Annotated in this window: 101 protein-coding genes (1 of these 101 only partly in view); 39 read left to right on the top strand and 62 right to left on the bottom strand. The window is 42.7% G+C overall.

The window, feature by feature from the left end; translation table 11 throughout:
- The 8 genes from E0E36_RS15880 to E0E36_RS15845 form a co-directional block, all read right to left on the bottom strand.
- Nucleotides 1-711 carry the 5' portion of a hypothetical protein gene (locus E0E36_RS15880; protein ID WP_130856770.1) on the bottom strand. 918 nt of this gene lie to the left of the window's left edge, so only the first 711 of its 1,629 coding nucleotides appear in the window; the start codon lies at nucleotides 709-711; its stop codon lies beyond the left edge, outside the window.
- A gap of 12 nt (nucleotides 712-723) precedes the next feature.
- Nucleotides 724-2,091, bottom strand: coding sequence for a DoxX family protein (locus E0E36_RS15875; protein WP_130856769.1), 1,368 nt, complete (start codon nucleotides 2,089-2,091; stop codon nucleotides 724-726).
- Nucleotides 2,092-2,104: 13 nt separating this feature from the next.
- Nucleotides 2,105-3,439 carry a RagB/SusD family nutrient uptake outer membrane protein gene (locus E0E36_RS15870; RefSeq protein WP_242627243.1) on the bottom strand — a complete coding sequence of 445 codons (1,335 nt, stop codon included), beginning with the start codon at nucleotides 3,437-3,439 and terminating at the stop codon, nucleotides 2,105-2,107.
- Between the two features lie 11 nt (nucleotides 3,440-3,450).
- Complete coding sequence (locus tag E0E36_RS15865) at nucleotides 3,451-6,504, bottom strand: SusC/RagA family TonB-linked outer membrane protein (RefSeq protein WP_130856767.1); 3,054 nt, start codon at nucleotides 6,502-6,504, stop codon at nucleotides 3,451-3,453.
- A 266-nt stretch (nucleotides 6,505-6,770) separates the two neighbouring features.
- Nucleotides 6,771-8,204, bottom strand: a complete 1,434-nt coding sequence (locus tag E0E36_RS15860; protein WP_130856766.1) for a phytoene desaturase family protein — start codon at nucleotides 8,202-8,204, stop codon at nucleotides 6,771-6,773.
- 286 nt (nucleotides 8,205-8,490) lie between these two features.
- Nucleotides 8,491-9,531 (bottom strand): succinylglutamate desuccinylase/aspartoacylase family protein, encoded by a 1,041-nt coding sequence (locus E0E36_RS15855; protein ID WP_130856765.1) that lies wholly within the window; start codon nucleotides 9,529-9,531, stop codon nucleotides 8,491-8,493.
- A gap of 82 nt (nucleotides 9,532-9,613) precedes the next feature.
- A complete protein-coding gene (locus tag E0E36_RS15850; protein WP_130856764.1) occupies nucleotides 9,614-10,885 on the bottom strand; it encodes an adenylosuccinate synthase in 1,272 nt (423 codons plus the stop codon).
- 82 nt (nucleotides 10,886-10,967) lie between these two features.
- Nucleotides 10,968-11,537, bottom strand: coding sequence for a Crp/Fnr family transcriptional regulator (locus tag E0E36_RS15845; protein ID WP_130856763.1), 570 nt, complete (start codon nucleotides 11,535-11,537; stop codon nucleotides 10,968-10,970).
- Between the two features lie 331 nt (nucleotides 11,538-11,868).
- Here E0E36_RS15845 and E0E36_RS15840 point away from each other — a divergent pair, with 331 nt between their 5' ends.
- Nucleotides 11,869-12,114, top strand: a complete 246-nt coding sequence (locus tag E0E36_RS15840; RefSeq protein WP_130856762.1) for a hypothetical protein — start codon at nucleotides 11,869-11,871, stop codon at nucleotides 12,112-12,114.
- Between the two features lie 32 nt (nucleotides 12,115-12,146).
- Here the strand turns inward: E0E36_RS15840 and E0E36_RS15835 are convergent, their stop codons facing one another.
- Nucleotides 12,147-12,374 carry a hypothetical protein gene (locus tag E0E36_RS15835; RefSeq protein WP_013667944.1) on the bottom strand — a complete coding sequence of 76 codons (228 nt, stop codon included), beginning with the start codon at nucleotides 12,372-12,374 and terminating at the stop codon, nucleotides 12,147-12,149.
- Nucleotides 12,375-12,467: 93 nt separating this feature from the next.
- Here E0E36_RS15835 and E0E36_RS15830 point away from each other — a divergent pair, with 93 nt between their 5' ends.
- A complete protein-coding gene (locus tag E0E36_RS15830; protein WP_130856761.1) occupies nucleotides 12,468-12,752 on the top strand; it encodes a hypothetical protein in 285 nt (94 codons plus the stop codon).
- A gap of 113 nt (nucleotides 12,753-12,865) precedes the next feature.
- A complete protein-coding gene (locus tag E0E36_RS15825; protein ID WP_130856760.1) occupies nucleotides 12,866-13,258 on the top strand; it encodes a response regulator in 393 nt (130 codons plus the stop codon).
- 19 nt (nucleotides 13,259-13,277) lie between these two features.
- Here E0E36_RS15825 and E0E36_RS15820 read toward each other — a convergent pair whose 3' ends face one another.
- The 5 genes from E0E36_RS15820 to E0E36_RS15800 form a co-directional block, all read right to left on the bottom strand.
- The gene (locus E0E36_RS15820; protein WP_130856759.1) at nucleotides 13,278-13,997 is read right to left on the bottom strand and encodes a metallophosphoesterase family protein; all 720 of its coding nucleotides are present in this window, start codon (nucleotides 13,995-13,997) and stop codon (nucleotides 13,278-13,280) included.
- 242 nt (nucleotides 13,998-14,239) lie between these two features.
- Nucleotides 14,240-15,001 carry a phosphate ABC transporter ATP-binding protein PstB gene (pstB, locus tag E0E36_RS15815; RefSeq protein ID WP_130856758.1) on the bottom strand — a complete coding sequence of 254 codons (762 nt, stop codon included), beginning with the start codon at nucleotides 14,999-15,001 and terminating at the stop codon, nucleotides 14,240-14,242.
- The gene (gene pstA, locus E0E36_RS15810; protein WP_013667949.1) at nucleotides 14,991-15,836 is read right to left on the bottom strand and encodes a phosphate ABC transporter permease PstA; all 846 of its coding nucleotides are present in this window, start codon (nucleotides 15,834-15,836) and stop codon (nucleotides 14,991-14,993) included. Before pstA ends, pstB begins: the two co-directional genes overlap by 11 nt.
- Before the next feature lie 2 nt (nucleotides 15,837-15,838).
- Nucleotides 15,839-16,729 (bottom strand): phosphate ABC transporter permease subunit PstC, encoded by an 891-nt coding sequence (gene pstC, locus E0E36_RS15805; RefSeq protein ID WP_013667950.1) that lies wholly within the window; start codon nucleotides 16,727-16,729, stop codon nucleotides 15,839-15,841.
- Nucleotides 16,730-16,740: 11 nt separating this feature from the next.
- On the bottom strand, nucleotides 16,741-17,568 hold the full coding sequence (locus E0E36_RS15800) for a substrate-binding domain-containing protein (protein ID WP_013667951.1): 828 nt from the start codon (nucleotides 17,566-17,568) through the stop codon (nucleotides 16,741-16,743).
- A 293-nt stretch (nucleotides 17,569-17,861) separates the two neighbouring features.
- Here E0E36_RS15800 and E0E36_RS15795 point away from each other — a divergent pair, with 293 nt between their 5' ends.
- The 3 genes from E0E36_RS15795 (at nucleotide 17,862) to E0E36_RS15785 (ending at nucleotide 20,632) form a co-directional block, all read left to right on the top strand.
- A complete protein-coding gene (locus E0E36_RS15795; RefSeq protein ID WP_130856757.1) occupies nucleotides 17,862-18,395 on the top strand; it encodes a hypothetical protein in 534 nt (177 codons plus the stop codon).
- A gap of 178 nt (nucleotides 18,396-18,573) precedes the next feature.
- Nucleotides 18,574-19,254 (top strand): hypothetical protein, encoded by a 681-nt coding sequence (locus E0E36_RS15790; protein WP_130856756.1) that lies wholly within the window; start codon nucleotides 18,574-18,576, stop codon nucleotides 19,252-19,254.
- The gene (locus tag E0E36_RS15785; protein WP_130856755.1) at nucleotides 19,229-20,632 is read left to right on the top strand and encodes a hypothetical protein; all 1,404 of its coding nucleotides are present in this window, start codon (nucleotides 19,229-19,231) and stop codon (nucleotides 20,630-20,632) included. The genes E0E36_RS15790 and E0E36_RS15785 overlap by 26 nt, the downstream gene beginning before the upstream one ends.
- A 3-nt stretch (nucleotides 20,633-20,635) precedes the next feature.
- Here the strand turns inward: E0E36_RS15785 and E0E36_RS15780 are convergent, their stop codons facing one another.
- The 10 genes from E0E36_RS15780 to E0E36_RS15735 form a co-directional block, all read right to left on the bottom strand.
- Nucleotides 20,636-23,455 carry an SdrD B-like domain-containing protein gene (locus tag E0E36_RS15780; RefSeq protein ID WP_130856754.1) on the bottom strand — a complete coding sequence of 940 codons (2,820 nt, stop codon included), beginning with the start codon at nucleotides 23,453-23,455 and terminating at the stop codon, nucleotides 20,636-20,638.
- Between the two features lie 88 nt (nucleotides 23,456-23,543).
- Nucleotides 23,544-24,149 carry a LuxR C-terminal-related transcriptional regulator gene (locus E0E36_RS15775; protein ID WP_130856753.1) on the bottom strand — a complete coding sequence of 202 codons (606 nt, stop codon included), beginning with the start codon at nucleotides 24,147-24,149 and terminating at the stop codon, nucleotides 23,544-23,546.
- Between the two features lie 168 nt (nucleotides 24,150-24,317).
- Nucleotides 24,318-24,674, bottom strand: coding sequence for a response regulator (locus E0E36_RS15770; RefSeq protein WP_130856752.1), 357 nt, complete (start codon nucleotides 24,672-24,674; stop codon nucleotides 24,318-24,320).
- A gap of 50 nt (nucleotides 24,675-24,724) precedes the next feature.
- A complete protein-coding gene (locus E0E36_RS15765) occupies nucleotides 24,725-26,287 on the bottom strand; it encodes a PAS domain-containing sensor histidine kinase (protein ID WP_130856751.1) in 1,563 nt (520 codons plus the stop codon).
- A gap of 130 nt (nucleotides 26,288-26,417) precedes the next feature.
- Nucleotides 26,418-27,107: a LuxR C-terminal-related transcriptional regulator gene (locus E0E36_RS15760; protein ID WP_130856750.1), complete on the bottom strand. Its 690-nt coding sequence runs from the start codon at nucleotides 27,105-27,107 to the stop codon at nucleotides 26,418-26,420.
- A gap of 120 nt (nucleotides 27,108-27,227) precedes the next feature.
- Nucleotides 27,228-27,695, bottom strand: coding sequence for a hypothetical protein (locus tag E0E36_RS15755; RefSeq protein WP_130856749.1), 468 nt, complete (start codon nucleotides 27,693-27,695; stop codon nucleotides 27,228-27,230).
- A 374-nt stretch (nucleotides 27,696-28,069) separates the two neighbouring features.
- On the bottom strand, nucleotides 28,070-28,342 hold the full coding sequence (locus tag E0E36_RS15750; RefSeq protein ID WP_130856748.1) for a hypothetical protein: 273 nt from the start codon (nucleotides 28,340-28,342) through the stop codon (nucleotides 28,070-28,072).
- 117 nt (nucleotides 28,343-28,459) lie between these two features.
- A complete protein-coding gene (locus E0E36_RS28385) occupies nucleotides 28,460-28,672 on the bottom strand; it encodes a tyrosine-protein phosphatase (protein WP_165447007.1) in 213 nt (70 codons plus the stop codon).
- Nucleotides 28,659-28,880, bottom strand: coding sequence for a hypothetical protein (locus tag E0E36_RS15740; protein WP_130856746.1), 222 nt, complete (start codon nucleotides 28,878-28,880; stop codon nucleotides 28,659-28,661). Before E0E36_RS15740 ends, E0E36_RS28385 begins: the two co-directional genes overlap by 14 nt.
- 14 nt (nucleotides 28,881-28,894) lie before the next feature.
- Complete coding sequence (locus tag E0E36_RS15735) at nucleotides 28,895-29,929, bottom strand: hypothetical protein (protein ID WP_130856745.1); 1,035 nt, start codon at nucleotides 29,927-29,929, stop codon at nucleotides 28,895-28,897.
- A gap of 304 nt (nucleotides 29,930-30,233) precedes the next feature.
- Here E0E36_RS15735 and E0E36_RS15730 point away from each other — a divergent pair, with 304 nt between their 5' ends.
- Nucleotides 30,234-31,316, top strand: a complete 1,083-nt coding sequence (locus E0E36_RS15730; protein ID WP_130856744.1) for a sensor histidine kinase — start codon at nucleotides 30,234-30,236, stop codon at nucleotides 31,314-31,316.
- Nucleotides 31,313-32,041, top strand: coding sequence for a LytR/AlgR family response regulator transcription factor (locus tag E0E36_RS15725; RefSeq protein ID WP_130856743.1), 729 nt, complete (start codon nucleotides 31,313-31,315; stop codon nucleotides 32,039-32,041). Before E0E36_RS15730 ends, E0E36_RS15725 begins: the two co-directional genes overlap by 4 nt.
- 107 nt (nucleotides 32,042-32,148) lie before the next feature.
- Here the strand turns inward: E0E36_RS15725 and E0E36_RS15720 are convergent, their stop codons facing one another.
- From E0E36_RS15720 to E0E36_RS15705, 4 genes are all read right to left on the bottom strand, one after another.
- Nucleotides 32,149-32,748, bottom strand: coding sequence for an FMN-dependent NADH-azoreductase (locus E0E36_RS15720; RefSeq protein ID WP_130856742.1), 600 nt, complete (start codon nucleotides 32,746-32,748; stop codon nucleotides 32,149-32,151).
- Between the two features lie 240 nt (nucleotides 32,749-32,988).
- Complete coding sequence (locus E0E36_RS15715; RefSeq protein ID WP_130856741.1) at nucleotides 32,989-34,821, bottom strand: RagB/SusD family nutrient uptake outer membrane protein; 1,833 nt, start codon at nucleotides 34,819-34,821, stop codon at nucleotides 32,989-32,991.
- Between the two features lie 11 nt (nucleotides 34,822-34,832).
- Nucleotides 34,833-38,144 carry a SusC/RagA family TonB-linked outer membrane protein gene (locus tag E0E36_RS15710; RefSeq protein WP_130856740.1) on the bottom strand — a complete coding sequence of 1,104 codons (3,312 nt, stop codon included), beginning with the start codon at nucleotides 38,142-38,144 and terminating at the stop codon, nucleotides 34,833-34,835.
- 243 nt (nucleotides 38,145-38,387) lie between these two features.
- Complete coding sequence (locus E0E36_RS15705; protein WP_130856739.1) at nucleotides 38,388-38,981, bottom strand: TetR family transcriptional regulator; 594 nt, start codon at nucleotides 38,979-38,981, stop codon at nucleotides 38,388-38,390.
- Between the two features lie 330 nt (nucleotides 38,982-39,311).
- Between E0E36_RS15705 and E0E36_RS15700 the strand changes: the two genes are divergently transcribed.
- Together E0E36_RS15700 and E0E36_RS15695 are read left to right on the top strand one after the other, a co-directional pair.
- On the top strand, nucleotides 39,312-40,538 hold the full coding sequence (locus E0E36_RS15700; protein ID WP_130856738.1) for an alkaline phosphatase family protein: 1,227 nt from the start codon (nucleotides 39,312-39,314) through the stop codon (nucleotides 40,536-40,538).
- A gap of 151 nt (nucleotides 40,539-40,689) precedes the next feature.
- A complete protein-coding gene (locus E0E36_RS15695) occupies nucleotides 40,690-41,211 on the top strand; it encodes a GNAT family N-acetyltransferase (protein WP_013667966.1) in 522 nt (173 codons plus the stop codon).
- 197 nt (nucleotides 41,212-41,408) lie between these two features.
- Here the strand turns inward: E0E36_RS15695 and E0E36_RS15690 are convergent, their stop codons facing one another.
- Nucleotides 41,409-41,978 (bottom strand): DUF417 family protein, encoded by a 570-nt coding sequence (locus E0E36_RS15690; protein ID WP_130856737.1) that lies wholly within the window; start codon nucleotides 41,976-41,978, stop codon nucleotides 41,409-41,411.
- A 74-nt stretch (nucleotides 41,979-42,052) separates the two neighbouring features.
- Nucleotides 42,053-42,865, bottom strand: coding sequence for a helix-turn-helix domain-containing protein (locus tag E0E36_RS15685; protein WP_130856736.1), 813 nt, complete (start codon nucleotides 42,863-42,865; stop codon nucleotides 42,053-42,055).
- Between the two features lie 376 nt (nucleotides 42,866-43,241).
- Here E0E36_RS15685 and E0E36_RS15680 point away from each other — a divergent pair, with 376 nt between their 5' ends.
- The 9 genes from E0E36_RS15680 to E0E36_RS15640 all read left to right on the top strand — a co-directional run bounded on the left by E0E36_RS15680 (nucleotide 43,242) and on the right by E0E36_RS15640 (nucleotide 54,794).
- Complete coding sequence (locus E0E36_RS15680; RefSeq protein ID WP_130856735.1) at nucleotides 43,242-43,712, top strand: (2Fe-2S)-binding protein; 471 nt, start codon at nucleotides 43,242-43,244, stop codon at nucleotides 43,710-43,712.
- 13 nt (nucleotides 43,713-43,725) lie between these two features.
- Complete coding sequence (locus E0E36_RS15675; protein ID WP_130856734.1) at nucleotides 43,726-44,349, top strand: cytochrome c family protein; 624 nt, start codon at nucleotides 43,726-43,728, stop codon at nucleotides 44,347-44,349.
- Between the two features lie 28 nt (nucleotides 44,350-44,377).
- Complete coding sequence (locus E0E36_RS15670; RefSeq protein ID WP_130856733.1) at nucleotides 44,378-46,588, top strand: xanthine dehydrogenase family protein molybdopterin-binding subunit; 2,211 nt, start codon at nucleotides 44,378-44,380, stop codon at nucleotides 46,586-46,588.
- Nucleotides 46,589-46,761: 173 nt separating this feature from the next.
- Nucleotides 46,762-47,157: a hypothetical protein gene (locus tag E0E36_RS15665; protein WP_130856732.1), complete on the top strand. Its 396-nt coding sequence runs from the start codon at nucleotides 46,762-46,764 to the stop codon at nucleotides 47,155-47,157.
- Between the two features lie 115 nt (nucleotides 47,158-47,272).
- The gene (locus tag E0E36_RS15660; protein WP_130856731.1) at nucleotides 47,273-47,839 is read left to right on the top strand and encodes a TlpA family protein disulfide reductase; all 567 of its coding nucleotides are present in this window, start codon (nucleotides 47,273-47,275) and stop codon (nucleotides 47,837-47,839) included.
- A gap of 29 nt (nucleotides 47,840-47,868) precedes the next feature.
- The gene (locus tag E0E36_RS15655) at nucleotides 47,869-48,495 is read left to right on the top strand and encodes a TlpA family protein disulfide reductase (protein ID WP_130856730.1); all 627 of its coding nucleotides are present in this window, start codon (nucleotides 47,869-47,871) and stop codon (nucleotides 48,493-48,495) included.
- A gap of 212 nt (nucleotides 48,496-48,707) precedes the next feature.
- Nucleotides 48,708-51,785 carry a SusC/RagA family TonB-linked outer membrane protein gene (locus E0E36_RS15650; RefSeq protein WP_130856729.1) on the top strand — a complete coding sequence of 1,026 codons (3,078 nt, stop codon included), beginning with the start codon at nucleotides 48,708-48,710 and terminating at the stop codon, nucleotides 51,783-51,785.
- Nucleotides 51,786-51,819: 34 nt separating this feature from the next.
- Nucleotides 51,820-53,328, top strand: a complete 1,509-nt coding sequence (locus E0E36_RS15645) for a RagB/SusD family nutrient uptake outer membrane protein (RefSeq protein ID WP_242627241.1) — start codon at nucleotides 51,820-51,822, stop codon at nucleotides 53,326-53,328.
- A gap of 50 nt (nucleotides 53,329-53,378) precedes the next feature.
- Complete coding sequence (locus tag E0E36_RS15640; RefSeq protein ID WP_130856727.1) at nucleotides 53,379-54,794, top strand: arylsulfatase; 1,416 nt, start codon at nucleotides 53,379-53,381, stop codon at nucleotides 54,792-54,794.
- Nucleotides 54,795-54,903: 109 nt separating this feature from the next.
- Here the strand turns inward: E0E36_RS15640 and E0E36_RS15635 are convergent, their stop codons facing one another.
- The gene (locus E0E36_RS15635) at nucleotides 54,904-55,140 is read right to left on the bottom strand and encodes a hypothetical protein (RefSeq protein ID WP_130856726.1); all 237 of its coding nucleotides are present in this window, start codon (nucleotides 55,138-55,140) and stop codon (nucleotides 54,904-54,906) included.
- A gap of 191 nt (nucleotides 55,141-55,331) precedes the next feature.
- On the opposite strand from E0E36_RS15635, the gene E0E36_RS15630 reads away from it, so the two are divergent.
- From E0E36_RS15630 to E0E36_RS15620, 3 genes are all read left to right on the top strand, one after another.
- Nucleotides 55,332-56,234, top strand: coding sequence for a helix-turn-helix domain-containing protein (locus E0E36_RS15630; protein ID WP_130856725.1), 903 nt, complete (start codon nucleotides 55,332-55,334; stop codon nucleotides 56,232-56,234).
- A 64-nt stretch (nucleotides 56,235-56,298) separates the two neighbouring features.
- Nucleotides 56,299-57,147 carry an oxidoreductase gene (locus tag E0E36_RS15625; protein WP_130856724.1) on the top strand — a complete coding sequence of 283 codons (849 nt, stop codon included), beginning with the start codon at nucleotides 56,299-56,301 and terminating at the stop codon, nucleotides 57,145-57,147.
- Between the two features lie 359 nt (nucleotides 57,148-57,506).
- A complete protein-coding gene (locus E0E36_RS15620) occupies nucleotides 57,507-58,118 on the top strand; it encodes a hypothetical protein (RefSeq protein ID WP_165447006.1) in 612 nt (203 codons plus the stop codon).
- Here E0E36_RS15620 and E0E36_RS15615 read toward each other — a convergent pair.
- Both E0E36_RS15615 and E0E36_RS15610 read right to left on the bottom strand, forming a co-directional pair.
- Nucleotides 58,110-59,630 (bottom strand): GH3 family acyl-acid amido synthetase, encoded by a 1,521-nt coding sequence (locus E0E36_RS15615; RefSeq protein WP_130856723.1) that lies wholly within the window; start codon nucleotides 59,628-59,630, stop codon nucleotides 58,110-58,112. The genes E0E36_RS15620 and E0E36_RS15615 overlap by 9 nt on opposite strands.
- Before the next feature lie 80 nt (nucleotides 59,631-59,710).
- Nucleotides 59,711-60,712 carry an aldo/keto reductase gene (locus E0E36_RS15610; RefSeq protein WP_130856722.1) on the bottom strand — a complete coding sequence of 334 codons (1,002 nt, stop codon included), beginning with the start codon at nucleotides 60,710-60,712 and terminating at the stop codon, nucleotides 59,711-59,713.
- Between the two features lie 253 nt (nucleotides 60,713-60,965).
- Between E0E36_RS15610 and E0E36_RS15605 the strand changes: the two genes are divergently transcribed.
- Both E0E36_RS15605 and E0E36_RS15600 read left to right on the top strand, forming a co-directional pair.
- Entirely contained in the window at nucleotides 60,966-63,317 is a 2,352-nt protein-coding gene (locus E0E36_RS15605) for an ABC transporter permease (protein WP_130856721.1), read from the top strand.
- A gap of 331 nt (nucleotides 63,318-63,648) precedes the next feature.
- Nucleotides 63,649-64,092, top strand: coding sequence for an SRPBCC family protein (locus tag E0E36_RS15600; RefSeq protein WP_130856720.1), 444 nt, complete (start codon nucleotides 63,649-63,651; stop codon nucleotides 64,090-64,092).
- Nucleotides 64,093-64,246: 154 nt separating this feature from the next.
- Here the strand turns inward: E0E36_RS15600 and E0E36_RS15595 are convergent, their stop codons facing one another.
- The 7 genes from E0E36_RS15595 to E0E36_RS15565 form a co-directional block, all read right to left on the bottom strand.
- Entirely contained in the window at nucleotides 64,247-64,465 is a 219-nt protein-coding gene (locus E0E36_RS15595) for a heavy-metal-associated domain-containing protein (RefSeq protein ID WP_130856719.1), read from the bottom strand.
- Nucleotides 64,466-64,723: 258 nt separating this feature from the next.
- Entirely contained in the window at nucleotides 64,724-65,287 is a 564-nt protein-coding gene (locus E0E36_RS15590; protein WP_130856718.1) for a helix-turn-helix domain-containing protein, read from the bottom strand.
- 348 nt (nucleotides 65,288-65,635) lie between these two features.
- The gene (gene arsB, locus E0E36_RS15585; protein ID WP_130856717.1) at nucleotides 65,636-66,694 is read right to left on the bottom strand and encodes an ACR3 family arsenite efflux transporter; all 1,059 of its coding nucleotides are present in this window, start codon (nucleotides 66,692-66,694) and stop codon (nucleotides 65,636-65,638) included.
- Nucleotides 66,681-67,118 carry an arsenate reductase ArsC gene (locus tag E0E36_RS15580; RefSeq protein ID WP_130856716.1) on the bottom strand — a complete coding sequence of 146 codons (438 nt, stop codon included), beginning with the start codon at nucleotides 67,116-67,118 and terminating at the stop codon, nucleotides 66,681-66,683. Before E0E36_RS15580 ends, arsB begins: the two co-directional genes overlap by 14 nt.
- Nucleotides 67,119-67,135: 17 nt before the next feature.
- The gene (locus E0E36_RS15575; RefSeq protein WP_130856715.1) at nucleotides 67,136-67,627 is read right to left on the bottom strand and encodes a GNAT family N-acetyltransferase; all 492 of its coding nucleotides are present in this window, start codon (nucleotides 67,625-67,627) and stop codon (nucleotides 67,136-67,138) included.
- Between the two features lie 13 nt (nucleotides 67,628-67,640).
- Nucleotides 67,641-68,204, bottom strand: a complete 564-nt coding sequence (locus tag E0E36_RS15570; protein WP_130856714.1) for a DUF6428 family protein — start codon at nucleotides 68,202-68,204, stop codon at nucleotides 67,641-67,643.
- 37 nt (nucleotides 68,205-68,241) lie between these two features.
- Nucleotides 68,242-68,571, bottom strand: coding sequence for an ArsR/SmtB family transcription factor (locus tag E0E36_RS15565; protein ID WP_013667996.1), 330 nt, complete (start codon nucleotides 68,569-68,571; stop codon nucleotides 68,242-68,244).
- 125 nt (nucleotides 68,572-68,696) lie between these two features.
- Here E0E36_RS15565 and E0E36_RS28380 point away from each other — a divergent pair, with 125 nt between their 5' ends.
- Together E0E36_RS28380 and E0E36_RS15560 are read left to right on the top strand one after the other, a co-directional pair.
- Complete coding sequence (locus E0E36_RS28380; protein ID WP_377477543.1) at nucleotides 68,697-68,879, top strand: hypothetical protein; 183 nt, start codon at nucleotides 68,697-68,699, stop codon at nucleotides 68,877-68,879.
- A gap of 1,884 nt (nucleotides 68,880-70,763) precedes the next feature.
- Nucleotides 70,764-71,768: a terpene synthase family protein gene (locus E0E36_RS15560; RefSeq protein ID WP_130856713.1), complete on the top strand. Its 1,005-nt coding sequence runs from the start codon at nucleotides 70,764-70,766 to the stop codon at nucleotides 71,766-71,768.
- Nucleotides 71,769-71,934: 166 nt separating this feature from the next.
- Here the strand turns inward: E0E36_RS15560 and E0E36_RS15555 are convergent, their stop codons facing one another.
- From E0E36_RS15555 to E0E36_RS15535, 5 genes are all read right to left on the bottom strand, one after another.
- Nucleotides 71,935-73,578, bottom strand: a complete 1,644-nt coding sequence (locus tag E0E36_RS15555; RefSeq protein WP_130856712.1) for a glycoside hydrolase family 32 protein — start codon at nucleotides 73,576-73,578, stop codon at nucleotides 71,935-71,937.
- Nucleotides 73,579-73,662: 84 nt separating this feature from the next.
- Nucleotides 73,663-75,234: a glycoside hydrolase family 172 protein gene (locus E0E36_RS15550; RefSeq protein ID WP_130856711.1), complete on the bottom strand. Its 1,572-nt coding sequence runs from the start codon at nucleotides 75,232-75,234 to the stop codon at nucleotides 73,663-73,665.
- An 85-nt stretch (nucleotides 75,235-75,319) separates the two neighbouring features.
- Nucleotides 75,320-77,041, bottom strand: coding sequence for a RagB/SusD family nutrient uptake outer membrane protein (locus tag E0E36_RS15545; RefSeq protein WP_130856710.1), 1,722 nt, complete (start codon nucleotides 77,039-77,041; stop codon nucleotides 75,320-75,322).
- 39 nt (nucleotides 77,042-77,080) lie between these two features.
- A complete protein-coding gene (locus tag E0E36_RS15540; protein ID WP_130856709.1) occupies nucleotides 77,081-80,203 on the bottom strand; it encodes a SusC/RagA family TonB-linked outer membrane protein in 3,123 nt (1,040 codons plus the stop codon).
- 53 nt (nucleotides 80,204-80,256) lie between these two features.
- Nucleotides 80,257-81,594: a sugar porter family MFS transporter gene (locus E0E36_RS15535; RefSeq protein WP_130856708.1), complete on the bottom strand. Its 1,338-nt coding sequence runs from the start codon at nucleotides 81,592-81,594 to the stop codon at nucleotides 80,257-80,259.
- A 317-nt stretch (nucleotides 81,595-81,911) separates the two neighbouring features.
- Between E0E36_RS15535 and E0E36_RS15530 the strand changes: the two genes are divergently transcribed.
- A complete protein-coding gene (locus E0E36_RS15530) occupies nucleotides 81,912-84,680 on the top strand; it encodes a substrate-binding domain-containing protein (RefSeq protein WP_130856707.1) in 2,769 nt (922 codons plus the stop codon).
- 12 nt (nucleotides 84,681-84,692) lie between these two features.
- On the opposite strand, the gene E0E36_RS15525 is transcribed toward E0E36_RS15530, so the two are convergent.
- The 3 genes from E0E36_RS15525 to vapB form a co-directional block, all read right to left on the bottom strand.
- On the bottom strand, nucleotides 84,693-85,601 hold the full coding sequence (locus tag E0E36_RS15525; protein WP_130856706.1) for a carbohydrate kinase family protein: 909 nt from the start codon (nucleotides 85,599-85,601) through the stop codon (nucleotides 84,693-84,695).
- 503 nt (nucleotides 85,602-86,104) lie between these two features.
- The gene (locus E0E36_RS15520) at nucleotides 86,105-86,314 is read right to left on the bottom strand and encodes a type II toxin-antitoxin system VapC family toxin (protein WP_130856705.1); all 210 of its coding nucleotides are present in this window, start codon (nucleotides 86,312-86,314) and stop codon (nucleotides 86,105-86,107) included.
- Nucleotides 86,314-86,517, bottom strand: coding sequence for a type II toxin-antitoxin system VapB family antitoxin (gene vapB / locus E0E36_RS15515; protein ID WP_130856704.1), 204 nt, complete (start codon nucleotides 86,515-86,517; stop codon nucleotides 86,314-86,316). Before vapB ends, E0E36_RS15520 begins: the two co-directional genes overlap by 1 nt.
- Before the next feature lie 392 nt (nucleotides 86,518-86,909).
- Between vapB and E0E36_RS15510 the strand changes: the two genes are divergently transcribed.
- The 3 genes from E0E36_RS15510 (at nucleotide 86,910) to E0E36_RS15500 (ending at nucleotide 90,426) form a co-directional block, all read left to right on the top strand.
- Entirely contained in the window at nucleotides 86,910-88,142 is a 1,233-nt protein-coding gene (locus tag E0E36_RS15510) for a thioredoxin family protein (protein ID WP_130856703.1), read from the top strand.
- A gap of 409 nt (nucleotides 88,143-88,551) precedes the next feature.
- Nucleotides 88,552-89,427 carry an SDR family oxidoreductase gene (locus tag E0E36_RS15505; protein WP_130856702.1) on the top strand — a complete coding sequence of 292 codons (876 nt, stop codon included), beginning with the start codon at nucleotides 88,552-88,554 and terminating at the stop codon, nucleotides 89,425-89,427.
- A 72-nt stretch (nucleotides 89,428-89,499) separates the two neighbouring features.
- Nucleotides 89,500-90,426, top strand: coding sequence for a helix-turn-helix domain-containing protein (locus tag E0E36_RS15500; RefSeq protein ID WP_130856701.1), 927 nt, complete (start codon nucleotides 89,500-89,502; stop codon nucleotides 90,424-90,426).
- 175 nt (nucleotides 90,427-90,601) lie between these two features.
- Here the strand turns inward: E0E36_RS15500 and E0E36_RS15495 are convergent, their stop codons facing one another.
- From E0E36_RS15495 to E0E36_RS15470, 6 genes are all read right to left on the bottom strand, one after another.
- Nucleotides 90,602-91,924 carry a sugar porter family MFS transporter gene (locus E0E36_RS15495; protein WP_130856700.1) on the bottom strand — a complete coding sequence of 441 codons (1,323 nt, stop codon included), beginning with the start codon at nucleotides 91,922-91,924 and terminating at the stop codon, nucleotides 90,602-90,604.
- Nucleotides 91,925-91,935: 11 nt separating this feature from the next.
- Entirely contained in the window at nucleotides 91,936-92,799 is an 864-nt protein-coding gene (locus tag E0E36_RS15490) for an ROK family protein (protein ID WP_130856699.1), read from the bottom strand.
- 37 nt (nucleotides 92,800-92,836) lie between these two features.
- Nucleotides 92,837-93,994: a glycoside hydrolase family 130 protein gene (locus E0E36_RS15485; RefSeq protein WP_130856698.1), complete on the bottom strand. Its 1,158-nt coding sequence runs from the start codon at nucleotides 93,992-93,994 to the stop codon at nucleotides 92,837-92,839.
- Between the two features lie 38 nt (nucleotides 93,995-94,032).
- A complete protein-coding gene (locus E0E36_RS15480; RefSeq protein ID WP_130856697.1) occupies nucleotides 94,033-95,514 on the bottom strand; it encodes a RagB/SusD family nutrient uptake outer membrane protein in 1,482 nt (493 codons plus the stop codon).
- A 96-nt stretch (nucleotides 95,515-95,610) separates the two neighbouring features.
- Nucleotides 95,611-98,727 (bottom strand): SusC/RagA family TonB-linked outer membrane protein, encoded by a 3,117-nt coding sequence (locus E0E36_RS15475; protein WP_130856696.1) that lies wholly within the window; start codon nucleotides 98,725-98,727, stop codon nucleotides 95,611-95,613.
- A gap of 142 nt (nucleotides 98,728-98,869) precedes the next feature.
- Nucleotides 98,870-99,907 carry a LacI family DNA-binding transcriptional regulator gene (locus tag E0E36_RS15470; protein WP_130856695.1) on the bottom strand — a complete coding sequence of 346 codons (1,038 nt, stop codon included), beginning with the start codon at nucleotides 99,905-99,907 and terminating at the stop codon, nucleotides 98,870-98,872.
- Nucleotides 99,908-100,122: 215 nt separating this feature from the next.
- On the opposite strand from E0E36_RS15470, the gene E0E36_RS15465 reads away from it, so the two are divergent.
- The 4 genes from E0E36_RS15465 to E0E36_RS28375 all read left to right on the top strand — a co-directional run bounded on the left by E0E36_RS15465 (nucleotide 100,123) and on the right by E0E36_RS28375 (nucleotide 103,182).
- Entirely contained in the window at nucleotides 100,123-101,415 is a 1,293-nt protein-coding gene (locus tag E0E36_RS15465; RefSeq protein WP_130856694.1) for a sensor histidine kinase, read from the top strand.
- Between the two features lie 148 nt (nucleotides 101,416-101,563).
- Nucleotides 101,564-102,412: a transporter gene (locus E0E36_RS15460; protein ID WP_165447005.1), complete on the top strand. Its 849-nt coding sequence runs from the start codon at nucleotides 101,564-101,566 to the stop codon at nucleotides 102,410-102,412.
- 333 nt (nucleotides 102,413-102,745) lie between these two features.
- Complete coding sequence (locus E0E36_RS15455; RefSeq protein WP_130856692.1) at nucleotides 102,746-102,961, top strand: hypothetical protein; 216 nt, start codon at nucleotides 102,746-102,748, stop codon at nucleotides 102,959-102,961.
- Complete coding sequence (locus tag E0E36_RS28375; RefSeq protein ID WP_207303773.1) at nucleotides 102,955-103,182, top strand: type II toxin-antitoxin system RelE/ParE family toxin; 228 nt, start codon at nucleotides 102,955-102,957, stop codon at nucleotides 103,180-103,182. The genes E0E36_RS15455 and E0E36_RS28375 overlap by 7 nt, the downstream gene beginning before the upstream one ends.
- Nucleotides 103,183-103,558: 376 nt before the next feature.
- Here the strand turns inward: E0E36_RS28375 and pdxR are convergent, their stop codons facing one another.
- A complete protein-coding gene (gene pdxR / locus E0E36_RS15445; RefSeq protein WP_130856691.1) occupies nucleotides 103,559-105,085 on the bottom strand; it encodes a MocR-like pyridoxine biosynthesis transcription factor PdxR in 1,527 nt (508 codons plus the stop codon).
- 105 nt (nucleotides 105,086-105,190) lie between these two features.
- On the opposite strand from pdxR, the gene E0E36_RS15440 reads away from it, so the two are divergent.
- From E0E36_RS15440 to E0E36_RS27945, 4 genes are all read left to right on the top strand, one after another.
- Nucleotides 105,191-105,808 carry a nitroreductase family protein gene (locus E0E36_RS15440; protein WP_130856690.1) on the top strand — a complete coding sequence of 206 codons (618 nt, stop codon included), beginning with the start codon at nucleotides 105,191-105,193 and terminating at the stop codon, nucleotides 105,806-105,808.
- Nucleotides 105,809-105,838: 30 nt separating this feature from the next.
- The gene (locus E0E36_RS15435; RefSeq protein WP_130856689.1) at nucleotides 105,839-106,384 is read left to right on the top strand and encodes a carboxymuconolactone decarboxylase family protein; all 546 of its coding nucleotides are present in this window, start codon (nucleotides 105,839-105,841) and stop codon (nucleotides 106,382-106,384) included.
- 89 nt (nucleotides 106,385-106,473) lie between these two features.
- On the top strand, nucleotides 106,474-107,199 hold the full coding sequence (locus tag E0E36_RS15430; protein WP_207303772.1) for an NADP-dependent oxidoreductase: 726 nt from the start codon (nucleotides 106,474-106,476) through the stop codon (nucleotides 107,197-107,199).
- A complete protein-coding gene (locus E0E36_RS27945; protein WP_207303771.1) occupies nucleotides 107,187-107,411 on the top strand; it encodes a hypothetical protein in 225 nt (74 codons plus the stop codon). Before E0E36_RS15430 ends, E0E36_RS27945 begins: the two co-directional genes overlap by 13 nt.
- Before the next feature lie 483 nt (nucleotides 107,412-107,894).
- On the opposite strand, the gene E0E36_RS15425 is transcribed toward E0E36_RS27945, so the two are convergent.
- The 6 genes from E0E36_RS15425 to E0E36_RS27800 form a co-directional block, all read right to left on the bottom strand.
- The gene (locus tag E0E36_RS15425; RefSeq protein WP_130856688.1) at nucleotides 107,895-108,848 is read right to left on the bottom strand and encodes an SDR family oxidoreductase; all 954 of its coding nucleotides are present in this window, start codon (nucleotides 108,846-108,848) and stop codon (nucleotides 107,895-107,897) included.
- 108 nt (nucleotides 108,849-108,956) lie between these two features.
- On the bottom strand, nucleotides 108,957-109,757 hold the full coding sequence (locus E0E36_RS15420; protein ID WP_130856687.1) for a helix-turn-helix domain-containing protein: 801 nt from the start codon (nucleotides 109,755-109,757) through the stop codon (nucleotides 108,957-108,959).
- Nucleotides 109,758-109,782: 25 nt separating this feature from the next.
- Entirely contained in the window at nucleotides 109,783-110,694 is a 912-nt protein-coding gene (locus E0E36_RS15415; protein WP_130856686.1) for an oxidoreductase, read from the bottom strand.
- Nucleotides 110,695-111,042: 348 nt separating this feature from the next.
- Nucleotides 111,043-111,513, bottom strand: coding sequence for an SRPBCC family protein (locus E0E36_RS15410; RefSeq protein ID WP_130856685.1), 471 nt, complete (start codon nucleotides 111,511-111,513; stop codon nucleotides 111,043-111,045).
- Nucleotides 111,514-111,515: 2 nt separating this feature from the next.
- Complete coding sequence (locus tag E0E36_RS15405) at nucleotides 111,516-111,836, bottom strand: ArsR/SmtB family transcription factor (RefSeq protein ID WP_130856684.1); 321 nt, start codon at nucleotides 111,834-111,836, stop codon at nucleotides 111,516-111,518.
- Between the two features lie 224 nt (nucleotides 111,837-112,060).
- Nucleotides 112,061-112,198, bottom strand: coding sequence for a hypothetical protein (locus E0E36_RS27800; RefSeq protein WP_165447004.1), 138 nt, complete (start codon nucleotides 112,196-112,198; stop codon nucleotides 112,061-112,063).
- Between the two features lie 541 nt (nucleotides 112,199-112,739).
- Between E0E36_RS27800 and E0E36_RS15400 the strand changes: the two genes are divergently transcribed.
- Complete coding sequence (locus E0E36_RS15400; RefSeq protein ID WP_130856683.1) at nucleotides 112,740-113,828, top strand: serine hydrolase domain-containing protein; 1,089 nt, start codon at nucleotides 112,740-112,742, stop codon at nucleotides 113,826-113,828.
- Nucleotides 113,829-113,856: 28 nt separating this feature from the next.
- Here E0E36_RS15400 and E0E36_RS15395 read toward each other — a convergent pair whose 3' ends face one another.
- A complete protein-coding gene (locus E0E36_RS15395) occupies nucleotides 113,857-114,357 on the bottom strand; it encodes a GNAT family N-acetyltransferase (RefSeq protein ID WP_242627239.1) in 501 nt (166 codons plus the stop codon).
- Between the last annotated feature and the right edge of the window lie 986 nt (nucleotides 114,358-115,343).

The raw sequence follows: 115,343 nt of genomic DNA, 5'->3' as shown, positions 1-115,343 counted from the left end.
ATAAGAAGCATAAATATGCACACCTCCGTCATAAGCAAAATTTACAAAAGTAATGCTACCTAGTGCACCGACCAGCAGGGCTGCTCCGTAAAAAGTTGTTTTTCTAAAAAACAACAAACTACCGGCCAACAATTCTACAATACCTGCAAACACCTGATACCAGGGTACAATACCGATAGATAACCAGTAGATTTTTTGTGGCGTCAAATCACCAAAATTTGTATTCAACAAGCCTTCTGACGGATAAGGCATTTGAACCGGGAGCACTTTTGTGAAGGCAAAACCGATGATACCGATTCCGGCGCGATAACGAGCAACGACCATTAACCAGTAATACAATTTACGATAATCCCTTGCCTTTTTGTCAACTGCGCTCCATAATAGCGCACCAATTAAGGAAAACAACAATACGATAATCCAGTCATTATAGCCATACCACTCGGGAAGCCACTTAGTTAACATAGGGAAAGAAGGTTGAAACCGCGCAATGTCATATAAATCACGATAGTGGAGACTCGTCCAATCAATTGCAAATAGATCTGTATACCAACGGATATTCCAAGGAATAGACATGAGAACAAAAAACAAAAACAGCAATCGGAAACCGAACTTCTGCCCCTTGTTCCAAACATGGCCACTAGGGCTCACTGCATTTTGGACAGCTTCTTCTGAAATCGAAGAATGAATAGGTGAAACAATTGATGAATCCATGGCTTATAAAATTTATAATATGAGTTGGCTGCGTCTGCCCACTTTCTTCGCTTCCTTTAATAGGTATTTCTTATCTATTTTGCGCAAGTGTATATCGATCACTTTTTGAGCAGCATCCTTTCCAATCAACCGGATGGTGCTATCCGAAAGGAAGATCGTTGAAAAAGAAAATTTCGTCAATTCGTTATGGTTTTGTAGGGCATTCAGGGTAAGTCCTCCTCCATCGTTTTTTTCACAACGATAGTAGCGCCTAGCACCATTACCGGCAAATTCATAGGCCTTAGCTTCGTCATTGCGATGTATTACTTCGACGTTATGTGTATCGGGTTTCAGTCCAACTGCCGTTTGTATACTAAGGGTTGGCCATTTTTCCACAACCACATTTCGCCAACGTAAACTGCTTTTGCTGACATACGGAAGTTCCTTTCCATCGTATACAAAAGAACTTACATCATAAAAGCCTTCCCTTAATAAACCGGAACGGGAAGAAAATTGATAGCCCCCCATTCGATATTGCGTATAAGCTCGTTGCCCATAGAGTACGACAAAAAACAATAAAAAGCCGAGTTTTAACACCATTCTTCCAATAGAACCGTAATTTGTTACATATTCGGGTTTGAATCGGGCGGGTACTGCAGCGCGTTCAAGCGTGAGTAACGTATACAGACGAGGCGCATCATAAGCCAGCAAAACAAGGGCAAATTGAATGAGGTATAAGCTATATGTTGCCTCTCCCCCTTCATAAGCCAAATTGGAAAGAAACACATTTCCTGTAAAGCTAAGGATAATGAAAGTTGCGATGAATACAGTTTTTCGATATAATAAGAGCAGTCCGGCTAGGATTTCCACAAAGCCCAAAAAACTTTCAAAAGAGGGGGCTACACCCAAACTAAGCGAAAAAATTTTCCAGGCTGACAGATCACCATAAGGGGTATTCAAATCACTCAGTGTTGGTGGAGGAGATTGCAAAGGAAATAGTTTTAAATAGCCGTAAGCAATGACACCCAAAGCCAGGCGATAACGTAAAATTACGCGAAGAAAATAGTACCAGCGATCATACGCGCGTGGCGTACCACGATCAAAACCACTCCACGCTAGCGTACCAATAAGCGCAATCAATGCTAAAATTGACCAATCAGCAAAGGTATTCAAACCCCAATAATCGCCTGCCATATAAGAAGATAACAGTTGGGGCGTATACCGACTTATATTGAACAGATCGGTTAAAGTTGGGTGAAACCAATCGATTTTGAAAATATTTGCCCAATACTTCCAATCTAACGGTAAAGCTTGAAGTAGTAAATAGATCAAAAAGAAACGAAAAATAATCTTTTCAAAGCTACTCCAGTACGATGGTTTCTCAGTAGTTGAATTTGCCATACTATATCTTATTTTAATATCCCGGATTTTGTTCTAGCGCGCTGTCTACTAAAATCTGTTCGGCTGGCAAGGGCATCAATAAACGATTAGTATCACTGATATTAAGCACGGTCTGTGCCCTACCTGTTCGTACCAAATCAAACCATCTATGGGCTTCCAAACCAAACTCTAACCGTCGCTCATTTTCAATAGCCAGTAAAAGCTCATTTTGCGTACCCACAGCCGTTTGCGGTACACCGGCACGGTTCCGTATTGCATTTAAATCACGAACTGCTTCTTCCAGTTTTCCGAGCTGTGCATTAGCTTCCGCGCGGATTAAGTACAATTCAGCTATCCTAATGACATAGGTGGGATCGGTGGCAGGGCTACGGTAATAAAGATTACCATACCATCTGTTCTGATTGTCTTTCGCCACAAGCGCACTGCGCGAACCACCTATTGTTGGATCGTTCACTAAATTCACGAACGTGTTATTCGGCGCCCATTGACGTGTCCCTCCATTTTGTTGTGGCTGCCATTGCCCACGATGGGGATTCACCTCATTGGCATTGTAAAAAATTTCAAAGACCGACTCACGGGTTCCAGTCACTCCGTCCGCAAAAAAGGAATAATAGGGATTTAATAAGCTATAATTAGCTTGATCGTCGATTAAGAGGCTAGCATAGTCTGCTGCCTGTTGCCAATTTTCCCGATAAAGAAAATAACGAGCTTTCAAGGCCCGTACCGTTTTCTTTGTAGCCTGGAATCGGTTGGTAGTCTCCTGCAGTAATTCCTCTGCTCGATTCAGATCAGCCAGAACCAGATTATAAGTCTCCTCTATTGAACTACGTGCAATACCCACGTTGTCGGTAGGACCGGCCGTAGGTTCAGTAATCAATGGAACACCACCCCAAGTACGAGCCAAGTCGAAATAGGCAAGCGCCCGAATAAAGTAAGCTTCGCCGGCAATTCGCTTTCGTACATCTTCACTGATAACGTTGGCTGCCAACTCATTTACGTTTTTAATTACTTGATTTGCTCTGTTGACGGCTACATAAATTTCCTTCCAGGTATTCGTGATTGTTGCGTTCTCTGCATTCACTTGATGGTTTATAAATTCCTGCACCTGCGATTGCGAACCTGTCCACTGAATATTATCTCCGGATAGATAAGCAATTGACTGGAAGTCGACACTGTAATAAGTTCGCAATGCACTATACACACCATTCAAAGCGGCATTTGCAGAAGTTTCGTCTACAATAATATTTTCGCCTGAAATAGAAGCCTTTGGTTCAACATCTAAAAATTTACTGCAGGAAACCATAGCCATGATAAAGGCAACAAAAGTTGTATTTTTTAATGTCGTCATGAAAAAATCCATTAAAGCGCTAAATTAATCCCCAGTTGAAAGCTCCTTGGTTGCGGAGGTGTTCCCAAGTCAATACCCTGCTCATTTGGATCGCTGCTAGCAGCAGCTTCCGGATCCAAACCGCTGTACTTAGTCCAGGTAAACAAATTATTCCCTTGCAAATAGAAGCGTAAACGATCCAAATGCCAGCGATCTGTTACATGCTTCGGCAAGGTATAACCGATAGTAAGCGACCGCAAACGTAGGTATGAACCATCTTCCAACCACCTGCTGCCACCATCTTTGTAGTTATTCACATTTACACCATCCGATCGGGGCACATCCGTTATATCACCGGGCTGCTGCCATCTGTCTAAGTTGGAGGCAAAGATGACCCGAGCTGCGTCACGCGCGCCCCCCGCTTCCCCGAAAAATCGATTATGGTTATAGATCTCATTGCCGTAAGAGAATACGAAGAAGATATTTGCGTCGAAACCTTTAAAGGTGAAATTGTTGGTTAGGCCGCCATAAAAATCCGGCCAAATACTGCCCATAATTTTCCGATCAGCTACTGTAATCCTACCATCTTCATTTACGTCCTCATAAACCACATCCCCTGTTTGCGGATCTACATATAATTGATTATAAACCCAAAAGGAATATAGTGGGTGCCCTTCTTGAAAAAGGATGAGATCACGGCTACCGTAGTTTAAGGGATTCTCCAGCTTTTCTATTTTATTTACGTTTCGCGCAATATTAAAGGAACTTTGCCAGGAGAAATCCGTTTTTCGGATATTCCGACTGACCAATGCCAGCTCCAGTCCCTTGTTACTGATTTCCGCAGCGTTACTCGTATAACTGTCATAACCGGTTGTGGCTGCTAGCGTAACCGGAAGTAAACCATCTTTCGTATATTTACGATACCAATTGAACGAGATGTCCAGTGCCTGTTTGAACAAGGTTGCATCCAGTCCAATATTCAATTGGTCGGTCCGTTCCCAGCGGAGCTCGCTGTTTGCTAATTGCTCAGGTGCGATCCCTGGAATCCCTTGATAAGAAGAGCCGATGCCCGACCAAAGTCTGCGCGCTGCAAAAGCACCGATACCGTTCTGATTTCCGGTGCTACCATAACTTGCACGAATTTTGAGGTCATCTAAATAAGCGAGGTTCTTTAAGAAATTCTCACGTTTGATACGCCAGGCTGCACCTACCGCAGGAAAATAGCCCCACAGGTCAGCAGACCCGAAACGCGAAGAGCCGTCGGCACGCAGAGAAAAATCGATCAAATATTTATCGTCAAAAGCATAATCGATTCGACCAAAAAAAGAAGCCAGGTTGTATTTCTCCCAATCTTGACTGCTTGTAGTGGTTGCAGCTGAAGAGATCAATTTAAAGTCGTTACTGGCAAACCCCCTGCCTGTTGCCGATGTGCGCTTAAGGGTTGAACCTTGTAAAGTATTACCTACCAATATACCGAAATCATGCCTTTGATTGACTTTTTTTCGATAGGTTATGGTTTGTTCATTGATCCACGTGGTAGACTGTCCGATAGCCGAGGTGGCTAAACCGTTCGGACTACCTGCAATAAGTAAGTTGTTCCAATATTCGCTTTCATCGTAATTGTTATAATCCAAGCTGAAAGTTGAACGGAATTTTAAGTCGGACGACAGCTGAATATCTGCATACAAATTTCCGATATAACGCAAACTGGTGCTGTGTACATCATAATTTTCCAATAATAGCGTCAGGTTGTCAAATCCAGCTCTGCCAACCAGCACCCCCTGATCATTATAAGGGGAAAGGTAAGTAGGAGTATGTAAGGCTGCCTGTAATAAACCGCCCTGAGGGCCATCACCTGCACGAGCTTGATTTCTTCCGGTTCGGCCGATGGTATTACTGGTTCCTATCTGGACACGATCACTGATTTTTTGATCGAGGTTCACCTTAAAGCTAAGCCGGTCAAAACTGATGGGTTTGAGAGTGGATTCCTGTCGATTGTATCCCCCACCAATATAATAACGGGTCCCGATAGCGCCCCCACTGATTGACAGATCGACATTGGTTAATGCTGCCGTACGAAATGCCTCACCAAGGCGATCATAGGTTTGCTGCTCTTCCGGCAAACCTATGCCTGCAATACCATTTATCACTTCCGTTACCGGACGAAAGGGCTCCGGTTGACCAATATTTCGATAGTATTCATTTACCAGCGTAGCATGCTCAGGCCCGGTTGTTAGCTCCCAAAGTTTCGCTGCCTTTGCTATTCCCTGTGAAAGATTGAGTGCCACCTTTGGCTTCTGATTAAAATTACCTCGTTTGGTTGTAATAATAATAACGCCATTTGCACCACGGGAACCATAGAGCGCCGTTGCTTCTGCATCTTTTAAAACCTCAATACTTTCTATATCTGCCGGATTGATATCGGCTATAGGAGATGTTGCCTTACCTCCTGTATTAACAGTTTGTAAACTGTTGGTATTTAAAAATACCCCGTCGATAACATATAAGGGATCATTGCTGGCATTGATGGAGGTTGCCCCCCGTAAACGTATATTTACAGCTTCCCCAGGTACACCTGTGTTGCTAGAAATTTGAACACCCGATACTTTACCCTGCAATTGCGCATCAAAACCACCTGCCGGAATATCCTTACTCTCAGCAGGATTCACTTTCGTAACCGAACCGATTAAGTTTTTCCGCTGTTGTGTAGTATAACCTACTACCACTACATCGTTTAACTGATTGAACCCTGGCTTGAGCAAAATTTCAATCTTCGCTTCTGATGCGATTATTTTTTTCTTTTCATAACCGATATAAGAGATTTCAAGTGTATAAGGAAATATTTGTCCCGTAACAAAGCCAAATTTTCCTTCCTCGTCCGTGGATACACTATGCGTAGTGCCTTCTATGTGTACCAAAGCACCCGGTAATGGTTCTTTTGTTATTGAATCGAGCACTTGCCCCTGAAGTGTAGAATTGACAAGCGGTTTAGTTTGCTGGGCAACTAACTGTTCCGTAAAAAAGATGATAAAAAGTAATGAAAGGAGAGATGGCACGGATTGTGCCCTCCTCTTTTGAGTTTGCATAAAAAATGGGTTAAGTTACAAAGCTTGATCACGCAACGCCAATTGATCATGATCAATGATTAAAATCCTATAGTTTATTTATATTTTGGTCTCCAAATCAACATCGAAAAACGAAAGCATGTAAATTCTTTATCTTCATAATCGTTCTAATTTAAAATCAAGATGCGCATCTTCGAGCCAAAGTTACAAAAAAATTGAAAAGAATATAATATCTACCTTTTTTATATACTTTTTTTACAAAAACAGTTCTATCTTTCACTTGTGGACTAAATCGTTATGTTGAAAATATCCTTCAGTGCTTGTTTAGCCGCATGGAAACCGCCCATTCCATGCACTCCTCCTCCAGGCGGTGTTGAAGCAGAACAGATATAAAGTCCTTTGGCAGAAGTACGATAAGGTGAAAAACGGAGTGCAGGGCGTGTAAAAAGTTGCCTCAAATCCAACGCACCACCATTTACATCTCCACCTATATAGTTTGGATTATAATTTTCAAGGTCTTCCGTATTGGTAATATGACGGGCCAAGATAAGGTCACGAAATCCAGGAGCGTACCGTTCTACCTGATTTTCTATCTGCTCCGTCATATCTTTTGTCGAACCATTAGGCACATGACAATACCCCCACCCTACCTGCTTTCCCTTTGGCGCACGTGAAGCGTCGAACAAGCTCTGCTGTGCAAACAGCACAAAAGGTTTTTCGGGATGTCTACCTTGAGCCACCAGTTTCTCTGAAAATGCAATTTCTTCAAAAGTGTTACCGATATGTATAGTTCCTGCCTGCCTACACGATTCCGCGATAAACGGAACAGGTTCACTCAAGGCCCAATCGATCTTGAAGAGACCTGCACCATAACGGTAACGACTTAGTTGCTTGCGATACAAAGAGGTAAAACGGTGCCCTGCAATAGCTAGTAGCTGTTTGGGCGATATATCAAAAAAAACAGCACGTGCTTTGGGTAATTGTGCAAGCGACCGAATCCAAATACCTGTTTCAATCTTACCGCCCAATGCGCAAAAATAAGCTGCCATGCTTTGCGCCAACTGCTGGCTTCCTCCCTCTACAATTGGCCAACCGCTGCGATGGCCTGCCATTGTAAGTACCAAGGCAATTGCAGACGTAGTGAGTTGGTCAAGATTTAAGAGGCTGTGCGCAGCCATACCTGCAAATAAAGCTTTTAACTCTTTCCCTTTAAAGCGTTTTGAAAACAAGGTAGCTGGAAGTCCCGCCTTTAAACCAAACCCTAAGTATTTCCATGGGTGTTTAGGAAAACCGAACGGCCCTAATAAATCATTTACAATATCCGGCCACGAAGTTACCAGCGGTTCAATCAAGTCCGAATAATATGCTCGGTCTATACCTAAAGTCTCCGCAGTTTGTCCAATATCCTTGTATAAGGCCGCAGCCGTTCCCCCGTCAAGTGGATGGGCCGCTAATACCTTGGGATCTATATAACGCAAACCATAATCCGCCAAAGGCAAGCTACCAAGAAATGGAGAGGCCGCTGCCATGGGATGCACTGCCGAACAAATGTCATGTATGAAACCGGGCAATGTTGATTCTGCACTACGCATACCACCTCCGATAACGTCCTTGCCTTCAATAATCAACACATTTAAGCCTTGTTGTTGCAATAAAATAGCGGCGGCTAAACCGTTAGGGCCTGAGCCAACTACTACTGCATCATAATCAGTATTAGGCATTCATCGCTCCTTTCTTCAGTGGACGTCTTTGCATATCATTTTATCGGCTTTTTACATCACTAAACCTCAGGACCCTACGAACCTTTTTGCTAAACTAATAAAAATCCACCAAATAGATATGTTTTTTTTCAGGCGGACAACCTAGTCGCACTATATAGTAAAGCCTTTAACTGTGCCTCCCATGGGCAACCCGTTATCCATAGGACGCCGTAATTTTGGCAGCTGAACCTCCGTACACAGGAAATCTTATAAACAAATTATAAGTTGGTCGTAATCAGCATTTCCGTTACTCGGAATATGCGATACAGAAAAGTGTTTCACCCTTATTAACCGGGGGCGTTCCTACTTTATATAGAATAACACCCGGCACCTCTGCAATAACATCCTGCAATTTATTTCCGAAAACATCCGTGATATATCCCAGCTGTTGTCCCTTGGTAACCCGATCCCCCGCAAGCAAGGTGCTATAGAAAATGCCTTGGCCATGTGAGCTGATATATTCTTGCCGGTTATAGTGCACCTTGGTCCGGGTAAGGTCTGATTTTGTTGCATCCGTGTACATGTCCATTTCTTTTAAACAATTGTATACGGCTTGCTTTATCTTCTTTACCGCACTGACCTGTACCGTTCCCAGTTTGCCACATTCGATACTCAATGCGATTCTTCCATCTTGAACAGCTTGTTTAAATGCATAAAGTGCCGCTTCATCGTCGCTAATAGTGTATGGATATGATACGATATGCTCGAAGTCGCTTGCTTCTGCTAATCGCTTTGCCACCCTCGTTTGTTCTGCTTTATCCCGACGGTCATAATAACAAACAAAAGGTAACAAGTCTTCATTTGCATCACCGCCGTGAATATCGAGAAAAACATCACTGTTGGGGATAACCTGCTGACTAATTAGATGCGCTAAACGCTCCGTAGCGGTGCCATCGTATTTACCCGGGAAGGATTTATTAAGATTCTTATGATCTATCGGATTGACAAAGGGTGATCTACGGTAGAAAGAAGCAGTGTTCGCAACCGGAATAATGATAAGGGTGCCTGTCAATTGCTTTGTATCTATTTCCTTCATCAGCTCCTGAACAGCAATAATAGGCGGATATTCAAAGCCATGTATACCAGCAACGATTGTGAAGATTGGTCCGGATTTTGCTCCTCTCATTACCGATATAGGCAAAGCAAGCAAGCTATCCTTATGGTTATCAACTCGTAAACTGAGGTTTTCTTTCCCCGGTCTCGCTCCATCCAACGCTCCCTTTAAAAGGCTTTGCGCGAAAGTAGTTTGAAAATAAAGAGACATTACTATGAATAGGATATATCGCATCGATCGTGTTTTGAATTCTTGAAAGCCCGTTTAACACGTGCGAGGCTAATATACGAAATTCGAAAATGAAGAAATCGTACTTTTATCTTTCGACCATCTGCGTTCTATCCGGACCAACGGAGATATAGACAATTGGTATCCCGAGCTCTTTCTCCAAAAATGTAACATAGTCTATTAAGGTCACCGGCAATTGTGATTTTTCACGGATCCCGTTTACATTGCCCCAACTTTTAAATTCTTTAAAAACAGGTGTCGCCTTATCACTGTCCACCCAGGTTGACACGAGATCCATTCGTTTGCCATCTACCAAATAATGTGTACAGACCTGAACAGTTTCCATAGCGCTGAGAACATCCACCTTGGTAATGATCAATTTAGTAACACCGTTCAGCATAATCGCATATTTCAAGGCAGGGAGATCCAACCACCCCGTTCTTCGCGGCCTTTTGGTTACAGCACCGAATTCATTACCTAATTCCCTTAATTTTTTGGTGTCTCCATTTTTTATTTCGGTTGGAAAGGGCCCATTTCCAACACGAGTGCAATACGCTTTAAAGACCCCGTATACCTCTCCTATTCGCTGCGGAGCGATTCCCAAGCCCACACAGGCACCCCCGGAAAGCGTACTAGAGGAAGTCACGAAAGGGTAAGAGCCATGATCTAAATCCAGTAGAGTCGCCTGAGCTCCTTCCGCTAATATCCGGCCTCCGCTATTTAAAATTTCCTGGAGTACGGGTTCGGTATCGATAAGGGTGAACTGGCGTAAAATATTGATGTTTTCCATAAACTTTTGATAAAGTGTTTCCAGGTCAATTTCTTCTGAAAACAATACCTGCAGTTGTTTAGCATGGTCCTCCATCAATTTTCGACAGCGTAGCGCAAAGTCGGGTTGCAAGAGATCACCAACACGAATACCTTTGCGAAGAATTTTGTCCGCATAGGCTGGAGCAATCCCTTTCTGAGTGGATCCAATTTTCCGTTCTCCTAAGCGCTCCTCTGCAAAGCGATCCAGGAGGCAATGTGTCGGCAAAACCAAATGTGCCTTTTTCGAAATAAGCAGATTCTGCCAATCGATGACCCGGTGCCCCAAGGACTCGAGTGCATTCAGCTCACGCCGTAGTGCAGCCACATCCAATACAACACCGCTGCCAATTACATTACGAATTTTTCGGTTAAAAATTCCGGACGGTAGAACGCTAAGCACCACCTTCTGTCCATTAAATTCCAGGGTATGTCCGGCATTTGATCCACCGTGATATCGGGCCACCGCTTGATACCGGTCACACAGAACATCAACGATTTTACCTTTACCTTCGTCTCCCCACTGAAGACCTAAAACAACATCTGCTTTCATTTTTGACGAATTAAATAATTATGATCCAAATTTGATCGCTAATTTTTAAATTCCCATTGTCATTTGACAAGAATGCTTTCGTTTAGAATATATTTCTTCGGATACGACTTAACGAGGAGGGAGTTATTCCAAGGTAGGAAGCCAACATTGATTGGGGAATACGATTAGACAGTCCCGGATAATGATTGAGGAAGTTCAAATAACGCGTTTGTCCGTCCTGCACCAACATATTGCTAGCTGTTTTCATTTTGTTCTCCAACACGGCTGCATTCAGTTTTACAAAAATGGTTGACCAATTTGGAAGTTCGTGATCTAAAAGCTCAAAATCTTCCCGGTTCAAAAGATAAATACGTGCATCAGTTATCGCTTCAATATATTCTGTGGAGGCAATACGATCAATAAAACCATTTATATCGCCTATTAATCGACCTTCATAGACAAAATACCTCGTAAAATCATCTCCAAATTTGTTGTAATAACAAGACCGAAAGATCCCCTCTTGCACAAAACCGAGGCTCGAACAGATTTTTCCTGCTTCAACGAAATATGCGCCCTTATGGATCGAAACTTCTTTTACAAGCTCTTTTAGAAGCTGCTCCCCTTTGTGCGTAAGTCTTCCAAATTGATCGAGATACGCTAATAATTCTTTCATTCAATAAAGGTAGCTACCAAATATCGTGAACCAATTGTCAATTGACAAAAATTAAAAAACAAGTAGCAGCATCTACTACTTCTTATCGATCCACCGGACATTTATCTGTTTGCGCTTCTAATCGAATTAATTTATCTTTAGGTCGTGTAAAGATTAAGTTTTTGCCTACAATAGCGACTTTGTATAATTTGCCATCTATTGTCTTAAATCATTCCTAATTTCTACATAAACTTAGGCAGGTATAAGAATCTGTATGTAAATGTAACAACCAACGGAAAGTAAGAATTAAATACACGATGAAGAACTTGTATGTGTAATCAATAGTTTCACCATGACCAAATTTTCAATGTTTCTCTTTGTTATCATTCATCAAGATGAGGTGATTGCTTATGCATCTCGTTTAGAAGATTTATGGGAGCGTTTCGGCAATTATCTTGGCAGCCAAGGGCACGTAGATAGATTTAGGAAGATGGTGGAAGAACAACAGATTCTAGCAGGTAAAATCCAATCCTTCTCTTTTATAATAGAAGGTAATGAATATCATTTTCAACAATTGGAAAAAAGAATTAAACGATGAGATGCTCACTTACGATAGTGGACTATACAATTCTACAACAATTTTTGAAAGGTATATTCCTTTCCCGACAAGGTTAATTTAAAAAGCCTTTCTCTTTTAAATTTCCGATAAAAGAAGTCAAAATTTCTCGATTCTCCTTCGATCTCTTCAAATTTTCGTACAAAGGCCCGAAGATTCGTTTCAAAACAAATCGCTTCCCCATTTCGGATGACAATATATAATGCTTTTAAGCCCTGCAACATGGTAACAAAAATATACACTTTTTATGCAACTATATCTCAATAATGTTGTGATATTTTTTTCATTTGCAACAATATATGCCTATATTTGCAATCCTATTTTACGAATCATAAATGAGCATCTATGAACTTGCCGCACAACTTGGTTTATCTGTTTCATCTGATAACGTTGCTGAAATTCCCATTATCATTTTGAATGATCATTTATTTGTGTCAGCATCAAGCATGAATGATCTGTTCGATCTCAATGACACCCGCACCATGGAGTGGCTGAGCCTTCCTCCCATGTCCTTAGCCGATTATTATTTTTCAGGATTATCCGATCCTACATCTTACCTTACATCTTCTGATAGACAACACATAAAAAACTGTCTATCAGAAGATAAAAAAACAAATTAGGCATACATTTGTGTGTCCGGCGTTCATTATATTTTTTTTCGTAAGAGATAAAAATTAATTTCACATAAACATTTCACATATTTTCACGTTTAACTGTAATCAAGTGGTTGGTTATGAAGATATGTATTGTGGACGACGATCCCATATTTCAGCTATTGGCTAAAAAGCAATTTCAAAAAATCGCCGGTGATATCGATACGGTAAGTTTCACCAACGGGATAGACGCTTATGCGTATTTTCGGTCGGTTGAATTAACTTCTTTATCTATGCCTAAGCTTCTACTGGTAGATCTTAATCTTCCGATTATGAATGGCTGGCAGCTAATTGATAAATTAAGGAAGACCTGCCTTACAGAAAATACGCTTATTTATATCGTAAGCTCATCCCCCGCTATCGAGGACAGAGTACGAAGTCTATCCCTTACTTGCGTAAAAGATTATCTAATGAAACCAATCAATTCCCAACAATATGAAGAACTCTATAGAGCCGCTAATGTTGCGCACTAAAGTATAAAGGGGGTTGGGTTTATCGTAAGAATACCGGGTGTATTGCAATATCGTCATCATTTATTTCAATGATACTGTACCCTAATCGCTTATTGTCAATTTCAATTTGGCTGGCGTTTTTAACGAACTGATAAGATACCGCAGGTGAAACATATTGATTAATATTTCTGTAAACCTGTGAATCGGCCATGTGATAGTGTCCGCAACATATACATATTTTGGATGCAGATTGCGTTAGTAAATCAACTATTGTTTCCCGATCACTTAATGGATATTCGTCGTCGACAGGTGTGTTTACTTTAAGGAGCGGATGATGAATAAAGATAACAACCTGCTGTTCATCTACTAACTGCGTCTTTAACCATTCTTGTTGACCGCGACTAATGCTACCGGACGAAGAATCCATAAAAACATACTTGAATTGACCTACCTTTTCACTATAAAACAACTCATTGTCAACAAATTGAGCATCGACATGAAAATGCTTTATCACCTCATGAAATTTATCGTGATTGCCTAGAATCAATCGGAAACGAATCTGTGGCACATCAAATAATTTAATGAACTGCGCGTTCACCTTTGGATCTCCTATGTCCCCTCCGCAAATCACTTCCGTTATTCCCTTCGAACGGACGTCGTTCAAAACGGCTTCCAGATTTCTTACACCGTCAACACCCTGATCCAAGGTAAACTGTTCCCCCAAATGGGTATCCGTCAAAAATGCTATTTTCTTATGCATGCAATCAAGCGTTAAAATTAAGTATACAAGGCTCCGTATTTTACAACGATTTTATTTTCCGAAGATACACCTATTTCAAGAACAAACGGAACATCACAAGGTTTAAAATAATATATTCATTCAACAAAGTCCAAGGAGGTTCTAATACCGCAAGAATAATAATAGTAAGGATGATGGTCTTTATATGGATCTACCGGTTTTAAATCTACATATTGTATAGGGAGCGGTCTAAATCCGTTAGGTTATCCGAATTTGCCACCCACATAATTCGCAGTCAGTTCATGTTGCGGATTATTAAAGAGCGACATGGTATTATTCTCCTCAATTATTTCGCCTAGGTACATAAATACTGTTTTGTCGGCAATACGCTGTGCTTGCTGCATGTTATGGGTAACAATGACAATGGTATAATTTTCCTTCAATTTAACAATAAGCTCTTCTATCTTCGAAGTGCTTATCGGATCAAGCGCGGAACAAGGCTCATCCATCAAAATCACTTCCGGTCGGAGTGCTACGGCCCGGGCAATACAAAGACGCTGCTGTTGGCCACCCGACAAGCGGGTGGCCGGTCTTAGCAAATCATCTTTTACTTCTTCCCAAATAAAACTTTCTTTCAGCGCATTTTCAACGATTCTTGACCGTTGTTCTTTCGGCACTTGATTAATTTTCAAACCATAGTTTATATTTTCATAAATGCTTTTTGGAAAGGGATTCGGTTTTTGAAAGACCATTCCAATACGTCTTCTAACCTGTGTAACGGGAAAATCAGCATCATAAATATTTTTACCATCCAACAAAAAATCTCCTTCTATACGAGCGTCGGAGGTCAAGTCGTGCATCCTGTTAAAGCAACGTAACAAGGTGCTTTTTCCACAACCCGAAGGTCCAATGAGTGCCGTTACTTTATTTTTTTCAAAACGGACATGGATGTTCTTAAGTACCTGCTTAGATCCGAACCAAAGATTTATTCCTGAGGCCGCAAGCTTCGTCTGACTATCCTTCATTTTTACTGTGTTTATAACGTATATAAAAGGCGATGCTGTTCAATATAAAAACCACCATAATCAAAATCAGCGCCGTTCCATAAGCCAAGGGTCTCACCTCCTCAATGGCTTGGTGCTGTGTTGATAACATATACAAATGGTATGGCAAGGCCATAAACTCTTGGTTGAGATAACCGGTGGGGTTGTTGATATAAAAAGCAACGCCGGTAAAAAGGATCGGTGCGGTTTCTCCGGCCGCTCTCGATAAAGCTAATACCATACCCGTAAGGATACCCGGTAACGCGGACGGTAGTACCATGTCACGAATGGATTCAAATTGTGTAGCACCTACCCCCAAAGCGCCTTCACGCGTGCTTGCCGGAATTCGACGCAACGCTTCTTCTGTAGTGGTAATGATATAAGGCAGCGACAACAGACCTAAAGTAAAGCCTGCCGACAAGAGCGATGTCCCCATGTTTAATCCCTGTACAAACAGCGCCAGGCCAAAGAGACCGTAAATAATGGAAGGCACTCCGGCCAAATTACGTATAGAAGCGCGAATAAGACGCGTAAACCAAGTGTTAGGAGCATACTCATTGAGGTAAATAGCACAGCCTATGCCAAAGGGCGCAGCCACCACTGCAGTAATTAAGGTCAGCATTACCGTACCTATTATTGCCGGCAAAATTCCCCCATTGGTCATACCATCTGTAGGCAGTGTACTAACAAAGTCCCAAGTTAGCACGGGTGCTCCTTTTCCGATGATATCACCGATAATGATCAAAAGAAAAATGCAGACTAAGCCTGTACAAAGAAGCAAAGTCCCCCATTCAATAATTGATGTTAATCTATTCATGGCTAAGGAGCTTGATATTTCTTAAACTTGTTAACGTAATATTCACCTACTAGGTTAACGACTAAAGTAAACAGGAAGAGAACCGTAGCGATGGCAAATAAACTATAGTAATGCGTTGTTTGATAAGGCACCTCTCCCATCTCAATGGCAATTGTTGCAGTAATGGTGCGTACGGAGTGGAAAAATCCTTTCGGAAAGGCAGCCGCATTACCGGTTGCCATTAGTACGGTCATTGTTTCACCTAAAGCACGGCCAACGCCTAACATGACGGCAGCCAATATCCCGGGTGCACTACTCGGAATGGTGATTTTACACAGCGTTTGCCAACGATTTGCGCCCAAGCCGAAACTAGCTTCCTTATAAGACTGCGGCAAGCTATGTAAGGCATCTTCTGTAACCGTTATAATGGTAGGTAGTGCCATAATCGCTAAAAGAATGGCACCATTGAGTGCATTCAAACCGTTCGGTTGATTCGATAATTCTCCTAGTTGTGGGCTTAAAATAACAATTCCTAAAAAGCCAATAGCTACAGAGGGAACGGCTGCCAGCATTTCAATAGCCGGTTTAAGAATATTCCGCAGCCTTCTATTGGCATATTCGGAAAGAAAGGCTGCCGTACCAATTCCTATTGGGATTGCTATCAACATGGCACCAAAGGTGACTAAACAAGTACTGACTAATAAGGGAAGGATGCCATAAGTGGCGGGAGTACCTCCCGGATTCCACTGGGTACCGGTTATAAAGTCCAGCGGCTTAACCTCAATCAAGAAGGCGACAGTATTCCATAACAGCATAAAAAAAATTCCACCAAGAATGGCGATAATGAGCATACCGGTTGCCCGAAAAAGCCATTTAGCGAGGAGATCGATTTTTTCTTTAGCACTTAATTGCATAGCCAGGGGATTTATCGGGTGATATAGTAGCCGGAAGCCTTTATAATTGACTTTCCTTCTTCGCTCCGCTCAAAATCGATAAAAGTCTTAACTTTCTCCCAAGAAGTACTCGGAATAAATTGATATAAGGGACGCTGAAAGGCATAACGTTTTTCCATGATTGCTTTTTCGTCTAAGGGAGAAACAGCGGTCGCCTTTTTCGGGTCGCGTATATAAAGAACTTTTACCGCTGGTTCCTTTGTGCCGTGGGAAATGTATCCTGCCCCCACATAGCCAATACCCGAGCGATCTGCCTTAATGCTCTCCATGATCTGCGCATTTCCGTTCATCTCCTTCGCATCCCTACTGAATCGAATACCAAGCCTTTCTTGAACAAAGGCATGCGTTCCGGAATTGCTTTGCCGTCCGTAAATATTAACGGGCATATTCCATCCGGTTACGGCCTTCCATGTTCGATATTGGCCACTTAAAACCTTCGCCAAGCTAGAAATATCGATTGTGTCTAAGGGAAAATCCTTATGTACGATAAAAGCGGTAGCATCTTCTGCAAAGACAATCGTGTGTAGCTTTATCTTTTTAACCTTGAATAAACTATCTTCTTCTGCGTTTAAACGTCGTGAAGAATTAGCGATATCTGCTTGCCCATTCAGTAAAGAGGCGATTCCCAAACCGGAGCCTCCACCGGATATTGCTACGCTAAAAGCGGGGTTCACTTTATAGAAACGTTCTGCAAGGGTTACCGCCAAGTTCACCTCCGTATCCGATCCTTTTACCTTAATAGATCGACTATCATTGCTACAGGCACATATAAGTAACAGAAAGACAAACCGATACCACATAAGTCGCTTGTTTGGCAATTAAACAAATCTACTAAATTAATGTTAGCAGAATATGTATTTTACATAAAGGAAAACACCTATTAAGATGCCTCAACTATTCCGGAAGACTGTGACTAGTAAATAACCAATAGAATGGTTACCCGAACTACATCAATAAGCATTCGGCAACTATAACCCCTCGATCTATCACTTCGTAACATCTATATGTGACATGAATGATTGGACTCGAAACAGAATAAGTATAATTTTTGTGTTCTCTCTATGGATATGGAAATTAAACTATTCAAGTAATTATGAAAAAGCTATTTTTATTTTCGGGAATATTGCTGTTAGCATTAATAGCACAATTCCAGCTGGCTCAAGCACAAACAGATCAAACAGGTAATGTAACCGTTTCGATCGACCTAACCGCTCCGGTTATATCCATTGATTTAGGTGCAGATCCAAACGTAACTTTCGTATACAGTACACCTGAAGACTACACCACACCACAGGTTGAACCGAAAGTGGGACATTTCACGGTGGTAAGTAATCAGGATTACGAAGTCACTGTACAAGCAACGGAAGAGTTTACGGTAATACCTGAGAACGCTTCGCCCATTCCACTGAGTGTTGTCCAAGTAAGTGTTGACCCTTCCACTACCGGTGGCGGAACGCCTGCGATAGTCCCATTATCATCCACCGCAGGAACTTTAGTTACTGATGGCCCAGCTACAATCGGCACAACTTATAATATCAATTACACCATACCCGATGCTACTTCTTTAATTGATAAAGTGCCCGAAGTATATTCTACTACGGTGATTTATACAGCAACGCAAATTTGATCGATGCATGATATATGACAGGTGTTACTTGGAATTGATCAGGCGATGGAGAATTCGCACTTCTTTGCTCTCAGTGATTTTTTATTTGTTATGCACTTGGAACTGTTTCGCTCAAGGAATATCGATATCACCGTCTCGGATTTTTTTTAAGGGGTTTCCCGGCGAGACGGTCCAAGAAGTGATTACTCTTACCAACAACTCGTCAATATCGTTCAATTTTATTACGGCATTAAAAGATTGGCATCGCGATTCGATCGGTCGAAAGGTTTACGACGCCCCAGGTGATGTGGAACATTCCAATAGTCGCTGGATCAGACTTTCGGAATCTACCATTAACCTTAACCCGAACGAAACGAAACGCATAGTCGTGTCAATGACCGTACCAAAGGATGCAGGCGCACGCGGCCTGACCAACAGTATGCTTTTTTTTACGCAAATGAAAGAGCAGACCAAGCTTTCAAAAGAAAAGAAGCAACTAGGCGTAAATGTGCTTTTAGAAGTCGGCGTGCAGATCTATCACGTGCCACCGGGACTAACACCTGGCGAGTTGGACTTTGTCGCTTTTGAAGACCAGGGTATCATAAAATTAGAAACAGACAGTGTTCGTCGCGTTGCACTGAAGGTTAAGAACACGGGAGAAATCAATAAAGATGCGCATGTACGTTTCGAGTTGACAAACGTGCAAACCGGCGCAGAAATTCCCGTCAAAACCACCGCTATCGCCATGCTTCCCCATGCACAACAATGGATTTACGTCGATTTACCAATTTCATTAAAGGGAAAACACTTAGGAGTTGCCATCCTAGACGCGGGAGATAATTATGATTTGCGTGTTGCAGAAAAAGAAATTGATTATTAACAAGCTACTATTGGGATGGCTCCTGCTTTCAGCTCCAGCCTACGGACAAATCGTCATTAATTTGCCCCAAGCCAATATTACAGCACGTTCAAATTATACAGCTACCTTGGCAAGTGGAACGTATTCGAGCTTAATTGGGTTGGTGCCGAATATTGAGGTGAAAGCCAATAGTCCCAATTTTACCAATACGGTTGGAGGGACCTCTACTGTGCCACTGAATATCGCGCATATACGGTTGCGAAGTATTGGCTCTCTTTCCTTAATAGGTGTCACAGCAGAAGTCACCCTGAGTACTTCCTACGCTTTATTATACGCAGCATTGGCCAGTATTTCGTCAGGCGCCGTTGTCGCCGACTATCGTATATCAACGGGCAGCCACACTTGGATATCGGGCATTTATCGTGCACCTATTAACTTCAGAACAGGACTGCTATCCCCCAATCAGATAACACCTACTACGCCGAATTTAGATATAAACGTACCTGGATTTATTGCTCCCCAGGCTACGCTACCATCGCTAAGCTTGCCAGTAAACAATTTGAGTTTTTTCAGAAACAGCGCCGGTATCAGCGCTGCCGGCAATATCTCTGTATCAACTACGGTGCCCTATCTTCTGAGCTTGCAAGCAAGTAACACGCAGTTTTCTTTCAACACGAATAGTTCTTATAATCAAACACCTAGCACTTCGGTTGGGCTTGTCAATTCAACGCTATCCAATATCACCAATGCTACGCCGATCATGTTATCCACCACTTCACAAGCATTAACGGCTGCTTCGGGTATAGCCGTGCCTACGAACAATAATCAAGCATTAACTGCAGCCTTTTCCATTACGGGAAACAATCTGAAGACAGGTTTTGTACAAGCGGGAACCTATTCAGTGCCCATTACTTATACTTGGAGTAAATTGGCCAGCGCTTATCCTACAGGCTCATTACAGGTGCAGCGAAGCAGCACTTTACAAGTCGTCGTCAGTGATTTAGCGGAGTTGATTGCTTTGCAGCCAAGTGTTAACTTTGTTTTTGATGATGTGACGGATTACCAGCAAGGCATAACAAGAGATATGACGCAACATTTACGTATTAGTAAAACAACTCCCTATAGTCTCTACGTGCGTTCATCAACCGCTAACTTTTCGGGAGCCGGTGGCCAAATACCTGTAAATATTTTGCGTATAGGCGCCGCTGCCGGGCAAACAGGAGTTAATACAGTTACTCTTTCCACTACACCACAACAACTTATAAATAATGCTAATCCCACGATCGATCGAACGTTGGATATCCGTTATAGTATTCCGAACACAGCAATGTCGCAATTGCTCGGTAAAGCACCAGGCACTTATAGTGCTACCGTTATTTACAGTTTTACTACACTTTAGGTACTAGAATTTTTTAACGTCTACTTTACGGCGTTGGTCATAATATTTAAAATCTAAAACGTATTTATCCGGTGCTGCCTTCATATCGATCTTCTCTATTTTATTTTCTATAGTAAATGGCATTTCATCCGTTTCAACGGAAACCTCATAAATATCAGGAGCTAAATAAAAAGTGTATCTCCCATTCTGATCAGTTAACGTTCTATAGACCCTTCCTTGCGAATCGACGGCAATCAAGCGAATACCCGACAGTAGTGGAGCCGTTAGCTGATAGTTTTTACCCATAACTTGCATTTCGCCTTGCAATAACTTGGTTTGTGTCAGCGGAATTTCCATGGATATATTCTTGTTTAGGACCAAGGATATTGGTTGCGTACTCGTCCAGCCCTTTGTACTCAGCAAGTCGACGGTATAGTTTCCTACTGGCATATGCTGAAATTCCGCCTGACCGGATTTATCGGTCACAGCGGTTTGATCATTTATTTTAACCATGAGACCCGAAATGTACGATTCTCCTTCGTCTCGATTGCCATTGTTGTTAAGATCCTGATAATAGATGAGGCGGATTCTCTTGCCGTTGGATGTCTGCATGGCAGCAAACTGTTTTTCAATACCGATCCGTATCTGTCGCGTATCAAATGAAGAACGAACATAATTCAGACCTACCTCCGCAGGCAGTGTTGTTTGCATGGTCACCAATGTATAGAACATATCGCCTGTAACTGCCCAATTTCCCTTCAGATTCCACCTTGCCGTTCCATTTACAGAATAATTACGCGTATCTGTAAAGCCATAATAATTATACATCGCTGCCAATTGTACCTGCAACTTATTTTTAAACGCTGTAAAATTAGTATTGGGGCCTATTGAATATAAGCGGTAAGCTGCATCATTTACGTTTGCAAACAGATCGCTGAGGTAATAGGGATTTATTTGGATATAAGTGCTAATACCGAACAAAGGATTGGTATAGCTTCCGTTAATCCGCAAAGAATGGTAAGAGCTTGGAGCCATCGGCATCGTGCTTTCATAAACATAGCCATGATCAACGTGCAGATAAAAACTATGTATGGGAGCTGCATAACTCACATTCAATAGCATTCGCCCCGCCGAAGATCGCCATCGCGACGGGGCTTCGCCCTCCGATGAGTAGGTACCATTCCGTAAGCTTTGTTGCATGAGGTAAGGCTTCATTTCCAGCCGAAATCTTCCCAAATTTTTACCATAACCTATTTCGTAGGAATAGATACTATTTTGAAAAGGGAGATAACCATATCCGTATCTTCGACCTTGATAGGAAGGTCGATTATTCAGCAAGCTAATACGTAGGGAGTATGTTCCGCCATCCTCTGTTGATTTTATAATTCGACTATCGCTTTGCAAAATTCCACGTCGAAGCCCTGTAAAATAAGGACTGCTGTAATAGTTATTGGTACTGAATTGATACTCTTTATGTGTGATTGAGTAATCGATTCCCCCAGCTACTGCTCGCCGAGTGCTTGCAATGTCCGTAAAAGTTTCCTGGCTATAACCTGCTTCTATTTTCAAATCATGTTGCGCACCTAGCTTCAGAGGAACTGCAACACTGACCTGATGACTGTTCAACGCATTAAATGATTGGTGGCTATGCAAGTAAGTCAATCGCCCCTCTTGCCCGTTTTTCAAAAAACTATAATCCGCGGCTAATATATTTTCGTTCGGCAAATCATTGAATATTTGAGAAGCCAGCATATAATTATTCTGAAGAGCATATACACTTACGCGGTCCACCTCATTGATGCGATAACTGGCCCGGGCACCACGTCCGCTTAGCGCGTAATCTAAGTTCTCATAAATGTTACCTAACTTCAGCCCCCAATTTTGATTTTCATAAGACAAATAGGTATCATAGAGATTAACACCGCCCAACTGCTGATAATAATCCAGATTTAAACGATAGTCAAGTTCGTGTTTATTCGTCATAGTAAGCTGGCCATTCGCCTGCATTTGGTAAATTTCATTATACTGATTTAAACTGAGATATCGAAAAGCGGCCGTATTATTAGGTGTTTGTGCGAAAGGCGCATTACTGAAAAACGAGCTTACACTATTCACGTGTTGAATGCGTACGCGATGCACGGCTAATTGCTGACCACTAGCGTCTACTGCTTGAATAGTGACGGAAAAATCAGCTGCCTGGCGGCTATTCGTTTTGTTTCGAGCAATGAACGGAATCAATTGGCGCGCACCTGCCGGCAATGTAAGACTCATCTGCTCGCCCATAAACTCCAATCCTTCAGGAACTTCGCTTAAAACCAAACGAAAGGAAATGGGAATTAAGCCATTGTTTACACAATTCAGCATCAGCTGCGTTTGGTTTGTACTTGGTTGCAAGAAGTAAACCGGTTGTTCTGTTTGGAGTGTTAAGGTGCGTGTATCCGCTAATTGAGTATAGAAGGAGGCATTAGGCAGCGCCTCCATTTCCTGATCTAAGGCATTTAACCGAACCTCAAAGCGTTGTAAATTTTCAACGATAGTCTGTTTATCCGCTATGTATTTTACGGGGAACCGCTTTTCCTCTCCCGGATCGAGTCTAATTGTGTCAGGTAAAGCGATCAGCGCCTTATTGGAAGATTTCCCGGTCGATTCAATTGTTAAGAAGACCTCATCAATAGTATGGTTTTTTACTACAAGTTTATTACTAAATGTACTACCTGGCTTTATAATTAAGGTATCTCTCTCGAAAACACAGCGAACCGTTAAGTCTTGCGCATATACATAACCGATGCACCAAACTATAGAGAAAAAAAGGATCAATATGGCTATAAGAGCTTTCACAAGCATGACAGACGTACATAAATCCCAAAAACAAATATTCTATTTACAAGGCGGACCTAGAAAAAGCAGATGTCACATAACGATGTGATGATTCTTAATATTTTAATTGTGCGATCAATTCCCCCTTACTGTTTATGTTTAACTTGCGATAAATCCGTTTAATATAAACCCGTACCGTGTCAACTGCCAAATTGTAGCGATCGGCTACTAGCTTATAACTCAACCCATCGGCAAGCCCGTTAGCAATCTGCAATTCGCGCGCGGAAAGTAGATCCTCTCGTCGTTTTGCATCATGTATCCTTTCCACCATTTCGCGGGAAATAAAAGGGCTAATAACAGACCCACCTTTATGAGTTGCAATTAACGCTGATGCTATATTATTTAAGCAAGTAGACTTTAACAAATAGCTAACGGCGCCCGCGCGAAGGGCCTCCAGTACAGTCGCGATATTAGCGATTTCGCTTAATATGATTATATTTGTTTTTGGAAACTGAATTCTTATCTGTTTAATCACTCTTGTCGAATATCCTTTAAGTTCAACTAAGATCAGTTGTGGTGACAGCGCCTTTTGATGGAGCAGGTTATTGGCGCGCTCCAGCTCGAAAAGGATGTTGAATTCCTGACTTCTTTGGTTCAATAAGAGCGTCCGAATTGTAGCTCTCATCTGTTCATCCGGTTCTATTATACCTACGCTTACCATAATTATTCTTTATACTTGGTAACGAAGAACAATTATACCAACAATTAGTTTGAGAAAAAGCGAGAAATATTGAGAAATTATTTACAAATTATAGTGAATAAACGAGAACAAATTATCTTATACCGAGCTAAGACATACTCGTTTTCTTCTCAATGGCGTGCGGCACCATTAAGTATATCGCTCTATTTTTTCAAGCATATCGTTTAGTTCAAAAGGCTTGGCTATATAATCATCGGCTCCCGCTTCTTGGGCGATTTTCGCGATGTCTCTGTTTGCGGAAAACATAATAATGGGTAGTTGACGTGTTAGGTCTCGGCTTTTGAGCTGTTTACAAACGTCTTTTCCGTTCACACCCGACATCCAAATATCCAATAATAAAATATCCGGAAGCTCATGCCGTGAGTCTGTTACTATGCTCAAGTCGTCAGTTGCTTCAACGTCATAATTACACACCTCAAGCAATAATTTGACAGAATCAAGGATACCTGGATCATTATCTATGATCATTACCTTTTTCTTTCTCATCTTTATGCCAAGCTTTAACTTTTAACAACGTTTAGCTGATTATGTTCCCTTTATTTCTTTAGAAGTAATGAAAATGAAAAAATAGAGCCCCCCTCTTTTTTGTTTTCCAACCAAATGGTTCCTCCGTGCCATTTGATGATTTCCGAACAAATATAAAGCCCCAGTCCTAAGCCTGGATACGTATTCTGATTTCCACCGGTTACGCGATAAAATCGCTCGAATATCCTTTCTTGGTCAGCTTCAGGAATGCCAATGCCAAAATCTTCCACAGAGAATACGATAAGATCGCGTTGATTCTCATTAACCAGCTTGGTGTACACATAGATAACATCTGACTGAGGGGAATACTTAATCGCATTAGTTAACAAATTGATGACAACCTGCCCAATCCGATCTTGATCACCAAACACCGTTCTTGATGTTGTTAAACGCCTAATGATCTGATGCCGATGCGTAGTTCGTTGTATTTCCTCCACCACACCATCAATCAATCCATTGAAGTCGAAATGTTTCTCTTGCAAGTGTAGCTTTCCACCTTGTATTCTCGACACATCAAGTAGTTCCGCTATTCGCGATGTTAACTTATCAATCTGCGCCTCCATTTTTATGGCAAGGGCTGCTGCTTGCTTGTCATTCGCTTCTTGCGCAGAACGATGAAAGATTTGGGTATAGGCCTTAATTACCGTCACCGGTGTTTTTAATTCGTGTGAGGCCATAGCCAAGAATTCGTCCTTTTGTTCCGAAAGTTGCCTCATCTCGGTAATATCACGGGTTGTACCTGCCACCGCAACAATTTCATTGTTTGCGTCAAATACCGGCGAAAAGATGTAATCATAAATGCGTCTACCAAGTGTAGCATGAGGGAAAGCAACTTCGCCTCTTATCAATCGTTTCGTTGCAACCACTTCGTCAATCTCCCGCTCGTGCATTTCGGCATGCCATTCTTCATAGCCCAATTCACGAAGCCCCTTACCCTTTGCCTCTTCCAAGGTGTTTTTGCCCCACATTATAAGTAAGGCCTTGTTAGCATAGGTGAATTTGTATTGTAAATCAAACACGTAGACAAGATCCGGTGTACTTGCCGTTACTGCCTCATAAAGCCTTTTCTGTTGTTCCAGTTCGTCTTTCGATCGACATAAGGCTTCTTCCGCTTGCTTCCGTTGCGTAATGTCACTGGTGGTTCCAAACCATTCAATTATATTGCCGTCTCGGTCCACAATTGGAATAGCACGAGAAGATGCCCAACCCATTTTACCGTCAAGCCGTTTCACTTGGTGTTCCAGTTGAAAAATGCTCTTAGTGCGTAGTGCTTCTTGGATGACATGCAAGATCTGTTCCTTATCTTCGGAATGGATGTACTTATCCATCCAATGTTGAATGGGTTCCCCTGTATCTTCGAGAAATTCACGGCCCTGAAGTTCGAGCATAATGGTCCAATCTGCGTTCATCCGATAAATGACATCGGAAGTGGCTTTCACAAATGCGGCAAAACGTGTTTCACTATCTCGTAATTGCTTATTAACGTTTACCAATTGCTGATTTAACACGTTTGCGTCGGAAATAAGTGGGCTAGAAAATAACTGAGCACTATTCGTCTTCGGATCTGTCATCATTGTCAAGGTCGTCTTTGGTGAATTATCTATCAAAACCGACGCCGGTTTTTTCGTAAAACTGGAAGCCTATTAAAAAATAATATAAAAAACAATTGGGAAGCTTATATTGATGAATAAACAGCGCCCCTTATTAAGCGGAACTAACTCCTATACATCGCTGCTTATCAACCAATGTCCAATTGAACAGCTCATAGGCATGCAAGGTTACCCAACGAATTAAAGCCGGCCGATCCGATACCATGGCCTTCTTGCATAACCTATCAATACAGACTCCTACCCTACGAGCAGGTATTTTCAGCTCGCTTCCAATTTCCGCATTGGTATATCCTTCAACGACATAATGCAAAACCATTTTTTCTTGCTCACTGATCAAAGGTATTTTTCCGTTGAGTGCAAGACCTGATAAGCGAACAACATTTTCGGCGATCTCAAAGGAAGTTTCAGGTGAAAGCACATACTCGCCTGCTAACAGCAACTTAATTATAGTCAGGTAGTAATCATAAAAAAAACTCCTGGAGACATAACCATTTAGGTAAGTCCGGAAGTTGGAGAAATGAGTATAACAAGCCAACTCATCCACCAAAACAAGTTTTCCCGCAACACCGATATTGTGTTTGACTTTCGTCAATGTAGTTTCGTCCACGCGCTTTGTCTTCGTTTGAAATAGGAATAAAATTTTTGGGGGAACGCGATAATTTTCGATAAAATCATCTACACTTTGATAATATTGGAAACTACATGTTTGGTTTTCACTGATTGCGAGTCCATTTTTCAACAGGGCGGATCCCTCCCTGATAATTGAGATTTTTACTTTTTTCATGGTAGAACGACAGAAATTACGGTTTCTAAAGTCTTGAACAACAAAGAAGGATTTTTGTTCGCTTTTCTATAAAAAGCTCTTGATTTTGATACCAAAAATCACTCCTTCATAAATCTAGGATTACGAAGAATTGCCGAGATAATTTCGTTCCAAAATGCGCTTCAATAGTAAAAAGGGCAGTCGATGCGATCTAAGGAACGTGTTCAATTCGTCAACGGGCATTTTCAATTCAAGCGCCAACAAAGAGAGAAAGGGAATGTCCAATTTTTGCAGTTCGGTTACTTCCTCAATACTGAATGAACCGATTGCTTCGCAATCATGGTATAAATCTTTCAGCTTTCGTATTTTATTCGCTTGTTTCTTTGTGTAGTCCTCGATCAGCTGCTTGTGATCGCGCATGAAATCGTCAAAATATCGATGCAACAAATGTACCTCTTGAAAGGGTAGCTCAAAATCAAGACTTGTTATGGAGTCGTCGCTACGTCTACTTATCCGCACCAAAACGTTCACTTTTCCATCGAGGTGTACGTATTCTAAAAGTTCAAGATAAGTAGTCCCGTCTGAAAGTTTAATGCTCTTTTTCCCCATGATATCCAAATGGCGACAATATACCAAATTACCAAGCAAAAATAATTTTTAGTTAATTTTTTAGACTAGCAACTAATACATTAATAAAAATAGGCTAACAAACAAAAATACAATAGGTTTCTTTTATATGCAATATCCTACTTTTTCAAAACTTATACTACAACAAATATTAGTTTAATACGTTTGCCGTTGATCTTAACTAAAATGCAATGCCGTAAACAGTAAATGTGATCTTCAACGTAAGTTTATAAAGGAAGGCTTCGGGCCGGACCCTTGCGTCAGCGAAGATGAGAAGACACGATTCGCTGTAAACTGAGAATCTTTCCATGCTATTAATCGAGAAAAAGTCGATATTTATATACAATGGTTACCGGTCACCACATCTCACCTAGCAGTTTCGACTTTATTTCCTGTCCCAGTATATCGTCCTCATTTAGATCAGACATCCGGACACAGAGTTCAAGATGCCAACTGTGTATAGATTCCTCAATGGTGCTACCAAACCCGAATATTGTATCCGAAATACCATAGTAACAGCAATACATTTTACGGTAAGGGAAGACAATAGGAGTCAATACAGTATATACGTAATTCAGTTCAAGAACAGAACCTATTTCTTCATGGATATGAGAATTGCTGCGCTCCATTTGCCGTATTTTTCATCAAATAGTATTCATTATGGAACCATAGACTAGCCATTTTGTTTATTTAAAATGATATTTTAAAGAAGGAAGGCAAATACTAAAACGCAGATTAACCCGCTTTCAATGTTGAGGAACTTGCAATATGTTCAATATTAAGGCTGTTGCAATTCCCGTACGATCGCGGCCGCCAGTGCAGTGATAAAAAACCGCCTGCTTTTTGTCCATTGTTAACAGGACTTGGAATAACGGTTTGTAACGAATTGCCAGTGGATCTACCCGACTATAAAATGCTGTCAGGAAAGCAGGGAGTTCTTCAGGATTAACTCCAAACAATGGGCAGTTCGACGCAGGTATAACCGCTTTTTCCAACGCAGCGTACGATATCTTGTGTAGTAAAAAAAGCGCCTTCAATACGCAAGATGTTATCTTCGTCTTCTAGATCAAAATTGATTTTCGAGCCTGGGTAGATTCGAGAAAGAAGACGAATGATACGTTCAGCCTCCTGGAGATGCGCGACATCGGTTCTAAAAACTTTGATCATGTTACTTGCTTGCTTTAATGTGTCTTATTCTTTCTTACCAAAAACGAAAACGGATTAAAGGATACCCCCAAATTAACGTAGAATGTTGGATCAGGACTTGTTTGGAATACCGGGTCGCCAAAAGAATCTTCTTTCCGGAATAATCGGCCTGATGTTGTCAATTTCATTCCCGTCTTAGCCGTGAGCACAAAATATTTTGCTAAAAGATGTTCATACACCAATCCCGAATTAATATCCAATTGCCTGTATTCATATCGCTGTGAAGTGCCGTCAAGATCGTAAACATAAAAAGAAGTTCTATCTAATTCGGTTCCCAAAGACAGACGCCCATTGTTAAAGACATATTTTCGAAGGTAAATATTTCGTGGCAGTACAATGTCGGCTATAAGTCCATTATTGAATTTATGCTCATAAGAAAAGGTTGGTATAAATGGTGTTTGTGCGCTGGGATCGATGTTAACCAACATTCCAACCATTAACCTGGTGCGTTGATTGGCTTTCAACACCATCGTGGCGGTCAACAGCCCTTTAACCCTTTCGAAATGTCGGTCACTGCCATCACCGGAAATGCTAGAGGTATAGATGGTCCGTTTGTTAAATAGCTTAGAGAAATAGGTAAGGGTAAAGGCTGAAAAGAGGTAATGATAATCTTCATCTACCGTTTTAATTGCACTGGTGGGTAATGACAAATCTGTGTTTAGTGAGGTGTAGCGATAGCCGGCTGTTGCGCCCAAAAGCCAGGTCTTTCTTTTTATAAAATTAAAATTAGCGCTAATGTCGGCCTGTCTAATGTGATTAACCTTACTCTCCGGAATCGCATTGGGGCCTTTCTCGGAAGTAAATTTGTAAGGTGCCGTCTGAATGAACTCGATATTCAATGGACGGGTAAAGGCAAATTTGTCGGCTACATAGGCCACGGCTTTTTTTCGTATGTTTAAACTATCGGATGTTGCCCTATACAGGCTGTCTTTCTGTTGCGAAAAACATTTTGCTGAACATAGTGCCAATAAGTTAAACAGAAGGAAGCTGGTTTTCTTTAAATTATCCATTTAATCGAGATTTTTTAATGTTGATGCTATGGCAGACATTACAGGATAAACCGGTACTACTCGGCAATAATCAAGTAACGATATTTCGGGGTCATTTTTACTTTCCATATAATCCGATGTGGGATTAACAGTCCAAAGAAAAGCATAAGCTTCTGACTTTTTTGGGTTTTTAGACCAAAGCCCTTACATATTATACTAAAGCCTTTCTATGGTAGATTTGGTATAATAAATAACAAGGTTAGTATAAAAACTAGTGTACATACTGCTTATCGAATTATCTTTGCTAAGAATTTGATCTTCCCCAATGCAGCAGCAGGAATCATTAGAAATAAAGAATACAGCGATTATCCGACTAATTGTAGACGAGCGTTATCGAGCGTTTCGACATATTTTTCTCTTTTTAGGCCTCTTTGTTATGATCTCCTTTACAAATCCCTTATCAGAATACACGGGGCTTTATCGTTATTATCGTCGGTTTTGTGTTTTTGCTCATTTAATATTCATGTTCTATGTGAATATGAATATTTTGATCCCTAAATTTTTCTTCAAAGGTAAATATGTACTATATATAGTGTCTTTACTCCTACTGGTAATGATATGCCTCTTTATGATGAAGTTTTTACTGGAAAACACACTCGACCCACAAAACGTTTCTGTAAACTATCAAAAGGGCAACCCTGCTAAAGGATTCTATGAAACTACACTCATATTAACACCAGTCATATTGGTTACCACGATGATCAAGTTATTTCAACGTTGGATACGCGATAATGAGCGGATGTCTGATCTTAAAAACCTCACCCTCACCATGGAACTAAACGAGTTACGAAATCAGATCAATCCGCATTTTCTTTTTAACATGCTGAATGGGATTAAAGCGCTGGTTCGCAGTAACCCTGAAAAAGCGACGCTCGTTATCATGAAATTATCTGAGTTTCTTCGTTATCAACTTTATGAAAATAATGTAGAAAAAACACCACTCCGATCCGAGATTGATTTCCTAACCAACTTCCTCGAATTAGAGAAGATCCGCCGGGATAACTTTCAGGTTGAGGTCAATGATCAGTCGACCATGCATAACTTAAATGCTATTTTTTTACCCGCCAATATTTTCACCACTTTCGTCGAAAATGCCATCAAACATAGCATTGATATAAAGCAAGGGGAATCTTATATTCGTATTGACATAAACGTAAATAATCATAAACTTTATTTTGATTGTGTTAATTCAATAGATCCCAATTATGTCGCTTCAGATAAAAAGAACAGCGGACTTGGGCTGGCAAATGTTAAGAGACGGCTCCATTTATTATACGGCGATAGTTATACATTAAATACCACTTCTAAAGTAAACGAATACCATGTTCACTTAATCTTACCGATATGAATTGTATTATCGTAGACGACGAACCATTGGCGAGAGATGAAATGCACGCGCTGATTAAAGATGTCTCTGACCTTGACATGCTGGGCAAATTCTCCAATGCGCCGGCAGCGCTCGATTTTATAAGCACCAATGAAGTAGATCTTATCTTTCTCGATATTCAGATGCCTATGGTAACCGGCCTGGAGTTTGCTGCACAAATCCCCAACCAGGTACTCACCATTTTTACAACCGCCTATCCGCAATATGCCTTAAAAAGCTATGAGCTTGACGCCATTGATTACCTTTTAAAACCCGTTGATAAATCCCGCTTGGAAAAAGCAATACATAAAGCCGAAATATATAAAACGCTGCTTTCACATGCTACGGAAAAGAACACCATTGAAGCGAATACGGAGCAGTACTTGATCGTCAAATCTGATCGTCGATTTTATCGGGTAAACTTCGAAGATATCCGATTTATCGAAGGACTCAAAGACTATGTCGTGATTTATACCAAAAGCCAGAAATTGATAACAGCGATGAACTTAAAGGCCATCCATCAGAAAATTCCTTCTGCGATATTCGTCCGTGTAAGTAAATCGTATGTGGTTAACAAGAAATATGTTGAATCATTCGACCATCATACCATTTATCTAACGGACAATGAAATACCTTTAGGGGAAGTCTACAAAAATGATTTTTTTAAGGAATATTTAGGCAATGTTTCCAATACGGATATTCCCTGACCAAATTTGTCTTTATTTCAGGTAATTTTCCGAGACTTGTAGACGTCGACCACTGCAAACACGCGAGGATCGACGCCTATCTTTCTAATTATATCACAGTTACTACTTTACACTACGATACTATCGATGGCCGTATCCAATGCAGTTTCTTGAACCGCCGATACGGCAAAACCTTCGCCCCGAATAAACGTAACATCGGTAATGCCTATAAATCCCAGAGCCATTTTAAGATACGGTGTCACGAAATCAAAGGGTTTATAGTCGCCGGAGCTATAAATGCCGCCTGTTGTTACCGCTACGTAGGCTTTCTTTCCCGTTATCAGACCTACCGGGCCCTCAGGCGTATATTTAAAGGTAATTCCTGCGCGTGTAATATGATCAATCCATGCTTTCAAGGTAGATGAAATACCAAAGTTGTACATTGGAGCACCAATTACCAAAATATCCGCATCCATTATTTCCTGAATCGCCTGATTGGAATGTTGTATAGCTGCCCTATTCTCATCTGTGTGTTTCTCAGCTGGTGTAAAAAAAGCATTGAGATGCACTTCTTCCAGATGAGGGAACGGGTTACGCGTTAAATCTTTCACTTTTACAAAAGATGCAGGCTCCTTTTCTCTAAGGCGGTCGATTACCGCATTCGCTAACTTGATACTGTTCGATTGCTCGCCCCTTGGGCTAGAAATAATATTTAGAATCCTTGCCATTTTATCTCTAATAATTTTTTGATTTGTTTTATGAGGTAAAATTAGGCAAGCAGCTCGCTGCCCGAAATAACATAGGTTAAGAAATTCGATTGATTTAGATCAAGAACTTACGTGACTAAGTAAACAATAAGGTGGGCAATTATCTCGCCACGTTCCCAATAGCGTATAGTTGATATGGGGGAAGTAGAGAGTGCCTGATGACAATCTAAGCTTTTTAGGCACCCTCATAAATTATTTCAACTATTCCCAACCAAAAATCTGTTTAAGATTGGGATTGAGCATAATCTGTTGTTGCGGAATCGGCCTATAGTAATATTTAGGGGCTACAAATGTTCCTACATCTTCTATTATCTGAATATTTCCTGCGTTTGCTCCTCCTAAGAAGACAGATACATCCTGACCGAAGGTACCAACGCGATAATATTGGAGCACCTTACCCAAACTATTGGTTTCTTTATCGTTAGGGATCGATTGCGAAGCAGGAAGCAAATAAATATCAGGCACGCCGTCACCCGTTAAATCATGTTTTCCCAACGAAGCAAAATAGATCCCCTGTGGTTCCTTTTCCAGTACTTTTCCCGCCTCCCACCGCATCAAATCATCATGTCGTAAGCCCTCCATTGCCAATTCTACCCTACGTTCCCTCCTGATTTCCAATAATTCGCTGCGCTGTGCAGACGAAAGATTGGGAAATTTGGCAGCCTCCACCGGATCCATTGGCGGGTTTAAGGTCATGTATGGCATACTAACACGATCCCTTAACTTATTTACGGTGATATCCAAGTCGCCTTGCGTAAGTTGCGCTAATTCGGCCCTAGCTTCCGCATAAATCAACAGGACCTCAGCAAAGCGATAAAGGGGCACATCCATATTATTCCGTACATCCTGATCTGTTGTATTATAAAAGCCTTTAATCTGATGATAACCCGAAAAGTTCTTCGCCAACTGTTGCACATATAAACCCGTTCCCTGCGCATAAGTACCGGAGCGTACCAATACCCATCCCGGATAAGCAAATGTTTGATATAAACGCGGATCACGGTTGCTGAATTCTTCAACAAACTCGTTTTGCTGATAGTTAGGGCGACTGCTATAAAAAGAACCGTCCTTCATAAGATACGCCTGTACGAGATCCTTTTGCGGATAAGTCTCATAGTTGCCGAAAACCCCTTCGCCACTATCTCCATTCAGCACATTCGCTTGGTAAAACCGACCAAATATGATTTCCGGATTGCTTGAGAGATCCGCACTTGCGAAAAGGCTCCCATAGTCTTCATTCGGTTTTCCGGTAGAATAGAGGCTAAAGGTCCCGCTGTCCATAATTTCTTTTGTCACAGCGGCCGCTTTTTGTAGCAGTTCATCAGCTGATTCTGACAAGTTCAGTTCAGCATGGTATTTCCGAAAAGTTCCTTCATATAACAAAAAGCGGGCATAATCAGCTTTGACCACCCAACGGTTCACGGCTCCTTTAGGGGCCGAAACATCCACATTGTTCATTGCGAACTCATAGTCTTCGATGAGGTGGTTGACCACGGTTTCCCGTGAGTCACGCCCGGCAAATAAAATGTCTTCGCTGTTTGCTTCCAATGGTACATCTATCCAGGGAACATCCGAATAGCGTTTTATTTTATCAACATAAAAGCGGGCACGGAAAAAACGGGCTAAACCTTCGAAGTGGTTTAAGCGGTCCTCTGCAGCGTTGGCCCTCCGGAAATGCGCCAAAAAGAAATTAACATTTCTGAGCTGGCCCCAGTCCCACCCACCGGTAATTGTGGTAGAAGAAGGATTGGTGGTCATCATGGTTTTCAATTCCACATTGCCCGTCGAGAAGGCATTGTCGGTTAAGTTATAAGCATCTGCTGTATAAATACCGGTAGAAGGAAAATTGTAAAGATTATAAATATATAAGTTTAAGTCTCCTTCCGTATTGAAAAAATTGCCCGCGTCAATATCCGTTTCGGGTGTTTTTTCCAAAAAATCATCATTACAGCTTACTGTCGAAAGGGCTAGGAGTCCGATGAACAGGCCGATTTTAAGAAACTTGTTCTTCTTTGTATATTCTATTGTTGACATGTTTTTATTTTTTAAAAGATGGCATTGATTCCTACCGAATAACTCCTTTGAAAAGGGTAAGTCATTCCATTTCCTTTTCTACCGATACCACTGGTCGGATCGGTATTGATATTTGCGTTCGTACTTTCGGGATCATAAAAATCTTTGATTCCCGACCATTCGAAGAGGTTCTCACCAGAGGCATAAACACGAAGACGGGCCAAGCCTATTTTTTTTATCAATGTTTCAGGTAAAGTGTAACCGATTGTAATATTTTTTATACGCAGATACGAACCGTTAAGCAGATAGCCGGTTTGGGGAATGGCCAATCCCATCGCATCGTCAATTCTTGTTCCTAGGTTAGCATCAGCCAACCACGATTGCATAATCGGGTATTTTCCGTTGGGATTTGCATCTGCAAGTCCGAGGTTCAGATAAGATTGCGAATGACGCGCCCTTTGTTCATCACTATCGCCGGTAGGTCTATAAAAGTCGAGCAGATGCTCATAGATATTTCCGTAGGGCTGTTGGTAAAAGCCCCAATAAAGGTAATCGATTGGATAATAATCCCGTTTTCCAACACCTTGTAAAAAGACCCTGACATCAAAATTTTTCCACGAGGAGTTTAGATCAAGACCAAACTGGTAGCGTGGTGTTGAATTTCCGATTACGGTTAAATCCTTTGTGTCGTCCAGCGTATAGCCCTTTTCAATTTTTCCGTTACCATCCCGATCGATATATTTGGGCCATCCCGGTACAATCTGTAACGCACCCCAAGGAATAATAGCCGACTCGTCTAATTGCGCAATCTCGTCGGTATTGGCAAAAAGTCCGTTGCTTTGCAATCCCCAGATTTCCCCCAGCTCCATTCCTTTGTAGTATTGCAGGATGCTTCCGTTCGGATTATCAAACCGTGTAATATGTGTTTTAGAATCGGAGAGTACAAAGCGGCCCTGGAAGGTCAGTGGGCTTCCGCCAACCTCATATTTATTCTGATATCCAAATGAAAGCTCCCAACCCTTGGTTTGCAGGTCGGCAGCATTTTCACTCGGCTCAACGGCACCCAATACGCCGGGGAGCTCCTTTCCGCGTGTTAACATATTGAGGGTGTTCCGTTTATACATGTCGAAAGTCAGCGTAATACGATCCTGGAGGAGCCCCATATCCAAACCGACATTAAGTGTATTCACCTTTTCCCACGTATAATTGGGTGAAACCAGGAGCGGCGGACTGATCATGGTCGGGCGCGAATCACCGATCAGGTAACCGGACTGTGAAGCCTCCATGAAAGGAAGATAGCCGTAGTTGGCCACGTTCTGATTTCCTAAGGAACCATAGGAAGCCCGAAGCTTTAGATTATTGACGGTCTGACGGATACCGTCCATAAAAGACCCCTGATCGATCCGCCATGCAGCGGAAGCGGAAGGGAAAAATCCGAAGCGTTTATTTTTGGGAAAGCGTGAAGAGCCGTCATATCTTCCGTTGAATTCCACGATATAACGGTCATTATAAATATAATTGACTCGACCGAAAGCACCTCTAAGCGCATAGGTTCTAATGTCTTCCTCGCCATTGGTCAATCCTGTGGCTAAGCCAATCGTGGGATAAGACGAAGAAATCAGGTCTTGTTTGCTGACATAAAAAAATTCGTCACGGTAATTTTCCTGGTTATACCCCACAATGGCCGACAAACTGTGTTTTCCGAAACTCTTATTCAACGTACCATAAATATTGAATACTTGATAGGTAATGGATTCGGCATCTCTTCTGGCACTATTCTCTCCTTCCTCACGTACATCATTCGGACCATATCCGATTTGATATTTGGTATTATAAGAATTCGTGTTGATGGAGGTATTTCTAAAGGTAAAATCACTATTAACGGTGAGCAACCTATCCCAAAAAGACATCTCAGCGGTAAAGGTAGACTGAATCATGTTTTGCTTCACCGTTGTTGCACCACCGTCAACTAGTTGGGCGGCCAGCCGACCTACGGTTTCATTAGCCCAGGTGCCATCCGGGTTCTTATCCCATGAAGTAGGAAAAATAGTATACAGATCATAAATACTGAAAGGAGTGTTCGTAACAGGCAGTGATGAGGAAGCTTGGCTGGGATTGCTGTAAAATCGGGTCGGCGATTTTCGGTTCGTATAGGTATAATAGGTGTTATTTCCAACTTTAAGCCACTTCTTTAAGTTATAATCAATTTTAGCGCGCAGACTATAGCGTTCATTGTAATCATCGGCCAAGGTTAACGGACTGTTCTGTCTGTTATAACCGCCTGATAGGTAATATTGTGCTTTATTGTTTTCGCTCACGCCGCTAATGGCGAGGTCGTGATTTTGGTTGAAGTTATAATCATCCATAAAATAGCGGCTCCAGTCCCGATTACCCATATATTCCCATAAGCTGGGATCGGTCGGATTTACCCGTACCCCGGCGATAGACGGATTATCCGATCGTTCTTTGGCATATTGGTAAAATTGATCGCTATAATTAACGTTATCCCAAGGGGTATTATCGGTAGATAATTCCAGTAAACGCGAAAAGATGTAAGGGTCTGTCACCATTTTCGGCAAAACGGTAGGTTTATTTAGGCTGAAATTATTGGAGTAGCTGACGGTAGCACCCGCTACAGCGCCTGTTTTAGTTTTAATTAAAATCACCCCAAATGCCGCCCGCGCCCCATAGATGGCCGCAGCGGACGCATCTTTGATCACCGACATCGTCTCAATGTCCTGTGGCGCTATCAGGTTCAGTTCAGCGGCACTTATCTGCACACCATCAACCAATATAAGCGGCCCGCCACCATTGATGGAAGTGATGCCCCGAATGTTGATGTCCGCCGCTTCACCCGGACCACCGGATGCAAAGCGGATATTTAAATTTGGCACCATTCCCTGCAAACCTTGCGCAACATTTGCTATTGGCCGATTCTGTAGGTCTGTTGCTTTCACTTGGTCGACCGCACCGGATAGGTTCACTTTCTTCTGTGTTCCGTAACCAACCACGACAACTTCGTTAAGGCTTTGTTTGTCATCGGCCAATATGATGTCGTAATGCTCAGCCGCTGTTACCTTTACCTCTTGCGGCAAATAACCAATGGCAGAGATATGCAGCACATCCCCTGTTTTTACTTTTAAAGAGAAAACGCCGTCTATCGTTGTCGACGTTCCCTGTGTCTTACCAACAATGGCAATACTCACACCGGGCAGTGTTTCGCCAATCGAGTCTTTCACCGTTCCGGAAATTGTGCGGTCATCTTGACGCACCTGTCGGCCATATACCCCATACTGCCAGATGATCAGCGGGCTTATGACAAGTAACAGTAAAATCTGTTTCATAACTATTTTTTAAGATTAGGGATCTGGCAACAAAGATGAATTTCAGATGTTAAGGAGGAATTAATATATCGTTATTTTAATTGAACATTCATTCAATTAAAAAAGAAAAGACACTTACTGTCAGTCACTATCATAGGCCACTAACCTTATGGCGGCGTTGTTACGATCAATAAAGATGCGCAAGTCCGCTTCCGAAATATGCAGACAGAATAGCAAATTAGGAAGGAATGCTTGTAGGAGACGCTAGGTTAACTTTAACAGATCATAAACTTCCTCTTTGTATTGATTGAGTCTATTTTCGACCATCGACTTATCTTCTACCAACGATAAATAAAAATAAGCGCCATCCAGAAAAATAAAAATCAGATCAGCCGTATGCGCTGGGTTCGTTAGACGCAGCTGTTCCCGGTCGTTCAATTTAGCGAGTATGGTGCTAAGCATCGATCGTAACGAGTCGAGAATGGTAATGTATTTACGCCTAATTTGTTTGTTCCGGAAACTCTCTGCATAAAAGTCGTAGAATAGACTATCATCAAATAATTTGTTCCATTTCTTTGAAAAGAGTCGATCAATAATATCGTAGAGGTCTGTCAGGCTATAATCTTTTTCCTTGTCTATGTTGAAAATCAGCAGATAGCGTTCCAATAAGTAATCGATCAACGCTTCCTTTAAATCCTCTTTAGTAGCAAAATAATGGATGATAAGGCTGGGGTTTATATTCATCACTTTAGCCACTTTTGCTATTGAAGTATTGGCGTAACCAATTTTTTTTGCTACTTTATAGAAGACTTTGATAATCTCCTGTTTCCTGATATCTTTTATACTTTTTCTACCCATATATTTATCGTACTGAAATCGGTTACAAATAGATGAGTTATTATTGAATGAACATTCAATTAATTAATAAAATAAAGATTTCTTAATGATGGCTTAACTGCTCAAGCTGAATTTTACCGCAATGAATGTAAGTACGACAAAAAGAAAAACCCAATGTCATCCCTATTAAAGAACCAAGTTAATCAATCCTTTCTGATTATGGGGATAATTCGGGATATTTGATTTTTGCCGAAAGATTTAAAACATGAAACCATCATGATTTATTCAAACCACACAGGGGAATGAATAAATCTGATAGCTTCATCACCACTAAAAAGCAAATTTAAATAGATGAAAAAACTTAGTATTTTAGTTCTATTCTGTATGTGCTTTGGCCCTGTCATTGCACAACGACAAAAAAAGGTAGTTTTCATAATTGCAGATGGCATTTCAGCCGATGCATTGGAGCGAACAGACGTGCCAAATATGAAAAAGTTGATGGCGAAAGGCGCCTACCTTCGCGCTTACCAAGGGGGTGAAGCAGGCTCGTATAGTGAATCGCCAACAATTTCTGCTGTAGGCTATAACAATGTACTAACAGGCGTTTGGTATAACAAACACAACGTTCCGGATAATGATATCAAAGATCCCAATTACAACTATCCAACGATTTTCCGTTTACTGAAAGATGCTTTTCCAAAGAAAAAAATTGCCGTTTTTTCCAGTTGGCAAGATAACAGAACGAAGTTAATCGGCGAAAACCTGGCACAAACGAATTACATTAAGATGGACGAAGCGTTCGATGGGTTGGAATTGGACACAGTGAAATATCCACATGACGCGAAACGCCGGTTTATGTTGGCAATTGATCAGGCAGTTAGCGCTAAAGCTGCCGAATCGATTGCCGAGCGGGCACCCGACCTCTCCTGGGTATACCTCGAACACACGGACGATATGGGCCACATGTATGGCGACAGCCCCGAATACACAGAGGCAATACAAAAGGTAGATGAAGAGGTTGGGCAAATTATGGCCGCTATAGACGAACGCGAAAAAAAATTCAACGAAGACTGGCTACTCCTGGTAACTACGGATCACGGAAGAGCAGAAAAAGATGGTAAAGGCCATGGGGGGCAGTCCTTTCGCCAGCGCTCAGCATGGATTCTCAGCAACAGGCCACTTAAAAACACCTATAGTGCAATGCTATACCCTTCTGTCGTTGATATTCTACCTACCATTGCCCGATATATGGAGATTCCTGTTCCGACAATAGCCGCACGCGAATTGGATGGTATTTCTTTAATGGGCGAAGTAGCAATAGCGCTTCCAAAAGTTCATCGCCTAAAAGAACACCTCGACATTTTTTGGACTCCCATGAAGCAGGAGGGCGAAGTGAAGATCTGGCTATCCACCACCAATAATAAAAAAACGGGCAAAGAAGATGAATATCGGCTCATGGGCACGTATCCATTAACCGGTAAACATGCGCTTGTTTCTATCAAAGATATCCCTTCCCCTTTTTATAAAATAGTGTTGGAAACGCAAGACAATACGGTCAATCGCTGGGTAACCGAATAAAGGTTACCTACAGATCTAATATGCTTATCGTTTATCCCCATTTATAAGGGTTTAACTGCTTTTGGCCGGCCGCTGTCTTTCGAAATTAGATATTCCGGTATATTTGCAAAAAAGAGCTATTCAAATCTTTATTTTGAAAGACCGTATGATCATGAAGTCGATAGCAGTTAGTAAAGCGTCGCTTGGCGAGTTAAAAGTTATTCAAGACCTTGGCCGAACAACCTTCTTTGAAACCTTTGCAGCCAGTAATTCCGAAGCCGACATGCGCACCTATTTGGAGGCAAATTTCAGTGAAGAAAAGATCAGAACCGAACTAAATAATGCAGAATCGTTATTCTTCATTGCCTGGGACGGGGAAGAGGCGGTAGGTTATCTGAAAATTAATGTGGGCCATGCGCAAACCGAAGAACAAGGCGACGAAGCATTGGAAATTGAGCGTATCTATGTAAAAAGTAGCCATCATGGAAAAAAGGTCGGACAGCTTCTTTATGAAAAGGCGCTCGAAGTGGCAAAATCGTTAAACAAAGTATACATCTGGCTCGGGGTTTGGGAAGAAAATCCACGAGCTATCCGATTTTATGAAAAGAACGGATTCGTTGCATTCGATAAGCACATTTTCAAAATGGGCACCGATGAGCAAACGGATATTATGATGAAAAAGAATCTGAAATAAGCCGTTTCCATGTCAGTCATTGCTTAATAATTTTTATTAAAAAACCCACCCCGGGGAAGGGGATGGGTTCTACTAATTGAATTGGACAAGTTTGGCAACTTGTTTTCGAAGTCACCATAAAAATAACAAGCCTGCATTATAATGACATTAAAGACCACGAACGATGAGCGGTTATTTTCTTTGCTAATCGATTGCTCTCAGCACCCTTGTATCCGTTTGGCAGCATCTGATGCAACTAACAGCCCACCTGCCATCATAATAATATCCTTAAGAACCAATCTGCCCGCGCCTGAGAGATAAGGAAAGCCGTAATTGGGCGTTGGAAAATCGCCTCCCAAATTTGGCACATATACCTCCGGTGTGGTGATGAGGAAGGATAAGGTTACGATCGACATGGCGGCAGTTAACAATCCGCCCAGCAGGCCTATTCGTGCCGACCATATCCCTGCTAAGGTCAATAGTCCAATAACAATGATGACGGTGCCCAAGCCGAAAGCAAAAAGGTAGGTCCCATTTTGTTTATGCCAGGCCACATTTTTAGCTACTGTCTTCCCTTCCGGGTTTTTATACTGCTGGTATTCCGGTGCATTCTTTGTGTAAAAGAAGCTCATAAATGGACTGTTGGCAACAAAAGGGACAATTCCATCAGCCTCATATTGAAAGGCTTTCAATCCTCCTATCCAAGCCATTACAATAAAAATGACAATACGCATAAGATGAACAAAACTCGCTTGTCCATTTGCTAAAACGTTCAATAGCTGTTTCATATTTTATTTTCTATTGAACAAAGGTAGCGGGCCGCTTAGGTTTATAAAATGGACAGAAACGGCATTATGGTACACTATTTTGCCGCAATGGAAATCCCCACTTTCGAGCGAAATTCCGATGGAGAGATACCCACATTTTTTTTAAAGTAACGACTGAAATAATGTTCATCATCAAAATTTAGTTGTACAGCGATTTCTTTTATTGATTGATACGTCAGGTGTAAAAGCTTTTTCGATTCCAATATAATCCGATCTTGAATAAAAATAGAAGGCGCTTTACCTAAATGTTTCTTGATTTTTTTACTAAAGGCATCTATACTGAGGTTAAAATGTTGCGCATAAAAATTCACAGACTTTTCCCTCATAAAATTTGCTTCCAGTAATTGCTGAAAAATGCGCCCCTCACCTATATCCTCCTGCTGTGGAATTTCATGTAGATTAATCTGATGCTTCTTCACTTGACTCGATAAAGCCAAGATCAATTGCAGGTAGGCTTTGACCACCGCATCAGAAAATTCAAGGCCAACCTTTAGTTCCTTCTCCATTTTGCGAACAAGTTGCTCGATCTCAAGATATATTTCCTTTCCCAAGTTAACATGAGGTTGTAGATAGATGTTATTAAAAAGCAGGCCGTTGCAAGCCACTTCTTTTTTATGGTATTCAATACAATAGAAATCTCCGTGAAACAGCAATTGCAAACCGGTTGTCAACGGACCTTTTAACCAACTCAAATGTTGATACGGGCTTAGGCAAAGTAAAGAGTACGGAGCGGTTTTATAGTTCGTAAAATCTACCGTCATCTCCATCGGATCGCGGAGCAGGAAAATTTGATAGAACTCATTATCTTGAGTTTGTACTTCGTTGCCAATGGTACGGATAGAAAGCATAAGGCAAAGTTAACCTGATTTTTTCTTTTTACATGGGTACGTTTTTTTTCAGTTAAAGTCAGTCCCTTAGCTCCTTCACATTTCTTTATGCGAAGATTATAAGTAAATCAAACAGGATTTAACATTGACTTTATATCATATCCATACATTTGTGTCAAGTGACCATTAACGAAAGGAGTGTTCTTAAGCACCCTAATCAACTGATCTAATGCATAGTTTAGCGGATAACGCGCTGTTTCAAAAACCTTTCAACTACTTAACCACTCAACTACTCCACTTAACTAGTTGTTTGAATATCTTAAGAAAATGTTTGATAATCATTAGCCCAAATCCGGTAATAAGATTAACTTTGATAGTAGGATGACAAATTTAGCCAATGATTTCATTTACAGTCAACAACAAAACGTATCAGCTTGATCTGGACCCCAACATGCCCTTGCTTTGGGCCTTACGGGATGTCGTCGGGCTCACCGGCACCAAATATGGCTGCGGTGTCGCACAATGTGGCGCCTGCGTCGTACATCTTGATGGAGAGGCGGTCCGATCCTGCATAACTAAATTAAGCAGGGTTGCGGGTAAACATGTTACTACCATTGAGGGTCTGTCGGAAAAAAACGACCATCCTTTGCAGCAAGCCTGGGCCGCAGTGGACGTACCACAATGCGGTTACTGTCACTCCGGCCAGATTATGTCGGCCGCCGTATTACTGCGAGAAAAACCCAATCCAAGTGATGAAGATATCGACAATGCCATGGCGGGCAATATATGCCGGTGTGGCACGTATCTGCGCATACGTAAAGCTATACATCTCGCCGCCGAACTACAGCAGAAAACATCAGAACGATAATTAAGGAAGACCTATGGCAAAAAAGCTCAAATTGATTATTTACGCCGTAATGATTGCTGCACTCGGGTTCTCTCTTTATACCGGTACAGAGAACACTTACGCACGCGATACCGGTAGACCGATTAGCAAAAGGAAGTTGGCCGATGACAGTGTTCGATCAGTCAGAGCGTTTAACAAAGTATATGCCGTGCTGATGAGCCCCCGATGTGTAAACTGCCATCCCGCCGGCGATGTGCCCCTACAAGGCGACGACAGCCATTTGCATACCATGTTGCCAGAAAGAGGGGCAGATGGCAAAGGTCTCTTCGCGATGAAGTGTGCAAACTGCCACCAACCTGAAAATACACCTGGACCGCACACGCCTCCCGGAAATCCCAACTGGCACCTTCCTCCGGCAGACATGAAAATGGTTTTTCAGGGTAAAACAGCCCATGAACTTGCAAAGCAGTTGTTAGATCCTCAACAAAACGGCCATAAAAACAAGCAACAACTGATTGAACATGCTGACGACGACTTGGTACTTGCCGGATGGAATATGGGAGAAGGGCGCACCAAACCACCGTTGAGCCATGCGGAATTCAAAAAGGCCTGGATTGAGTGGTTGGAAACAGGAGCTTATGCGCCACCCGCAAATTAATAATACAAGGTAAGAAAGCATCGCACATATGAAGGATTCACTTAAGCGAAATAGCCAATATTCACAAGAAGAGGCCACGCGTCTTTCACGGAAAAATTTTTTAAAAGCCGCTGGCCTGGGTTCAGCAGCATTGGCGCTGGGCTTTTATTTTCCCGCTGGCGCCCACATCGTAAATATACTTGCAGGAGAAACAGCAGCGGATAACGAAGCCCCTTTAGTATCATTAAATGCATGGATACATATCGATACAAACGGTCAAGTAACCTTGTTTGACCACCGCGCCGAAATGGGCCAGGGTTCCTATCATTCGGTTCCTCAAATTATCGCCGAAGAGTTGGAAGTAGATCTAAAAGATATTCAGGTATCCTTTGCTCCGGGCAATCGGAACGAATATGGAGGACAGATTACCGGTGGCAGTTCAACTATTCGCGGAAGCTATAAAAAACTGCTCAAGCTAAGCGCTACTGCCCGCATGATGCTCGTACAGGCGGCCGCCAATCAATGGAAGGTAGATGTATCGACCTGTTACGCAGCATCCGGTCACGTTATCCATAAGCCTTCCGGAAAGAAGCTCCATTATGGGCAATTGGTTGTTGCTGCATCAAAACTTCAGCCGCCTAAGGAAGTTCCGTTAAAGCCCGTTTCCGAATACAAGCTGATACGGAAAGCGAGCCGTCGGATCGATACACCATTAAAGACCAATGGCAGTGCCGTTTTCGGACTTGATAAGCGTATTCCCGATATGTTGTTCGCTACGGTGGAGCGCAATCCCCGCATGCGCGGCACTGTCCGATCTTTCGACGATTCGGACACGATGAAAGTAAAAGGGGTAACGAAGGTCTTCAAAGTAAGGATGAAAGTTTTTAACACCTGGCGCGAAGGGGTCGCTGTCGTAGCCGATTCAACTTGGGCGGCAATGCAAGGCAAAAAGGCCTTAAAAGTTGAATGGGATGATAGCAATTTTGAACATATAAGCACCCCTGAAATCTATAGGCGACAAAAAGAACTACTTTCCGGTCAAGAAGGCTTGATCTTTCAAACGCAAGGCAATCCATCGGAAGTCATTACCGCCGCCAGCACCGACGCCAAGTTAGACGTGTTATACGAAACACCTTACCAATCGCACTACGCGATGGAGCCGGTGAACTGTATCGCTCATTGGAAAGGCGATACGGTAGAAATTTGGGGGCCGATACAAGCCCCCGAAATGGTTCAGGACGCGATTGCCCAAGAGTTCAGTATTCCATGGCAAAACGTGAAGGTCAATATGACTTTTCTAGGCGGAGGCTTCGGACGTAAAGCCTTTATGGACTACCCTTTTGAGGCTGCCGCGATATCAAAAGAACTCGGAAAACCCGTACAGGTTGTCTGGACCCGCGAAGATGATGCAACCCAGGGCCCCTATCGCCCCGGCATATCCTATCGATGTGAAGGGGTTGTAAAGGCAGGTAAAATTGAGGCGATGAAAGTCCGTCTCTGTGGACAAAATATTGGCCATTTCAGTAGTAACGACCGGTCAAAGCCTAACGGAAGCGCCAGTGAGGGTTTCCTTAAGCCCTATACACAGTCGATCCCGCATCTTAGCATCGCTGATGTCACCTTTGAGCTTCCCATACCGGTTCTATGGTGGCGTTCGGTATACGCATCCACCAATGGATTTGCTTACGAAAGCTTTATTGACGAGTTAGCAGTTGCCGCCGGTACCGATCCGCTTGAGTTTCGTCGACAGCATTTGCCGGATGAACGCGTTCATAAACTAATCGATAAACTGGAAGCGGTTTCCGGATGGAAATCGCGGGGTACTAACAAAGGGTATGGCGTGGCGATTACAGAATGTTTTAATTCAACGGTAGGCCAGGTAGTAAAAGTTTCTCGCATTCCGGAGGGAGGAATTAAAATAGATAAAGTATGGGCCGTAATCGATTGTGGCTGGTATGTAAACCCCGATATTATCCACGCTCAGGTTGAAGGCAGCGTTGCCATGGGGCTAGGTGCTGCAGCTTTGCATGAAGTCACTTTTACCGACGGACTGGTTGACCAGAAAAATTTCTACGACTATAATATGCCCCGCATTGCGGATATGCCGCCGGTTGAGGTACACATCATCGACAATGCCGAGGATGCGGGCGGCGTGGGAGAACCGGGACTACCACCTTTCGCTCCCGCGCTGGCTAATGCCGTGTACGACTTGAGTGGGAAGAGAATTAGGCGGCTGCCTTTCAGCCTTGCATCCGTGTAATATACATTATTCAGTTGTCAATGAATATAAGAAAGCCGATCGGATTTCACTGATCGGCTTTCTTATAAATTGCTACTTTAAGCCATGAACTTCGTGATGCTATCTGTTAAAAAGTCTAAAAAGGACAGGCATGTCTTGTCGTGTTCATTAAAATAGCTTAAATTGCACAATAAATGATCCGCACGTTATCAAATAGGATAAAAACATATTACCCATACGGTCTCGTATTTGTAACCATGCTTTTAACGCTACTGACGTCCTGTCCAATTAAAAGTGGCATCAAAAGTCTTGCAGGTATTCCGATAAACGTTGAACAAGGCCATGCTAAAAGCGGTGTCGTAGGGAACATTCTTGGACAATGTATGAGTGGGTCAACAACAGATTCGGTCATCACCAAATCGATGTCTCACCATACCAACCAATTACTTCCCAGCGTCATTTTTATCGCGGCGTTTTTACTTCTACTCGGTTTCCGGATTTATAAAGGTCAATCTAATCTGTTTTATAGGAAACTAAAAGTTCCTAATATTGTTCCTCTCTTTCTTCAATACCGAAAACTCGTCATTTAATACCACTTCCCTTTCTCTTTTTTCTATTAGCTGCAAGGCATCAATAGACAACAACTTTATTCATTTTAGATCATCAGCACTTTACAAGAAGTAATAATTATTTAAATAAGCGGTCATGAAGACACAATTTATAAATCCGGCAATCCGCACAGGCGCGTTGGTTATGGTAACGATTTTTATAATGGCCTGTGGGAACAACGCAACACATGAAGAAAAAAATCCTACGAAAGGACATAGCGAAACACAAGCTTCAAGCATGAGCCAAACGGCAGATCTGATATTTCAGGATCAACAAGGTAAAACCGTATCATTAAGTTCACTAAAAGGCAAAGTGGTATTCATTAATTTTTGGGCAACCTGGTGCCCTCCCTGTATACAGGAAATGCCCTCCATTAATAAATTAAAGCAGTCTTTTAATGGTAATGACCATATTGTATTCCTGATGGTAGACGTCGATGCGAATATCAAAAAATCGACCGGCTTTATGGAAAAAAATCAGTACGACTTACCGGTGTATGTTCCCGCCAGTGAAATACCACCAAGTTTTTTGGGAGATGCCATTCCAACAACGGTAATACTAGACAAAAAGGGGAATCTAATTGCCCGCATGGAAGGTGGTCGGGATTATGCAGATCCTCAAATGGTAACAGCCTTGAATGCGTTGATTAAAAGTGATGAATAAGCATTAACAAAAGTAAATAGAAACGAACTATGTTTAATAATAAGGAGATTTCAACGGAAAAATCGTCAGCAAATAAGTTTTGGCAATTTGTCCGAAAAAATGCGTTTTCTATCCTAATGGGAATTATTGCGTTGACCATGCTGATCAGTCCCGGAGCAAAATCGATGGTGCTTCGGCAGCTTATGCTTACCGGATTGTTTAATGCCTCGATAGACCAAAAGAGTTTCGATGCCACAGATCAATCGATTGTTGATTTTGACTTTGAAGACGACAAAGGGCGTATTCAAAACACCTCCTCACTACGAGGCAAAGTGGTATTTATTAATTTTTGGGCTTCCTGGTGCCCGCCATGCAGGGCAGAATTTCCATCGATAGAAAAGCTCTATGCAAATTTCAAAGAGCATCCCGCTATTTTCTTTTTGACGATTAATGAAGATAAAGATTTAGCTACAGCATACACTTATTTAAAGAGAGAAAAGTACTCCATACCCATCTATAGGGCAAAAGGCAATGTTCCGGCCTCTATTTACGCCGGAACGTTGCCTACAACTGTCGTACTGGATAAGAATGGGAAAATAAGATTTCATCATACCGGTTTTGCCAACTATGCATCCGATAAATTCAATAAGCAGCTGGAAGAATTGATTCAGGAATAAGCGTTGAACGAGGGAAGTATGCGGTCTTGATAATATATTACTATGATGCCGACACCAAGTTGGGGTGCGGCATATTTTTATTTTTAAATAACTACTAAATCTATATAGTTTGTGTATTATATATTTTATTCTATTTTTGCTACGACTTTTTACAGTCTGGCAGCAGGGAAAAAGACCTGTATTGTTTACTTGAACTTAACCATATCGAAAAAATGATTTTACTTGTTAGAACAAGGCCCAAAAGCCTTATTCCTTTATTCTTGCTGTTCATAGGAAGCTATGTCACACTTCGCGCACAGCAAACCAAACCCCTTATCAACTCAACCCTCAGCGGTAAAGTACAGGACGCCCATACGGGCGAAGCCGTCGCAGGGGCTACCCTTACCCTGGAAGGCACCACGCACCGGGCAACATCCGATGGAAACGGACGATTTAACTTCGTAACCGGCCAAAAATTTCCCTACACGTTAATTGCCAGCTATGTAGGTTATAAGACCGTCAAGCTCGTAGTGAATAGCAGTGACATCGTTGTTCAATTAGAGCCTGATTTAAATGAACTCGAAGACGTTGTGGTGGTCGGCTACGGCACCCAAAAGAAAAGTACGCTTACCGGCGCGGTGGCTACCGTAGATTCGAAATTCCTTTCCAACAGACCGATCACTAATTCTACACAGGCCCTTCAGGGAGCTAACGGCGTTTATGTTAATCAGAATAAGGGACGTCCCGGAGCGGAAGGAAACACCATTCGTATACGAGGCGTCGGTACATTGAATAATAACAATCCCTTGGTGCTGGTGGATGGAATTGAATACCCACTAAGTGAAGTGAACCCGAACGATATCGAAAGCATATCGGTATTGAAAGATGCCGCCTCCGCCGCCATCTACGGTAACCGAGCGGCAAATGGCGTGATCCTCGTAAAAACAAAAACCGGACAAAAAGGCCAGTTCCAAGTAGACTATAACATTTACGTCGGTTCCCAGCGGGCAACCTTTAAACCGGATGTTGTTTCCAACGCCATTCAGTACATGGAAGGTAAAAATCGTGCACTGACCAACGAAGGAAAACCGGCAGAGTATGGGACGGAACTGTTAGATGAATACCGCAACGGAACTGATCCCTTTATATATCCCAATACGAACTGGTTCGACGTTATGTACAGAAATGCCCCCATCCAAGAACATAATCTCCGATTATCCGGTGGTGGCGAAAAAACTACCTTCTCGCTATCTTTCGGTTATTTGAATCAAGATGGTGTGCTTATCGCAACTGATGCCAAGAAGTATACTTTGAACAGCAATGTACAATCTGATCTCAATTCCTGGTTAAAAATAGGCGCTAATCTGGCCGGTACTTTCTGGAACGATCGCGAGAGCGCCTATACCGCCGACGAAGGCAATGGAGAAGGAGGCATCATGGGGCTCCTATACAGAGGTTTGCCCATGCAAGTTCCCTACGCGCAGGATGGAAGCTATGCCGATCAGTGGGTACGCGTCCCGGGCCATAATTTTTTCCGGAACCCGTTAGCCCTCTCTTATGAAGGTTTTCGCAGAAATCATCGATACCGTACACTAGCCAACGTTTTTGCAGAAGTTAAACTTCCGCTTAATTTAACTTATAAAATTACCGCCGCTGCCAATATCTTTTTCGGCAGAGAGAAATATGCCTATCCGCAGATTTCATTGACCAACCCCAAAACGGGAGTTGTCACCCCCATGGGTAACATTCCGGCGCGCGGCGTGAAACAGATTGCAACGGAAGGCGTAAACCTGACCAACTTCCATACGTTGAATTTTACCCGTCAGTTTGGTGATCACTCCGTCAATGCTTTAGCGGGATTCAGCATGGAGCGTTTTGACGACAGCGATTTTGACGCTTATAACCAAGGTTACCTGGGCAATGAATTGAACGAGCTGGATGCCGGAAGTACTGCACCTGCGGTGGGCGGCACTTCATCGCAATCGCGCCTACAGTCGTATTTCGGGCGGATAAACTATAGTTTTCGCGACAAATATATATTCGAAGCGAATGTGCGCTATGACGGATCGTCCCGCTTTGCCAACGGTAAACGCTGGGGCCTATTTCCATCTTTCTCCGGCGCTTGGAGACTGAACAGAGAAAACTTTTTAGCAGAAGCAAGCTGGATCGATAACCTGAAGCTCCGCGCATCTTGGGGCCAACTCGGCAATCAGAACATACCACTCTACAGTTATGTCAACGCCATTAGCTTAGGAAACAATTACAGCTTTAACAACAATGTGGTACCCGGAACCGCCATTATCCAACTTGCCGATCCCTCTATCTCCTGGGAGAAAACCACCATGACCAATATTGGTGTCGATTTTGATATTTTACAAGGAAAATTGGCCTTCCAACTAGATTTGTTCGATAAAACGACCAGTGAAATCCTAAGACAGGTAAATGTTCCTGCACAGGTAGGCAATTTAACGGGTCCTTTCCGTAATATCGGAAAAGTGTCCAACAAAGGTATCGAAGTCTCTTTAGCGTATCAGGACGCTATCGGCGATTTTCGCTATCGAGTGGGTGGAAACCTAGCCTACTTAAAAAATGAAGTATTGGATGTAAAAGGTAACATCTATTACGATGGTGTTACCATCATAAGAAAAGGCGATCCGATAAGTGCCTTTTACGGATTACAGTCGGCCGGTATTTTTCAGAACGAGGCCGAAATTGAACAACATGCCTTTCAGGCCGCCAACACCCGACCCGGTGATATCCGCTATGTCGACCAAAACCAAGACGGTATCGTCGATAATAACGACCGCATAGTGATCGGCAATAGCATTCCTAAATATACCTACGGTTTCACCTTGAGCGGCTCCTACAAAAACGTAGATCTTGATTTATTCTTTCAGGGAGTAGCGGATGTAGACACCTATGCCAACGGCAATCTAGCCTTCCCTTATCGGAACGGGGCAGGTGTAACAAACGAATGGTTGACCGACTCGTGGACGCCCGAAAATCCCGGGGCGCGGCTACCTATCCTTACCACCTCTTCCGGTTACCCGCAAAATTTTCTAACCTCTGATTTCTGGATCAAAGATGCCAGCTACTTGCGACTTAAGAATATTCAACTTGCTTACAGTTTACCCGGCGCTTGGCTGGAACGTCTACATATCCGAAGGTTCAAGGTTTTCGTAAACGCTCAGAACTATTTAACCTTTACGGACTTTAAATTAGGCGATCCAGAGCGGAACCTGACGCGAGCCAATATGATCGATTACCCTAACTATAAATCCATTACCGCAGGGGTAAATTTAACCCTCTAATGTTGTCCTCACCATGAATAGATTTTATATAAGAATGAAAACATTTAGCAAATATTTCATAATAGGAAGCCTACTTTTGTGCTTTGGTAGCTGCTCCTCTTTTCTTGATGTGGAGCCTACCGACCGATATACTGATGATAATTACTGGGAAACCGAAGAGCGCGTGGTTGCCAGCCTGAACGGTGTATACGCATCGTTGCTGCATAATGGTTTATATGGTGGTACAACACCTCTTTATTTTGAAAACCTGTCGCCTAACGCCTACCGCTATCAGGGCGATTACAATTTGGTAGCACAAGGGCAGCACAATGCCAATACGGCGCTATTTTATACCGTTTGGCAAGGAGCTTATCAAGGTATCGGGCGAGCCAATAACCTATTGGCTAATATCGGCAAGGTTGAAATGGATGAAAGCAGGCGTAAACGTTATACTGCTGAGGCGAAATTCCTACGGGCCGTATTTTACTTTCCTTTATGGAATCTTTTCGGAGGGGCGCCGCTTATTTTGGATGCAACCAATGATGCCACCCAATCGAATTTACCCAGAAACACAGCCGAGGAAATTTATACACAGCTATTGCGTGATCTGAATGAAGCCATTCCCGATCTACCCGCAAGCTATGGTGCCAACGAAAAAGGAAGGGCTACCAGTGGTGCCGCCCTGGCATTCAAAGCACGCATACTGCTTTACGCGAGGCAGTGGGAAGAGGCAGCCAAGACCGCCAAAGAAGTAATTGACGCCAACAACTATCAACTATTTCCGGACTATCGCGGATTGTTTTACCTGGAAAATGAAGGAAATGAAGAAGTCATATTTGATGTACAGTTTAAGTTTCCTGAATTTACGCACGGATTTGATATCAACCTGGATCAGTATAATAACATCGGGCCCTTACCTAATCTGGTTAATGACTATTACGATCGCGAAGGAAAAAACATCGGTCAGTCAAACCTATATGATCCGGCCAAGCCTTACGAAAATAGAGACCCGCGCTTACAGGCAACGGTAATTGTTAAGGGCAGTTTATTCAAGGGAGCGGTGGTGACCGAGGGACAATATCCGCGAACAGGATATGGGCAGAAAAAATATACGGTATTTAAAGACGACATACCAGCTGCGACAATTCCGGATGGGCAATCCGAATTAAACTATATCCTGCTACGTTATGCAGATGTCTTGCTGATGTACGCGGAGGCACAAAATGAAGCTTACGGCCCAGATCAATCCGTTTACAATGCCTTACAGCAAATAAGGTCCCGTATAGGGATGCCCGGATTATCCACCAGTTTATCGCAGGACGAATTACGACGAGAAATACGTCATGAACGACGCATTGAATTGGCAGGAGAAGGGCTCTATTATTACGATATAAGACGCTGGGGCATTGCACAAGAAGTTCTTAATGGCGATATTTACAACGACAAGGGGCAACGCATCGATACCAGACGGTTTGATCCGCAACGGGATAATCTTTGGCCTATTCCGGCCATCGCCATACAGGAGAATCCGGCATTGGCACAAAACCCCGGTTATGGAAATTAAGCAATGGCCGCTAACAACCATGGATACATCACAACAACAATTATAATCTAATGAAGAAGTTTTTGCTATTACCCTTACTAATGACACTATGCCTGCTATTTAATGCGAAAGCGCAGGAAAAAAAACCAAATATTATTTTTATTCTAGCGGATGATCTTGGTTATGGAGATGTGGGCTTCAATGGCCAACGGCTGATCAACACACCGAATCTGGACCGACTGGCAAAAGAGGGAATTCGCTTCAATCAGTTTTATGCCGGCACCGCTGTATGTGCGCCTTCCAGATCCGCGCTGATGAGCGGGCAACATACCGGTCACACCTTTATCCGTGGCAACCTCGGGGTAGAGCCTGAAGGACAATACCCTATTCCTGATTCGGTAGAGACGATCGCGGAGACGCTGAAAAAGGCGGGTTACCAAACCGGCGCCTTCGGTAAATGGGGCCTCGGCCCAGTCGGTTCCGAAGGCGATCCGAACAAGCAGGGCTTCGACCGCTTTTACGGTTACAACTGCCAGTCGTTAGCGCACCGTTATTATCCCACCCATCTGTGGGACAATAGCGAGAAAGTAGTCTTAACCGAAAATGGCGATCTGGAATACCATAAGCAATATGCACCCGATCTGATACAAGAGCAGGCACTTGGCTTTATCGAGGAGCATAAGGACCGGCCCTTTTTCCTTTTTCTTCCCTATATCCTCCCCCATGCCGAGCTCTTGGTACCGGACGATAGCATTTTTCAGTATTACAAAGGTAAATTTGAGGAAAAGCCTTTCAAAGGCTTCGACTATGGCAAGGGTGCGAAATCCGGCGGCTACGCTTCTCAACAGTATCCGCATGCTACCTTTGCAGCAATGGTGGCCCGGTTGGACTTATATGTCGGCCAGATAGAGGAAAAATTACGCAGTTTAGGATTGGATGAAAATACATTGATCATTTTCACCAGTGATAATGGCCCGCACAAAGAAGGCGGAGCAGATCCTACCTTCTTTCAAAGTTCCGGAGGGCTTCGTGGAATAAAACGCGACTTGTATGAAGGCGGAATACGTGTGCCCTTTGTCGCCAAGTGGCCAAAGGCAATCCGTGTGGGGCAACAGAGCGAGTTCATTGGCGCATTCTGGGACATTTTCCCTACGTTCGCCGAACTAGGCGGCGCAGCAACTGCCGCATCTACCGATGGTATCTCATTCGTAAATACGCTAAAGGGACAAGGAACACAAAAGCAGCATGAATATCTATACTGGGAATTTCATGAACAAGGCAGTAAACAGGCCGTACGTTACGGCAAATGGAAAGGTGTCCGCTTAAATGTAAAGGCAGATGGTGGCGCACCGATTGAGCTGTACGATCTATCAGTCGACAGAGCCGAGAAGAATAACATCGCTTTCCAACATCCTGAAATTGTTAAAAAAATTGCCGGATTCATGCAAGAAGCACACACAGATAATCCCATTTTCCCGTGGGAATAAAAGAATAGATATATCTCCACTCCCTTTGTTTCGACCCTAAAATTTGGTTAAAACTGAAGGAGGTGGAGGTTCTTAACTTATCACTGAATCCTGTCCCGTTATCCCTTGGTCACGGACCATCAGGATGTTCCCTTGCCTTGATAAGCGTTTGCAAACGCGCAATGGCAGGCTTTCGCCATTCAACGGGCATATCCCCTTCAATATAGTCGAAGTTTTCGTCAATGTAAAGCACCTTTCCATCACAGGTGATTCTATAATAGTTGAAAGACTGGTTCTCCGTCAAATCAAAATCAAAACGTCTTTCTTCAAGTGGTGTAATCGCTACCGGTATTTCTTCGTATTCCATTTCCTACATTTTTTACAACATCCGTAAAAACCCGATCCTTAAAAGAACAACTTCATGGATCTGGTAAATTATGTAATTAACAAAACCTCAGAAAGATAGTTGCGACTGTTTTTATTTTGTAAATAAGTGAGAAAACAGCGCGCGCAATAAAGTTGAAACCAAGAAATACGATAAAATCTGTATTTTTGTATATGCCAGCTATCCAAAGTCTAGAAGCATTTTATGCCCGCAAATTCGACAAAAACCCTTCGCTATCCGCGAATGGTGTGGAAGCTTTTAACGTTTTCCGCTTAACGGACAGTAGAAATAGCAGTACAGCGGCCTCGCCCTATGCTCGGTACGACTTTTACAAGATTATGCTTATTAACGGGCAACACCGCTGTCATTATGCCGATAAAAGCATCGCCTTTGCCGGCAGCACACTCCTTTTTTTCAACCCGGCTGTCCCCTATCGCTTTGAGCGTTTAGATAAACAGTCCACCGGATTCTTTTGCGTTTTTAAAGAATCATTTTACACGGAAAGTTTTCGAAAGGGAATCCACGATTTGCCAATGTTCACACCTGGCGGAAAACCCGTATATGCTTTAAACGAAACGCGGGAATTAGAAGTAGCTACCCTATTTGAGAAAATGCTGAACGAGATGCATTCGGATTATCGCTTTAAGTACGACCTGCTGCGTAATTATGTATCCGAACTGCTTCATTGCGCTATGAAAATGGAACCGCATGAACAGCTATACCACCATCCGGACACCAATGCGAGAATCACTTCCATATTTATGGCTTTACTGGAACGCCAGTTTCCGATCGATTTACCCGGTCAGCCCATTCAAATGCGATCGCCAAGTGATTTCGCTGACAAGCTAGGCGTACACGTAAACCATCTCAACCGTGCGGTTCGACTAACAACCGGAAAAACAACCACCGCTCACATCGCCGAGCGCATGGCAGCCGAAGCCACGGCATTATTGAAACATACCAACTGGAATATCTCCGAGATCAGTTATAGCCTCGGTTTCGCCCATCCGTCCTATTTTACCTCTTTCTTTAAGAAACAAACTAAAGTTACACCTACTTCCATCCGACTTGTTTGAATTTCAATAGCATCCGTTTGATTCACCCAAACAGCTACGCTTGTGTCCGTTATACCTTTGCCATATGAATACAAACAATATGGAAAATAAGAAAGTATGGTTTATTACAGGGGCCTCTAAAGGCCTCGGACTCGCTTTAGCGAAACAATTATTACAGATTGGCCACCAAGTGGTTGCAACTTCCCGAAACAGCACAAGCTTGATTAATGCGATAAATTTTAAAGGCGAAGCCTTTCTTCCACTTCAGGTAGATCTGAGCAGTGATCAAGATGTAGCCGCAGCCATCCGGCAGGCTCATCAAACCTTCGGCCAAATAGACGTAGTTGTGAATAATGCCGGCTATGGTATTGGCGGTAGTATCGAAGAATTAACGGACAAGGAAACGCGTGACAGTTTTGATATTAATGTATTCGGAACGATTAATGTCATTCGTCATGCACTGCCCATCCTACGCGCACAAGCTTCAGGGCATATCATCAATATTTCCTCTATTGCAGGTATTGCACCGGCTATTGGCTGGTCGGTTTATGGCGCAGCAAAACATGCCATAATCGGTTTAAGTGAAGTATTGGCCGATGAAGTTAAAGAGCTAGGCATCAAGGTAACGGTTATTGCACCGGGAGCCTTCCGTACCAATTTCCTGCAAACCGATTCGCTTGTGTTGTCAGAAAGAAAAATCGATGCTTACGCTAACATCAGAGCTTCACATGAACGCTATACCCAGATGAACGGTCATCAGGCCGGCGATCCTGAAAAGGCGGCAAAGGCGATGATCGAGCTCGCTGAAATGCCCGAACCGCCTGTATACTTACTGCTGGGCAGCGATGCTTATGCACGTGCCTTTAGTAAGCTAGAGCTCCTAGCCTCCAGCTATAAACAATGGGAAGCTCTGACCAAATCGACTGATTATTAAGTTTACAACAAGCTGGCGATAAGCTATAAGCGTTAGGCACCTCATAGCTTATCGCTCATAGCTCCTGCCTGTCGGCAGGCAAGCATCATTTCTCTTGGCTATTAACAATCAGCGGCGTAGTACTACTGCAACTGCCACTATTCATCACTCCGAATTCATAATTCTTCGCTTAAAACCTCGTCACATCGACTTATTATCCACCGTCCACTTCAATCACCGTTAGCTCCGCGAAACATTTCGGAAAGCCGCTGGTTAATAAAGTAGCCGACGGCTTTTTTGTTATGACCCGCGACGAAGCATTCGCGCTTCGAATACAAATCAATAATCGGATTATGTGTGCTTTTATCAATATTATACTTATGACCCACCTTTTACAGCTGAACAGTAACACCGCCTCCTTTGCCGACTTCAAGAAAAATAAAGAGATTCCAAAAATTATTGAAGCAAATGTACTGAAAGCCCTTTCCTATTATCCGGAACTTCAGGACACCCATATTCGCTTCGAATTTAAACAACACATCAAAAAATCGGTTATGCAAGCCCAACCGGCGGCCTTATCATTGCTCCGGAGAAAAGAAAACAGAATCTACAAAATAAATATCAGCGCTCTGTTTCGGCTCACCCATACCGCTATCCCGATCCATCAACTCCCCGATAGTATTATAATTGGATGGATTGGCCATGAACTTGGGCATATTATGGATTATGAATCAAGAAGTACCTGGAGCATAATTGGTTTTGGGATTTCCTACCTGCTTTCAAAAAAGTTCATTCAGCGCGCGGAACTTATCGCTGATACCTTTGCGGTAAACCATGGTTTGGGCGCCTATATCATAGAAACAAAACGCTTTATTCTCGAACATGCGGATATACCACAAGCTTATAAAGATCGAATTGCCCGATTATATACCTCGCCCGATGAAATTGTAGAACAAGTTAAAGCATTAGAGGAAGAGCGGGAGCTACCCTAAAGCATTCAAAAACTTCTCTAAGGCCAAAAACTCGTTATCTTTCATCACCCTTGGTATCTTCACCTGTCCACCGAGCTTCTTGGTTTGTGCACTCCACTCATAAAAATGGTTAATAGGAACCAGTTTTACCTCTACCGATTTTAGCGCCTTGTTTCTTGCCACATCATAGTTCTTGTTCAAAGCACGTAATTGATTGTCCAGGTAATCGGCTACTTTCGTGGCATCAGCCGATAGGTTAGTTGTTCCCAGAATCCATCGATTTTTGTAATCGCCATCGTTCACCAAAGCCGCAACCGTGAATTCTTCAATCGTGGTATTAAATTCCCTTTCCACCAAACGCATCGCTTCATTCATTTGGTAAACGGATAATTGCTCACCCACCACATTTAAATAATGCTTGGTACGCCCACTTATCTTAATCTCCATTCTCTCTTTGTTGGTCACCATCACGGTGTCGCCAATCATATAGCGCCAAGCGCCCGCTACGGTCGAAATAAGGAGAACATAATTCACGTTCTCTTCTACCTCCGCAGTACTTAGCACCTGCGCCTGCGGTTTAATCGTCCCGTCTTTTTCCATATTTGCCTCAGTGAAGGGCACAAACTCAAAGAATACGCCATTATCCGTAATCAAAGCCATGTCGGCGTCCGGACGTTTTTGTGTAGCCAGGTAGCCTTCGGAGGCCAAATAAGTATCAATATAGACAAGTGGTTTCGCAACTAGTTTCTCGAAGCTCTTCCGATAGGGTTCAAAGGCCACGCCACCGGAAGTATATACTGCCAAATTCGGCCATACGTCATGAATGGTATTCAATTTATTAAAAGAAATGATTTCCTTTAACATCAGTTCCGTCCATGACGGAATACCCGTAATGCTACCAATATCCCACTCGGGCGCCCGCTCTGCTATCTGTCTTATTTTCTGTTCCCAGTTATCCAGCGAAGCAATTTCGCTTCCGGGCTTATAGAACTTTCTAAACCAAAAAGGAATATTTGCCGCACTGATCCCGCTGATTTCCCCCTCCAGGTGATCATCCTTTTGAATCAGGTTAGTACTGCTACCGAGCATCAATATTTGCTTTTCAAAAAATGTGGGTGGGAGGTCAAAGTTCTTTAAGCTTGTTATTTGTTGGATGCCCGCTCTACGGATCGCTTCCAGCATATCCTCGGTTACAGGTATGTATTTACTGTTGCTTGTGGTGCCGCTGCTTATCGCAAAGTACGACTGTCCACCCGGCCAGGTAACATTTTGATGTCCCGCCAGTAGGTAATGCCACCATTCAGCATACAACTTATCATAATCAAAAATCGGTACCGCCTGTTGAAAAGCTTGAATCAAAGATTTGTGCGTTAAGATCTTTTGAAAATCATATTGTTTTCCGAAAGCGGTAAGCTGGGCTTTTTCCAAAAGTTTTCCCAATACCCGATTTTGTTCTTTCACCGGGTCGGCTTCCGTACCAATCGCATCCGAAAGATGAATTGCCTGCTTAATGATTTTACCTATGATGGCCATAGAAATTTGATCAATCAGTTACGCCACTACTGTGGCAACATTATTTTTGTTAGTTCCCGATTAAAACTCATCAGTGATGGCTATACCGGTACCTGCGCCTGCTCGTACAACAAACCTTCCGCTTTTAGTTCTTGCCAAAAAGCGGTAGGAACCGGTGTTTCCAAAGCCTTCGCATTTGATATTACCTGTTCAGGTTTGCTGGCGCCCAGGATGATGGATACAAACTCGTCTGCTGCCAGTACAAAATGGAGGGCGGCCGTGATGATGTCAATCCCATGGCGCCTGGCAATCGCATCAATGCGATCCCTTTTTTCTCGGAAGCCTTTTGGAATAACTTCTTTATAATTATAACGATCGCGTCCAGCTATAAATCCGGAATTATAGCCCGCACCCGATACCAGTTGTACCCCGGCCTTTCTTACGGCAGGCAAAAGGCGGTCAACGGCGTCTTCATGTGCCAGAATAGAATATTGCGTGGCTGATAAGCAGATATCCGGATCGGCCCGCTCGATGCAATCAAGAATGGGCTCTATCTGATTAACGCCCATACCCCAAGCATTAATAATGCCCTGATCCCGATAATCGCTTAACACCTTGAAGGCGCCCTCTGTCGCCTGTTTCAGGAAATAAGGATATCGATCGCCCACCTGATCTTCTGATAAATCATGCACGAAAACGATGTCAATCCGATCTAATCCTGTGCGTTTCAAACTATCGTCCAGCGATCGCTTCACTGCGTCCGCAGTATAGTTATGTTCAAAATCATAGGGCAAAGGATCTTGCCACATGGTAGGTGGAACTTGCTTTTCAGGGACCTCGCGGAAAAGCCGACCTACTTTAGTAGAAAAAACGAAATCTTCCCGTACTTTATCCCCTAAGAACGTTCCGAAAGCCCGCTCACTTTTAGTGAGCCCATACCAAGGCGAAGTATCGTAGTAACGTATACCTACGTCCCAAGCCTTTGCTAAAACTTCCTGCGCTTGGTCATGGCTTATTTTTTCAAACGCTGTACCGATAGCGACACCACCTAGCCCTAGTTTTTCTTTCAGGTGAAAAGCACCTTCCTTAATCCATGTTTTCATAATGTTTATTCCGTTTTACATTCCCCCTTTTATTTACCATTTAAAAACCTAATTGTTTTTCTCGAGTCTCACTTAATTGCTTGCCGGAAAGTCCTACCCACCACTTAACCACCGTCCTATTAACAAAACCGAACAACAAGTGTTCATATTCGTACAGCGTTTCAGCATAAAATGGCCTTTGAATCGCCTTACAATCGTTTATATAAAATGGCTTCCTATTTGAGCTGATTTTAGCAATCCAATTTATTACGATATGTTCAGACATTATTTTCGGATAGCGATACGATCCATAGCTCGTTATAAATCTTATGCTGCCATTAATATTTTCGGCTTGGCCTTAGGGCTTGCCTCTTGCATATTAATCTTTCTCATTGTTCGGAATGAGCTTAGTTATGATCAATATCATAAGCAAGCAGCCAGAACATACCGGGTTACGTCGTTGGGTTTGGATTATAATCCAAGTGTTTCATTTGCCGTTGCACCCGCCCTCAGAAATGATTTTCCTGAGCTGGAACACGTTTCACAATACTATTATTGGCGAGAAAGTATGATCGAGATCAATCACGAACGTTTTATCCTAAAAGACGTTGCCGCTGCCGATAATGAATTTGCCAAGATATTTGATTTAGTTTGGTTGGCAGGTGATCCCAATTCAGCCTTGGAAGCACCGAATACGATTGTACTTACCGAGAGCACCGCAAAACAATATTTCGGAGATCAGAACCCTATCGGGCAGACCATCCGTATGGATAACGATTGGGAACTGAAGGTAACCGGTCTTATTAAAGACCTACCCGGTAATACCCATTTAACCTTTAAATCATTGGTCTCTTGGGCAACATTCCATGATGAAACGAGCAATTTTTGGTCGATACAAGGAGGATACCTATACGTTACTTTACCTGAAAAACTATCCGCCGCCACTGTTGAACAAAGGCTTCCGGCCTTTATTAAAAAAAATTGGCGCGAAGCCGTTGAAAAAGAAAAAGCTACGCTATTGTTACAACCATTAACCGATATACATTACGATCAACGATATCTCAACCAGACCAGTATGCCGCGGTCTAAAAAAAGCATATACGGTTTAGCAGCAGTTGGTTTATTCATTTTAGTAATCGCCTGCATTAATTTTGTAAATATGGCTACCGCTTTTGCTTTAAAACGCTCCAAAGATGTGGGCATCCGAAAAGTAATCGGTGCCAAGCCCATTCAGATTATTAAAAGTGCGCTCTCAGAAATAGTCATTCAAGTGATCATTGCATTAGGACTGGCAATAGGTTGTCTATTGTTATTTATCCCTTATACGGAAGGATTCTTTGGTACCCGTATCAACGCCAATCAGCTTTTACACATAGATGTTCTTATTGGCCTTTTTATTATTTCACTATTCGCGATTTTGATCTCCGGCGTATACCCCGCCTTGATCCAGTCGCGTTTCAATCAATTGCAGATTTTAAAGTCGTCTTTCTCAACTGCCGTTAAAGGAACTACCATCTTAAAAAGAGGACTGATCGGTATTCAGTTTTTGGTAACTCAATTGCTCATTATAAGCACCTTTATTGTAGCCAAGCAGATGGATTTCTTTCTTAATAAAGACATTGGTTTTGATAAAGAATCCATTATCACTTTTGATATGGGAAAAAACCCCGAGGGATTGCGTCAGCTACTTTCAAACCAACCCGGTGTTAAAGACTTTAGTTTTGCTTCCGTTGCGCCGGCTTACAACAATAATTATATGCCTTTTTCTGCGCCGAATTTAGGCATGCAAGAAGTAGATGTAACCGAAATGAAGGTGGTAGATGAAAATTATTTTTCCATGTTTGGACTAAAAATGTTGGCTGGATTACCTATTACCAAGAGCATTATGCCGCAGGACAGTATTTTGAGAATTGTCGTCAATAAAACCCTTGTAAACCGATTAGGAATACAAAATTATAATGATGCGTTGGGACAACAGATAACAGTAGGCGATCGTAGGGCAGAAATCCAGGGCGTGGCGGCCGATTTTCAAAGCGAATCCAAGCACAAAAAAATCAGGGCTTGCTTTCTTTATTACAATCCTGAAAGATTTCAGCAAGCAAGTGTGAAGCTTCAATCGAACCACATCAAACAGACCATCGCGTCCATCAACAAAGAATGGTCAGTGCTCAATCCCGAATCTTTATTCAATTATGAATTCATTGATAATAAGCTTGCAAGATTATATGAACGCGAGCAAACACTCTATAATACCTTTAAAGTGTTTACGTTTATTGCCATTCTTATCAGCTGCGTAGGGCTGCTCGGATTGGTGTCATTAATGGCCGTTCAACGTGTAAAAGAGATTGGTGTCCGCAAAGTATTGGGTGCATCAGTAAACAATATTGTGCTGCTCTTCTTAAAAGACTTTGTCATATTGATCGGCATCTCCTTCGTAATAGCCGTACCCATTGCCTGGTACGCTATGCACAGTTGGCTACAAGAATTTGCCTATCAGATTAAAATAAGCCCGTTACATTTTATGGTCGGCTTGCTGGTTACGCTCTTTATTGCCGGGACTACTGTTTTTATCCGTAGCTTCATCGCCGCTACCGGCAATCCAATTAAAGCAATAAAAGAGGAGTAAGGTTAGTTAATAGGTTTTAGAAATTAGCTTTCAGCAGTCAGCTTTCGGCTTTAGGCAGTGCCAGCCCCATCATCAAATTGGCTAATCGGCTCATTGGCTAATTATGGATTTCGGATATCGGCAGTCAGCTTTGGTTAGCCTGCCCGTATGTAGGCGCTACTGCTATTACGACAATTCTAGAACTCAACCACTGAGCTACTCAACAACTCCGGCACCTGCAATAAGTCGCAATCCCCCTCACAATTTGACGTTTATACCCTAATATCTCTTTCAATTTTTCGATAGTTTTGTTATTAATAAAATGGGTCTGAAATAAAATAAAAATAAACTTATGAGAACATTAGAATTCACAAAAGAAATTAAAGCACCCGCCCAAAAAGTTTGGGATGTACTTTGGAACGACGACACCTATTCAAAATGGACAAACGCTTTTAATCCAAATGGCGGTTCCCGCATGCAAAGCGATTGGCAGGTAGGTGGTAGAACACTTTTCCTAGATAACAATGGCAACGGCATGGTAAGTACCATTAAAAGTAAAAACGAACCCTACGACGTGGTATTCGAGCACGTTGGAGAAATAATGGATGGTAAAGAAGACACCACCAGCGAGCAGGTTAAAAGCTGGGCAGGCTCATTAGAAGAATATCACCTTTCTGAAACCAACGGCTTCACTACACTGAAAGCGTCCGTACAAGTGGGAGAAGAATGGGTGGATATGATGAGCAAAGGGTTTACCGAAGGACTGGAAACCGTTAAAACACTCTCGGAACAATAGTTTCCCTTCGCTTCTTTTAGATAACGACGTTTGGTTCGATTAAAAAAGAATGTCCGGCTCTTAACGGCCGGACATTCTCGAAGGTTGCTGGTAAAACTACTTTCCTACTTAACTACTTAACTATTTCTACTCATTCAAACTACTTTCGAAATCGTTAGGCTATCGGCTCGGCTTTGAAACCCTTGCGTTGGATGATCGCGACTACCTCATCCTTTGTAATGCCCTTCGAACTGACGGTAAGGATTTTGTCTGCATTATCTGTATCAACATGCCAGTGACAGATACCGTCTGCACTATCTAAATCCGGTTGAACTTTTGATACACATCCGCCACAGTTAAGATTGGTTTTGAATTGATATTCTTTGTTCTCCATTGTTTTAAAATTTAGTGTTATTTAATACGCCAAATTTCGGTACAATGTTGATGCCCCTTGTTGTACAATTTCTTGTTTGATTTATGAGATTTACTGTTAGTTTCTCGATGTTATTCCAAGTTATTAGTGGCAACGTCATATCCTTGCTGCACAGGTAGCCATCGGCTTAAAAAAAATCGTTCATCAAGCCCTGAGGCGCATTATTTCTTATGGAATTTCGGCAATGATTGTTAAATTGAAGGAGTGGAGAGTCTATTATTACACTTTATCCAAAGGCTTTCTTTTATCCTCGCGTATTTGTTTAAAATGGCTTGGGGAAAGTCCGGTTACTTTTTTGAACTGATTACTTAAATAGGCAACACTCGAATAATTCAGACGGTAAGCAATCTCGCTCAACGACAGTTCATCATATACCAGCAGCTCCTTTACTTTTTCTATTTTTTGCGCAATAAAATACTTTTCGATCGTCGTCCCTTCTACTTCAGAAAACAAGTTAGACAAGTAATTATAATCATGGTTCAATCTGTCGCTTAGCACATCTGAAAGATTCGTTTTAGCATCATTATCCCTGTGATGAACCAAATCAATAATTATATTCTTTATCTTCTCAATGGTGCGGCTTTTTTTGTCGTCAATTAACTCAAAGCCTAAGGGATTCAAAGCCTGCTTTAATGCATCTTTCTGTTCAACCGATAATTCATCAGTAAGACTAACCTCACCCAATTTGACGCTTTTAGCGGCGATGCCAAGTTTATCCAGTTCATGCTGTACCACCATAATACAACGGTTACAGACCATATTTTTCACAAATAATGTATTCATACCCTTTCTAAACTGCAAACTAAAGAATATAAAATAAATTTCGGCGATCTGCTTTCGGCTGCCAGCCGTCGGCTTTCATTAGCCTGCCCAGCGGTAGGCAGGTACCCCGCTACTCAACGTTCACATTCATATACTCATCCTCTCCATCCAACTGCCTCAGTGAACAAGGGAACTTGTTAGTTGAGAACATGTCTTACGCCCCATAAAGCTCCTAGTAACTATTCCCTACTCACTGTTAACGATTAACTATTCCCCACTCACTATCAACTATTCCACAATTCACTCATCACTTACGAAAAGCCTACGCAACTACTTAACTACTCAACGACTCAACAACTCAACTAAAACTCAATAATATTTCCTTCTAAACCAAAATGCGAGATTAACCAGGGCAATCAATGCGGGGACCTCTACCAAGGGGCCGATAACTCCCGCAAAGGCTTGGCCCGAATTGATCCCGAACACCCCAATCGCTACAGCAATAGCCAGCTCAAAATTATTTCCGGTTGCTGTAAAAGCGATCGACGTGTTTTTTGAATAATCCGCTCCGAAACGTTTGCCGATCATGAAACTGAAAATGAACATAAAAGTAAAATAAATAACCAAAGGAAGGGCTATCCGAACCACATCCATCGGAATCTGCACAATCAATTCGCCTTTTAGACTGAACATGACCACGATGGTAAATAACAAGGCAATCAGCGTAATAGGTGATATAAAAGGCAGAAACTTTTCCTGAAACCATTGCTCTCCTTTCATAGCAATCAGCCCGTAGCGACTGATCAGTCCCATGGCAAAAGGAATCCCCAGATAAATACCTACGCTTTTGGCTATTTCGCTGATGGTAATGTGTACTTCTGCCCCTTCAATTCCGAATAAAGGAGGGAGTACCGTAATAAAAATATAAGCGAATACGCTATAGAACAGTACCTGAAATATACTGTTAAGCGCAATTAGCCCCGCTGCATATTCTCGGTTTCCTTCAGCAAGTTCATTCCAAACCACCACCATAGCAATACAACGCGCCAAACCGATCAAGATCAAGCCAATCATATATTCGGGATAATCTCTTAAAAACGTGACGGCTAAAAAGAACATCAGTAGCGGGCCTATTAGCCAATTTAGAATCAGCGAGACGCTGAGCACCTTTACATCTTTAAATACGTTCCCTAAGTTTTCATACTTCACCTTTGCCAAAGGCGGATACATCATTAATATCAAGCCGATCGCCAAGGGAATGTTTGTTGTGCCACTCGAGTACGAATTAATAAAAGCCGCTGTAGACGGAATAAAATAACCCATTCCAACACCTATGGCCATGGCGAGAAAAATCCATAAAGTCAGATAACGATCAAGAAAGCTTAACTGTTTACGGCCGGCAATCGGTGCGCAATTATTCGCTGACATATCGTTCGTTATTAACATGTTCATCGATAAAATCCTTCATATAGGCTTTAACCAGATCCCTGACCGCCCGAAACTCGTTCAGGATTTCTTCTGAAGTGCCCACCGCCTTTGCCGGATCGGGAAAATTGTGATGAAACTGCTTCGCTTTGGTAGGGAAGTAAGGACAGCTTTCCTTTGCATTGTCACACACGGTGATGACATAATCGAAATCAATATGGCTGTATTCATCTACATGATTGGAGGTGTGCCCGGAGATGTCGATACCGTCCTCTTTCATGACCTGTATCGCTTTCGGATTAACGCCGTGCGTTTCAATTCCCGCGCTGTATACCTCAGCCTTTCCTTGCGCAAAATGCCGTAAATAACCTTCTGCCAACTGACTGCGGCAGCTATTGCCGGTACATAATACCAAAATTTTCTTCATTGTTCTTTTTGTTTTATTTAGTCAATTCCTACCGTCTTACTCCGACGTTCCATTAATATCGTATTGCGCCACGTATTCTCGTGTTTACCAACCTTTTCCCGATAGCCCAATTTCCGAAAGCCATGCTTTTCATGTAGGCGAATACTTGCCTCATTTTCCGGGAAAATACCGGACTGAAGAGTCCAGAGACCTTGCGCTTCGCTACTTTCTATGAGTGTATTCATCAACAAATCACCCACACCTTTTCCACGGTAATCTTCATGTACGTATACACTTACTTCCGCCACACCGGCATAAACGCAACGACTTGAAACCGGAGAAAGAGCCGCCCATCCCGCAACGCTCCCATCAACGCTTGCTAAAAAACGAGAATGCCTGAGATGCGATCGATCCCAATCCTCCCAACTTGGTGCTTCTGTTTGAAAAGTTGCCTGGCCAGTTGCTATTCCCTGTAGATAAATAGCGCGCACTGCGGGCCAGTCTGTTTCAGTAATGATACTAATTTCCATTAGTTAATTTGTTTTAGCAGCATCCGGAACCGGGGGTACAACTTTGGATAGTCGCTAGATTGACCATCCTATTTTGGCTTTCTTCTTCCTGAGCGGGCGCACAGCATGTCTCGTTCTGATCCTTCGGACCACAACTACCACCACGCCCAATCGCTTTGCATTGCGTAGCATCCGGAATAAGGTCAACTACGAGGTTTTCACCTTTCAAAATCAAGTTCCCCGGAAATAGTTGACGGGTATCAAATTCCGAATTACCAAATTCAATCTTAACAATACCGCCAGGATTTAAAGGAAGGGACTTCTCTACCAATTCAATAATCGACAAGGCTTTACCCACCTTCATGGCCCTTTCCGAACCGTCCGAAGCCGGCTCCCAAAGCTGCACAATAATCTCCGTCCAGGCATTCATCACACCTCCACAATCAACCGAAGTAATAGGCGCTTGTTTAATCTCGGTGATATGGTATGAGGCATCCACCCATTTATCTTCGGCGTACTGAAATTGTAAAATAGCCTCTACATTCCTTGTCAATTGGGATTTGAAATCGCCCCAAGTCATTAGTTCCGTCGTATTCATAATATTGCAATTTAACGATATATTAGGTTAAATTTTTTTAACAGCACTCGTTGTTCGGCACGTATCCATTTAAAAAAGCGCCTACTGTTTCTTTCAGCAGCTGCCAATTTTCAGGGTGAATGCAATAGCAGACACTGACCCCTTCAATGGTACCCTGTATCAATCCCGCTGTTTTAAGTTCTTTTAAATGCTGCGATATAGTTGCTTGCGCCAAACCCAGCTCTTCCACCAGATCCCCATTGATACAAGTCTTTGAAGCCATGATGTATTGCAAGATGGCAATACGGGCGGGATGGGCCATTGCTTTCAAAAGAACAGCTATTCTGTTCTGCTCTTCCGTAAATATTTCTGTTCTGGTAACGCCCATGATCTTATTATTTATTGCAATATTACGATAAATATTTTTAAGATGCAAATAGTGCTAGCAGCTTTCGGATGTCGGCTTTCAGCTTTCGTTAGCCTGCCGGTAGCTTGACGCTGCTGTAACTGTTTTTGTCATTATTTTTACAACTCAACTATTTAACCACTCGACAACTCAACTACTTAACCACTCGACAACTCAACTACTTAACCACTCAACAACTCAACTACTTAACCACTCAACAACTCAACTACTTAACCACTCAACAACTCAACTACTTAACCACTCAACTAGTTAACTACTCAACTACTTAACGACTCGACAACTCAACTACTTAGCCACTCGACAACTCAACTACTTAACGACTCGACAACTCAACTACTTAACAACTCAACTACTTAACTACTCAACTACTTAACCACTCAACAACTCAACTACTTAACCACTCAACAACTTAACCACTTAACTACTCAACTAGTTAACTATCCTCACAACTGAAATTCATCACTCATCATTTGTATCAGCTTTCGAATGTCGGCTTTCCTTCTAAGGATTTCATGATTATTTTTAATTAATATTATTTGTTGTTCTTTTTCTTGACAAAAAGAACCAGAAGTCAAGGCTGTCTAGGTTTCGCTAAAAATTCAATTGCCCCGCGCCGTTCTGCGGAGCCGCCCCAATCCTCATTTCTTTCCCTCCACTTCTTCGCATAACGTTTTTTCTACCCTTCTAATTGAATTTTCTTTACGCTCACCCTAGAAGGCCGTTTTGTACCACCCGCGAGAGCCCCGTGTGATTTCATCACTTGCAACGACAACTCACGACTCAACCACTTAGCTACTCAACTACTTAACCACTCGACAACTCAACAACTTAACCACTCAACAACTCAACTACTTAACCACTTAACTACTCAACTACTTAACCACTTAACTACTCAACTACTTAACCACTTAACTACTCAACTACTTAACCACTCAACAACTTAACCACTTAACTACTCAACTAGTTAACTATCCTCACAACTGAAATTCATCACTCATCATTTGTATCAGCTTTCGGATGTCGGCTTTCCTTCTAAGGATTTCATGATTATTTCTAATTAATATTATTTGTTGTTCTTTTTCTTGACAAAAAGAACCAAAAGTCAAGGCTGTCTAGGTTTCGCTAAAAATTCAATTGCCCCGCGCCGTTCTGCGGAGCCGCCCCAATCCTCATTTCTTTCCCTCCACTTCTTCGCATAACGTTTTTTCTACCCTTCTAATTGAATTTTCTTTACGCTCACCCTAGAAGGCCGTTTTGTACCACCCGCGAGAGCCCCGTGTGATTTCATCACTTGCAACGACAACTCACGACTCAACCACTTAGCTACTCAACTACTTAACCACTCGACAACTCAACAACTTAACCACTCAACAACTCAACTACTTAACCACTTAACTACTCAACTACTTAACCACTTAACTACTCAACTACTTAACCACTTAACTACTCAACTACTTAACCACTCAACAACTTAACCACTTAACTACTCAACTAGTTAACTATCCTCACAACTGAAATTCATCACTCATCATTTGTATCAGCTTTCGGATGTCGGCTTTCCTTCTAAGGATTTCATGATTATTTCTAATTAATATTATTTGTTGTTCTTTTTCTTGACAAAAAGAACCAAAAGTCAAGGCTGTCTAGGTTTCGCTAAAAATTCAATTGCCCCGCGCCGTTCTGCGGAGCCGCCCCAATCCTCATTTCTTTCCCTCCACTTCTTCGCATAACGTTTTTTCTACCCTTCTAATTGAATTTTCTTTACGCTCACCCTAGAAGGCCGTTTTGTACCACCCGCGAGAGCCCCGTGTGATTTCATCACTTGCAACGACAACTCAACTACTTAACCACTCGACAACTCAACCACTTAACTACTCAACTACTTAACCACTCAACAACTTAACCACTCAACTACTTAACAACTTAGCTACTCAACAACTCAACTACTTAACCACTCAACAACTCAACTACTTAGCTACTCAACCAACGGCTTTCACTGACATCGAACAAAATGAACAGAATGAACTTTCCTTTTTTAATAAATAGATAATTATATTTATTTAATATTATAAACGTTAGTTTCTTTATGGAATAGTAATCGTGCTGTTAACAGAGCAGTTGCGGCATGTTTAAATCGTTAAAAACTCGACACAATGACAAAGGAACAAGAATTCTACGCATTATTCCAAAACATGCAACGTCCTGAATATCCTTTCCCTAATCTAATTTCTCCCTTTGCACAAGAGATGCGGGAAATATATTATAATTGGATCGATACAGATTATACCTTTCATTCCGAGAAAGCACGCGAAACACACAAAAAGCATGTGCTGACAGATATAGCAGCCCGTGGTTTACCCTTCTTAAAAACGCTGGATGAGCTATTTCCGATCGCAAGTTTCGCAGCCAATGGAGCCATGATGGATGATTATTTTGACCATTGTAGCCACGAAGAAATGTGTCGTATAAGACAACGGAGTATGGCCATACTCAGTGGACAAGAGAAAGAAGAGCCTACAGACTTCGGCATATTCCGTCAGTTCTACTTAATAAGGCAACGGGCCATTAAATGTGGCATGCCACAGCGGCTGTATGATAAATTCATAGCTAGTATTCATACCCTGTTAATCGGTTATCAGGATGAAAAACGCTATATGAAGGCCGATACTATGCCCCCATTCCCAGTCTATTTGGTACTTCGCGAAGATACCAGTGGCGGTTTACCTTTTTGTAAATATGTAGCCATGCAAAAAGATTTTCGCAATTTGCCCGATGAGGTGTTAGAACATCCCCATATTTTGAGCTTGCACACCTTGGCAGCCCTTATGATCGGCGTGCATAACGACATAATCTCATTACCGAAGGAGTTGAGTCGGAAAGGTGATGTCATCAATATCGTAAAAGTTATACACAATGAAAATAACGTATCATGGGAAGAAGCCTATAAGATGGCCCTGGATTATCATGATAAGCTTCTAAACGAGTTTAAGATACTACACGAGCACTTACCAAATTTCGGGCGGTGGCAGGAACTTGCCTATGATTACGTATATACAATCGGGATTATGATACAAGGCGTATACGCCTGGCATACCAATGATAAATCCCGCTACGTTCCCGGTGGCTATGTAGAACCCGAATACCAAGGCCCGGAATAAAGCGACATTTATATTTAAGTATTAAGGGAATTAGTAATGCCTGTCGGCAGGCATTACTAATTCCCTATTTTTGGTTTTCAGTGGTGCCGCAGCCACGTTATTAGCGCTATTTTACTACTTACCGACTGAACTACTTAGCACTACTAGCAGGTCACAAACATCATCCCTAATTCCAGATAGATCGAACGTTTAAGATCTCCAAATCAGTTACCTCAATATTATTTCCCCAGAAATGGAAGCCTTCTTTATTATTGTCTTCCGCTTTTCTAGGCATGGAATAAGAGTAGGCACCGCCATCAATAAATACTTCAACGCTGGTTTTATCGATGTAAATATCGGCCGAAATTTCCATACTGGTTGGATCGTTCGGCGAATAAAACAGACCATTCAGTTTATTATAATTCAAATCATAATCTACAATTCGTTGCCCAAAAAGATTAAGCCCGGCACTAGTGGCATGAGACAATTTAATGGTCGTCTTCACCCGCAAGCCATCCGCCTCCGAATATGGTGCAAGCAATTGATTAGCACGTTCGGTTGTTAAGTTCGTTTCCTTCCGAACCGATGTAAAAAGCTGTTCTGTTTCTTTAACGGGCCGACTAAAAAGGCGGGGGCCCTCTTTCGTATTGCGCAGCGTTAGCTCCGTTGGCAATTGCATCATCCCTCTAAAAGGCATACCGGGATGTGTTATTTGTCCCCAGCCAATTTGCACACGTCGTCCGTCCGGCATATCCGTAAAGGTTTGTGCCGCATAAACTGATCCTGTTGTATAGACATATTTACCAGCTTCCGGCTTAAACACTTTCCCATCAAAAGACCCCAGCATATAAGTACCCGAAGCACCATACATCACCCATTTGGTATTATTGATATCCCCATCTACCGGCAGTTCGAAAAGTTCGGGGCACTCCCAAAAACCGGTAACATGACTTTCGTAGTTCCACTTTTTCAAATCGTTAGAGGTATAGATAGAATGACCATCCCGCTCGTTAAGCACCATTACCCAGTGTTTTCCCGGTTTGTACCAAAACACCTTCGGATCGCGCGTGTCCGGGCTATTCCACTTCGCTTTGGAATCAATGATTGGATTCGATTCGTATTTTGTAAACGTCCGCCCTTTATCGAGGCTGTAGGCAATACACTGCACCTGCTTATCCGGCCCGGCTGCCGTATAAGCAGCTACCATAGCGGGCGTTTTACCTTTATTATAACCAGCTGTATTGTTATAATCGATTACAGCCGAACCTGAAAACATCGTTCCCAGCTCATCCGGATAAAGTGCATCCGGCAACTCCGTCCAGTGTACCAAATCTTTACTCACTGCATGCCCCCAGTGCATATTCTCCCATTCATTCTCATAAGGATTATGCTGGTAAAACAAATGATACTCCCCTTCATAAAAAAGTAAACCATTCGGATCATTGATCCATCCCCTGCGGGTCGTAAAATGAAACTGTGGCCGATTTTTCTCTTTATAAAGGCTATCTTGTCCAGCCAGTTTATCATTCTGATAAATTTTCGCCAGTCCTGCCTCATCACCCTCATAGCTTATCTTCAATGTTTTTCCTCGCAAATCCGAAACATCTTTAAAAACCCAATAATCAGGTGTAGCTTTAGTCAGTCTAATAACCACCGAAAGATCAGCTTTACCATCCACACTGAAAGTCATCTTCCGGCGCTCTTCCTTATGTGATACCGGAAAGTTAAGGTATTTCTTATTGATTTTGATTTCAATCTCACCTGCACTTAATGGAAGATAGTTAATCGACAGCAGGGCAATTGTTAAAAATTTGATCGCAAAAGTTCTCATCTGTTTGTTTTTTTATCATTTATTAAGTCGAGCCAAAGGCTAGTCATTCTTTATTTATTGCTTCTTATTATCATCGCCCGTACATCAAGGCCTGGCATACCAATAGGTTGTTGCCGCAATATCCACATAACCACTATCCCAGCTGAGCATTTCCATATCAAATGAAAATTGCTTACTAAAAGGTATGGCATCCAGTATGCGCGTCCGGGTAAATGTATTATGTCCTGTTGACGAAGTATGATCCGCCCGTGTTGCATTGGCAAAAGGTGTTTGGTAAATAACCACCGGCGCCCATGAGGTGTTGTAATAATCCTCCAATCCTGTACCAAATTCAGACGGAAAAGCTTCCCCGTCGACATAAGCTTTAGCATCCCCTTCCCCGTACCATGAATTCATATGATTCAGCGTCGCTAAGGTATTACCAACATATACCCCTTTACCCTTGATCGCAATGAAATTCCAGTCAATCGGTGCGCGGGCATCCCCTTTGGGGTTCTTCTCCGCATCATAATCCCACTTAGCGTCCCATACGTGTTCTTCCATTTTTGTGAAGGCATGAAAATACATTGCTCGTTCATCCCATTTAAAATCATCCGTTCCAACTGAAAGACTTAATTCGACAGGAAAATTATTGTTATTGATTAAGCGTATCACTGCCGACTTCTGAAAAGGCATCACCCATCGTGAGACGAGCGTTTGTTTATTTGCGAGCGTTCTATACCAACTTGCTATATCGCTCCCCCCATAGCCGCTACCTATAAAATCACCCAAGGGGCACAATACCGTTTCCTTGCCATCAAAGGATATTTTCAATACCACGTTCCTCCAGAGCGCCTCCTGATCGCGGTTTAACTTACTCATTTGGATTTTAAGCAGACGAATAGCCTTATGAGCATCCCTTAAATTCAGCGCACATTCCTCCGCAGGGTTCAATTTTTTTGAGATAGAATCCGTTACGCTAAAATTTGCCGATGGGTTCCAAAGGACACTTTCTGTATTATCAATTTCTTTTTTTAATCGTCGTAACTGCTCAAAGGAAAACGTTTCGGCTTTTATATTTTTTGGATATGTTCGGTAGTTGATCTGATAATAATGAGGCTTCTTTTTACTTGCACTATCAGCAAACTCCCATGTTATTTTGCAATGCTTCGCATAAACCAAAGGTAAATATAACGTATTCCCTCCCTTTCCCCGCGGATCATAATTCGTATGCGGGTTCAACAATGCCGGCCCCAACCCCAATCCTGCCTTCAATAAATCAAACCCGGGAACCGTAATCCTAGCTTCCTTTTCATGATCAAAATAAAAACGCATCGTTCCGGGTTTTTCCAAACAGGTGAGCCAAAAACGGACAATTGCACCTGGGCCTTCAGCGTCCATCATCACATGCTCTTCTCGTCCTTCATGCTCTTCCCGACGGATAAACTGATTAAAATCACTATTTGCAAACCATCCCGCCCTATTGCGCACGGTGGATCTTCTGTCATAACTGCTTACTTGTTTTAATGTATATGCAGGTTCAGGATAGCGAGCAACCTCCTCAACCTCACGCATCTCTTGCAATAACTTCTCCGTATTGACCACTTCCTGACAATGGCCGTAACGGACTGCAAAACCAATGGTTGCACAAATCAGTAAAAGAATTTTAGTTTTCATTTGATTTATTTATTGGTTCCCTTTTTCAAACTTAGATAAATTCATTTTATATGCCATGAATGACGTATTTTATAGAGGAATTTAATTACCAGCCGAAGTTCTGCACGTATAAACCCTGACTAAAGTTAATTTGATTCTGTGGGATCGGTAAATACTCATCTCTGTTTTTCTTGAAAGCGGCGCCCGCCAAATGGGGTGTTCTTCTTTGCTCAGCAGAAAAATAATCATTAATAAACTCGGCCGCAATACCCCACCGAACGAGGTCAAAAAAGCGATAACCTTCCATAGCAAATTCCAATCTGCGTTCAAAACGCAGCGCTTTACGCGCAAATTCATTGGTCCAAACGCAATTCACTCCTGGCTGATAAGTATCGATAAAGTAACTGGAAGTAGGCCTACCATCTGCCTGTGTCAATCGTGCCGCACTTTTCTGCGCGCGTTGCCTAATCAAATTAATTAGTGGCAGTGCCTCTTGTTCACGTCCCAGTTCAATTAAAGCTTCCGCTTTTATGAGTAACACATCCGCATACCTAATCACCGGCCAATCTTTAGCGCTCGACATAAAAGGTGGATATTTCATAAAAGTCGGATCGGTATAAGCAACCGTTTCTTTCATACTCATAAAGTTGCCATAAGTGGCATTGTCACGATTCCATGAAGCCTGAAACACCAGATCTTTTTGGTATTTATAGGGATGTCCGGGAATGGCCACAGTATGATCCAAACGCGTATCGAAGCTTTGCATTTTAAAATCTCCGGTAGGAACAACATCATGGGCATTATAGTCATCCAGCAGCGGCAATCCGTCAGCATTCGTTTTAAATGCGTTCACCAGATTAGAACTCGGCTGATGAAATCCACAGCAACCATATTCCTGGTTCATAGGATAATTGGTTCCCACACCGGCATTAATCCGTCCTTGTGGTGTGCCGTCGCTTTTTGAGAAAACGATGGCAAATACCGTCTCTGGACCATTTTCATATTCGGAAAGAAAATTTTCCGCAAAATCTTCAGAAAGGCGATATCTTCCCGAATTGATCACACTGTCGCAATACGCTACTACTTCATTCAATTTCGCTTGGTCTTTTGATAACACATTATGCTGATCATCCTGCACATAACTTTGGTAAAGCAATGTTTTTGCTAGGTAAGATTGGGCAGCCCCCTTTGTAATACGCGATGACTCTGCCTGCGCCAGCGGTAAATGCTGTGTAGCAAAGCGAAAATCTTCTGCTATTTTTGTCCATAGTTCATCGTTACTGTACAGATCATTCCCGATAGTTTGATAGGCTGATTTTTCAACACTTTCGTCGATGTAAGGTACTCGTTTAAAAAGAATTTTTAATAGAAAATAAAAGTGTGCCCGAAGGAAACGTACTTCAGCAATGCGCATTAACTTCTGTGGGAATATGTCATCACCTATTTCATTCAGCAGCGCTAAGGCTGCATTACATCTCGCCACGCCCACATACAAACGGAACCAAGTACCATCACTTTCTCCGAGGTCTACCCGATTGATTGAAAACAATTCGTAAGCGTGCACGTCGTTCTGGTCGCCCGTTCCGCCCCCGCCCTTGTAAGCGTCTCCGCCCCGCACACTTCCGTAGGCCCACATCGTTGTATAAGGTGTACTCCAATGATCATTACCCAAGGCTGAGTAAGCACTGATTACCATCGCCTCCACATTTTCGGGTGTTTTCAGATTTTCATTAAACACGACGCCTTGCGGCAGTTTTTCCAAATTTTTCGAGCAGCCAAAAAACAAGATGGCATACACAACCAATATTATGACAGGTAAATTTTTCATTTGCTAGTATTTTTAAATCAGATGATGATGGAAAATATATTAGAAGGATAGATTAAAACCCACTGTTGCAATTACCGGTATCGGATAGGCGTTCCCCGGATTTTCAGGATCTGGAGCTGTATAGGCCCGGTTCTTCCAACGTAGCAAGTTAGATGCCTGCATGTATACACGTGCCCGCGTTACATTAAACCTTTCAAAAGCATCCTTCAGATCATATCCGATTTCAATGTTCCGTAATTTGAAATAACTTCTAGGCTCTAAAAAATAGGTTGAAAATCTGTTCTCATTATTCGTATTGACCAAAGTTAAGGCAGGAACACTTGCCCCGGCGTTCTCAGGGGTCCAAGCATCCATTACGCGGCTGCCCCAATTTGATCCCGGTGCCAGCGAAGTAAAATCTGTCAGATTTTTATAGCTATTATTTACGACTCCTCCCTGTACGCCCTGAAAGAAAACGGCAATATTGAATCGCTTATAGCTTAGGGTTAAATTCAAGCCGTAAGTAAAATCAGGATCCGAGGTACCTAAGTACTGCTGGTCGTTATTATCAATCCGTCCATTCTGATCAAGGTCAAGGTAACGGATGCGACCAAGTGCCTTTCCCGGCTGTTCCGGGCTGTTATCAACTTCCTCTTGCGTCGTGAACAAGCCATCAGCCACCCAACCGAAGTGCGTATTTGGCGAGTGTCCGATAATCGTGTAGGTTGTACCATTACCTGGGTAACCGATAATTGCATTGTTAGGAAGCGCTGTTATCTTTAAACGGTTTCTGGTAATATTAGCCGCAATATCCAATTGAATATCCTCGGTCAAATCTTGGCTATAACTGATCGCCGCCTCCAAGCCCTTGTTTTGCAGCGAAGCACCGTTAATCCATGTATTTCCCCCTTCACCTACTACGCCCAAGTAAGGCGGGCTGATCAAAATATCGTCTGTATTCTTTATATAATATTCAACTGAACCGATAAGCCGATTGGAGAACAATCCAAAATCCGCTCCAAAATTAGATTGCGTGGTGGTTTCCCATTTAAGATCCGGGTTTCCGGTTTGGATGGCGGTATATCCGGTAGGAAGCGTACCGGTGCCCTGTCCACCTATGTCATAAGCGCTGCCTTCGCTTGGTTCCCAGGTCAGGTCCGTTCCATAAATGGCACGATAGAGTGAATAGGTAGCATATGCAGGAATGCTTTGATTACCCGTTTGCCCCCAGCTATACCGGAGTTTAAAATCCGAAATGAAATTTACATTGTCTTTAAAAAAGGCCTCTTCACTGATGCGCCATCCCAGAGAGGCGGCGGGGAAATTCGCGTAGCGATTGTTCGAACCGAACTTACTCGAACCATCTCTCCGAATGGTCACAGAAGCTAAGTATCGATCATGATAATTATAGTTTGCTTTAAAGAAAAATGACTGTAGCGCGTCCGAATTGCCATCGCCGCGGGCAAGTATATTTCGCGTACCTTGCGTCAAGTAAGCATAGTTCAGATCGGCAATAGCTAGCCCTTGTGCACTGGCATTAAATCCCTGGTACCTATTATTAACCGTTTCAGATCCCAAAAGGAAATTAACACGGTGGTCATTCGAATTCAAGTCATAGGTCAATATATTTTGCCAGGTTAATGATCCACTGTAGTCGAAATTGGTATTAACCTGCGTAACATCACTGTTTAAAAAGCCTGACCGGTATGGCAACTGCAAATGACGATAAAAAGTACCTGCATAATCCACATTAAAAGCCGTTCTAAAATTCAAGCCCGGTAAAACGGAAAGATCCGCAAATGTACTGCTCAAAATGCGGGCAAAGTGGTTGTTATTCTGTCTATTATCTTCGATCAATCTGACCGGATTTTGCCGATCGTCCATCCCGGCCACGGGGCCACCCCAACCACCATTAACCGTACGAACCGGTAAAATGGGATTCAATATCAAGGCCAGCGAGGTGACGTCGCCCGTTGGTATTTGTGCGTCCTTAAAATACGAAAGGTTTAGATTCTCCCCTATCTTCAGTTTACCATTAAACAGCGCATGGTCTACGTTCATACGTAAGGTTAATCGCTGGCTTCGCGTACCTTTGATGATACCCTCATTGTCATAATAACCTAACGAGAAGAAGGACGTTCCATGCTGTCCGCCATTGGAAAGAGCAACATTATATTGTTTAATCTGCGAAACCCGCGAAACTTCGTCAAACCACCGGGTGTCCGATGTGTGCATCGACTGCTCAGGATCCACGTATTGCCCCAGGATTACCGCATTCAATTGCGGATTCGAAAAATCCTTATTCCAATCAAAATCGTAAATCAAACTTAAGGTAGAAGGATCCTGCGGATTATTACGAGACGGGCCGAAACGTCCGTCATTTACAGCAGCCTGCCAATAAGCCCGTGCGCGCTGATCGGTATTCAAGGTATTAATTTTACTATTATAAAACTGCAGGGAATGTGAAGCATCTACATCAATCCGCCGAAGGCCTGATTTACCTCGCTTGGTGGTCACAATAATCACTCCCGCTGCCGCTCTCGATCCATAAATCGAAGCAGCCGATGCATCGCGTAATACCTGCATCGATTCGATGTCGTTCTGATTAATCTCCTGTAATCCCCTTTGCGTTGGCACGCCATCTATAATATATAGGGGGTCATTGCTAATATTCAGTGTGGTTTGGCCTCGCATGCGCACCGTAACACCCCCATTCGGTGCACCGCTCGCGCCAACCTCTACTCCCGGAACCCGCCCTTGCATAGCTTTTACCGGGTTGCCCAGCGGCACATTTTCAATATCTGCCATTTTAACAACAGAAACAGCACCCGTTAAGTCCCTTTTGCGCTCTGAGGTATAGCCCGTTACAATAACATCCTCAAGGGCATTCAAGCTGGTTTTCATGACCACATTGATCGGGTCGCCGTTTCTAATCGTCACCCGGACCGATTCACTTCCCAACATACTGAAGGAGATGCTTTGCCCAACAGCAGCCGCAATGCGATACATCCCCTTATTGTCAGTAATAACAGAACCGGTTTTTCCAACAATAGACACCGTAACTCCTTCCAGCGGAACCGAGCTTGTATCTCGTACTATTCCGGAGATTACAACTTCCTGCGCCGCCGCACGAAGGAGAAAAAACATACTTATACAGTATGCAATCAATACTTGCTTTTTCATATTTGGTTAATTAATTAGATTAGTTTCGGTTTATTATATGGTTAATAGACAAGTTATGTCAGTGGCTCATTGGCCAATTGTGCCTCGATAGCTTCTAAGCTGATACCTTTCGTTTCGGGCATCCACCAAATCACAAACACCAGTTGCAACACCATCATTATCGCAAAGAATAGAAAGGTCATCATGCCTCCAAGCGCCTCTGCCAGTATAGGAAAGGAAAAAGTCACCAACGCCGCCAAAATCCAGTGGATAGAACTTCCAAAGGTTTGCCCCTTTGCCCGCACCTGATTGGGAAAAATTTCTGCAATAAAGACCCAAATAACGGCCCCTTGAGAGAAGGCAAAACAGGCGATAAAAAGCATAAAGTACAGCGAAATATACATACCTGATGATGCCGGATTATTAAAAGAAAAAACAACCAGTAGAAGGGAAATAATAATGCCAATGGAGCCAATTTTCATCAACATTCGTCTACCTACCTTATCAATCAATTGGACAGCCAATAGCGTAAACACAAAATTGGTCATACCAATGCCGATTGTTGAAAGCAATGAAGAATGAACACCCAACCCGGCCATTTCAAAAATGCGTGGTGCATAGTAAATAATGGCATTAATGCCTGAAAATTGATTAAAGAGCGCAAACAGCCCGGCCAATACCAATGGCCTGCGATACGCTTTTACAAAGAGGGCTGGCTGTTTGTTAACGGCTTTTAGTTTTGCTGTATTTTCAATTGCAATGAGCTCTTGTTGATAACCTAGTGGGTTGATAATACTTAATGTTTCTATAGCTTCTTCTCTCCGCAATCCATTCGTCAGCAACCATCTTGGGCTTTCTCGAATAAAATAAATCGCTATTAGGAAAAGGAGAGACGGCACGGCCTGGATGCCCAGCATTAAGCGCCATGACTCTCCCTCTAACTGATTGATTAAATAGTTAGACAAGTAGGAGATCAAAATTCCCAATACAACATTAAATTGAAACAGCCCTACCAATGCACCGCGCCTATCCGACGGTGCGATTTCTGATATATAAATAGGTGCCGTAACCGAAGAAGCACCTACGCCCAAGCCACCAATAAAACGGAAGAGTACAAAAAGGTGCCAGCTGGTGGTAAATGCCGTTCCAAGAGAAGCAAAAAGATAGGCCAATGCCACCAGGTATAATGTTTTTTTACGTCCCAATTTATCCGTCGGATAGGATCCGAGTAACGATCCAATAACGGTTCCGATGAGCGCCACCGAAATGGTAAAGCCATGTTCAAAAATCGTGAGCTGCCAATATTGCTCAATGGCTTTTTCGGCCCCGGAAATAACTGCAGTGTCGAAGCCAAAAAGAAAGCCGCCCAAAGCCACCACTACCGACCATAGTTTCACCATGTGATTTTTCATAATATAGATCTATCTTGATTTGTTGAATTTGCTGTGCAAGGTAGGCCGGTAAAAAGAGAAGGAGCTGCTGCAAATGATCAAATCATTTCATTTTTATAACAAAAATTATCCATCTGACTATCAAATAATTACAAAAACAAAGATGAATTATTCACTGTACGTTTTCGTCAGCGTACCATCTTTTTCAAGTATTATACCATCGGTGTTTAACCACCTAAATGGCGAAAATGCTTTTTTCTCTCCCCAAAAGATCCAATCTCTTATATTTGCCAAAACCTAGCGTCAATAATTGGTGGCTTAAAACTGAATTATAAATCATGAATACCATTTTTTTCAATCGATCCTATGTGGTGGTGTTTTTACTTTTGGGTTTCGGGTTGATAATTTCCTGCAGCACTAACAAAAAGCATAATAAGTTTACCATCGGATTCTCCCAATGCACGGGTAACGATCTATGGAGAAAAAACATGCTTGCGGAAATGTTGACTGAGCTAAGCCTTCATCCGGAAGTTGATTTTCATTATTTAGAGGCCAGTGGCAACAGTACCACGCAACGCGCCCAGGTAGATACGCTTATTGAAAAAGGAATTGATCTTTTAATAATTTCACCAAACGAAGCCGAACCCCTAACTGCCACCGTAAAAAAAGTGATGGATCGTGGCATTCCTGTCATTGTAATAGATCGGGAAGTGAAGGGAAATGGCTATACGGCATTCATCGGTGCTGATAATGTGGAAATCGGCGAAATGGCGGGCCAGTATCTATCGCAGCTTATTGGCAACAAAGGGAAAGTTGTAGAAATCACGGGCTTATCCGGTTCCTCTCCGGCGATAGACAGAAGTACCGGCTTCTTCGCCGCACTTAATCAGTTAAAAGCTTTAAAGATTGCCAAAACGGTATCCGGCGATTGGATGGAAGACACCACCAAAAATATCTTGAGCAAGATACACTGGCAGTTGAAGGACATAGATGCCATTTTTGCCCATAATGATAACATGGCGCTGGGAGCACGAAAAATTCTTAACAAATATTATCCTGAAAAACATATTCCCATTGTCGGCGTGGACGCCTGTTTTGGTGAAGGAGGAGGGTTGGATATGGTATACGACGGAAAAATTACCGCCTCCCTGGTGTATCCTACACTCGGCAAAGAGGCCATTCGGACAGCTCTGGACATTTTGAAAGGCCTCCCCTTCAGAAAAGAGAACAAATTGAGTTCCATTGTAATTGACTCAAGTAATGTGCGTGTCATGAAGATGCAGGCTGCCATGATCAGTAGCCAGAAAGACGACATTTACAATCAACGTAAACTACTGGACGAACAGAAATTAGTTTATAAAAGCCAGCAGGTTGTACTCAATACCATTATTGTGTTGCTCGTATTGTCGCTCATTTTTGGAAGCATTGTAGTCATTCTACTAAGAGATAACAGAAAAATCAATAAAAATCTAGCTAAGAAGAATATAGAAATCGACACCCAACGGAAGCAGTTAATTGAAATGTCAAAACAAGCCGCTGCCGGCACAGAAGCACGCTTAAACTTTTTTACCAACATTACCCATGAGCTGCGAACGCCCTTAACACTGATCTTATCGCCCATCGAGGATATGGTAAAAGATCCCCGCCTCTTGCCATTGGCTGCTGATAAGTTAAAAGCGGTGCAACGTAATTCGGTACAACTGCTGAATATCGTCAATCAGTTGTTAGATTTCAGAAAGATAGAAATAGAAGGCTACTTAATACAGGCCTCACCAAACAATTTGGTCTCCTTTGTCCGTGATCTCATCGAACCTTTTAAAGTATACGCTTTAAAAAGACAAGTGCAACTGTCCTTTGTTCCTGCAGAAAAAGAAATACCGGTATGGTTTGATGTCAATATGCTTGATAAAGCCCTGTTGAATCTCTTGTCAAATGCCTTCAAGTTTGTAAACGCCGGAGGTTTCATCAAAGTTTACATAGCCCGCTGCGGAAGTGAAGTAAGCATTCAGATCAAAGATTCAGGTATTGGGATGCATGAAAAAGATCTCGCCTTGATTTTTGACCCCTACTATCAGGCAGACAATTCTCCATCCAATGGCTTCGGTATCGGTTTATCTTTAGCAAAAGAGATTATCCACAAACACAAAGGAGACATTCAGGTAGCATCAGTCAAAGAACAGGGTTCTACTTTCACAGTTACGCTTCCACTGGGAAACGAGCATTTAAGCGAACGCGAAAAAGGTGTTCTTCATGACCCGGTACTTAAGAAGGACGAAAAATCTGCCATGTATACCATCGTTTCAGACATCGAAATGCTAGACATCAAACAAACGGAATCCTGTGGCTTAAAGGATCACTCTTTACTCATTGTGGAAGACAACCCCGATCTTTTAAACTATTTAGTGGCAGAGCTGAGCGATGAATACGATGTATTCTACACCACCAACGGCCCCGAAGCCATTCAACTTGCCAGAGAAAAGGTACCCGACCTCATTATTACCGATAATGTTATACCCGAAATATCCGGTAAAGAGGTATGCAGGACCTTAAAGAACGATCTTAAGACCTCTCATATTCCGATCATCCTTCTTACCGCCCAAGCAAGTTCGGAGCAGCTTGTTTCAGGCATGGATGCCATGGTAGACATGTACATCACGAAACCGTTCCTGATCAGCAATCTTTCGGCGAGTATTAGAGCGTTAATCAAGAACAGAAAAGTATTAAAAAGTCATTTTACCAGCAATATTGAGCTCCCGACAGAAAGTGTTAAATTAAGCTCGTTGGACAAAAAATTGTTAAACGACTTTTCCGGCGTGGTGGAAGAAAACCTCAGTAACGATCGATTCTGTGTGGACGATATTTGTCGGCTGATCGGAATTTCCCGCATGCATCTGTATCGAAAAGTTAAATCGTTGACCGGCATGACCGTTAATGAATATATTCTGGAGCGCAGATTAAAAAAGGCCTCTTACCTGCTTAAACATGAATCTTTAAATGTTGCAGAAATCACCTACGCCGTGGGTTTTTCCAGCCCCAGCTATTTTTCAACCACTTTCAAAGCCAAATTTGGATACTCGCCCAGTCAGTATAAAAGTAAAATCAAATAACATTTTTTGATCTCATTGCCATTTGAGTTGCTCTAACTGCTTCTGCCACATAAAACGTACTAAATCGGAGCTTTTGTAATCCGGGTTGGCTCCTGCCTGCGAGGTAACATAAGCCCCCAATGCAGCCGCATAATCCAATATATCTTCCGTCGATTTCCCTAATAACTTTTGCGCTACAAAAGCAGCCAAAAAAGAGTCGCCGCTACCAACCGTATCTTTCACAATAACCGGATATGCTTTGAAATCATATCGCTCCATAGGTGTATAGTAAGAAGCACCCTCTCCACCTTTGGTTACAATGATCTCTCCGATCTTATATTTGTCCTGCAAACGATTTACGTGCTCGTGTTCCTGACCGCCTTCATCACCAAACCACGAGGCAATAACGCGTAGTTCATGGTTGTTCAGTTTTACGATGTCAGCCTTGTCCAGTAGGTATTCAATAGTAGCTTGTTCATAATGCGGTGCACGAAAATTAACATCAAAAAGTCTCAATTTAGCGTGCGCAATCAGATCATATAGTGTAGCGCGGCTAAGCTCACTGCGGGCAGCCAAACTACCAAACACCATTAAATCAGCGTTTTCAACCAAATTAGCTGTTTGACGGTCGAAACGAATAAAATCCCAAGCCACCGGCTGTACGATCTCATAGCTCATCTCGTGATTGGCTCCTTCCGTAGCAATCACTTCACTGGTTTTTTGATCTTTATCCAGTTGAATGTATTCGGTAGACAAACCCATTTTTTTCAAGAACATAGTCAGTTCTTCTCCCAACGGATCATCGCCGACCCGACTTACCATATAACTCGCTATCCCTAGCCGGTTTAGATGATAAGCTACATTCATGGGGGCACCGCCCGGTTTTTTCCCTTCAGGAAGCACGTCCCAAAGCACTTCTCCAAAACAAACTACTTTTTTCATCCAATTAAATTATCTATGAGTGTTAAATCTCAAACGTATAGGCGAGATCGTTAAACTCGGTTTGTTCTTTGTAAGACTAAGTTAAAGACATTATTACTAAAACCCTTCTTATATCGTGCCATTTTTCTTTAATTCCGTACCATGGGGCTTAGGAGCAGCCGTCAGCATTAGCTTTCAGCTATCGGATGGCAGCTTTCGGCAGTCAGCGATCAATAAGGTGTAAGCTATAAGTTTTAAGCTTTAAGGTAATGAAATTAGGCCAATCTTTATATTGCCAGTTGTACATATTTGAGCCGATTCGTGTATATAATCGGCTCAAATATGTCATTTTTTTGAGCCGATTAAAAGAAATAATCGGCTCATACTCCCAGTAAAGGTATAAGCTGTAGACTTTAAGGTTTTAGGAATTAGCTTCCAGCTATCGGATGGCAGAGCATAACTAATAACTGCTATAAACTTTATGTTCAGCGACAATTACCAAAGAACGTCTAGATCATATTTCTTCATATTTGCGTCTGTATTAATTCATCAATGCTATAGCCAAGACGAAGTTTACCTAAAGACTTTTTAATCACCACTTCCCAAATCGATACTATACTAATATAAAGATCGTTCGAAGCGTCACTTAAAGCTTCTTTAATATGATCAGGAAGCTGATCATTATCATCTTGCATCCAAAGAAGTACATGTGTATCAAGAAGAAACTGTCCCATTACATGTAATCCTTGAAATCATCTAAAGGTGTATCAAAATCACTATCCATGCTCAGTTTGCCCTTCAACAAACCTAACTTGCGTTTAACTTTTTTCTCTTTAGCAACTTTTTTTTCTAAGATAAAATCAATAAAATCCTCTACTTCCTGCTGATAAGCAGGTGGTATCTTTTTCACTTTTTCTATCAATTGAAGCTGTTCCATTCCATTGAAATTTATGTTAAAGATACACAAAATCGATCTTCCATACAACCTACAACGCTAAACTTATCACCCGTTTCAGCAACCAGCTTTCAGCCATTAGCTTTCGGCTATAAGGGGCTAATCGGCTCATACTCCCGGTAAAGGTATAAGCTTTAGGGTATAAGGTTTGAGCTCGCGCTACCGCCTTGGCAACTGCTACTGCCACTATTCTACAACTTAACAACTCAACCACTTAACTACTAAACAACTCCACCACTTAACTATTAAACAACTCAACCACTCAACTACTTAACCACTCAACCACTTAACTACTCAACTAATCCCCAAAATTCCTTATATTCGTATCATTGCACTTCATAAGCGATATTTATTTTAAACCTGCTAATTATTGAATGATGAAAAGCATCCTGGCAAATACACTCCTCTATATCGGTTTAATCCTTTCTCCCCTACTCGCTAGCGCAGAAGACGGTGTACAATTCTTTGAAGGATCGTGGAAGGCCCTGTTGCAGCTTGCGAAGGAACAGAACAAGCCTATTTTTGTGGATGTTTATACCGATTGGTGCCCTCCCTGTAAACGAATGGACCAAGAGGTGCTACCCCTTGCAGCCGTAGGCGCCGTATATAACAAGGCATTCATCAATTACAAACTGAATGCAGAGCGGGGCGAAGGTATAAAGCTCGTCAAGCAATACGAAGTACACGCTTATCCAACCTATCTTTACCTGACACCCGAAGGTGTGTTATTGGCACGAGTGGTGGATTACCAAGAGCCGGACACCTTTATGGCTTATGCGCATGACGCAGTAGCAAAAAATCGCGAGCAGGTATTAGCTAAAATGGATAAGCAATTTGAAGGGGGCAATCGGGATCCGCATTTTCTAAAAACCTATATCATCCAGAAGAAAGATTTAGGCCTTGATAACAGCTTAGCATTTGATGCCTATATCAAGGCCCAAAGCAGTACCGAGCGTGAAAACCCGGCTAACATTGATTTCATCCGTGACAATCTCAACCATGCCAAAGGGGCTGCTTTTGACCTATTACTAAAAACCTATCCTACGGTAGACCAAACAAGGCGGCAAAAACTGGCACCCGTGCTCTTTAACTTATTAACAGATGCAGCTAGCGCCGCGCTGCGAGAAAACCGCTTACAAGACATACCCAGTCTTTTTAATCAGATGGACGCACTCAAACAGCAGCTAAGTCGCAAGCAGCAAGGACACCTTTATCTGTTGCAGTTACGCTACGCACAGCGCGCAAAAGACACCGAAATAGCTAAAAAAGCGGGTTATGCTTTCGTGGCCAACAGCATGGATATATCAACAGACAGCATACAAGCAGAAGACAAACGGCGTTATACCGCAATTATGCAACCCTATTATAGCGGAGAAAGAGATAGCACTGAAATTACAGCCGAAGACAAAGCCTTTGCGCAAAAAATCTACACCGGCGAGATCTGTGTTTATCTCTATGAGGCCAGCAATACCTTTGACATGGTATTAAACAATGGCGACCCGGCATTGAAAGACGCCCTACGCTGGGCAGAAAGGTTGAGTCAATTACGTCCCAACAACCCCCAATTCAATCAGTTGATTGATCGTATCAAACAGAAAATAAACTGAAATCTACTTGGCTAGCAGTAATGTGCTATAGGTTTTAGGAATTAGCAACCGGCATTCGGCTTTCAGCTATCAGCAGTCAGCTTTCGGCTATAAGGGGCGGCAACAAAAAAATTCCTGCCTACCGGCAGGCAGGCATCATTCATCGCTTATAAAAAAACTCATCACCCAACATCAAATTGGCTAATTATTGACTTCAGCTTTAGGCTTTCGTTAGCCTACCCAACGACAAACAAGTGCCACTTCCACGGCTACTATTCATCATTCAACACTCATAACTCATCACTTAAAAAAACCTACTCAACCACTTAACTACTCTCACAACTACCCTTTCGGCTACAGCAATCTGACGTTCGGCTACAGTATTATTTCGTCCATACAGGAACTTTGTATCAAACAAAATAGTTAAAAGATGAACATATTTGTAACAGGAGCATCAGGCTTCATCGGCTCGGCAGTAGTGAAGGAATTGATCCGAGCAGGACATCAGGTCATCGGCTTGGCACGTTCAGAAGCATCCGCGAAAATTATCCGTGATGCAGGCGCATCGGTTTTATTAGGAACGCTTGAAGATTTAGAAATTTTAAAACAAGGCGCCTCACAGGCCGACGGCATTATTCACACCGCTTTTATCCATGATTTTACGCAATACCAAAAAGCAGGTGAAGTGGATAAAACCGCTATCCAGACTATGGGAAATGTCTTGGCAGGCACCAACAAACCTCTGGTGGTAACCTCCGGCATGTTAGGATTAACCCCTATCAATGGCTTTATTACAGAAGAAAGTCCGGTTGGAAATTCACCACGACCTTCAGAAGCCACGACCTTGGCACTGTCAGAAGCAGGCGTTCATGCGTCGGTAGTTCGTTTACCACCATCCGTTCATGACAAAGGCGATAAAGGCTTTATTCCGTTTATTATTGCACAGGCACGCAAAAATGGTGTTTCGGCCTATCCGGAGGAAGGGAAAAACCATTGGTCGGCGGTACATCGTTTAGATGCGGCCAAAGCTTACCGCTTGGCTGTAGAGAAAGCAGCGAAAGGAGCCGTGTATAATGTTGTGGGCGATCAATCCATTGAAATAAAAACAATTGCCACGTTAATCGGCAAACAATTGCAGTTACCTGTTCAATCCGTTTCAGGAGAAGCCATTGTAACACACTTTGACTGGATGGGTCGTTTCATTACCTTTGAAGGCGCCGCTATCGGAAGCAAAACACAAGAACAGCTGGGCTGGAAACCCACACATATTGGTTTATTAGAAGATATGCAGGAAAATTATTTCTAAATTTAAACATCAGTTTGTCATTGTCGGTTCGCCGCAATGACAAACTTTTACACCCAAAAATTAAGCTCGATCATGGAAAACCAGTCACCCATCCGGTTAAAAACCATCAGCGAATTTCATAAATCACGCGGTTTAGCACAACCCGAACATCCGCTCATCAGCGTCATTGATTTTGGTACCATTCCACGTTCGGCCGATATCCGTGGCAAAAGTTGGATATTTGATTTTTATCAAGTATCGCTAAAAAGAGGCATCGATTTCAAAATGAAATACGGACAGCAGGCATACGATTTTGATGAAGGCGTTTTGGGATTTATTGCACCAAATCAAGTTTTTAAAATCGAACACGAACCTCACGCTACGCAAAACCAAATTCGCTCCGGTTGGATGTTGCTAGTTCACCCCGATTTTTTCTGGAATACACCCTTAGCAAAAGCCATTAAACAGTATGAATATTTTGATTATGCGATAAACGAGGCACTATTCCTATCAGAAAAAGAAGAGGCGACGTTGAATGCCATCATCGAGAATATCCGTCAGGAATACCATGCCAATATCGACAAGTTCAGCAAACAGATCATTATTTCGCAAATTGAAACTTTATTGAGTTATTCCGAACGGTTTTATCATCGTCAGTTCCTCACCAGAGAAAAATCCAACCATCAGGTGTTGCATCGTCTGGAAGAGCTTTTAAATCATTATTTCGATCAAGAAGATTTGATTTCAAGAGGTCTGCCCTCCGTTCAGTACGTTGCCGATCAGCTGCACATCTCGCAAAAATATTTAAGCACCTTACTCAAAGTGCTCACCGGGCAAAGCACCCAACAGCATATTCATAACAAACTGATCGACAAGGCCAAAGAAAAACTTTCCACTACTAATTTATCAATTTCTGAAATAGCTTACGCCTTGGGTTTCGAACATTCACAATCGTTCAGTAAACTGTTCAAATCCAAGACCGATCTATCACCGATCGAGTTTAGGCAATCGTTTAATTGAACTGCCGTCAGCTTTCAGCCGTCGGTTTTCAGCTTTAGCTGGTGCTCCTGCCACTGCTTCTGTCGCTTCGATAATCCCGCATCACTCCGCTACACGAACAACCAATAACGAATAACCAACAACCAATAACCAACAACCAACAACCAATAACGAATAACGAATAACCAATACGGAACTACAAGGCTTCTTGAATTTCCTCCAGTGATTTTCCTTTAGTTTCCGGCATAAATCTCCAAATGAAGAAAAAAGAAACAGCCATCATCAGACTGTAAAAGATAAAAGAATAATAACCGCCATTAGGACTACCTTCGGCGATAATCGGAAAGAGCCAAGAAATGACGGCAGCCATGATCCAATGGGTGAAACTACCGAGCGAGCTACCCTGAGAGCGAACGCTATTCGGGAATATCTCCGAGATAAAAACCCAGATTACCGCACCTTGCGAAAAGGCAAAGAATGCAATAAAACCGATCAAATAAATCAGCACCGAAGAAGCGGCTGCGATACCCTGACTAAAAGCATGGGCAACCAAGCCCAAAAACACAAACATTCCTAAACTACCGATCAACAGCAGTCGTTTTCGACCAAACTTATCGATGAAGAACATCGCCAGGCAGGTAAACAATAAATTAGCACCTCCTATAAATACCGGCTGCAGATAAGCCAACTTTTGATCAAAACCCGCCAATTCAAAAATGCGAGGAGCATAATAGAGAATGGCATTGATACCACTTAACTGGTTAAACATCGCCAATATAACAGCATACAAAATGGGCTTCAGATATTTCTTTTGAAATAAACGGTCGTGCGCTCCTTTACCCACTTGATCAGCCTGTAATACGCTGTTCATAGCTTCCTCCTCTCCCAATTTACGAAAGACAGCATGCGCCTTATCGTTATAACCGTTGATAGCCAACCACCGTGGGCTCTCCGGAACAAGCTGCAGAAGGCAAAAAAAGAGTACCGAAGGCACCACCATAATACCCAACATCCAGCGCCAAGCTTCATCGCCCAGTCCCACAAAAAGAAAATTTGTCAGATAGGCAATAAATATTCCCAGCACAATCATAAACTGAAAAGAGGCTGTCAACCGACCGCGGCGCTCAGCAGGAGCAATTTCCGAAATATAAATAGGCCCAACAACGGAAGATACACCAACGGCCAGCCCACCGATGAATCGAAATAAGATGAACAACAACCAAGTGTACGATAAAGCACATCCCACGGCTGAACATAAATAAGCAAGGGCAACCACGATCAATACTTTTTTACGTCCAAATTGCTGCGCCGGTATACTGGCCACCATCGCGCCTATAACCGTTCCAATCAAACTGGCCGATACGGTGAATCCCTGCCAAAACGAATTAAGTGTCCAGAGTTGCTGTATGTTTTTTTCCGCACCGGAAATAACGGCCGTTTCAAAACCAAAAAGAAAACCCCCTAAAGATGCAATGAGTGAGCATCGAATGGCAAAGCCATATTTGGAAATAGCGTTCATTTATGCTATGTTTAACTATTAATCAATGAAGCAGCGCCAAGAAGAGCAGCCTGCTCTCCCATCATCGCTACTTTTATCGGAACAAGAATTTTTTGTGCAGCAAGCCTTTCAACAACCTCCGGCAGAAATAAGTGGTAAGCTTTACTGATATTCCCGCCTATAATCACCGCATCGGGCTTTAGTGCTGTCAAATGAATTAAAAGGAAATCGGCCAACCAATGGGCCAATTGGGCCATTGTCTCTTTTGCCTTACGATCTCCGGAAATCACTTCAGCCAATGATTTGACATCATCAATTCCGGCACCGCCTAAAGAGCGATAATAAGTTAATAAGCCACGGGTTGATATATAATCTTCCGCTATCCCATCCAGAAAGCGGGAGGAACCGAGATTCAGATCTTTTACTACTCCTGAGTTGAAAAATGCGGCTCCCAGGCCAGTTCCCATTGTCAACCCCAGAACCTGGCTTTTCTCCGCCAAGTTACTGCCTATAATCTCGCCACGGAGAAAAGCTTCCGCATCATTCAAAAAGCGGACGCGACTGGGCGGTAGTTTCACTCGTTCAGCAAAGACCTCTTTCACGTTAAAGCCATACAGCGCCTCATATTTATTCATGCCTTTGATCAATGAGATTCCGTTTTCGTAGTCGAAAGGACCGGGCATCGACACCGCTAGGTCTGTACATTGCTTGCCAGAGGCCTCTTGCGCCTCAATCAAGGCACAAGTCCAGGCCTCCAGAATAGTGGAGGCCGGAGCATGCGCATCAATTTTTTTGCGGATTAATGTATCATCGACTATCGATTGCGTTACCGGATGAATGACGGCCGCAGTAATATGCGAGCCTCCTACGTCTGCACTAAGGACAGTTGTTTGCATATAGAATTAAAATAATTTTTCACCTTTTAAACGTATATCAAGGCAACGGGTCGGGCTGTGCCGGATTGGCCGGATCATAAACGGCAACCCCTACTTTTGAATCCGCGCAACCGTAATACAGATACCATTTTTTCCCGAAATAAACCAACCCTTCAATAAACACCGTTCCATCTCTATATTGCCCACTCTTCTCAAACGGTTCCATTGGTCTCAAGAACGGCACATCCAATCGGCCGATGACCTTTGTCGGATCATTCCGATCAAAAAGCACCTGGCCGGCACTGTAAGTTCCCCGGTTAAAACGCTTATCCCCACGTTCCGGGTTATTTTTTCCATTGTATAATAGCAAAATACCCTTTTCTGTTAACACCGCAGGCGGGCCACATTCCGTTAAATCGCTATCGAAGTACCCTGCTCTCGGCGAAATGAACGCCTTCAGGGCCCCGTTCCCATCCACAACAGGTTCCCAGTCTATCAAATTATCCGATGTCGCTCCGAAAACTCCATTTTCGCCCCAATACATCCAGTACTTGCCATTCACTTTGGTAATTACCTGCTTATCATTTTTCACCGTTGTCACAATGGAGGCTGATTTATGGAATTTATCCACAATCAGCGCCGCGTTTTTCGCTTTCGCAAAAATTTGCCCATGCTTTTCCCAATGCACTAAATCCTTCGAAGTAGCCACGCCCAATCGCGCGATTTTTCTGTTCCATTGGGTATAAAACATCACGTAAGTACCATCCTCCGTAACAGCCACTCGCGGATCTTCAGTTCCCCCCGGCCATTCGAAATCTTTCTGTCCATCATTCGCCGGATAAAAAACGGGCTTATCCTTTCTCGTAAAAGAAAGACCATCTTTACTAACTGCATACCCCAGACGCGAGGTACGATGGCCTATTTTCACACCGAACTTATCTTCGGCACGGTACAGGACAACAACTTCACCATCCTTTACGGCCGCTGCCGGGTTAAACGTATCATTAGATTCCCAAGCAACATCCTTCCTACTCATCGGGTCAAGAAACGTGGTATTTTCGCGCGGAGAAATAACCGGGTTTACACCAGCCGGGCGGACAAAACCGCCGAAGGCCCAATCAGGTAGTTTATTTGTTTTATGCTGCGCCTGTGAAGGAAGAACTCCGGCAACGCATATTCCCATTGCCATTATCACTGGCAAAAATCGCTTCTTCATATTCGTACTTTAATTAATAAATCATTTTCGTTGAAAAGTTAATATCCACTGTTCTGCGTAATCGTACCACCCGACAAATCGATCTCCCGCTGCGGCACCGGATACAGATAATGATTGGGATTAAAATTCTTACCCATAGCCTTCAGCACTTGTTCGGCCACTCCCCATCGTCTCAAGTCGCTAAAGCGATGATGTTCAAAACCTAACTCCGCTCTCCTTTCCTGCATAAGCCAAGCTTTGATTATGGCCGGATCTGTCACCTGTAAATTGCGGTCCGGTAGTGTTCCACTTGGTGCTGTTCCGCCCGTAACCGTAGAGGTGTTCCGAGCACGGGCACGTACCTCATTTATCAGACGAATAGCCTGCTGATAATCGCCTGTTTCCAGATAGGCTTCCGCCTTCCAGAGAAGAACATCTGCCCAACGTATCAGAATTTTGTTGGTTGGCGAGTCGCCATTTCCGCGATTAGCAGCATTCAGTTCCCCCATTAATTTATACACTAAGCGATCCGCTACATTAACCGTATAATCCAAACGCGGGTCGTTCGGTTCAAACGAGGCGACAAAGTCATCCGTAGGCGCAAGAAAACCCCAACCCAAGAGCGAACCAATGCCATTACCATTTTTTGGCAACGTCCCTTGCGTGTGGTTATACGCAAAAATCACTTCCCGGTCGTTAAACTTTTTACTATTGCTAAAGCTATCAAAATAATTGCTATTCAGGTTGAAATACCCCTTCTGCTGCAACCTATCGATCTTAGTCAACACTTCTTGCCATTGTTCGTTGAATAAAGCTACCTTGGCCTCAAGAGCCAATACGGCACCCCACGAAACACGCCAAGGCTCATTTTCAGCAGCGCGTCTCGTATCCGGAATCAATTGCGCTGCCTGTTGTAGATCAGCATTTATCTGTTGCCAGATCTGTTCTTTCGGTACCCGTACCGCCACTTCATAAGCTTCGTCGAAGTCGGTCAGCGGTTTTGTCAAAAGCGGCACATCTCCGAAATTGGTCACCAGCTCGAAATAATAATAAGCACGAAGGAAAAGCACCTCTCCCAACATACGTCTCGCCAGATCCTGCGAAACACCGGCCTGCTGCACCGTTTCCGGATTACCCAGTTTATCGATTGCCAGATTAGCTCTCGACACGCCCTCAAAAGCATAAGTCCAGAGGCCATTAAACGCGGGGTTATCCGCCGTGAACGAAAAGCGCCCCACCTCATCCATCCAGGCCTGATCACCGTCAGACACCCATTTTTTATTCATATCACCTCCGGCAATATCCTCCATCACAAAATCAGGACGAATAAACAGCCCGCGCGTCCAACTACCATCACCCAGAAAGCCCGTTGTATTACGGAGCGGTTCGTACGTACTATTGACGGCCGAGGTCAACGTTGCCTCCGACGGACTGTCGCTGATCTGATCCGGCGTAAGCAGACCGATCGGGTCTTTTTCCATATTACAGGCCGCGAGCATTAAGCCCAAGCCCAGCAAACTGCTATAAATATATGTTTTCATTGCTATTATTTTTTGAAGTAACGAAAGTTGCGCATCACACACTATTTGTTATGTTAGGAACCACCAAGACAGGCTTTCAGTTACTTGTATTTAAGGTTAAAAAGTTACATTGATACCGAACAAAAAGGTTCTGGAAGATGGGTATGTTCCCATATCGATCAGATCGGTCGATTCCGGATCCAGCCCCTTATAATCTGTCCAGGTCAACAGGTTTTGCCCCGAAACATACACGCGCATATTTTTCAGCACCTTTGTATCTTTGATCAGCGATCCAAAAGAATAACCAAGCTCTACGTTTTTCAATCGTGCATACGATGCATCCTCCAGGATGATGCTCGAAACCCGGCTGCTGCCGTTGTCATTGAAAGTCACCCTCGGAATGGTGTTACTACTTCCTTCACCATCCCAGGCGCCAAGCACATCTGTCGTGTAGTTGAACGGTCGCGTATCAAAATCCAGTATCTTTCTACCGTCGTTATAGCGATCAACACCCTGCACACCTTGTATCAGCACGGCCAGGTCAAAGCCCTTGTACGCAGCAGTAAGGTTAAGTCCGTAGGTTAATTTAGGAATAGGGTTTCCCATAAAATCACGATCCTGATCATTGATCATGCCATCACCGTTTAGATCTTTAAAACGGATATCGCCCGGTTTTTGCGTCGGATTCGAAACACCGGACAAATGACTGTTCACTTCCGCCTGGTTTTGATAAATTCCCTCCACCACATAGCCGAAATAGGCATTCAAAGGATTACCTACCTGCGTACGCGTTGCCGTACCACTGATATAAGGTACATTCGGATGTAACTTCACCACTTCATTCGATAGGGTTGCGAGGTTTGCGTTCAATCCATAGCGGAAACCACCGGCCGTACTATTCCGGTATCCCAGTGAAAACTCAAACCCTTTGTTCTTTACCTGCCCTGCATTAACGATGGTAGGTTGCACGTTCCCCACCAAACTGGGAAGCGAAATTGGCAAGAGGATGTCGCGTGTATCCTTTATAAAATAGTCGGCCGAGAAAGAAACATGATCTCCAAAGAACGACGCATCCAAACCGATATTATGCTGTACAGTGGTTTCCCATTTCAGATCGGGATTTCCGTAACGATCAATCAGGTAGTTCTCACCCACCCGTTTCATCAAGGTCAGATACGCATAATTATCAATCTCCTGATTTCCCAGCGTACCGGTACTCGCGCGCAGACGAAGATCGCTAATCCACTTCACGTTTTGCATAAACTGTTCTTTGCTGACCGTCCATCCAGCAGAAACCGACGGAAAATAACCCCACCGATGGTTTTCACCGAAACGCGAAGATTCGTCCGCCCGCAGATTCGCTGTCACCATATATTTACCCTCATACTCATAACTTGCCGATCCGAAGATACTGAACAGCGCATATTCTGATCCCGATCCGCCGTTCCATACATCGAGCAAGGTACTACCATAATCCAGGTAGCGGAAAGTTGGTAAGGTATAATCGTAACGCCGACGAGACCCATTGATTGAAGCTCCATTATTCTTAATATATTCCGTTCCCGCCAGCGCGCTGATATGATGCGATCCAAATGTTTTATCATAAGAAAGCACATTATTCCAGGTCAAGGTGAAATCAGTTCCACGATCTTCATTTAAACCCTCTGGCCGATTAATCCGTCCCTTACCAAGGTCATTAGGGCCCGCGCTCCCATCATCGTCACCATAATTTTCAAAAAAGGCTTTGGTATGGTTTACATTGAGGTCGATCCCCACATTTGTTCGGAACTTTAATGATTTATCCGCAAGCAACGCATACTCGCCAAACACGTTGCCGAAGGTCTTGATCCGTGAGAACACATTATCGGTAAAATAAGCTGCCGCTACCGGGTTGCGGGTATATTCATATTTATTGCTCTCATAGCCCGTATTCACTTGGTTATTTCTGTAAAACGGCAAATCGGTAAAGGGATCAGCGGCAGACCAGGTTGGATCAGATGGATCTTTATACACGCTCAATAGCGGAGGTCTTAATAAAGCGTGCCTTATAATGCCCGGCGCATCACCTTTTGCCGATATCTGATCCCGCTTCGAATAGGTCATCTGCATGTTCGTACCAATTTTGAATCGGTCTGACAATGCACTGTTAACATTTACCCTAAAGTTAATCCGCTCGTATTTATCGTTATCGAAAATGACAATACCATTCTGCCGATAATAACCGCCCGAAATCAAGTACTGCGTTTTTTCCGTTCCTCCGCTGGCCGATAGCTCGACACTATTCGTCTTACCCGTTTCAAACAGCTCGTCCAACCAATCCGTATTGGCCAGATCGGTACGCGATTTATCCGCTGTATAGGGGTTCGTGCCCGTAATCCCCGAATTGTTCCATGCTTTTTCAAGCACATTCAGGTATTGCTGCGTGTTCAGCAACTTAGGCAGATTCGTAGCCTGTTGCAGCCCGCCAAAGTAATTTATATTAATAGAACTTTGCCCGATCTTGCCCTGTTTAGTGGTAATCACCACCACACCCGCTGACGCCCGCGAACCATAGATTGCGGCAGCCGAAGCGTCTTTTAGTACAGACATCGACTCAATATCAGAAGGATTCAGAAAAGTTATATCCCTAGACGGTACACCATCTACCACATAAAGCGGGTTATTATTGCCAATGGTACCTTCGCCACGGATTCTCACATTGATGCCGTCCCCCGGGGCACCACTGCTTTGCGTAATTTGCACACCGGCCACCTGGCCCTGTAGCGACTGCGCCACATTAGGCACCCGTCTCGACTCAACGTCCGTCATATTAACTGAAGCTACAGCTCCGGTAACCGAAGATCTCCGCTGAGAAGAATAACCTACCACCACTACCTCATCCAGGGCAGCAGCATCCTCCTTTAAGGTAATCACCAAATTGCCGTTGCCGGTAACCGTTATTTCGGTGAATAAGTAACCCGTAAAGGACACGGAGATTTGCTGTCCATTTTCAGCCGGCAAGGTGAATTGTCCGTTCACATCGGTAGATGTTACGGCCGTTCCGCCCTTTATGCGGACGGTTGCCCCTGGCAGTGGTTGACCGGCAGCATCCAGCACTTTTCCACTAATGCGCTGCTGCTGTCCGATTGCGCTAACAAGCTCGCCCTTCCCCTCAGCGGCGGTTGAAAGCGCCGGGTGCAGTACACACGGAAGCGCAGCCAGGCATAGTTTAACCCATAAGTTTTTACTGTTCATGATACAATTAGTTAGGTGTTAATTCATAATTTATTAGCAATAAATCGTAAAGTCTAGGAAAACCGGTTTTTCTGATTGGCTAAAAAAAAGGTTAGTCCGAAAGACGTTTCAAAACTAAATTAAAAAAACCAGTTTAGCAAGGTTATTTTCGAAGTTTTTTTGGTTTAATGCTCGATTCGCGAATAATCAATTTCGAGGGGATTACTTGTACGTTCGGTCCATGCGTGGAAGATTTGCCGTTGATCCGCTTCAATAAGTTGTCAAAAATAGCAGCGCTTAACTGCTCCAGGGGTTGTACAATCGAAGTAATGGAAGGTGTAAACAGCCGAAAGAGGTCGTGTTCATCGAATACAACAATACCAATTTGTTCCGGTATCTTCAAGCCCAGTTCACGGATAGCCTCCAACCCACTGATACATAAATAATTCGTTGCAAAAACAATCGCATCTATCTGTGGATGTGATTGAAGAAATTTAATAATCTCTTTTTTCCGACTGTCTCCTTCGTCATTATAATCCATTTCCAGTACGATAGGCGATTGGCCGCAAGTGCCGACACAGCTAAGGTAGCCATCCAGTCTTTCTTTCATCTGGCTTTGAGAAGAGGCCAGCGAAACAAAAGCAATATGTTGGAAGCCCTGCTTCAGGAGATGCTCACAGGCCTCCACCACCATTTCCCGGTTATTCGTCCCCACGTAATCCGTTTCCACTCCTTCCAGCATCCGATCGAAAATTACCACCGGTACACCATCGTCTATGATTGTCTTGATCTGTTCTTCTATATGTAAAGGAGGTGCAACGATAAAACCATCTACCTTCGTATCACGAAACAAATCCAACACCGAAAGTGCGGCTTGGGTATCGCCCAGCGTACTACTATAAATGATCCGGTAACCACTTTTTTTCGCCTGCTTCTCAATCATTAGCGCAATCGGCCCAAAGAAAGAGTCCCCAATATTTTCCACAATCAGACCTATGCTGTTCGATCTACCTGTTGCGAGGCTTTGCGCCATATAATTGGGTTTAAAACCGATTTCTTTGACATAGTTAAGCACCCGCTGCTCCTGTTCTTTACTTATCCTATGAGCTTCCGCTTTCCCATTGATGATAAAAGATACCGTAGATTTGGCAACTTTAAGATGTTTTGCTATGTCATTAATCGAGGGTTTCTTCTCCGCCATATCGCATTATATACGCCCTAATTGAGAAAGGCTTGAGCGAATGTCTCAATTTTTGGAGATATTTACAAGCGACACAGTCATTTTTAGCTGGAGGCAGTGAGCAATAGGCTGTAGGTTTTAAGGCATAAGGTTTGTGCTACTATTTTCATATTCATTGTATTTCAGTACATATTTATCTACATTTGTTGCAACACCTTCTCCAATACGATCAACAGATGATACATACCTTCACTGCCTTGAATCTTCAACATCTTTTATCCAAGATCGTTGGTAACCCAAAGCAATTTACTTTACAACATCGTCTATTTAACGCCTTTACTTTCATCGGCTTTGTTCTGGTATTGGGCACACTTATATTTAACAGTTTATCCGGCCTCTACTATTCTGCGTTAATTTCACTCGTCGCCGCAGTACTTCTTGGCGCAGCCTATTATCAATCAACCATCAAGAATCGATACTTAGAGACTTTTGTGATCATGGCCGTCTGCCTTAATTTGCTATTGGCCATCAATTATTTCTATAACGCAGGTGTCGCTGGCCCTACCCTCTTTCTTTTACTAGGTATTTATCTGGCAACCATGATGATATCGCCTAAGCATCAATACATTTTCTGGACTATTCTTCATAATACCTTAATAATTCTCTTGCTAATAATCGAATTTAATTTTCCCGATAGTATAAAAAGCACCTATACGAGCCGCTCAATTTATTTTTTAGACAATCTTATTACTTATCTTGTTGTGTCGTTATTGGTTGCGGCCGGTGTAATAACCTTCGTTTTTCATTACACAGTTGAACGCAAAACTGTAGAAAAACAATCCAAGCTTCTCGGCTTACTCAACGATGAAAAAATTCGCTTGATATCAATTCTTTCACACGATTTACGCTCACCGATCTCGGGCATACAATCCTACCTTGATCGTCTTTTTTATGAGAGTTTGACAACAGAAGAGAAAGAAATAATCGAACAACATCTTCTCGATTTAACAAATCGCACACAGCAGCTACTGAACAGTGTATTGCATTGGTCTAAAGATTACTACCATGTAGATCAAATGCAGCTATCTACCGTTGATCTCACCAAAAGTTTACGACATAGTTCAGAACTATACACACATCTCGCCCAGCACAAGCGAATAAAGCTTGTGCTAAATAGTAGTTCTCCATTGCATATTATAAGCAACGAAGCGATCACACAGCTTATCATCCGAAACTTAATTGATAACGCCATAAAATTCACTAAAGAAGGCGGAGAAATCCATCTAAAAACGCGTAAAGAAGGTAAAACCGCCCTTATCTCCGTCGCCGATAGCGGATCGGGAGAGAGTCAATCGGTCGCTGAAAAGATATCCAAATCCTTTGAAAATTCTGCAGACACGTATCGAATCAATAGTGGTTTGGGCCTGATGATGTGCAAACAATATACCGAGGCGTTAGGAGGCTCCATTCATTGTAACACAAACGCATTGGGAGGAACCACCTTTGTAGTACGACTTCCCCTGTCCTAGTCGATAAGCGTCTTCATCTTTCGGTATATCCAAACAGATTGAAAAGGCCCGCAAAAAATTCGGGGGAAAGAATCAGCTATGCCGTACCAATATCTGTAAAACCTTTAGTCAACTTAAGTGTTTTAGGAAGAAACTTATGCATTTCCTTGTGAAAAAACGCTTCATCATACTATTACCGGCAATATTTTTTGTAATCAGCGCTTCGGCTCAGCAAGACACCGCTAAGCTCAAAAACCAATTTTCTATTTTCAATCCGACACCCGAATCGCTCTTAAGAGACGAAATCGGGGCAGACCGTCCAGATGAAACCGAATCGCCTTATACCATAGATGCAGGACACTTCATGTACGAAGCGGATCTGTTCAACTATGAACGTCAGCGAACCGATGAAGCCATTCAATCCACTTATCTTTTGCACCAGGCAAATTTGAAATTTGGCTTAACGAATACGATGGATTTTCAGATCAAGGTACAAAGTTATGGCCGCCAACGCAGTCGCTCCATCTCTTCAGGAAACGTCCAGTCGAAGAGTGGCTTTGGTGATGTGATCTTGCGGTTAAAGCAAAATCTCTATGGGAACGATCACGGAAATGTCGCTTTCGGATGCATGGCCTATGTTAAACTACCCACAAACAACTATTCAGACAATAAAGAATATGAAGGGGGAATTATTATCCCGTTAGAATTAAAGCTGCCGGGTGAGTGGAAACTCGGTCTACAGGTAGAAGGCGATCGCTTGAAGGATGACGTTGGCAATGGTATGCATACGGAGTTTTTACAATCAGCCGTTATCAGTCATAAGGTGTTCAAAAATCTCAAAGGATTTTTGGAAACCTATTATACCTATGATTTCAAAGGGCATGAATGGCGTAATTTTATTGATATGGCCCTACAATATGAAATATCGAAAAAAATCATGGTTGACGGTGGATTGTATTATGGCCTACAGACTCAGGCAAGCAAAACGTACTTCTTTGGACTGCTTGTCGAGATATGATTTGGATGGCCCTTAGGGGTTAGTTTTTCAGCTTTCGGATATCAGCTTTCGGCTTTACTTGGTGTTACCGCTAATAAGGTTTATGCTATAAGCTCTAGGCTTTAGGCAGCACCAGCCATTATCAAATTGGCTAATTATTTCAGCTTTCAGCCATCAGCAGTCAGCTTTCGGCTATAACGGGGGTAACAAAAAAATTCATCACTCAACACTCATAACTCATCACTTATTTGCGTCGGCTTTCAGTCGCACTAGCCCTTCTCATGCTGAGCAAATTTTTATACGCTTGAAAAAACGATCAGGAAAGTGTATTTTTGTTTTAGAGGGATTACACAAATGGAACTGATAATAGATATAGATAAAATTAAGGATGCTTCCAAAAGAGAATGGCTTTTAAGCACTCTAAAATTAATGGGTATAAGATTTCAAACAAGCGAAGGAGCTCAGACTTTAGCAGAATATAATGAAGACCTTGAAAATGGAAATAATGAAATAGAACGTGGTGAATTTATTTCTGCGAAAGATCTAAAAGATCAAGCAGCCAAATGGTAGTTATTTGGAGCAAACAAGCCCAGGAAGAACTAAAGAAGGTTTTTAAAAAAATTTCTTTAGATTCATTGCAGAATGCTGAAAAAGTCAGGGATACGATTATCGATCTGACGCTAGCACTGCCATTACATCCAAAAAGTTTCCTCTCGATAAGTACAAAACCGATAATGATGGATCTTGGAGAGCCTTCGAAAAGTATCATTTACGCGTTTCATACCGGGTAATGCCTGACGAAATTAGAATCATAAGGTTAAGACATACCAAAAGAAATCCAAAGTTGTATTAAGCACTTTCACCGCTACTTATAAAGCAGTAAGCGATAGGCTCTAACCTGTAGGCACTAACGAATATAGCTACTGGTAAGGCCGTAAGCTATAAGCTTTAGGGTGTAAGGCTTGTGCATCACATTGGCTCATCATCAAATTGGCTAATTATTTCAGCTTTCGGCCATCGGCAGCCAGCTTTCCGCTATAAAGGGCGGCAACAAAAAAATTCCTGCCTACCGGCAGGCAGGCATTATTCATAATTATCTCGGCTATCAGCAATCAGCTTTCGGCTTTCGTTACCGCTTCCGCTACTATTATACGCAACGATTACTCTCTATTTAGTGATCGATTGCTTCAGGGCATGTTTCCAGATCCCAATGGCACTGGCCATTTCGTCTTCATTTAATGAACTATAACCAATGCGTATAAAATCGTATGGCATTGAACTAGTAGGTTGAAAAAAGTAATTACGGCCATCGCTAATCTTTAGTCCCAATTTCCTTGCATTATGGGCAACAGCGCCGGCGCATATCTTTTCTGTGTAGTGTGCCCAAATCGCTAAGCCACCATGCGGTCGCTCGAATGTCAGGTACTTTCCCAACTGCTCACTTAACAGCTGGCACGTATTTTCTAAGCGCCCCTGATAGATCTTATACGATTTCTTGATATGCCGCGCTATCTCTCCTGTGCTCAACAGTTCAGCGGTTGCTTCCTCCAATAACAGTTCGCCCTGCCGGTCTATCAACCTACGAATGGCGGCTGCTTCGTTTATTACTACTTCCGGGGCAACCATAAATCCAATACGGACACCCGGCGCGATACTTTTGCAAAAAGATCCGACATAAATAATATGTCCACCGGTATCCACCGTTGCTAATGGTAGAAGCGGGTTGCTTGTAAAACGATAATCAAAATCATAGTCATCTTCGAGCACTGCAAATCCATACTTATTGGCTAGATTCATAAGTTTCATGCGTCGTTCCGCACTCAAGGTAACCGTGGTTGGACGGTGGTGATGCGGAATAACGTAGATCATGGCCGGCACCTTCTTCTTACATAACTGATCAATCAGATCCACATCCATACCATCGTTATCAACCGGGATATATACCAGATCAGCACCGGCAAGCCTAAAGGTTTGGTTCGCATCAAAATAACCCGGTTCGGGCACAAATACGGTGTCTCCCGGTTGGATGAGTAACTGCGTAGCCAGGTAGATCGCCATCTGCGTTCCTTTCGTTATTAGTATCTCTTTTTCGGTAATCTGTAAACCTCTGGTACGATTTAAATATTTTGCAAGCTCAATCCGTAAACGATAAGAACCATGCTCCGGCCCATACTTAAGTAGTCGGTTTGTTATATGACCTTTCGCTAATCTTCTATACTCCCGGACGAGTTGCTCAATAGGTGCAATTCTGGGGTCCGGAAAACCATCGTCGATCTTATATAGCGGTAGAGGCGATTCAGGGTCATCTATATCAATACTTACCGTCTTTACGGGAGCTTTAAAAGACGGTTCCCTTTTCACCAATCCATAAGCAGGCTTTTTGCTTCGCGCCAGTACTTGGTTATTGTGGTCTGTCCTTTGCGTGGATATAGTGGGCAGGTTGCCGGACACGTAAACGCCGCTTCTGTCCTTGGTTTCTACCCATCCCTGCGCATCCAGTTCTTCGTAGGCAGCCACTACCGTTTTACGATTAAGGCGCAGGCTATGAGCCAGTTCGCGTGACGATGGAAGTGGTTCGCTGGGTTTCAGAATACCCCGACAAATCAACTGGATAATTTCCGACACTAACTGCAGGTACAATGGGCTATGCTGTCCGTCTTTTTTAAACGAAACTTCGAGGATTTTTTTAATCATAATTGGACCCCTATGTATTTTAAAATTGGACCATAATGGTGACCAAATTAAGCTATAGTTTTAACAATTAAAAAATGTTCATTACATAACGTTAAATTATTTTTTATGACTAACGCCGTCATCGAGACAATCTTAAGCCGTAGGTCTACCAAGTATTACGACGCTACGGCTACCTTAAGCGACGAACAGATTCGTGAGCTGGTACGAATCGGTACTACAGCGCCCACTTCCTTCCACATGCAAAACTGGCGCTTCATTGCCGTACGTTCAGCAGAAGCCAAGGCTCGGCTAAGTCCCATTGCCTGGCATCAGCCTGCTGTTACAGAAGCCGCTGTCACATTCATCGTATGTGGCCAGTTAGCCGATTCCAGTGTAATACCACAACGTTTGGCACCAGTTGTCGAAGCAGGCATTATGCCCGAAAGGTTAATACCTGATTGGGAAATCCCCGCACGAGATCTTTATGCCGATTATCCGCAGCGTCAACGCGATGAAGCCGTACGCACCGGTGCCATTGGCGCTACAACGATGATCTACGTAGCCAGATCATGGGGGCTGGGTTCCACTCCAATGATCGGTTTTGACGCAGATGCAGTGCACAAGGAATTCGGATTGGCAGAAAACGAAATACCCGTTTTATTATTATCCATAGGTGCTGAGCGTCCCGGAAACTGGGCACAAAAACCGCGTCGTCCAATCAGCGAAATATTGGATTTTGTATAACCTTATCATTTAATTTCAAATCCTAAGAAAATGGCAAGAACAGAAGCACTAAGACCGGAACAAGTACCGGCAGCGTCTAAACAAACCCTAGATACTTTTACCAAGAACATCGGGTTCACTCCCAATATGTTGTCCACCTTCTCGCAAAGTCCGATTGCCTTCAATGCATGGGCTACACTACTGGGTTCTTTAAGCAAGGCACTTGACGTCAAAACCCGTGATAGCATCGGCCTCACCGTGTCCGAAGTGAATGGCTGTAACTACTGCCTGACAGTTCATAGTTATACAGCTAAACACATGGCAAAGTTACCGGACGAAGAAATTATTCTTGCCCGCAAGGGACATGCATTCGATCCCAAACGCGATGCAGCCGTGCAATTTGCGCGGAAGGTCATCGAAACTCGCGGTAATGTAAATGACGCTGATTTGTCAGCAGTAAGAGATGCTGGATATACGGATGCCAACCTCATGGAAATCGTTGCACTGGTAGCGATGTATTCATTAACGAATTTCTTCAATAACGTCTTTGACCCCGACAAGGATTTTCCCACGGTCGCAGCGGCGGGATCCATTTAATAGCTATCCGATCGATCATCCTCTCCTATTAAATATTTTAAACAATTCAAAAACCAATATTAATTAACAGATTAAGAAAGGAAGAAGTTATGAAAGCAATTGTAGTTACAGACCAGGCTGCGGGTATAGCTGGCATGAAATTAATGGAGTGCCCTGAACCTCAGGGACTCGGTAGTTTTTCAGGTGCTAACTACGGTGACGTGGTTGTCCAGGTTTATGCATCGGGTTTTACGGGGGATGAGCTTTCGTGGCCGTCTACGTGGATTGATCGCCTTGGCCGCGACCGTACACCTTCCATCCCGGGTCACGAACTGGCCGGTGTGGTCGTCGCCCTTAATTATGGAACGACCGGGCTTTCCGTCGGACAACGGGTATTCGGCCTAACAGACTGGACTCGCGATGGTACGCTAGCAGAGTATGTAGCTGTTGAGGCGCGCAACCTTGCTCCACTTCCTGAGGAGGTTGATTTTACGGATGGAGCAGCTGTTGTGATGTCCGGTCTTACCGCATGGCAGGGGCTATTTGATCACGGCAAACTTCAGGCAGGCCAACGTGTCCTGATTCACGGTGCTGCCGGCGTAGTCGGTTCTATGGCAGTTCAGTTAGCACGTGAGGCTGGAGCATACGTAATTGGTACCGGCCGTGCTTCCGGCCGTCAGACAGCACTGGATTTTGGCGTGCAAGAGTTCATCGACCTCGATAATGAGCAGCTTGAAAATATCGACGCTGTAGATCTGGTTTTTGATGTCCTCGGCGGTACTATCGCAGAACGGTCTGCAAGCCTGGTTCGCCCCGGGGGACGATGGTCACGATAACCGGCCCAACCGAGGCCCGGCCGGTAGACGGAAAAACGATCGATTTTGTGGTTGTACCTGATCGTGCACAATTGACGGAGATTGCCGAGCGCGTACGGGAAGGAAAAGTACGTGCAAACATTGGTGACGTAGCAACGCTCGACGACGCAGTAACGATTTTCAACAAGACTGACCGAGCAAAAGGAAAAACAATTATCCGCGTACGTACGTAAAATAAGCTTTAGGGTAAGAGCTTTGCACTGGCACTTTCTAGTCGGCAGGCAGGTGCCGGTGCAAAGTTACTGCCACTAATAAGGCTGTAAGCTATAAGTTTTAGGGAGTTAGGAATTAGCTTTCGGCTTTCCTTTGTGCACTCACAACAAAAAAAATCATCATTTATTTCCAGCTTTCGGCCATCAGCAGTCAGCACTAACCCCTCTCATCATCACATTGGCTCATCATCACATTGGCTAATTATTTCAGCTATCAGCAGTCAGTTTTCCGCTATAAGGGGCGGCAACAAAAAATTCCTGCCTACCGGCAGGCAGGCATCATTCATCATTTATTTACGTCGGCTTTCAGTCGCACTAGCGCCTCTCATTATCACATTGGCTCATCATCACATTGGCTAATTATCACATTGACTCGTTAGTTAATTAAACTATTCAACAAACATAATATCACAGAACCCGGATTACCGGGTTCTGCCTCGGCTATTATAAGCTATCCACACTGGCAAGAATAGCTTCCTCTTTGGTACGGGGTTGCCAGTTTAAAATAGATTTGGCCTTTTCGTTGCTTAACTTTATATAAAAGGACTTGTCTGTATTCACCATGTCAGCAATATTAGTTGTCAATTGTGGTCTCTCTCGTTTAATCAGCTGTGCTACATCGTAAAAACTCATGACACCCGCTGATGTTGCCAAGAAACGCTGCCCTTTTGCTTGGGGATGCAACATTGCCTTGATATGAATGTCTGCTACATCACGTACATCTACAACGCCCATAGTAAATGCCGGGCTTTGCCGGGTTGTTCCATTAATGATTCCTTTGATTACCATATCTACAGAAGCGGAAGAAATAGCTCCCAGTATCGGACCGAAGATGCCCACTGGGTTAATAACGGACAGCTCAAGATTACCGCCCTCCTCTTCCATAAAGGTCCAAGCTGCTTTTTCCGCCACTGTTTTTGATTTTATATAGGGTGGAATTGCAGCAGTTGGGTCGGTCCAATCATCTTCCGTATACACATAGTTTTTCGAATCAATACTGTAACCAATAGCCGCAAAAGAAGAAGTCAAAACCACCCGCTTTACACCTGCGTCTCGCGCAACCCTTAACACCCTTAATGCACCATCACGTGCCGGTACAATCAGCTCATTTTCGTCTTCAGGTTCTTCCGCAGGGAAAGGTGATGCTACATGTAACGCATAATCACAACCCTGTACAGCTTCTGCCCATCCACTATCCTCATTTAAATCAGCCTCAAAGAAGGATAAATTGTCAAAATTGCTGATTCCACCCCTCATTAAAGCCTTAATAACGTCATCCTTTCTAGCAAAAGAACGAACGGTGGTTCTGACGCGATAATTTTTTTGCAATAACTGCAGTATCGTATGCACCGCTACAAAGCCGGTGCCACCGGTTACCAATACGGTTTGATTTTCCATTGTTTTCGTTTGTTTACCACAAAATTCTGCAATAAAACAACAGGTTATTTTGTTGCAAAGTCCAGATTAGCTTTGTTACAAGGTCCGTAACTAAATGTCTGCATTGCTTTATGTAGTGCTTTTTCGATGTGCTAGCTCGCTGGGGGTATAACCAAACTGCTTTTTAAACGCAAAAGAAAAATGCGATAAGTCTTCAAATCCAACTTCGAGATAAACCTCACTTGTTTTGAGATTATTTTTGCTTAACTGAAAATGTGCTTCATCCAATCGTTTTTTTCTCAACCAATTACGAGGTGTATCATGGAAGATGTTGTAAAAATCCCGTTTAAAAGATGAAAGACTCCGGCCTGTAAGAAAAGCAAAGCGCTCCAAGCTGATATTAAATCGGAAATTGCGATTCATAAACTCTTCTAAATCGATTTTCGCCGGCGCACCGAAGTTGAAAAAAATGCTTGCCAAGCCCGGATCGGCCCGCAAGAGAATCAACAACAACTCTTCGCGTTTGATGTCTGCAAAGACTTCGTCAATTGTTTCTTCACCATTATAATAAGGCTTTAACGATTGGATAAAATTAGCAATGAGGGTTTCTTTCTGTACAAAAACAAAGGAGTCATTATTAATCGTTGCAGAAAAATCAGTCGGATAGCGTTCCAAAAACTTTCTCAGAAAAGGTTCATCAAAGGTGATGATGATTTTCTCAAAGCGATCATGATCCTTGTATTTGGTATACCGTACCAAATGATTTTTCCGGGCAATGCAATAATCACCCGGTTGTAAGTTATAGGTCTTTCGGCCATCGTAAGCCACCATAGATCCACGAAGTAGGCAAAGAAAAAAATGATCCGAAATAAATTGCTCCGGTGAAATCTCGGGGCCTAAATGGCAGGACTGAATATTAGTGACACGCAAAATATCTCAATTTAATAATGCAAAGTTATTGAAAGTAGTTAACACCGGTCACTCTTTCAGCATACTCCCATAAATCGGCAGCTAACCTCGGATCATGCATATAAGCCGTAGAATGCTTCGAAAGTGCAGGATACCCAACATATTCATGCTCACCATCAGGTCCGTAGAAATCACCGCCTTTTACGGCTGGATCCGTGGCTGCAAACAAAGTAGGCAACGCTCCCTGCCACGGCTCCATCACGTTATCAAATTGGGCAAGTAATACTTCCAGTTCATCATTTGGAATGTGGCGTTGCAGGTCCGTGTGGGTAACACCCGGATGCGCCGCCACTGATAAAACGCCACTCCCCTTCTCCTGCAACCGACGGTTAAGTTCATTTGTGAAAATCACATCCGCCAATTTACTGACCGCGTATTCTCGCCAAGCGTCATAAGGCTTCTCTAATTTTAAATTATCGAAATCAATCCCTTCGGCGCGGATAGCCGCACCGCTTGACAAAGTCACGACCCGGGGTTTTCCTGCTTTCGCCAATAAGGGAAACAGAAGCCCTGTTAAAGCAAAATGTCCAAGGAAATTCACGCCAAATTGCAATTCAAATCCATCCTCCGTTTTAGCCGCGGGTGGTATCATTACCCCTGCGTTATTGATCAGCAGATCTAAGCGTTCATAACCGGTTTTGAATTGATCGGCAAAATGCCTGACACTTGTTAGACTTGCCAAATCAAGAATTCCTACCGCAAGCGAGCCGGCTCCGCTTCCCGTAGCTCGTATCCGCTCAATTGCTTGTTTAATTTTCTGCTCGTCCCGCGCTGCAATCGTAACCGATGCCCCTGCTTCGTATAAGGCTTTTGCTGTTTCAAAACCAACGCCCGTATTAGCACCGGTTACAATCGCTACTTTACCCGATAAATCAGGCATGTTTGTAGTTGTCCACATATTATTTCTATTGAATGTGACGCAAAATTCTCTAAAAAAGCAATAACTTATTTTGTTGCAAAGTCCAAATCTACTTTGTTATAAGGTTCATAAGCGCACCTATTTAAGTTATAACAACTAAATGACAATACCCGCCGGTTATTCGCAGTAGCAGCTTAGTTTTCAGCTATTAGCAGTTAGCTTTCGGCTTTCCTTTTAATGATTTCATTGTTGTTTTTAATTAAAAAATGATTTAACTTTTGGATAAAGCCAAAAGTTACAAACCGAAGCTTGCTTCGAGCTCATGAACTCCTTAAAAAGACTCAAGTGAATAAAGATCAAGGTTGCATAAGCTTCGTTAAAAAAAAACTAATCACCAATAACTAATAATCGGTTTAGTTTTTTAAACATTTCAATCCAGCCTTGATAAGCACCTGTTTCCTTAGCCTTGTCTTCAGAAACAGCCTCGTGGATGGTGGCCTCCGTTTTATTACCTATGGATTCGAAGGTCACGGTAGTCAGAATTTCACCTGGCCATTCTGCTGATGGAGCCAGCGCACGCCCGTTTTCATCGGAAAGTTGTATGGTAAACACCAGCTTTTCCGGCGGCTGTATCTCCAAATAAACCCCTGTAACCCAACCCTCACCATGCAAGGGGTGATGAATAGCGTAATGAAACCGACCTCCCTCTTTTACTTCGATGGACTTGTATTCAATGGTACATCCGTCCGGCGCGTACCAATGCTTAAGTTTTTCCGGGTCAGTCCATGCGTCGAAAACCCGATCAATGGGCGCATCAAATAAATGGGTAATTAAAAGTTCTTTGTCTGGAAACTTCATATTTATTGTTTTTTTTTATCCGTTAAAAATTTATCTAATTTCTCAAAGCGCTGGTTCCATAATTTGCGCGAGGCATTTACCCAATCAATTACCTCATCCAATTGATCTAGCCGTGCCTCACAAAATTGTTCACGACCTTTCTGAGTAAGCGATATCATGCCACATTCACTTAGCACTTTAAGATGCTTGGCAATCCCTTGCCTGGTAATTCCGGAATCCGCTACAATTTGACCAATATTCAAAGCCCCTCTTGATAACTTCTGAATGATCATCCTTCTCGTGGGGTCAGCAATCGCTTGAAAAACGTCTCTTCTTTCTATCATATACAACCATTTGGTTGTTCAAATATAAATACAACCGAATGGTTGTGCAAATTTTTCTTCACTTTTAATCATAACTTTTCAATCCGCAGCCAAACCGTCACTTACTCCTTTATTCAACAGCTCTATAGCTTTAGGGGTTAGCTGTTAGAAGACATCGACTATCGGATATCAGTTTCAGTCGCATTAGCCCTTCTCATTATCAAATTGGCTCATTATTTCAGCTTTCAGCCATCAGCAGTCAGCTTTCCGCTATAAGGGGCGGGAAAAAATTCCTGCCTACCGGCAGGCAGGCATCGCTCATCATTTGTATCGGCTTTTCTTCTATTAATTTTATTGTTATTTTTTTTAATTAAAATTTTCATTTTCTTTTCCCCTTGATGGGAAAAGAAACAAAAGGATCAAGGCTGCATAATTTTCGCTAAAAAATTTGCCCCTTCACACAACAGCGCGGAGCCGTTCGTCCCTCACTTCTTCACGCTGTTTCTTTTCCTCACTATGCAAATTTTTCTTAACGCTCATCTTATGAGGCCGTTTTGTCCTACACGCGAGAGCCCCGTGTGATTTCATCACGCGCAACACACAACAGGCAACTCAACAACTCAACCACTTCCCTACTCAACTATTTAACTTCTCAACAACTTAACTACTCAACAACTCAACCACTTCCCTATCCAACGGTTCAACGCCATTGACTAATTGACCAATTAACTAATCGGCTAATTGGCTAATCGGCTAATCGGCTAATTGGCTACTCAACAACTCAAAATAACGAAGACCAAAAGCGAACATTTGCTGTTCGAAAACGTGCAATGAAAAGGAGTAAAAACACAATCAAGACACTCAAAAACAACCAATTATAATTATGGCATTTAATTCGTGTGCGTTTAGCAAAGAACACAAATTATGCTAAACACGCTATCTATTTTTAATACAGTGAGAACTTTTATATGGATTGCTTATTTCCTGCTTCTGACAACTGACTCATTAGGCCAGTGGAAGCATACCGAAAAGTTTATCGATAAATATGCAAAAGCGAACCATTACAATGGAACCATTTTAGTAAAACAAGCAAACAAAACATACCTGAAGAGTTTTGGAACGGCCAATTTCCAATTTGACGTACCCAACCAACCGGATACGAAGTATAAGATTGCTTCCATTACCAAGCTGTTCACAGCCGTTCTGATTATGCAATTATACGAAGCAGGTAAATTGGACCTACATGCTACGATAAAAACGTATTTACCCAATTACACCGGAGCAGCCGGCGATAAGGCAAGCATTTTTCACCTTTTAACCGCCACCTCCGGTATAGAAAACAGCGAGGCCGGCGAAAACCCGAATGAAGTACCTTCCATGTTTTTGAAGAAGTACACCACCGGCGAAATTTTACAGCGATATTGTAGTGGCAAAATGGAAAACGAACCCGGCAAACATTATAGTTACAATAATGCAGATTATGTGATCTTAGGCAAAATTATTGAGGCAATTTATGGTAGACCCTATGAAGAAGTATTGAGAACCCAGCTATTGCAGCCCTTGAAGATGCATCATTCGGGGATGTGCTCCTATCAACAAGTAACAGAAAATCTTGCCGCTGTTTATAGCATAGATGAGAGCTCCAAAGAACTAAAAAACGATCCATTTTATTATATCGAAAACTTCTATTCAGCCGGAGCGATGTACTCCACCGCCGAAGACCTTCTATTGTTTTCAGAAGCGTTATATAACGGTGGATTACTGGCTGATTCAAGTTTAAAGATGATGCTGACGCCCTATTTAGAATCCTATGGTTTCGGTTTATGGATCCGAAAATTACAGATCAATAATCGCGAAGTTGTTATGAATGAGCGGCAGGGCTCCATTTGGGGAACAACAACACGGCTACTGTATATCCCACAGGAGAAAATTACGATTATACTCCTTACCAATATGTATACCACCAGCCTTAACACCTTTCAAAACGAGATTATAAAGACCTTAATTCATTAGCCAGAACACATTAACCGGTTATTATACATTACCGTCGCGCGCTACGCAACATGGGCCGTAAAACCGGTGAATTGCCTGATTGGATTTCGCCAATAACTTCAAAACCATGTTGCTCATATAGTGGTATATTCTTCGGGTTCGAAGATTCAAGATAGGCGATCAATCCATCCCTGTCGACGGCCTTGAGCGCCTCCGCCATCAATGCGGAGCCCACTCCCGCCCCTTGAAAGGCCGGGTCTACACCTATCATCGGCAAATACCAGTGCGGCTCGGTTGGATGAAATTTCTCCATCTGTTCAAAAATCCCCGGCATGTCTTTTTTCACCGCCCCTTCCACATTTTCATCGAACAGCTTCATTAAAGCTTCCTCATCAGATCGGGCACCGGGTCGCAGCCACAAAGCAGCACCGGCAAAGCCATTAGCCAGGTAGGCTGTCCCCTCAGTAAATGAGTTTCCGCCAAAGGCCTTGGCTAAGGCGGGAAATACGGCTAAATATTTTGCGGGGTCCGGTAAAGACCAGCGCGCCATCGGATCAGCGCTGAAAGCTAAAGTCAATGCAGCGAAGGCACCTGCTTCGTCCGATATTTGAGCAATCTTGATCTCCATAGGCCATTTCTTATTTCCAAGCTCGTTGGTCTATCCAATAATAAACACCGTTCTCCCCGGTTTGTTTCTTTTGAGGTTTTTATTGTTATCCCTTGCTATGGTTTAGCTATCGGATGTCAGCGATCAATAGGTGTAAGCTTTTAAGGCCGTATGCTATAAGCTGTAGACTTTAGGTATCACCAGCCCCATCATGACATTAGCTCATCATCACATTAGCTCATTGGCTATTTCCAGCTTTCAGCCATCAGTAGTCAGCTTTCCGCTATAAGGGACAACAAAAAGACTCATCATTCAACACTCATAACTCATCACTTATAAAATGCTCATCATCACATTGGCTCATTGGCTATTTCCAGCTTTCAGCCATCAGCAGTCAGCTTTCCGCTATAAAGGGCGGCAACAAAAAATTCCTGCCTACCGGCAGGCAGGCATCGCTCATCATTTGTATCGGCTTTTCTTCTAATTTTCATTGTTATTTTTTTTAATTAAAATTTTCATTTTCTTTTCCCCTTGATGGGAAAAGAAACAAAAGGATCAAGGCTGCATAATTTTCGCTAAAAAATTTACCCCTTCACACAACAGGCAACTCAACAACTCAACCACTTCCCTACTCAACTATTTAACTTCTCAACAACTTAACTACTCAACAACTTAACTACTCAACAACTTAACTTCTCAACAACTTAACTACTTCCCTATCCAACGGTTCAACGCCATTGACTAATTGACCAATTAACTAATTGGCTCATCGGCTAATTGGCTCATCATCACATCGGCTAATCGGCTCATTAACTAACCTCACAATGAATAACGAGCAACCAATAACCAATAACGAATAACTAACAACGAATAACCAATAACTAATAACTAATAACTAATAACTAACAACCAATAACGAGCAACCAATA

It is taken from the genome of Olivibacter jilunii (genome assembly GCF_900607235.1).
Classification (GTDB): Bacteria; Bacteroidota; Bacteroidia; order Sphingobacteriales; family Sphingobacteriaceae; genus Olivibacter; species Olivibacter oleidegradans.
The sequence above is the reverse complement of the archived record's forward strand: the minus strand, read 5'-3'. Positions and strand labels throughout refer to the sequence as shown.

Bases quoted from the DNA above. Each gene is read 5' to 3' on its own strand.
- E0E36_RS15875 (WP_130856769.1), bottom strand. From the start codon at position 2,091: ATGGCAAATTCAACTACTGAGAAACCATCGTACTGGAGTAGCTTTGAA.
- E0E36_RS15870 (WP_242627243.1), bottom strand. From the start codon at position 3,439: ATGACGACATTAAAAAATACAACTTTTGTTGCCTTTATCATGGCTATG.
- E0E36_RS15865 (WP_130856767.1), bottom strand. From the start codon at position 6,504: ATGCAAACTCAAAAGAGGAGGGCACAATCCGTGCCATCTCTCCTTTCA.
- E0E36_RS15860 (WP_130856766.1), bottom strand. From the start codon at position 8,204: ATGCCTAATACTGATTATGATGCAGTAGTAGTTGGCTCAGGCCCTAAC.
- E0E36_RS15855 (WP_130856765.1), bottom strand. From the start codon at position 9,531: ATGCGATATATCCTATTCATAGTAATGTCTCTTTATTTTCAAACTACT.
- E0E36_RS15850 (WP_130856764.1), bottom strand. From the start codon at position 10,885: ATGAAAGCAGATGTTGTTTTAGGTCTTCAGTGGGGAGACGAAGGTAAA.
- E0E36_RS15845 (WP_130856763.1), bottom strand. From the start codon at position 11,537: ATGAAAGAATTATTAGCGTATCTCGATCAATTTGGAAGACTTACGCAC.
- E0E36_RS15840 (WP_130856762.1), top strand. From the start codon at position 11,869: ATGACCAAATTTTCAATGTTTCTCTTTGTTATCATTCATCAAGATGAG.
- E0E36_RS15830 (WP_130856761.1), top strand. From the start codon at position 12,468: ATGAGCATCTATGAACTTGCCGCACAACTTGGTTTATCTGTTTCATCT.
- E0E36_RS15825 (WP_130856760.1), top strand. From the start codon at position 12,866: ATGAAGATATGTATTGTGGACGACGATCCCATATTTCAGCTATTGGCT.
- E0E36_RS15820 (WP_130856759.1), bottom strand. From the start codon at position 13,997: ATGCATAAGAAAATAGCATTTTTGACGGATACCCATTTGGGGGAACAG.
- pstB (WP_130856758.1), bottom strand. From the start codon at position 15,001: ATGAAGGATAGTCAGACGAAGCTTGCGGCCTCAGGAATAAATCTTTGG.
- pstA (WP_013667949.1), bottom strand. From the start codon at position 15,836: ATGAATAGATTAACATCAATTATTGAATGGGGGACTTTGCTTCTTTGT.
- pstC (WP_013667950.1), bottom strand. From the start codon at position 16,729: ATGCAATTAAGTGCTAAAGAAAAAATCGATCTCCTCGCTAAATGGCTT.
- E0E36_RS15800 (WP_013667951.1), bottom strand. From the start codon at position 17,568: ATGTGGTATCGGTTTGTCTTTCTGTTACTTATATGTGCCTGTAGCAAT.
- E0E36_RS15795 (WP_130856757.1), top strand. From the start codon at position 17,862: ATGAAAAAGCTATTTTTATTTTCGGGAATATTGCTGTTAGCATTAATA.
- E0E36_RS15780 (WP_130856754.1), bottom strand. From the start codon at position 23,455: ATGCTTGTGAAAGCTCTTATAGCCATATTGATCCTTTTTTTCTCTATA.
- E0E36_RS15775 (WP_130856753.1), bottom strand. From the start codon at position 24,149: ATGGTAAGCGTAGGTATAATAGAACCGGATGAACAGATGAGAGCTACA.
- E0E36_RS15770 (WP_130856752.1), bottom strand. From the start codon at position 24,674: ATGAGAAAGAAAAAGGTAATGATCATAGATAATGATCCAGGTATCCTT.
- E0E36_RS15765 (WP_130856751.1), bottom strand. From the start codon at position 26,287: ATGATGACAGATCCGAAGACGAATAGTGCTCAGTTATTTTCTAGCCCA.
- E0E36_RS15760 (WP_130856750.1), bottom strand. From the start codon at position 27,107: ATGAAAAAAGTAAAAATCTCAATTATCAGGGAGGGATCCGCCCTGTTG.
- E0E36_RS15755 (WP_130856749.1), bottom strand. From the start codon at position 27,695: ATGGGGAAAAAGAGCATTAAACTTTCAGACGGGACTACTTATCTTGAA.
- E0E36_RS15750 (WP_130856748.1), bottom strand. From the start codon at position 28,342: ATGGAGCGCAGCAATTCTCATATCCATGAAGAAATAGGTTCTGTTCTT.
- E0E36_RS15740 (WP_130856746.1), bottom strand. From the start codon at position 28,880: ATGATCAAAGTTTTTAGAACCGATGTCGCGCATCTCCAGGAGGCTGAA.
- E0E36_RS15735 (WP_130856745.1), bottom strand. From the start codon at position 29,929: ATGGATAATTTAAAGAAAACCAGCTTCCTTCTGTTTAACTTATTGGCA.
- E0E36_RS15730 (WP_130856744.1), top strand. From the start codon at position 30,234: ATGCAGCAGCAGGAATCATTAGAAATAAAGAATACAGCGATTATCCGA.
- E0E36_RS15725 (WP_130856743.1), top strand. From the start codon at position 31,313: ATGAATTGTATTATCGTAGACGACGAACCATTGGCGAGAGATGAAATG.
- E0E36_RS15720 (WP_130856742.1), bottom strand. From the start codon at position 32,748: ATGGCAAGGATTCTAAATATTATTTCTAGCCCAAGGGGCGAGCAATCG.
- E0E36_RS15715 (WP_130856741.1), bottom strand. From the start codon at position 34,821: ATGTCAACAATAGAATATACAAAGAAGAACAAGTTTCTTAAAATCGGC.
- E0E36_RS15710 (WP_130856740.1), bottom strand. From the start codon at position 38,144: ATGAAACAGATTTTACTGTTACTTGTCATAAGCCCGCTGATCATCTGG.
- E0E36_RS15705 (WP_130856739.1), bottom strand. From the start codon at position 38,981: ATGGGTAGAAAAAGTATAAAAGATATCAGGAAACAGGAGATTATCAAA.
- E0E36_RS15700 (WP_130856738.1), top strand. From the start codon at position 39,312: ATGAAAAAACTTAGTATTTTAGTTCTATTCTGTATGTGCTTTGGCCCT.
- E0E36_RS15695 (WP_013667966.1), top strand. From the start codon at position 40,690: ATGAAGTCGATAGCAGTTAGTAAAGCGTCGCTTGGCGAGTTAAAAGTT.
- E0E36_RS15690 (WP_130856737.1), bottom strand. From the start codon at position 41,978: ATGAAACAGCTATTGAACGTTTTAGCAAATGGACAAGCGAGTTTTGTT.
- E0E36_RS15685 (WP_130856736.1), bottom strand. From the start codon at position 42,865: ATGCTTTCTATCCGTACCATTGGCAACGAAGTACAAACTCAAGATAAT.
- E0E36_RS15680 (WP_130856735.1), top strand. From the start codon at position 43,242: ATGATTTCATTTACAGTCAACAACAAAACGTATCAGCTTGATCTGGAC.
- E0E36_RS15675 (WP_130856734.1), top strand. From the start codon at position 43,726: ATGGCAAAAAAGCTCAAATTGATTATTTACGCCGTAATGATTGCTGCA.
- E0E36_RS15670 (WP_130856733.1), top strand. From the start codon at position 44,378: ATGAAGGATTCACTTAAGCGAAATAGCCAATATTCACAAGAAGAGGCC.
- E0E36_RS15665 (WP_130856732.1), top strand. From the start codon at position 46,762: ATGATCCGCACGTTATCAAATAGGATAAAAACATATTACCCATACGGT.
- E0E36_RS15660 (WP_130856731.1), top strand. From the start codon at position 47,273: ATGAAGACACAATTTATAAATCCGGCAATCCGCACAGGCGCGTTGGTT.
- E0E36_RS15655 (WP_130856730.1), top strand. From the start codon at position 47,869: ATGTTTAATAATAAGGAGATTTCAACGGAAAAATCGTCAGCAAATAAG.
- E0E36_RS15650 (WP_130856729.1), top strand. From the start codon at position 48,708: ATGATTTTACTTGTTAGAACAAGGCCCAAAAGCCTTATTCCTTTATTC.
- E0E36_RS15645 (WP_242627241.1), top strand. From the start codon at position 51,820: ATGAAAACATTTAGCAAATATTTCATAATAGGAAGCCTACTTTTGTGC.
- E0E36_RS15640 (WP_130856727.1), top strand. From the start codon at position 53,379: ATGAAGAAGTTTTTGCTATTACCCTTACTAATGACACTATGCCTGCTA.
- E0E36_RS15635 (WP_130856726.1), bottom strand. From the start codon at position 55,140: ATGGAATACGAAGAAATACCGGTAGCGATTACACCACTTGAAGAAAGA.
- E0E36_RS15630 (WP_130856725.1), top strand. From the start codon at position 55,332: ATGCCAGCTATCCAAAGTCTAGAAGCATTTTATGCCCGCAAATTCGAC.
- E0E36_RS15625 (WP_130856724.1), top strand. From the start codon at position 56,299: ATGAATACAAACAATATGGAAAATAAGAAAGTATGGTTTATTACAGGG.
- E0E36_RS15620 (WP_165447006.1), top strand. From the start codon at position 57,507: ATGACCCACCTTTTACAGCTGAACAGTAACACCGCCTCCTTTGCCGAC.
- E0E36_RS15615 (WP_130856723.1), bottom strand. From the start codon at position 59,630: ATGGCCATCATAGGTAAAATCATTAAGCAGGCAATTCATCTTTCGGAT.
- E0E36_RS15610 (WP_130856722.1), bottom strand. From the start codon at position 60,712: ATGAAAACATGGATTAAGGAAGGTGCTTTTCACCTGAAAGAAAAACTA.
- E0E36_RS15605 (WP_130856721.1), top strand. From the start codon at position 60,966: ATGTTCAGACATTATTTTCGGATAGCGATACGATCCATAGCTCGTTAT.
- E0E36_RS15600 (WP_130856720.1), top strand. From the start codon at position 63,649: ATGAGAACATTAGAATTCACAAAAGAAATTAAAGCACCCGCCCAAAAA.
- E0E36_RS15595 (WP_130856719.1), bottom strand. From the start codon at position 64,465: ATGGAGAACAAAGAATATCAATTCAAAACCAATCTTAACTGTGGCGGA.
- E0E36_RS15590 (WP_130856718.1), bottom strand. From the start codon at position 65,287: ATGAATACATTATTTGTGAAAAATATGGTCTGTAACCGTTGTATTATG.
- arsB (WP_130856717.1), bottom strand. From the start codon at position 66,694: ATGTCAGCGAATAATTGCGCACCGATTGCCGGCCGTAAACAGTTAAGC.
- E0E36_RS15580 (WP_130856716.1), bottom strand. From the start codon at position 67,118: ATGAAGAAAATTTTGGTATTATGTACCGGCAATAGCTGCCGCAGTCAG.
- E0E36_RS15575 (WP_130856715.1), bottom strand. From the start codon at position 67,627: ATGGAAATTAGTATCATTACTGAAACAGACTGGCCCGCAGTGCGCGCT.
- E0E36_RS15570 (WP_130856714.1), bottom strand. From the start codon at position 68,204: ATGAATACGACGGAACTAATGACTTGGGGCGATTTCAAATCCCAATTG.
- E0E36_RS15565 (WP_013667996.1), bottom strand. From the start codon at position 68,571: ATGGGCGTTACCAGAACAGAAATATTTACGGAAGAGCAGAACAGAATA.
- E0E36_RS15560 (WP_130856713.1), top strand. From the start codon at position 70,764: ATGACAAAGGAACAAGAATTCTACGCATTATTCCAAAACATGCAACGT.
- E0E36_RS15555 (WP_130856712.1), bottom strand. From the start codon at position 73,578: ATGAGAACTTTTGCGATCAAATTTTTAACAATTGCCCTGCTGTCGATT.
- E0E36_RS15550 (WP_130856711.1), bottom strand. From the start codon at position 75,234: ATGAAAACTAAAATTCTTTTACTGATTTGTGCAACCATTGGTTTTGCA.
- E0E36_RS15545 (WP_130856710.1), bottom strand. From the start codon at position 77,041: ATGAAAAATTTACCTGTCATAATATTGGTTGTGTATGCCATCTTGTTT.
- E0E36_RS15540 (WP_130856709.1), bottom strand. From the start codon at position 80,203: ATGAAAAAGCAAGTATTGATTGCATACTGTATAAGTATGTTTTTTCTC.
- E0E36_RS15535 (WP_130856708.1), bottom strand. From the start codon at position 81,594: ATGAAAAATCACATGGTGAAACTATGGTCGGTAGTGGTGGCTTTGGGC.
- E0E36_RS15530 (WP_130856707.1), top strand. From the start codon at position 81,912: ATGAATACCATTTTTTTCAATCGATCCTATGTGGTGGTGTTTTTACTT.
- E0E36_RS15525 (WP_130856706.1), bottom strand. From the start codon at position 85,601: ATGAAAAAAGTAGTTTGTTTTGGAGAAGTGCTTTGGGACGTGCTTCCT.
- E0E36_RS15520 (WP_130856705.1), bottom strand. From the start codon at position 86,314: ATGGGACAGTTTCTTCTTGATACACATGTACTTCTTTGGATGCAAGAT.
- vapB (WP_130856704.1), bottom strand. From the start codon at position 86,517: ATGGAACAGCTTCAATTGATAGAAAAAGTGAAAAAGATACCACCTGCT.
- E0E36_RS15510 (WP_130856703.1), top strand. From the start codon at position 86,910: ATGATGAAAAGCATCCTGGCAAATACACTCCTCTATATCGGTTTAATC.
- E0E36_RS15505 (WP_130856702.1), top strand. From the start codon at position 88,552: ATGAACATATTTGTAACAGGAGCATCAGGCTTCATCGGCTCGGCAGTA.
- E0E36_RS15500 (WP_130856701.1), top strand. From the start codon at position 89,500: ATGGAAAACCAGTCACCCATCCGGTTAAAAACCATCAGCGAATTTCAT.
- E0E36_RS15495 (WP_130856700.1), bottom strand. From the start codon at position 91,924: ATGAACGCTATTTCCAAATATGGCTTTGCCATTCGATGCTCACTCATT.
- E0E36_RS15490 (WP_130856699.1), bottom strand. From the start codon at position 92,799: ATGCAAACAACTGTCCTTAGTGCAGACGTAGGAGGCTCGCATATTACT.
- E0E36_RS15485 (WP_130856698.1), bottom strand. From the start codon at position 93,994: ATGAAGAAGCGATTTTTGCCAGTGATAATGGCAATGGGAATATGCGTT.
- E0E36_RS15480 (WP_130856697.1), bottom strand. From the start codon at position 95,514: ATGAAAACATATATTTATAGCAGTTTGCTGGGCTTGGGCTTAATGCTC.
- E0E36_RS15475 (WP_130856696.1), bottom strand. From the start codon at position 98,727: ATGAACAGTAAAAACTTATGGGTTAAACTATGCCTGGCTGCGCTTCCG.
- E0E36_RS15470 (WP_130856695.1), bottom strand. From the start codon at position 99,907: ATGGCGGAGAAGAAACCCTCGATTAATGACATAGCAAAACATCTTAAA.
- E0E36_RS15465 (WP_130856694.1), top strand. From the start codon at position 100,123: ATGATACATACCTTCACTGCCTTGAATCTTCAACATCTTTTATCCAAG.
- E0E36_RS15455 (WP_130856692.1), top strand. From the start codon at position 102,746: ATGGAACTGATAATAGATATAGATAAAATTAAGGATGCTTCCAAAAGA.
- E0E36_RS28375 (WP_207303773.1), top strand. From the start codon at position 102,955: ATGGTAGTTATTTGGAGCAAACAAGCCCAGGAAGAACTAAAGAAGGTT.
- pdxR (WP_130856691.1), bottom strand. From the start codon at position 105,085: ATGATTAAAAAAATCCTCGAAGTTTCGTTTAAAAAAGACGGACAGCAT.
- E0E36_RS15440 (WP_130856690.1), top strand. From the start codon at position 105,191: ATGACTAACGCCGTCATCGAGACAATCTTAAGCCGTAGGTCTACCAAG.
- E0E36_RS15435 (WP_130856689.1), top strand. From the start codon at position 105,839: ATGGCAAGAACAGAAGCACTAAGACCGGAACAAGTACCGGCAGCGTCT.
- E0E36_RS15430 (WP_207303772.1), top strand. From the start codon at position 106,474: ATGAAAGCAATTGTAGTTACAGACCAGGCTGCGGGTATAGCTGGCATG.
- E0E36_RS27945 (WP_207303771.1), top strand. From the start codon at position 107,187: ATGGTCACGATAACCGGCCCAACCGAGGCCCGGCCGGTAGACGGAAAA.
- E0E36_RS15425 (WP_130856688.1), bottom strand. From the start codon at position 108,848: ATGGAAAATCAAACCGTATTGGTAACCGGTGGCACCGGCTTTGTAGCG.
- E0E36_RS15415 (WP_130856686.1), bottom strand. From the start codon at position 110,694: ATGTGGACAACTACAAACATGCCTGATTTATCGGGTAAAGTAGCGATT.
- E0E36_RS15410 (WP_130856685.1), bottom strand. From the start codon at position 111,513: ATGAAGTTTCCAGACAAAGAACTTTTAATTACCCATTTATTTGATGCG.
- E0E36_RS15405 (WP_130856684.1), bottom strand. From the start codon at position 111,836: ATGATAGAAAGAAGAGACGTTTTTCAAGCGATTGCTGACCCCACGAGA.
- E0E36_RS27800 (WP_165447004.1), bottom strand. From the start codon at position 112,198: ATGAAAATTTTAATTAAAAAAAATAACAATAAAATTAATAGAAGAAAA.
- E0E36_RS15400 (WP_130856683.1), top strand. From the start codon at position 112,740: ATGCTAAACACGCTATCTATTTTTAATACAGTGAGAACTTTTATATGG.
- E0E36_RS15395 (WP_242627239.1), bottom strand. From the start codon at position 114,357: ATGGCGCGCTGGTCTTTACCGGACCCCGCAAAATATTTAGCCGTATTT.